This window comes from Gluconacetobacter takamatsuzukensis, from assembly GCF_014174275.1.
GTDB lineage: Bacteria > Pseudomonadota > Alphaproteobacteria > Acetobacterales > Acetobacteraceae > Gluconacetobacter > Gluconacetobacter takamatsuzukensis.
The window spans coordinates 109,674-222,130 of sequence record NZ_JABEQK010000003.1 but is presented as its reverse complement, the minus strand read 5'-3'; the positions used below and the strand labels follow the sequence as shown (position 1 = coordinate 222,130).

The 112,457-nt window shown below is 68.4% G+C and carries 104 protein-coding genes and 1 tRNA gene (2 of these 105 cut by a window edge); 61 read left to right on the top strand and 44 right to left on the bottom strand.

The window, feature by feature from the left end; genetic code table 11:
• On the bottom strand, positions 1-277 hold the beginning of the coding sequence (locus HLH27_RS05490; RefSeq protein WP_182948494.1) for an HAD hydrolase-like protein. Its footprint begins 431 nt before the window's first position; the window shows 277 of its 708 coding nt (coding positions 1-277); the start codon lies at positions 275-277; the stop codon falls past the left edge of the window.
• Positions 278-384: 107 nt separating this feature from the next.
• Here HLH27_RS05490 and HLH27_RS05485 point away from each other — a divergent pair, with 107 nt between their 5' ends.
• Positions 385-1,014, top strand: coding sequence for a JAB domain-containing protein (locus tag HLH27_RS05485; protein WP_182948492.1), 630 nt, complete (start codon positions 385-387; stop codon positions 1,012-1,014).
• A 22-nt stretch (positions 1,015-1,036) separates the two neighbouring features.
• On the opposite strand, the gene HLH27_RS05480 is transcribed toward HLH27_RS05485, so the two are convergent.
• The 3 genes from HLH27_RS05480 to HLH27_RS05470 all read right to left on the bottom strand — a co-directional run bounded on the left by HLH27_RS05480 (position 1,037) and on the right by HLH27_RS05470 (position 5,571).
• Positions 1,037-2,806 carry a sensor domain-containing diguanylate cyclase gene (locus HLH27_RS05480; RefSeq protein WP_338029847.1) on the bottom strand — a complete coding sequence of 590 codons (1,770 nt, stop codon included), beginning with the start codon at positions 2,804-2,806 and terminating at the stop codon, positions 1,037-1,039.
• A 225-nt stretch (positions 2,807-3,031) separates the two neighbouring features.
• On the bottom strand, positions 3,032-3,613 hold the full coding sequence (locus HLH27_RS05475; RefSeq protein ID WP_182948488.1) for a helix-turn-helix domain-containing protein: 582 nt from the start codon (positions 3,611-3,613) through the stop codon (positions 3,032-3,034).
• Between the two features lie 74 nt (positions 3,614-3,687).
• A complete protein-coding gene (locus HLH27_RS05470; RefSeq protein WP_182948486.1) occupies positions 3,688-5,571 on the bottom strand; it encodes a Hint domain-containing protein in 1,884 nt (627 codons plus the stop codon).
• Between the two features lie 528 nt (positions 5,572-6,099).
• Here HLH27_RS05470 and HLH27_RS05465 point away from each other — a divergent pair.
• Positions 6,100-6,468, top strand: coding sequence for a hypothetical protein (locus tag HLH27_RS05465; protein WP_246375549.1), 369 nt, complete (start codon positions 6,100-6,102; stop codon positions 6,466-6,468).
• A gap of 81 nt (positions 6,469-6,549) precedes the next feature.
• Here HLH27_RS05465 and HLH27_RS05460 read toward each other — a convergent pair.
• The 4 genes from HLH27_RS05460 to HLH27_RS05445 form a co-directional block, all read right to left on the bottom strand.
• Positions 6,550-6,624: transfer RNA gene (locus tag HLH27_RS05460), tRNA-Thr, on the bottom strand.
• A 149-nt stretch (positions 6,625-6,773) separates the two neighbouring features.
• A complete protein-coding gene (gene serA / locus HLH27_RS05455) occupies positions 6,774-8,039 on the bottom strand; it encodes a phosphoglycerate dehydrogenase (protein WP_182948484.1) in 1,266 nt (421 codons plus the stop codon).
• A 112-nt stretch (positions 8,040-8,151) separates the two neighbouring features.
• Complete coding sequence (locus HLH27_RS05450) at positions 8,152-8,979, bottom strand: inositol monophosphatase family protein (RefSeq protein ID WP_182948482.1); 828 nt, start codon at positions 8,977-8,979, stop codon at positions 8,152-8,154.
• Positions 8,976-9,524 carry a c-type cytochrome gene (locus HLH27_RS05445; RefSeq protein ID WP_275943890.1) on the bottom strand — a complete coding sequence of 183 codons (549 nt, stop codon included), beginning with the start codon at positions 9,522-9,524 and terminating at the stop codon, positions 8,976-8,978. The genes HLH27_RS05450 and HLH27_RS05445 overlap by 4 nt, the downstream gene beginning before the upstream one ends.
• 147 nt (positions 9,525-9,671) lie before the next feature.
• On the opposite strand from HLH27_RS05445, the gene HLH27_RS05440 reads away from it, so the two are divergent.
• The 4 genes from HLH27_RS05440 (at position 9,672) to smpB (ending at position 12,803) form a co-directional block, all read left to right on the top strand.
• Positions 9,672-10,427 (top strand): 3-deoxy-manno-octulosonate cytidylyltransferase, encoded by a 756-nt coding sequence (locus tag HLH27_RS05440; protein WP_182948480.1) that lies wholly within the window; start codon positions 9,672-9,674, stop codon positions 10,425-10,427.
• A 23-nt stretch (positions 10,428-10,450) separates the two neighbouring features.
• Complete coding sequence (locus HLH27_RS05435) at positions 10,451-11,299, top strand: prephenate dehydratase (protein ID WP_182948478.1); 849 nt, start codon at positions 10,451-10,453, stop codon at positions 11,297-11,299.
• A gap of 128 nt (positions 11,300-11,427) precedes the next feature.
• Positions 11,428-12,309 carry a 4-hydroxy-tetrahydrodipicolinate synthase gene (dapA, locus tag HLH27_RS05430; protein ID WP_220790295.1) on the top strand — a complete coding sequence of 294 codons (882 nt, stop codon included), beginning with the start codon at positions 11,428-11,430 and terminating at the stop codon, positions 12,307-12,309.
• A gap of 5 nt (positions 12,310-12,314) precedes the next feature.
• On the top strand, positions 12,315-12,803 hold the full coding sequence (gene smpB, locus HLH27_RS05425) for an SsrA-binding protein SmpB (protein ID WP_182948475.1): 489 nt from the start codon (positions 12,315-12,317) through the stop codon (positions 12,801-12,803).
• A gap of 211 nt (positions 12,804-13,014) precedes the next feature.
• Here the strand turns inward: smpB and HLH27_RS17200 are convergent, their stop codons facing one another.
• Positions 13,015-13,710 (bottom strand): cold-shock protein, encoded by a 696-nt coding sequence (locus HLH27_RS17200; RefSeq protein WP_182948473.1) that lies wholly within the window; start codon positions 13,708-13,710, stop codon positions 13,015-13,017.
• 439 nt (positions 13,711-14,149) lie between these two features.
• Between HLH27_RS17200 and HLH27_RS05415 the strand changes: the two genes are divergently transcribed.
• Positions 14,150-15,151, top strand: coding sequence for a lipid A deacylase LpxR family protein (locus HLH27_RS05415; RefSeq protein ID WP_408870804.1), 1,002 nt, complete (start codon positions 14,150-14,152; stop codon positions 15,149-15,151).
• A 35-nt stretch (positions 15,152-15,186) separates the two neighbouring features.
• Here the strand turns inward: HLH27_RS05415 and recG are convergent, their stop codons facing one another.
• Positions 15,187-17,304, bottom strand: coding sequence for an ATP-dependent DNA helicase RecG (recG, locus tag HLH27_RS05410; RefSeq protein WP_182948783.1), 2,118 nt, complete (start codon positions 17,302-17,304; stop codon positions 15,187-15,189).
• Between the two features lie 140 nt (positions 17,305-17,444).
• Here recG and HLH27_RS05405 point away from each other — a divergent pair, with 140 nt between their 5' ends.
• The 4 genes from HLH27_RS05405 (at position 17,445) to HLH27_RS05390 (ending at position 22,529) form a co-directional block, all read left to right on the top strand.
• Entirely contained in the window at positions 17,445-17,756 is a 312-nt protein-coding gene (locus tag HLH27_RS05405; RefSeq protein ID WP_182948471.1) for an FAD assembly factor SdhE, read from the top strand.
• Positions 17,753-21,247, top strand: a complete 3,495-nt coding sequence (mfd, locus tag HLH27_RS05400) for a transcription-repair coupling factor (protein ID WP_220790294.1) — start codon at positions 17,753-17,755, stop codon at positions 21,245-21,247. Before HLH27_RS05405 ends, mfd begins: the two co-directional genes overlap by 4 nt.
• A 47-nt stretch (positions 21,248-21,294) precedes the next feature.
• On the top strand, positions 21,295-22,089 hold the full coding sequence (locus tag HLH27_RS05395) for an SDR family NAD(P)-dependent oxidoreductase (protein ID WP_182948470.1): 795 nt from the start codon (positions 21,295-21,297) through the stop codon (positions 22,087-22,089).
• A 302-nt stretch (positions 22,090-22,391) separates the two neighbouring features.
• Complete coding sequence (locus HLH27_RS05390; RefSeq protein WP_182948469.1) at positions 22,392-22,529, top strand: hypothetical protein; 138 nt, start codon at positions 22,392-22,394, stop codon at positions 22,527-22,529.
• Positions 22,530-22,580: 51 nt separating this feature from the next.
• On the opposite strand, the gene HLH27_RS05385 is transcribed toward HLH27_RS05390, so the two are convergent.
• From HLH27_RS05385 to alaS, 4 genes are all read right to left on the bottom strand, one after another.
• Positions 22,581-23,540, bottom strand: coding sequence for an aldo/keto reductase (locus tag HLH27_RS05385; RefSeq protein ID WP_182948468.1), 960 nt, complete (start codon positions 23,538-23,540; stop codon positions 22,581-22,583).
• A gap of 12 nt (positions 23,541-23,552) precedes the next feature.
• A complete protein-coding gene (locus HLH27_RS05380) occupies positions 23,553-24,395 on the bottom strand; it encodes an endonuclease/exonuclease/phosphatase family protein (protein ID WP_408870797.1) in 843 nt (280 codons plus the stop codon).
• Positions 24,396-24,441: 46 nt separating this feature from the next.
• Complete coding sequence (locus HLH27_RS05375; RefSeq protein ID WP_182948467.1) at positions 24,442-25,140, bottom strand: carbonic anhydrase; 699 nt, start codon at positions 25,138-25,140, stop codon at positions 24,442-24,444.
• Positions 25,141-25,401: 261 nt separating this feature from the next.
• Entirely contained in the window at positions 25,402-28,038 is a 2,637-nt protein-coding gene (gene alaS, locus HLH27_RS05370; RefSeq protein WP_182948465.1) for an alanine--tRNA ligase, read from the bottom strand.
• 145 nt (positions 28,039-28,183) lie between these two features.
• Between alaS and HLH27_RS05365 the strand changes: the two genes are divergently transcribed.
• Positions 28,184-28,888 carry a TenA family protein gene (locus HLH27_RS05365; RefSeq protein ID WP_182948463.1) on the top strand — a complete coding sequence of 235 codons (705 nt, stop codon included), beginning with the start codon at positions 28,184-28,186 and terminating at the stop codon, positions 28,886-28,888.
• Positions 28,889-28,897: 9 nt separating this feature from the next.
• Here the strand turns inward: HLH27_RS05365 and HLH27_RS05360 are convergent, their stop codons facing one another.
• From HLH27_RS05360 to aroB, 3 genes are all read right to left on the bottom strand, one after another.
• Positions 28,898-29,362 (bottom strand): GtrA family protein, encoded by a 465-nt coding sequence (locus HLH27_RS05360; RefSeq protein ID WP_338029844.1) that lies wholly within the window; start codon positions 29,360-29,362, stop codon positions 28,898-28,900.
• Positions 29,363-29,496: 134 nt separating this feature from the next.
• Positions 29,497-30,615, bottom strand: coding sequence for an OmpA family protein (locus HLH27_RS05355; RefSeq protein ID WP_182948461.1), 1,119 nt, complete (start codon positions 30,613-30,615; stop codon positions 29,497-29,499).
• 302 nt (positions 30,616-30,917) lie between these two features.
• Complete coding sequence (aroB, locus tag HLH27_RS05350; protein ID WP_182948459.1) at positions 30,918-32,669, bottom strand: 3-dehydroquinate synthase; 1,752 nt, start codon at positions 32,667-32,669, stop codon at positions 30,918-30,920.
• A gap of 98 nt (positions 32,670-32,767) precedes the next feature.
• On the opposite strand from aroB, the gene HLH27_RS05345 reads away from it, so the two are divergent.
• The 3 genes from HLH27_RS05345 (at position 32,768) to HLH27_RS05335 (ending at position 34,877) form a co-directional block, all read left to right on the top strand.
• Positions 32,768-32,911, top strand: coding sequence for a hypothetical protein (locus HLH27_RS05345; protein WP_182948457.1), 144 nt, complete (start codon positions 32,768-32,770; stop codon positions 32,909-32,911).
• Positions 32,908-33,840 carry a tyrosine recombinase gene (locus HLH27_RS05340; RefSeq protein WP_182948455.1) on the top strand — a complete coding sequence of 311 codons (933 nt, stop codon included), beginning with the start codon at positions 32,908-32,910 and terminating at the stop codon, positions 33,838-33,840. Before HLH27_RS05345 ends, HLH27_RS05340 begins: the two co-directional genes overlap by 4 nt.
• A gap of 80 nt (positions 33,841-33,920) precedes the next feature.
• On the top strand, positions 33,921-34,877 hold the full coding sequence (locus HLH27_RS05335) for an acetyl-CoA carboxylase carboxyltransferase subunit alpha (RefSeq protein ID WP_182948777.1): 957 nt from the start codon (positions 33,921-33,923) through the stop codon (positions 34,875-34,877).
• A 141-nt stretch (positions 34,878-35,018) separates the two neighbouring features.
• On the opposite strand, the gene HLH27_RS05330 is transcribed toward HLH27_RS05335, so the two are convergent.
• From HLH27_RS05330 to HLH27_RS05305, 6 genes are all read right to left on the bottom strand, one after another.
• Complete coding sequence (locus HLH27_RS05330) at positions 35,019-36,260, bottom strand: lytic transglycosylase domain-containing protein (RefSeq protein WP_246375500.1); 1,242 nt, start codon at positions 36,258-36,260, stop codon at positions 35,019-35,021.
• Complete coding sequence (locus HLH27_RS05325; RefSeq protein ID WP_182948453.1) at positions 36,248-36,694, bottom strand: DUF1489 family protein; 447 nt, start codon at positions 36,692-36,694, stop codon at positions 36,248-36,250. Before HLH27_RS05325 ends, HLH27_RS05330 begins: the two co-directional genes overlap by 13 nt.
• A gap of 3 nt (positions 36,695-36,697) precedes the next feature.
• On the bottom strand, positions 36,698-37,849 hold the full coding sequence (locus tag HLH27_RS05320) for a nucleoside hydrolase (RefSeq protein ID WP_182948452.1): 1,152 nt from the start codon (positions 37,847-37,849) through the stop codon (positions 36,698-36,700).
• 127 nt (positions 37,850-37,976) lie between these two features.
• Positions 37,977-39,179, bottom strand: a complete 1,203-nt coding sequence (gene hemW, locus HLH27_RS05315; protein ID WP_220790293.1) for a radical SAM family heme chaperone HemW — start codon at positions 39,177-39,179, stop codon at positions 37,977-37,979.
• Positions 39,169-41,169, bottom strand: a complete 2,001-nt coding sequence (locus HLH27_RS05310; protein ID WP_220790292.1) for a potassium transporter Kup — start codon at positions 41,167-41,169, stop codon at positions 39,169-39,171. The genes hemW and HLH27_RS05310 overlap by 11 nt, the downstream gene beginning before the upstream one ends.
• Before the next feature lie 67 nt (positions 41,170-41,236).
• Positions 41,237-41,977 (bottom strand): YggS family pyridoxal phosphate-dependent enzyme, encoded by a 741-nt coding sequence (locus HLH27_RS05305; RefSeq protein WP_182948769.1) that lies wholly within the window; start codon positions 41,975-41,977, stop codon positions 41,237-41,239.
• A gap of 162 nt (positions 41,978-42,139) precedes the next feature.
• Here HLH27_RS05305 and HLH27_RS05300 point away from each other — a divergent pair, with 162 nt between their 5' ends.
• The 4 genes from HLH27_RS05300 (at position 42,140) to HLH27_RS05285 (ending at position 47,416) form a co-directional block, all read left to right on the top strand.
• The gene (locus HLH27_RS05300) at positions 42,140-43,441 is read left to right on the top strand and encodes an RsmB/NOP family class I SAM-dependent RNA methyltransferase (RefSeq protein ID WP_182948450.1); all 1,302 of its coding nucleotides are present in this window, start codon (positions 42,140-42,142) and stop codon (positions 43,439-43,441) included.
• Between the two features lie 89 nt (positions 43,442-43,530).
• Positions 43,531-44,208: a ribulose-phosphate 3-epimerase gene (gene rpe / locus HLH27_RS05295; RefSeq protein ID WP_182948448.1), complete on the top strand. Its 678-nt coding sequence runs from the start codon at positions 43,531-43,533 to the stop codon at positions 44,206-44,208.
• A gap of 61 nt (positions 44,209-44,269) precedes the next feature.
• On the top strand, positions 44,270-46,060 hold the full coding sequence (locus tag HLH27_RS05290) for a heparinase II/III family protein (protein WP_182948447.1): 1,791 nt from the start codon (positions 44,270-44,272) through the stop codon (positions 46,058-46,060).
• A 192-nt stretch (positions 46,061-46,252) separates the two neighbouring features.
• On the top strand, positions 46,253-47,416 hold the full coding sequence (locus HLH27_RS05285) for a glycosyltransferase family 4 protein (RefSeq protein ID WP_182948445.1): 1,164 nt from the start codon (positions 46,253-46,255) through the stop codon (positions 47,414-47,416).
• A 55-nt stretch (positions 47,417-47,471) separates the two neighbouring features.
• On the opposite strand, the gene HLH27_RS05280 is transcribed toward HLH27_RS05285, so the two are convergent.
• The 3 genes from HLH27_RS05280 to HLH27_RS05270 are packed head-to-tail and all read right to left on the bottom strand — an operon-like array spanning position 47,472 to position 50,633.
• Entirely contained in the window at positions 47,472-48,593 is a 1,122-nt protein-coding gene (locus tag HLH27_RS05280) for an acetoin dehydrogenase dihydrolipoyllysine-residue acetyltransferase subunit (RefSeq protein WP_182948443.1), read from the bottom strand.
• Between the two features lie 3 nt (positions 48,594-48,596).
• On the bottom strand, positions 48,597-49,625 hold the full coding sequence (locus tag HLH27_RS05275) for an alpha-ketoacid dehydrogenase subunit beta (RefSeq protein ID WP_182948441.1): 1,029 nt from the start codon (positions 49,623-49,625) through the stop codon (positions 48,597-48,599).
• A 42-nt stretch (positions 49,626-49,667) separates the two neighbouring features.
• Entirely contained in the window at positions 49,668-50,633 is a 966-nt protein-coding gene (locus HLH27_RS05270) for a thiamine pyrophosphate-dependent dehydrogenase E1 component subunit alpha (protein ID WP_182948439.1), read from the bottom strand.
• Between the two features lie 197 nt (positions 50,634-50,830).
• On the opposite strand from HLH27_RS05270, the gene HLH27_RS05265 reads away from it, so the two are divergent.
• Positions 50,831-51,778, top strand: coding sequence for a helix-turn-helix domain-containing protein (locus HLH27_RS05265; RefSeq protein WP_182948437.1), 948 nt, complete (start codon positions 50,831-50,833; stop codon positions 51,776-51,778).
• A gap of 9 nt (positions 51,779-51,787) precedes the next feature.
• Here HLH27_RS05265 and HLH27_RS05260 read toward each other — a convergent pair whose 3' ends face one another.
• The 3 genes from HLH27_RS05260 to HLH27_RS05250 are packed head-to-tail and all read right to left on the bottom strand — an operon-like array spanning position 51,788 to position 53,738.
• A complete protein-coding gene (locus HLH27_RS05260) occupies positions 51,788-52,963 on the bottom strand; it encodes a 5-(carboxyamino)imidazole ribonucleotide synthase (RefSeq protein ID WP_182948435.1) in 1,176 nt (391 codons plus the stop codon).
• Positions 52,960-53,487: a 5-(carboxyamino)imidazole ribonucleotide mutase gene (gene purE, locus HLH27_RS05255; protein WP_338029843.1), complete on the bottom strand. Its 528-nt coding sequence runs from the start codon at positions 53,485-53,487 to the stop codon at positions 52,960-52,962. The genes HLH27_RS05260 and purE overlap by 4 nt, the downstream gene beginning before the upstream one ends.
• A 50-nt stretch (positions 53,488-53,537) precedes the next feature.
• The gene (locus HLH27_RS05250; protein ID WP_182948433.1) at positions 53,538-53,738 is read right to left on the bottom strand and encodes a DUF465 domain-containing protein; all 201 of its coding nucleotides are present in this window, start codon (positions 53,736-53,738) and stop codon (positions 53,538-53,540) included.
• A 175-nt stretch (positions 53,739-53,913) separates the two neighbouring features.
• Here HLH27_RS05250 and HLH27_RS05245 point away from each other — a divergent pair, with 175 nt between their 5' ends.
• Positions 53,914-54,084: a YdcH family protein gene (locus HLH27_RS05245; RefSeq protein ID WP_182948432.1), complete on the top strand. Its 171-nt coding sequence runs from the start codon at positions 53,914-53,916 to the stop codon at positions 54,082-54,084.
• Between the two features lie 53 nt (positions 54,085-54,137).
• Here HLH27_RS05245 and HLH27_RS05240 read toward each other — a convergent pair whose 3' ends face one another.
• The 3 genes from HLH27_RS05240 to rpmE form a co-directional block, all read right to left on the bottom strand.
• Positions 54,138-54,716 (bottom strand): DUF1013 domain-containing protein, encoded by a 579-nt coding sequence (locus HLH27_RS05240; RefSeq protein WP_182948431.1) that lies wholly within the window; start codon positions 54,714-54,716, stop codon positions 54,138-54,140.
• Positions 54,717-54,950: 234 nt separating this feature from the next.
• The gene (locus HLH27_RS05235) at positions 54,951-55,460 is read right to left on the bottom strand and encodes an Hsp20 family protein (protein WP_182948430.1); all 510 of its coding nucleotides are present in this window, start codon (positions 55,458-55,460) and stop codon (positions 54,951-54,953) included.
• A gap of 197 nt (positions 55,461-55,657) precedes the next feature.
• Complete coding sequence (gene rpmE / locus HLH27_RS05230; RefSeq protein WP_114726912.1) at positions 55,658-55,888, bottom strand: 50S ribosomal protein L31; 231 nt, start codon at positions 55,886-55,888, stop codon at positions 55,658-55,660.
• A gap of 221 nt (positions 55,889-56,109) precedes the next feature.
• Here rpmE and mscL point away from each other — a divergent pair, with 221 nt between their 5' ends.
• On the top strand, positions 56,110-56,574 hold the full coding sequence (gene mscL / locus HLH27_RS05225) for a large conductance mechanosensitive channel protein MscL (protein WP_182948429.1): 465 nt from the start codon (positions 56,110-56,112) through the stop codon (positions 56,572-56,574).
• Positions 56,575-56,617: 43 nt separating this feature from the next.
• On the opposite strand, the gene HLH27_RS05220 is transcribed toward mscL, so the two are convergent.
• On the bottom strand, positions 56,618-57,349 hold the full coding sequence (locus HLH27_RS05220) for an SDR family NAD(P)-dependent oxidoreductase (RefSeq protein ID WP_182948428.1): 732 nt from the start codon (positions 57,347-57,349) through the stop codon (positions 56,618-56,620).
• Positions 57,350-57,488: 139 nt separating this feature from the next.
• Here HLH27_RS05220 and HLH27_RS05215 point away from each other — a divergent pair, with 139 nt between their 5' ends.
• Together HLH27_RS05215 and HLH27_RS05210 are read left to right on the top strand one after the other, a co-directional pair.
• A complete protein-coding gene (locus HLH27_RS05215; RefSeq protein ID WP_182948427.1) occupies positions 57,489-58,025 on the top strand; it encodes a GNAT family N-acetyltransferase in 537 nt (178 codons plus the stop codon).
• Between the two features lie 62 nt (positions 58,026-58,087).
• The gene (locus HLH27_RS05210) at positions 58,088-58,549 is read left to right on the top strand and encodes a hypothetical protein (protein ID WP_182948425.1); all 462 of its coding nucleotides are present in this window, start codon (positions 58,088-58,090) and stop codon (positions 58,547-58,549) included.
• On the opposite strand, the gene secF is transcribed toward HLH27_RS05210, so the two are convergent.
• The 3 genes from secF to HLH27_RS05195 form a co-directional block, all read right to left on the bottom strand.
• Positions 58,479-59,420, bottom strand: a complete 942-nt coding sequence (secF, locus tag HLH27_RS05205; protein WP_182948424.1) for a protein translocase subunit SecF — start codon at positions 59,418-59,420, stop codon at positions 58,479-58,481. The genes HLH27_RS05210 and secF overlap by 71 nt on opposite strands.
• A gap of 11 nt (positions 59,421-59,431) precedes the next feature.
• Positions 59,432-60,991 (bottom strand): protein translocase subunit SecD, encoded by a 1,560-nt coding sequence (gene secD / locus HLH27_RS05200; protein ID WP_182948422.1) that lies wholly within the window; start codon positions 60,989-60,991, stop codon positions 59,432-59,434.
• 196 nt (positions 60,992-61,187) lie between these two features.
• Positions 61,188-62,336 carry a PA0069 family radical SAM protein gene (locus HLH27_RS05195; RefSeq protein WP_182948421.1) on the bottom strand — a complete coding sequence of 383 codons (1,149 nt, stop codon included), beginning with the start codon at positions 62,334-62,336 and terminating at the stop codon, positions 61,188-61,190.
• A gap of 178 nt (positions 62,337-62,514) precedes the next feature.
• On the opposite strand from HLH27_RS05195, the gene HLH27_RS05190 reads away from it, so the two are divergent.
• Positions 62,515-63,534 carry a Gfo/Idh/MocA family protein gene (locus HLH27_RS05190; RefSeq protein ID WP_182948419.1) on the top strand — a complete coding sequence of 340 codons (1,020 nt, stop codon included), beginning with the start codon at positions 62,515-62,517 and terminating at the stop codon, positions 63,532-63,534.
• A 7-nt stretch (positions 63,535-63,541) separates the two neighbouring features.
• Here HLH27_RS05190 and HLH27_RS05185 read toward each other — a convergent pair whose 3' ends face one another.
• The 3 genes from HLH27_RS05185 to HLH27_RS05175 all read right to left on the bottom strand — a co-directional run bounded on the left by HLH27_RS05185 (position 63,542) and on the right by HLH27_RS05175 (position 66,728).
• Positions 63,542-63,889, bottom strand: a complete 348-nt coding sequence (locus tag HLH27_RS05185; protein WP_182948417.1) for a 4a-hydroxytetrahydrobiopterin dehydratase — start codon at positions 63,887-63,889, stop codon at positions 63,542-63,544.
• Between the two features lie 57 nt (positions 63,890-63,946).
• Entirely contained in the window at positions 63,947-65,758 is a 1,812-nt protein-coding gene (locus tag HLH27_RS05180) for an ABC-F family ATP-binding cassette domain-containing protein (protein ID WP_182948415.1), read from the bottom strand.
• Positions 65,759-65,993: 235 nt separating this feature from the next.
• Positions 65,994-66,728, bottom strand: coding sequence for a response regulator (locus tag HLH27_RS05175; protein WP_182948414.1), 735 nt, complete (start codon positions 66,726-66,728; stop codon positions 65,994-65,996).
• A 342-nt stretch (positions 66,729-67,070) separates the two neighbouring features.
• On the opposite strand from HLH27_RS05175, the gene HLH27_RS05170 reads away from it, so the two are divergent.
• The 11 genes from HLH27_RS05170 to glpK all read left to right on the top strand — a co-directional run bounded on the left by HLH27_RS05170 (position 67,071) and on the right by glpK (position 81,141).
• Positions 67,071-67,646 carry a sigma-70 family RNA polymerase sigma factor gene (locus tag HLH27_RS05170; protein WP_182948412.1) on the top strand — a complete coding sequence of 192 codons (576 nt, stop codon included), beginning with the start codon at positions 67,071-67,073 and terminating at the stop codon, positions 67,644-67,646.
• Positions 67,647-67,805: 159 nt separating this feature from the next.
• Entirely contained in the window at positions 67,806-67,991 is a 186-nt protein-coding gene (locus HLH27_RS05165) for a hypothetical protein (protein WP_182948410.1), read from the top strand.
• 90 nt (positions 67,992-68,081) lie between these two features.
• Positions 68,082-69,794: a sensor histidine kinase gene (locus HLH27_RS05160; RefSeq protein WP_246375498.1), complete on the top strand. Its 1,713-nt coding sequence runs from the start codon at positions 68,082-68,084 to the stop codon at positions 69,792-69,794.
• An 89-nt stretch (positions 69,795-69,883) separates the two neighbouring features.
• Positions 69,884-71,638 carry a thiol reductant ABC exporter subunit CydD gene (gene cydD, locus HLH27_RS05155; RefSeq protein ID WP_182948407.1) on the top strand — a complete coding sequence of 585 codons (1,755 nt, stop codon included), beginning with the start codon at positions 69,884-69,886 and terminating at the stop codon, positions 71,636-71,638.
• Positions 71,625-73,322, top strand: coding sequence for a thiol reductant ABC exporter subunit CydC (cydC, locus tag HLH27_RS05150; protein WP_182948405.1), 1,698 nt, complete (start codon positions 71,625-71,627; stop codon positions 73,320-73,322). Before cydD ends, cydC begins: the two co-directional genes overlap by 14 nt.
• Positions 73,323-73,640: 318 nt before the next feature.
• Complete coding sequence (locus HLH27_RS05145; protein WP_182948403.1) at positions 73,641-74,015, top strand: OmpA family protein; 375 nt, start codon at positions 73,641-73,643, stop codon at positions 74,013-74,015.
• Between the two features lie 22 nt (positions 74,016-74,037).
• Positions 74,038-75,903 (top strand): DNA helicase RecQ, encoded by a 1,866-nt coding sequence (gene recQ, locus HLH27_RS05140; protein WP_246375496.1) that lies wholly within the window; start codon positions 74,038-74,040, stop codon positions 75,901-75,903.
• Between the two features lie 4 nt (positions 75,904-75,907).
• On the top strand, positions 75,908-76,687 hold the full coding sequence (locus HLH27_RS05135; RefSeq protein ID WP_182948401.1) for a DeoR/GlpR family DNA-binding transcription regulator: 780 nt from the start codon (positions 75,908-75,910) through the stop codon (positions 76,685-76,687).
• Positions 76,688-77,062: 375 nt separating this feature from the next.
• Positions 77,063-78,628: a glycerol-3-phosphate dehydrogenase gene (gene glpD, locus HLH27_RS05130; RefSeq protein ID WP_182948400.1), complete on the top strand. Its 1,566-nt coding sequence runs from the start codon at positions 77,063-77,065 to the stop codon at positions 78,626-78,628.
• Positions 78,629-78,736: 108 nt separating this feature from the next.
• Entirely contained in the window at positions 78,737-79,618 is an 882-nt protein-coding gene (locus tag HLH27_RS05125) for an MIP/aquaporin family protein (protein WP_182948398.1), read from the top strand.
• 29 nt (positions 79,619-79,647) lie between these two features.
• The gene (gene glpK / locus HLH27_RS05120; protein ID WP_182948396.1) at positions 79,648-81,141 is read left to right on the top strand and encodes a glycerol kinase GlpK; all 1,494 of its coding nucleotides are present in this window, start codon (positions 79,648-79,650) and stop codon (positions 81,139-81,141) included.
• A gap of 33 nt (positions 81,142-81,174) precedes the next feature.
• Here the strand turns inward: glpK and HLH27_RS05115 are convergent, their stop codons facing one another.
• Entirely contained in the window at positions 81,175-81,675 is a 501-nt protein-coding gene (locus HLH27_RS05115) for a copper chaperone PCu(A)C (RefSeq protein ID WP_182948394.1), read from the bottom strand.
• A 153-nt stretch (positions 81,676-81,828) separates the two neighbouring features.
• Between HLH27_RS05115 and nrdR the strand changes: the two genes are divergently transcribed.
• The 3 genes from nrdR to thiL are packed head-to-tail and all read left to right on the top strand — an operon-like array spanning position 81,829 to position 83,969.
• Entirely contained in the window at positions 81,829-82,368 is a 540-nt protein-coding gene (nrdR, locus tag HLH27_RS05110) for a transcriptional regulator NrdR (RefSeq protein ID WP_246375494.1), read from the top strand.
• 40 nt (positions 82,369-82,408) lie between these two features.
• Entirely contained in the window at positions 82,409-83,008 is a 600-nt protein-coding gene (nusB, locus tag HLH27_RS05105) for a transcription antitermination factor NusB (protein WP_182948393.1), read from the top strand.
• On the top strand, positions 82,989-83,969 hold the full coding sequence (thiL, locus tag HLH27_RS05100; protein ID WP_182948391.1) for a thiamine-phosphate kinase: 981 nt from the start codon (positions 82,989-82,991) through the stop codon (positions 83,967-83,969). Before nusB ends, thiL begins: the two co-directional genes overlap by 20 nt.
• A 6-nt stretch (positions 83,970-83,975) precedes the next feature.
• On the opposite strand, the gene HLH27_RS05095 is transcribed toward thiL, so the two are convergent.
• Positions 83,976-85,139 carry a GNAT family N-acetyltransferase gene (locus HLH27_RS05095; protein WP_182948389.1) on the bottom strand — a complete coding sequence of 388 codons (1,164 nt, stop codon included), beginning with the start codon at positions 85,137-85,139 and terminating at the stop codon, positions 83,976-83,978.
• A 156-nt stretch (positions 85,140-85,295) separates the two neighbouring features.
• On the opposite strand from HLH27_RS05095, the gene HLH27_RS05090 reads away from it, so the two are divergent.
• From HLH27_RS05090 to HLH27_RS05035, 12 genes are all read left to right on the top strand, one after another.
• On the top strand, positions 85,296-86,111 hold the full coding sequence (locus tag HLH27_RS05090; RefSeq protein WP_182948388.1) for an SDR family NAD(P)-dependent oxidoreductase: 816 nt from the start codon (positions 85,296-85,298) through the stop codon (positions 86,109-86,111).
• 52 nt (positions 86,112-86,163) lie between these two features.
• Complete coding sequence (gene glk, locus HLH27_RS05085; protein WP_182948386.1) at positions 86,164-87,132, top strand: glucokinase; 969 nt, start codon at positions 86,164-86,166, stop codon at positions 87,130-87,132.
• A 67-nt stretch (positions 87,133-87,199) separates the two neighbouring features.
• On the top strand, positions 87,200-88,564 hold the full coding sequence (locus tag HLH27_RS05080) for a solute carrier family 23 protein (RefSeq protein WP_182948384.1): 1,365 nt from the start codon (positions 87,200-87,202) through the stop codon (positions 88,562-88,564).
• Positions 88,561-89,235 (top strand): hypothetical protein, encoded by a 675-nt coding sequence (locus HLH27_RS05075; RefSeq protein ID WP_182948382.1) that lies wholly within the window; start codon positions 88,561-88,563, stop codon positions 89,233-89,235. Before HLH27_RS05080 ends, HLH27_RS05075 begins: the two co-directional genes overlap by 4 nt.
• Positions 89,236-89,243: 8 nt before the next feature.
• Positions 89,244-89,708 (top strand): cupin domain-containing protein, encoded by a 465-nt coding sequence (locus HLH27_RS05070; RefSeq protein WP_182948380.1) that lies wholly within the window; start codon positions 89,244-89,246, stop codon positions 89,706-89,708.
• A complete protein-coding gene (locus tag HLH27_RS05065; RefSeq protein WP_182948378.1) occupies positions 89,705-90,337 on the top strand; it encodes an NUDIX hydrolase in 633 nt (210 codons plus the stop codon). The genes HLH27_RS05070 and HLH27_RS05065 overlap by 4 nt, the downstream gene beginning before the upstream one ends.
• A gap of 94 nt (positions 90,338-90,431) precedes the next feature.
• Complete coding sequence (gene htpG / locus HLH27_RS05060) at positions 90,432-92,315, top strand: molecular chaperone HtpG (RefSeq protein ID WP_182948377.1); 1,884 nt, start codon at positions 90,432-90,434, stop codon at positions 92,313-92,315.
• Positions 92,316-92,464: 149 nt separating this feature from the next.
• Positions 92,465-93,568, top strand: coding sequence for an S-methyl-5-thioribose-1-phosphate isomerase (gene mtnA / locus HLH27_RS05055; RefSeq protein WP_182948375.1), 1,104 nt, complete (start codon positions 92,465-92,467; stop codon positions 93,566-93,568).
• A gap of 129 nt (positions 93,569-93,697) precedes the next feature.
• Positions 93,698-95,509: an aspartate--tRNA ligase gene (aspS, locus tag HLH27_RS05050; protein WP_182948373.1), complete on the top strand. Its 1,812-nt coding sequence runs from the start codon at positions 93,698-93,700 to the stop codon at positions 95,507-95,509.
• Positions 95,510-95,576: 67 nt separating this feature from the next.
• Positions 95,577-96,413, top strand: a complete 837-nt coding sequence (locus tag HLH27_RS05045; RefSeq protein WP_182948372.1) for a cell envelope integrity EipB family protein — start codon at positions 95,577-95,579, stop codon at positions 96,411-96,413.
• Positions 96,407-97,810, top strand: a complete 1,404-nt coding sequence (locus HLH27_RS05040; protein ID WP_246375492.1) for an amino acid permease — start codon at positions 96,407-96,409, stop codon at positions 97,808-97,810. Before HLH27_RS05045 ends, HLH27_RS05040 begins: the two co-directional genes overlap by 7 nt.
• 111 nt (positions 97,811-97,921) lie before the next feature.
• Positions 97,922-98,263, top strand: a complete 342-nt coding sequence (locus HLH27_RS05035; RefSeq protein ID WP_182948371.1) for a YXWGXW repeat-containing protein — start codon at positions 97,922-97,924, stop codon at positions 98,261-98,263.
• A 50-nt stretch (positions 98,264-98,313) separates the two neighbouring features.
• Here HLH27_RS05035 and xth read toward each other — a convergent pair whose 3' ends face one another.
• Together xth and HLH27_RS05025 are read right to left on the bottom strand one after the other, a co-directional pair.
• A complete protein-coding gene (gene xth / locus HLH27_RS05030; RefSeq protein ID WP_182948370.1) occupies positions 98,314-99,099 on the bottom strand; it encodes an exodeoxyribonuclease III in 786 nt (261 codons plus the stop codon).
• A gap of 18 nt (positions 99,100-99,117) precedes the next feature.
• Positions 99,118-99,483: a HesB/IscA family protein gene (locus HLH27_RS05025; protein WP_182948763.1), complete on the bottom strand. Its 366-nt coding sequence runs from the start codon at positions 99,481-99,483 to the stop codon at positions 99,118-99,120.
• A gap of 141 nt (positions 99,484-99,624) precedes the next feature.
• Here HLH27_RS05025 and HLH27_RS05020 point away from each other — a divergent pair, with 141 nt between their 5' ends.
• The 8 genes from HLH27_RS05020 to serS all read left to right on the top strand — a co-directional run bounded on the left by HLH27_RS05020 (position 99,625) and on the right by serS (position 107,965).
• Complete coding sequence (locus HLH27_RS05020; protein ID WP_182948369.1) at positions 99,625-100,806, top strand: deoxyguanosinetriphosphate triphosphohydrolase; 1,182 nt, start codon at positions 99,625-99,627, stop codon at positions 100,804-100,806.
• Positions 100,807-100,886: 80 nt separating this feature from the next.
• Positions 100,887-102,680, top strand: coding sequence for an arginine--tRNA ligase (gene argS / locus HLH27_RS05015; RefSeq protein WP_182948368.1), 1,794 nt, complete (start codon positions 100,887-100,889; stop codon positions 102,678-102,680).
• On the top strand, positions 102,677-103,582 hold the full coding sequence (locus HLH27_RS05010; protein ID WP_182948367.1) for an SPOR domain-containing protein: 906 nt from the start codon (positions 102,677-102,679) through the stop codon (positions 103,580-103,582). Before argS ends, HLH27_RS05010 begins: the two co-directional genes overlap by 4 nt.
• Before the next feature lie 85 nt (positions 103,583-103,667).
• Complete coding sequence (locus tag HLH27_RS05005) at positions 103,668-104,474, top strand: segregation and condensation protein A (RefSeq protein WP_182948762.1); 807 nt, start codon at positions 103,668-103,670, stop codon at positions 104,472-104,474.
• Complete coding sequence (scpB, locus tag HLH27_RS05000; RefSeq protein ID WP_182948365.1) at positions 104,471-105,169, top strand: SMC-Scp complex subunit ScpB; 699 nt, start codon at positions 104,471-104,473, stop codon at positions 105,167-105,169. Before HLH27_RS05005 ends, scpB begins: the two co-directional genes overlap by 4 nt.
• 93 nt (positions 105,170-105,262) lie before the next feature.
• Positions 105,263-105,859: a Sec-independent protein translocase protein TatB gene (gene tatB, locus HLH27_RS04995; RefSeq protein WP_182948364.1), complete on the top strand. Its 597-nt coding sequence runs from the start codon at positions 105,263-105,265 to the stop codon at positions 105,857-105,859.
• Complete coding sequence (gene tatC, locus HLH27_RS04990) at positions 105,859-106,698, top strand: twin-arginine translocase subunit TatC (protein ID WP_182948363.1); 840 nt, start codon at positions 105,859-105,861, stop codon at positions 106,696-106,698. Before tatB ends, tatC begins: the two co-directional genes overlap by 1 nt.
• A complete protein-coding gene (serS, locus tag HLH27_RS04985; protein WP_182948362.1) occupies positions 106,691-107,965 on the top strand; it encodes a serine--tRNA ligase in 1,275 nt (424 codons plus the stop codon). Before tatC ends, serS begins: the two co-directional genes overlap by 8 nt.
• A 60-nt stretch (positions 107,966-108,025) precedes the next feature.
• Here serS and HLH27_RS04980 read toward each other — a convergent pair whose 3' ends face one another.
• Positions 108,026-110,443: a helicase-related protein gene (locus HLH27_RS04980; RefSeq protein ID WP_182948361.1), complete on the bottom strand. Its 2,418-nt coding sequence runs from the start codon at positions 110,441-110,443 to the stop codon at positions 108,026-108,028.
• Between the two features lie 199 nt (positions 110,444-110,642).
• On the opposite strand from HLH27_RS04980, the gene HLH27_RS04975 reads away from it, so the two are divergent.
• A complete protein-coding gene (locus HLH27_RS04975; RefSeq protein WP_182948360.1) occupies positions 110,643-111,533 on the top strand; it encodes a ferredoxin--NADP reductase in 891 nt (296 codons plus the stop codon).
• Between the two features lie 12 nt (positions 111,534-111,545).
• On the top strand, positions 111,546-112,457 hold the 5' portion of the coding sequence (gene gorA / locus HLH27_RS04970; protein WP_182948359.1) for a glutathione-disulfide reductase. 486 nt of this gene lie beyond the right edge of the window; 912 of the gene's 1,398 nt are visible here — the first part of the coding sequence; it begins with the start codon at positions 111,546-111,548; its stop codon lies beyond the right edge, outside the window.

Below are 112,457 nucleotides of genomic sequence, written 5' to 3'. Positions count from 1 at the left end.
GGCTGCGATGCATGCCGTGCCGTTCGTAATGATAACGGTAGCGTCGCACGGCTTCTTCCGCCCGGTCGTCGCCGTAATGGGTGAGCACGCGCGCCACCAGATCGTGCAGCGGCGGGCCCACGACCCAGGTCAGGTCTTCCGCCGGATCGGGTTCATGGCCAAGATCGCGTATCGCGTCATGCAGGGAACTGATAATGCCGGCGCGGGAATCGACGATCGTACCGTCGAGATCGAGAAGAACCGCGTCGTGATGGTTGAGGGACGACAGAACATTCATACCGGCGATGGTCCTTTTGGCTCCATGAACAGTCCTTATATCCCTACCCACGCCGCTTCGCGACCATTGCCGGCCGGCTTTGCGGGCGAGCGGGGGCAGGGGGCGGCATGACCGCTCCCGCGACCGGTGCGGACGATGTGGCCCTGCTGTCCGCGATCCTGGTGCTGGTCCTGCCGCCGGGCGGCGATCCGGCGGCGCTGGCGCATGCGCTGCTGACGCGATTCGGGACCGCCGGCGCCGTGTTCGCGGCCGATGCAGACGAATTGTCGGCGGTTGCCGGCGGGCGCGTGCAGGTTGTCGTCATGCTGCCGCTGCTGCGCGAGGCGGCCATCCGGCTGATGCGCACGCGAATCCGCCAGGGCAGCCTGCTGGCGTCGCATGACGCGCTGATGGCGTATCTGCAGGCGGTGCTGGCGCGCGAGACGCTGGAGCAGTTCCGGGTGCTGTTCCTGGACCGGAATGCCCGCCTGATCGCGGACGAGGTCCTGGCCCAGGGGACGATCGACCAGACGCCCGTCTACCCGCGCGAGGTCATGCGCCGCGCCATTCGGCTGAAGGCGAGCGAATTGATCCTGGTCCACAACCATCCCGGCTGGAACCCGATGCCGTCGCGCGAGGACATCATGATGACCCGCCGGCTGGAGCAGATTGCCACCGTGCTGGGGCTGGCGGTGCGCGACCATGTCATCGTGGGCAATGGCGGCGCGACCAGTTTCCGGCAATCGGGCCTGCTTTGAGCCGCTGACGGGGACAGTCCCCTCAGGCGCCCTCGGCCGATTGCGCGGCGACGGCGGCGTCGGCGATCATCAGCCGGTTCCGGCCGCCATGCTTTGCGGCATAGAGCGCCTGGTCGGCACGCTCGATCAACGTTGCATGGTCTTCGCCGGGCTGGTGGCTGGCGATGCCCATGCTGATCGTGACGTGCAGGATCGGGCCCGAGGGGATCGCGATCGAATCCGCCGAGACCGCGCGGACCAGGCGGCGGGCCAGACCGATCGCGTGCTCGGGGTTCTGGTCGATGATCAGGACCGCGAATTCCTCGCCGCCGATCCGGGCCACCATGTCGCCGTCGCGCACCGCGGCCAGCACGGTGGAGGCGACCCTGCGCAGCACGACGTCCCCGATCGGATGGCCGTAGCGGTCGTTGACCAGCTTGAAATGATCCAGGTCGAAGATCGCGACCGCGATCTTCGCTGCATCCTCTGCCAGGCAGGCGTGGAGCGCCTGGAAGAAGGCGCGCCGGTTGGGTAGGCCCGTCAGTTCGTCCGTGTTGGCCGCGTGCTCGTTGGCTTCGGCGATCTGGCGGTTCTGCTCGTCCTGCGTCATCTGGTCGGTCACGTCGCGGATCAGGCCGCCATATCCCAGATCTTCATCCAGGCGATGGGCCAGGATCTCGACATGCCGGATCGTGCCGTCGCGGCGGCAGATGCTGACGACCTGGCGCAGGTCTTCCCGGCTGCCGGACACGAGTTCGGCCAACGCCCGGCTGAGGGCGACGCGATCCTCGGGGATGATGCTTTCCAGCATGTGCTGGCCCAGCCGGTATTCGACCGGCACGCCGAATAATTGCTCGGACGCCGGATTGAGGTAGCTCCAGCGCCCGAACGCATCGACCCGGAACAGCACGTCGCCCACCCGGTCGGCCAGATGGCGGAAATCCCGCAGGCGCCGTTCGGCCAGCGCTGCTTTCTGGTCGCGCTGGGTCAGCACCGCCCCCAGCGGCAGGGCGCAGAAGAAGATCGTCGCGAGGTCGAGCTGGAAAATATAGATCCTCAGCGAGTCCGGCCCGTGAAAGGGCATGACCGGGCCGATATCGGTGAAGATGAAATAGCTGCCGATCATGGCGATGATCGCGACGGCCAGTGCGGCGCCCTTGGCATAGAGGTGATAGGTGGCCAGAAGCAGCGGAGGCAGGAGCAGGAACTGGAACGGATAGTGGGACTGGCCGTAGACCATGATCGCCGCCCCGGCGACCAGCGCCATCAGGCCGCCGGCCACGACCGGCGAGGGGGCCTCATGGTCCGCGTCGCCCTTGGTGTCGTATGGGTTCAGGGCCAGTAGAACCGGAACCGTGATCAGCAGGCCGGGCAGGTGGGCCATCATCCAGGCCATCGCGCCGCCCAGCCAGTCGCGCCCCTCGCTGAAATACAGCGCTTCGCCGGCGATGGCCGCGGAGCAGAGCACGGCCACGGATGTCATGACGGCAAAACGGAATGCCCATCCGGGATGTTCGAAAAAGCCGGAGGTCGGGCTGAAGCGGCGGGTCAGAAAAACGGCGAGCAGGATTTCGGTCAGATTGGCGCTGGCAAAGCCGACGCTGGTGATCCACGGGCGATGGTCGCCCAGATTGACCATGGTCGACAGGACCAGGAGCAGCGGGGGAAACAGCCGCCAGTCGAAATTTCGGACGCAAAGGGCCGATGTCACCAGAATGGCGTTGGCGGGCCAGATCATCGCGGAGCTGCCCCCATGCCGGGTCCATGCGACGCTGGCAATGGCGACAAGGCACCAGACCATGCATGTCAGCACGGTCGACAGCCTGCTTCTACCCGCCAAGAACCCCCCCATGGCCGCGACCCGCCCACCGTTGTAATTTCAATTATCACCAACCGCCAGTTGATGGACAGATGCCAACATCGGCAAAAGCCGGGGGAGCTGCCGGTCAATGCGCCTGGCGGCGTATCGGGGATGCGTTTTTCGCGTTTCGGGGGCTTTCGCGACCGGAGCGAGGACGTGCGCCCTGCCGACGGGCGGTCAGTCGGCCTCTTCGGCCTGCCTGGTCTGGCGTTCGACATATTTCTGGACGCTGATCTTCAGCGCGACCGGCAGGCGGCGATAAAGGTCGATCAGGTCGTGTTCGTCCATCGAGAGATCCATGGGGAAGGTCTGCTCGGTCATGCCACTGAGGAAGAGTTCCACTGGCACATGGAACAGCTCGGCCAGTCTTGGGATATGGATGCGCGCGCTGCTGCGGCCGGTTTCGAGGGCGGCGACGGCGGAGCGGCTCAGGCCCAGCGCCGTGGCCAGTCCGGACTGGCTCATGCCGCAGGCCGAACGCAGGGTGACGATCTTCTTGGCGAGTTCGGCCGAGGGCGAGGCCTTCTCGCCGTCATTGCCGGCCAGCGTGGCGCCGTACGCGCGGATCCATTCGCGAAAGAGGCGCGGGGTCACCAGATGGCCGGCCTGCCCGGTCGGGGTGCTGCCGGCCGGGCAGGACGGCGATATCTCGGTGTAGGAGAGCCGGCCCCTGGGGAGATCGCGTACCCGTCGGGCCGGGAGAGACGGGTCCTGCGGGGTCCAGATCTGTCCGGGCTGGAGAAGAATGCGGCGCGCCATGGGGGATGCCTGGAGGCTGCCCTGCCCCCGGGATGGGAGCAGGGCGCGGCTGGAACCGGCTGCGGCCGGGAGTATCAGGCCATTCGGGCCTCTGCCGTATCGACCGACCCGGCAGCGGCGAGGTAAGGACCGGCGGCCCTGATCTGGATGGAGAGCAGGGCAACCCCATTGGGATAGCGGGGGCCGAGCGGCAGCAGCGCATTGCCGTCGGTCCAGCGTCGGTCTTCCTGCTCCCGCGCGTTCCAGCCTGGCAGGGTCTGGTCGGTCAGGTGGGCCGTGACGTTCAGGGCGTGATTGCCTTCGAACAGCGTGATTTCGCCGACCGAGACGCCGATATGGCGGCGGTCGTCGACGAAGGGGCCGATCGTGTCGCTGGGGCGGCTGGCGCGGGAGACCAGGCGTACCGACGTGACACCGGTCGGGATCATGAAGCTGACATGGCCGTTGGCCGCGCGGGCCTTGCGGATGACCTGCCCCCTGTCGGTGACGAGATGCAGGTCCGCATCGTCGGTCAGGGCCGGGGAAGGAGCGCGGCTTTCGTGACCGGAGAGGGTCGCGCGGGTTTCGATCCGGCGGAACAGGGGCTCGGCGAACGCGCGGTCGACCCCCAGTGGCGCGGCCGCGTCTTCGGCCCAGCTCTTCCGGCGACCGCCGATGCTGAGGACGCGCCCGGTCTGACGGAAGGTGCCGCGATTGCCCGTGTCGAGATAGCTTTCGGTGAGGACGCCGTCGGCCATGATCACGGCGTGTTCTTCGGTCTCGATATGGTAATAATCGTAGGTGGCGAAGGATCTGTCGTAGAAGATCGATCGCCCGTTGACGAGCATCCGGGCCGGAACGAACCTTCCTTCGAAGAACAGGCAATGTTCGGCCGTGATCAGCATGTCCTTGTAGGGCACGCCATCGGCGATCGCGTCCTTGAGGATGCGGACCGGATATCCTGCCTCGTCATCGGGAAGGTCGGGATTGACGGTCGTCGTTTTGCTGCCGGCCCAGATCACCTTGCGCGTGGTCGTGGTGTCGGTCCGCCAGTCGAAGGCCGAGACCTCGTCACCGATGCGTACCTCTTCCACCGCGCAGTCGCCGCCCGGCATCCGGATCATGGAGCCGGCGAGGTAGCAGATGCCGACATAGGTATTCGCGCCATTATAGGTGATGGAAAGAGGATTGCTGCCCGAGCCGACCGTATAGTCCCCGGTATTCAGGGTGACCCCGCTGGCCAGTTGGGCGGTGTAGATCCCGGCTTCGGTCGATCCGTTATACAATGTAACCGTTACGGTACCGTTTGTGTTTTCGATATGATAATTGGTGATCTGCGTAACCTGGCCCTGAAATTCGATGACGTCTTTCGAGGGGTCGTAGTTGTTGACCGTCGTCAGGCTCAGATCCAGCAGCGGCCCCGAGCCGTTGGCGATCAGGGTGCCGCCGCCCGTTGAAAAATTGATCGTCGACCCGTTGAGAATATTCAAAAGGCCTGTGCCGGTGTTGAACGTGCCGCCATAGCCGATATTGATCGCCGAGCCGCTCAGCGCACCTGCGATGAGGCTGCCGGAAAAGGTCGCGGTTCCCCCGTAGACATTGATCGTCTGTGCGCTGAGTGCATTGACGGCGACGCTGATGGTCGTCGTTCCGCCAATGTAGAAAGTATTGCCCGACGCAAGGGCGACGGTCAGGTTGATGGCGCCCGTCGATCCAGGAAGGGTGACAAACGTGCCTCCGCTCAGGCCCGAGAGGAGTTCGTTGTAAGAGGACGTCCCGACGACAACGCCACCGGTGCCCAAAAGTCCGGTGCCCAGAACACCCGTGTTCAGGTTCATTGGAGCGAGAACGGACTGCCCCTGGCTGTTCTTGATACTGACGGTCCAGCTCTCGCCTCCCGCTCCCAGGGCGACAGGGCCGTTATCGACGATCGTATAGGTCAATCCGCTGGTAGTGGTCTGGGTGTATGTGGTTGACATTTCGTTTCTCCTGTTTTTTAGAAGAATACAGTCTTGTTTTTCAAACAATTTTCTATTTTGTTTCGTATAAAATTCTATTTTTCTTTGAAAAGATGATTGCTTTCGTCGAGGCTGGAACGTGGCGTTGCCATTATCCTTTCTCTTCGAAGACCGGGATTTGAAATTGTCATATAAAAGTTAACAAACACCCCCAGATGCGGTGGAAAAGCGTGGTGGGTGTTCGGGACCTGCGGCCGTCTTCGACCTCATCCGGATACGGTAGGTGCCATTGACCTGGCATGGATTGACGGGACCGGCCGATCCGGATGGAATCCCGCGCTGCCGTCCGGCACTGGCGCCGACTGCGCGGTGACGGCCGGGAACGATCGGCGTGCCTGCCGGTCGCATGAAGGAAGATGGATGATGACCGTGAAGCCGTCCCATGTCTGGAGGCCGCTCAATTGGTTCTACCGGGATCGCCACCGGGCCGACCAGCCGTCCGGGGCCCCGCGGTGGATCGACACGTTCAACGACCGCCTGGCCGTCAAGATGACCGTGATGTTCGGCAGCATCTGGTGCGTCTATATGTTTACGGTCTTCTCGCTGCTGCCGCTGGTCAATGCGTCATGGCAGGGGCCGCTGCTTTATATCAGCAACTGCATCCAGCTTGTCGCGCTGCCCGCGCTGATGGTCGGCAACGCGGTCATTGCACGCGGTACCGACCAGCGCGCGGCCGAGGACCATACGGCCCTGCTCGAAATCCTCAATGACGTGCGCGAGGAACTGGCGCAGGTGCGCGCCTTCACCGCCGGCATCGCCCAGACCCAGCAGGAGACCAGGGACCGGCCGACGGATGTCATCTCCATCGCCAACGAAGCCGTCTTTACGGTGAACGAGCCGACGGCGTCGAAATCCTGAACAGGGCAGCCGCCGCGTTCGGGGATGACCCGGCCGGGGCCGCATCTGCCGGCGGAAATAAGCGCTTTTCCTGAAATCGTATGGTGCCGGGTGAGGGATTTGAACCCCCGACCTTCGGTTTACAAAACCGCTGCACTACCGCTGTGCTAACCCGGCGGCGATGGGGTGTTGCGCCATCGTCTAGGCTATTCCGCGACATTGCGGTCCTTGGGGACCGGGGTCGGGACGTCTGCTTTTGCCTCTGTCTCCCTGACGGGTCAAGGGGCAGGGTGGGGGTGACATCGTCGCCCCGCCACCCGGTTCGGTCAGGGCTGCTGGTAGAGCAGGCGGGCCCGGATCGTGCCCTTCAGGTCGCGCAGGCGACGCAGGATGCGGTTGTCCTTGTCGATATCGCGCCCGGTTTCCGCCTCGACCACCACATAGCCCAGCTCGCCGTCCGTCTGGAGGTACTGGGCCGTGATGTTGCTGTTCTCGGCCATGAAGATCTCGTTGATCTGCAGCATGATGCCGGGAACGTTGCTGTGCACGTGCATGAAGCGGGTGCCGCGCGGGCTTTCGGGCAGTTGCACGGTCGGGAAATTGACCGCGCCGAGGGTCGAGCCCACGTCGGAATATTCGATCAGCTTGCGTGCGACCTCGACGCCGATCCGTTCCTGCGCCTCGGCGGTGGAGCCGCCGATATGCGGGCTGAGGATGACGTTGTTCAGCCCCTGGAGCGGCGAGGAGAAGGAATCGCCCGCGCCCTTGGGTTCGGTCGGGAACACGTCGATCGCCGCCCCCAGCAGGTGGCCGTCGCGCAGGGCGTCGGCCAAGGCCGCCAGGTCCACGACATTGCCGCGGGCATTGTTGATCAGGAACGAGCCGGGCTTCATCGCGCGGATCTGCTCGGCGCCGATCAGGTTCGCGGTGCTGGGCAGTTGCGGCACATGGAGGCTGACCACGTCGCTCTGCGCCAGCAGGTCGCCCAGCGTGTCGACCGGGGTGGCGTTGCCGTGGACCAGCTTGTCGATCACGTCGTGATAGATCACCCGCATGCCGAACGCCTCGGCCAGGACCGAGAGCTGCGAGCCGATCGAGCCGTAGCCGACGATGCCCAGCGTCTTGCCCCGGACTTCCCAGCTATTGGCCGCCGATTTGTTCCAGCCGCCGGCATGGCACTGCACCGAGCGGGGGAAGATCTGCCGCATCAGCATCACGATCTCGCCCATCACCAGTTCGGCGACCGAGCGGGTGTTGCTGAACGGGGCGTTGAAGACCGGAATGCCGTGGCTGCGCGCCGCCGCCAGGTTGACCTGGTTGGTGCCGATGCAGAAGCAGCCCACCGCAATCAGCCGGTCGGCGGCGGCGAGGACCTCGTCGGTCAGCTGGGTGCGGGAGCGGATACCCACGATATGCACGCCTTCCAGCGCCTCGCGCAGGGCCGCCCCTTCCAGGGCGGTCTTCAGGCGCGTGACGTTCTCGTAGCCGTTGGCTTTCAGCAGCGACACGGCGCTGTCGTGAATGCCTTCGAGAAGCAGGATGCGGATCTTGTCCTTCGGGAGGGACAGGTGGGAGGTGGCTTCGCTGCTCATCTCGAATACTCGCGTTTATTCGGTGAAGATGGTGCTCCTATCCGATCGGCGGATAAATGGATAGGGGAAGGATGGCATCGGTGCCATGTGCGCCCCGGACGGGCCAGCAGGGTCAGAGCGCCGGCAGGCCCGTATTGAGCAGGGAAACGGCGTCGGCCAGCATCGCCGGGTCGCCCACGGCCAGCACCGTGCCGTCGCCTTCGGCATGCAGCCTGCGGCCGTGCCAGTCCGTCACCCGGCCGCCGGCACCCTCTATGATGGGCACCAGGGCGGCCCAATCCCAGACCTTCATCATGCATTCCGCGACCACGTCGACCTGTCCGAGCGCCAGCAGGCCGTAGGCGTAGCAATCGCCGCCCCAGGTGACGCGCCGGGCGGCGCGGCGCAGCGTGTCCCAATGCGGGGTCGGTGCGCCCTCGATCATCTCGGGCGAGGTGCAGGACAGTTCCGCCATTTCCAGCGCGGCGCAGCGCCGGGTGCCGATGGTGCCGGGCAGGCGGGATTCGTAGCGCGTCGGCCGGCCGCGCATGCCGATCCAGCGTTCGCCGGTGATCGGCTGGTCGATGATGCCCAGCACCGGTACCCCGTCCTCGAGCAGTGCGATCAGGGTGCCGAAGGTGGGGCGGCCCGTCACGAAGGCCCGCGTGCCGTCGATCGGGTCGATCACCCAGCACCAGCGGGAGCCCGCGCGTTCCAGCCCGAATTCCTCGCCCAGTACCGCATGGTCGGGCAGGCGCTCGGCCAGGATCGCCCGGATGGTGCGTTCGGCGGTGCGGTCGGCGACGGTTACGGGGCTCTGGTCGCTCTTGTCGTCGACCGCGACCCCGGACCGGAAGAACGGACGGATCACGCATCCGGCGGCATCGGCGGCGGCCGTCGCGGCTTCCAGCAGGCGCTCGGCGTCGGGGAGGGGGCTGTCGGCCAGGGGCGTGTCGGTCATGGTTGGTGTCCTCCATCGGACAGGGTGTGCAGGTAGGCGATGACGGCCGCGCGGTCGCGGATGTCGGGCAGGCCGGGGAAGGCCATGCGGGTGCCGGGCGCGAAGCGGGCCGGGCTTTCCAGCCATGTCGACAGGGCCTCGTCGGTCCAGAGTTCGGCGTGATGTCCCGACAATGCCGGGGAGAAGATATAGCCCGGCACGTCGGCGATCGGAGTGCCGGCGACGCCGAACAGGTCGGGGCCGACCGTGGGCGGGGCGCCTTTGGTGAAACTGTGGCATGTCGTGCAGGAGCGCGCCGCAAGGGCCTGCCCGGCCCTGGGGTCGGCATGGGCGAGGGCCTCGGCAATCGACAGGCCGGCGGCGGCGCCCGGGGGCTCGGGCAGGGCGAAGGCCGGACGGAGGGGGATGGCGGGCGGCACGGCCAGGTACCCGACCCAGACGCTGGCCGCCGCCGCCAGCGCGGTCAGCAGGATCGCGGCGCCGATGCGATTGGCGTCGTGGCTGTCCATCCGGGATACGATGCTCCATCCGTGTTTCGGTTGCATGCGGGCCGGTCCTTACCTAGACTGCCGCCCGCCTTGTGTGAAGCAGCGTGGGATCGTGCCGATGGGCCGGAGCGCATGTCCGCAGCGGCGTTTCCCCGGCCGGACGTTTCCGCCGCTTTCGTGTGTCAAGGCCCCCTGCGTGTCCGCATGAATCCAATTGTCATCATACCCGCCCGCATGGCCTCGACGCGCCTGCCGGGCAAGCCGCTGGCCATGATCGGCGACCGGCCCATGATCCTGCATGTGCTGGAGCGTGCGCGCGCCGCCAATATCGGGCCGGTGGTGGTCGCGGTGGCCGAAGCCGAGCTGGCGCAGGTGGTGGCCGAGGCGGGGGGCACCGCCGTTTTGACCGATCCCGCGCTGCCTTCGGGCTCCGACCGGGTGTGGCACGCGCTTGCGACCGTCGACCCCGATGGCCGGCATGACGTGGTGGTGAATCTGCAGGGCGACCTGCCGGGGCTGGCGCCGGAGACCCTGGCCGCCGCCCTGCTGCCGCTGGCCGACCGGGCGGTGGATATCGGGACGCTGGTCGCCCCGGTCACGGAACCCGGCGAGGCGCGGTCGGAATCGGTGGTGAAGGTTGCGTGCGCCTTTCCCGATGCCGCATCCGATGCCGCCCCGCGCGCGGTGGCGCGGGCGCTGTATTTTTCACGGGCGGCGGTCCCGTGGGGAGAAGGGGCGTTGTGGCATCATGTCGGGATCTATGCCTATCGCCGGGCGGCGCTGGCGCGGTTCGTGGCCCTGCCGGAAGCGGCGTTGGAGAGGCGTGAGAAACTGGAACAGCTCAGGGCCCTGGAGGCCGGAATGACGATCGGATGCGCCCGGATCGGGGTGGCGCCGTTCGGCGTGGACACGCCGGCGGACCTGGAGCGCGCGCGCCGCATGCTGGCGGACGTGGCATGAGCGGCGGGCCGTCGATTCCTGACATGGGAATCATCGCCTTTCAGGGGCGGCCGGGGGCGTATTCCGACCTGGCATGCCGGCAGGCCTTTCCGGGCTGGACGACGCTGCCGTGCGAAACCTTTGCCGATGCGATCGCGGCGGTCCATGATGGGCGCGCCGACCTGGGCATGCTGGCCTGCGAGAACAGCCTGGCCGGCCGGGTGCCCGATATCCATGCCCTGCTGCCGCAGGCGGGGCTGAACATTGTCGGCGAGCATTTCCAGCGGGTCGAGCATTGCCTGCTGGGCGTTCCCGGCAGCACGATCGCCCAGGCCCGACGGGTCCATACCCATCCGGTCGCCATGGGGCAGATCCGTGGCATCATCGAGGCGCTGGGCCTGACCCCGGTGGTGGAATTCGACACGGCGGGCGCGGCCGAGCTGGTGGCCCGGTGGAACAATCCCGAAGACGTGGCCGTGGCGTCGGCACTGGCGGCGGAGTTGAACGGGCTGGTGGTGCTGCGCCATAATGTCGAGGACGCGGCGCATAATACGACCCGGTTCTATATCACGTCGCGCGATGCGGTCCGGCCGCCGCCGGGGCAGGCGGGCACGGTGACGACCGTGCTGTTCCGTGTGCGCAATACGGCCGGCGCGCTGTACAAGGTGCTGGGCGGCTTTGCGACCAACGGCGTGAACATGACGCGGCTGGAGAGCTACATGCTGGACGGGTCGTTCGCCGCCACGCAGTTTCTGCTGGATGTCGAGGGGCACCCCGAGGACGAGCCGTTGGGGCAGGCGCTGGCGGAACTGGCCTTCTTCTCCGAAACATCCGCGATTCTGGGGGTTTATCCGGGCTCGCCGTTTCGTGGGCAGGCGGCGCCGGGCCGATGAAGGTTGCGTAGCCACCGTGCCCGGCATTAACACGATGGATTAACAGAACAGGCAGGATCACGATCCTGCCGGGTCGGCCCGAGGGGGCGGCCCATGTCACAGCCTGCGAGATTCGAGTGGAAACGACTATGTTCAAGGGTTCGATCACGGCCCTGATTACGCCGATGAACGATGACGGATCGCTGGATTTTCCGGCCCTGGGCCGGTTCCTCGACTGGCAGGTCACGGAAGGGTCGTCGGGCGTCGTGCCGATGGGCACCACGGGCGAAAGCCCGACCCTGACGCATGACGAACATGCGCGGGTGGTCGAATATACGGTCCAGCTCGTGGCCGGCCGGGTGCCCGTCATTGCCGGTGCCGGGTCGAACAGCACCGCCGAGGCCGTTGCCATGGCCCGCCACGCCAAGGCGGCGGGTGCCGATGCCGTGCTGGTCGTCGCGCCCTATTACAACAAGCCGACGCAGGAAGGGCTGTACCGCCATTTCATGGCGGTTGCCGATGCGACCGACCTGCCGCTGGTCGTCTACAACATTCCCGGCCGGTCGGTGGTCGAGGTCTCGGTCGAGACCATGGCGCGGCTGGCGCGCCATGCCCGGATCATCGGTGTGAAGGATGCCACCGCCAACCTGCTGCGGCCGATCCAGGTGCGGCGGGCGATCGGCCACAAGCCGTTCAACCAGCTTTCGGGCGAGGACGGGACCGTGGTGTCGTTCCTGGCCGCTGGTGGGGACGGGTGCATCAGCGTGACCTCGAATGTCGCGCCGCGCCTGTGCGCCGAGCTGCATCGGGCATGGCAGGACGGGCGTGTGGCCGACGCGATGGCCTTGCAGGACCGGCTGTCGCCGCTGCACGACGCATTGTTCTGCGAAAGCAATCCGGGGCCCGTGAAATATGCCGCCAGCCTGCTAGGGCTGGCGGGCGAGACCTGCCGCCTGCCGCTGGCGCCCCTGACGGACGAATCCCGCACCAAGGTGCGTGAGGCGCTGGCCGCCGTCGGCCTGCTGAACTGACGATCATGGCCGAGAAAAACAAGAGCGGCATGATTTCGCACGGGATCGCGGCGCAGAATCGCAAGGGACGGTTCGATTACACGATCCTGGAGACGGTCGAGGCCGGGCTGGTGCTGAAGGGGCCGGAGGTCAAGAGCCTGCGCATGGGGCGGGCCACGATCAACGAGGCCTATGCCGGCGACCGGAATGGCGAGATCTGGCTGTTCAACAGCTATATCCCCGAATATCAGGGCGGTGTGCTGTCGCGCTTCGAACCCCGCGCGCCGCGCAAGCTGCTGCTGCACGGCAAGCAGGTGAACAAGCTGCTGGGGGCCGTGGCGCGTGAAGGCGTGACGCTGGTGCCGCTGGATATCCATTTCAATGCCCGTGGCCTGGCCAAGGTCACGCTGGGGATCGGCGAAGGGCGCAAGAAAGCCGACAAGCGCCATGCGATCGCGGAACGCGACTGGCAGCGCGACAAGGCGCGGCTGATGCGCAACAAGGGCAAGGAATAGGCCGTTCGGCCGCATTGCCCGGCGCTATCTGGTTGTCTTGACGGTTTCTTCGGGGCGGCGGGGTGCGTGCGTCCGGCCGTGATCTGCTTTGGTGTGTGCCGCACGCCTGCGAAGGCGCGGGAGCAATGCCTTTCGGACAGAAACAGAGGCCAAACGAAAACAGGGCCGCCCGAGGGCGACCCTGCTTATCGATCGGGCTGAAGCAGCCGGATCAGTCGACGCTGATCGACGCGGCCTCGGGGCCCTTCTGGCCCTGGACGACCTGCACGTTCGCCGTCTGGCCTTCCGTCAGGCCGGTCAGGCCCGAACGCTCCAGAGCCGAAGCGTGGACGAAGATGTCCTTGCCGCCGGTTTCCGGGGTGATGAAGCCGAAGCCCTTCGTGGCGTTGTACCACTTCACGATGCCGCGCATGTCCTGCGCGTGCGACAGGTCGGGGGCCGGACGGGCCGGACGACCGCCGAAGCCGCCGGGGGCACGCGGGGCGCCGGGGCCGGCGCCGAAGCCGCGCGGACGTTCCGGCTGGGCCGTGCTCTCGTCAACCGAAACCACCGAAGCGACCTGACGACCCTTCGGGCCCTGGCCGATGCGGACCACCAGCGTCGTGCCGGGGGAGACGGAGCTGTGCCCGCTCTGCGCCAGCGCGTTGGCGTGAAGGAAGACGTCGCCCGAACCGTCGGCCAGTTCGACGAAGCCGAAGCCCTTCTCGCTGTTGAACCACTTCACGGAGGCACTGATCTCCGGTCCCGAGGCGATCACCTGGGAGGGGGCGCCACCGCCACCGCCCATCGGGCGACGGGGTGCACCGCTGCTGCCACGATCACCAAACGTCGGCGGCGACATGAAATCGTCGTCAAATCCGCCGCGGCGCGGGGAACGGGGGCTGCGGTCGGTCCTGTTACTTCTCAACGGTCGTAATCCCGAGGTCTAGTTGGCGGGTCCTGTCCCAGGAGCCACCGGATGAAGAAATTTTGCTGGATCAAGGCATTACACAACCGTTCTCCGAACCGCCTGAGCGGCCGTGGCGGACAGCATCCTTTCCCCGCGCGGACCCTAGCACGAATGCGTCGGCGTCCAATACAGATAAGCATATCTTCCGCCCGTGGTTCCATACATGTTGTCATCTTTAATATGACCAACGATTAATGTTCGCAGCCCCGTGAGGGCGGCCCGCACATTCGTTATGACGGTGGGCCGGGGTGGTGCCAGCCGATCATGAAAATCGCCCATGGGCTTTCTCGAAACGCCGGGACGTTTTAGACAAGCGATGGGCGCGGTCGGATACGGCGCCGCGCAGGGGAAAGGGAAGCTGATGGGCCAGACAAAGACGGAAAAAACAGCCCTTTGGATGGCGCGGGCCGGTACGCTGGCCGGAATGGGATGCCTGGCGGCAGCCGTTTGCGCCCCGGCCCATGCCACGCCGTTGCAGGACCCGTACGGAACCTGGACGATCCAGGGGGAAAACGACGCGGTCTCCACCCTGAAGGGCACGTCCGACCAGTATTATACCAGCGGCCTGCGCGTGAACTGGACATCGGGCACCGACAACCAGCCCGCCCCGATCGAGACGATCAACCATGCCATCATGGGCGCCGGCGTCACCCGCATCAGCCTGGGCCTGCAGCAGCTTATCTATACGCCGACCGATACGCAGATCAGCGTGCCGTCGTCGCGCGACCGGCCCTATTCGAGCCTGCTGCTGGGAACGGTCAACCTGATCAACGATACCGATCTCTCGCGCTCGGTATTCGGGATCCAGGTCGGCGTGATGGGCCCGGCGGGGCTGGGCCAGCAATTGCAGAACGGCTTCCACGGCGCGATCGGGGATACGAAGAACCTGGGCTGGAAGCACCAGTTGCAGAACCAGCCGATCTTCCAGGTGCAGGCCGGCCGGACCTGGCGGTTTCCGCTGGCCGATGTCTACGGTGTTTCGATGGACATGCTGCCGGCGACCTCGGCTGCGATCGGCGATTACCGGATCTATGGCTCGGTGGCCGATACGTTCCGCATCGGCCAGGGGCTGAACAGCGATTTCGGCACGCCCACCATCGGGGCGGGCACGGACGGGACCGACGCCTATCGGCTCAGCCGGCCGGTGGCGTGGTATGTCTTCGGCAACGTGACCGGCTATGCGGTCGGGTACGATGCCACCTTGCAGGGCAACACCATCCGCAGCAATTCGCCGCATGTGCCGGTGAAGTGGGATGTGGGCGAGATCCATGCCGGCGTCGCGATCATGTGGCACGGCATGCGCCTGTCCTACAGCCAGGTGTGGCAGACCCAGCAGTTCCGCGGCGCGCGCAGCGGGCTGTTCAATTACGGGTCGCTGGCCCTGTCCGCGAAATTCTGAGCGGCCGGCCTCTTTATGGCAATGAGAGGAACGACCTAGCCCGATCGTAAGGTTCGGGCGGCGTCGTGCCGGTCGAACAGTGCCACGGCCAGGGCGATTGCGCCGCGCCTGGCCTCCGCACCGCCTTCGACGATCCGTTGCGCGTCCTGGGCGGCGATGGTCACCAGCAGGTCCAGCCGTGCGCCGGTTGCCAGCCGCAGGTCCGGCAGGCCGGACTGGCGGCGCCCCGTCAGGTCGCCGCCGCCGCGCAGGCGGAAATCCTCGTCGGCGATCAGGAAGCCGTCTTCGGTATCGCGCAGCAGGGCCAGCCGGCGCCGCGCCGTCTTGCCCAGCGCGTCGTCGTGCAGCAGCAGGCAGAACGATTCGGCGCCGCCGCGGCCGACGCGGCCGCGCAACTGATGCAATTGCGCCAGGCCGAACCGCTCGGCATGTTCGATCACCATCACCGTGGCGGCAGGGATGTCGACCCCGACCTCGATCACCGTCGTCGCGACCAGGATGCGTGTCTTGCCGGCGGCGAAATCGGCGATCGCGGCCTCGCGCACCGCGATGTCCTGCTGGCCGTGCGCCAGCCCCACCACGGGCCCGAATCGCTCGGCCAGCACCGCGAAGCGCGCTTCGGCCGCCGCGATGTCCAGCGCCTCGCTCTCGCTGACCAGGGGGCAGACCCAGAATACGCGCGCGCCGCCCGCGATGGCGCGGCCGATTCCATCCAGCAGGTCGGCCAGGGACGCCATGGCGTGCATCGAGGTGCGGATCGGCAGTCGCCCCGCCGGCTTTTCGTCCAGGCGGCTGACCTGCATCTCGCCCCACTGGGTCAGGAGCAGGGTGCGGGGAATCGGGGTGGCGGTCATGACCAGGATATCGGTCAAATGGCCTTTCTCGCCCAGCAGGAGGCGCTGTTCGACGCCGAACCGGTGCTGTTCGTCGATGACCGCCAAGGCCAGGTCGGCGAAGGCCACCTTGTCCTGGAACAGCGCGTGCGTGCCCACCACCAGCGGCGCGCGGCCGGAGGCGATGTCCTCCAGCACGTCGCGGCGCGCCCGACCCTTGACGCTGCCGCTGAGGAAGGCGACCGGGACGGGGGCCAGCCTGGTGAAGGTGGCCAGGTGCTGGCGGGCCAGGATCTCGGTCGGTGCCATCAGCACAGCCTGGTGCCCGGCCTCTACCGCGCCCAGCATCGCCTGCAGGGCCACCAGGGTCTTGCCCGCGCCGACATCGCCCTGCACCAGCCGCAGCATCGGGCTGGGGGAGGCAAGATCGGCATCGATCTCGCGCAGGGCGCGGGTCTGGGCGCCGGTGGGGGTATGGCCGAAACGCTCCAGCGCGGTGGCGCGCAGGGTCCCGGTGGCCACGACCGCGCGGCCGGGGCGGTTGCGGTTGCGCCGCCTGGCCTCGGCCATCGCCACCTGTTCGGCCAGCAATTCGTCGCACGCCAGGCGCAGGCGTGCCCGTTCGGACGCGGCGGCGTAGGCATCGCCCTTCAGCAGGTCGGGGAATTCATCGGGGCAATGCAGCTGGCGCAGCGCGGTTTCGAAATCCGGCCAGTGCCGTCGTGCGACCAGGGTCGGGTCCAGCCATTCGGGCAGGGTGGGGAAGCGCAGGAAAGCCTGCCGCAGCGCGTTGCGGACATGGCGGGGAAAAAGGCCCGCCGTCAGCGGCCAGACCGGGTCCAGCATCGGGATGCGCCCGATATCGCCGCCCTGCACGATATGATCGGGGTTGGCGATCGAGAGCCGGTCGCCGAATTCGTCCAGCATGCCCGAGACCGCGACCGCGCTGCCGACGACCATCTGCCGCGCCTGGTAGGGCGAGAAGAAGGCCAGGTCGATCGCCCCGCTGCCGTCCGACAGGCGCACCCGCCATGGCTGGCGCGAGCCCCGCGCGGGGGCGTCCACCCGCTGCACGGTGCCCGACAGGGTGCAGATCCGGCCCGGTATGGCGTCGCGCATCGGGGGACGATAGCGGCGGTCGACGACGGATTCGGGAAGATGGAACAGCAGGTCGGCCACGCGTATGCCACCGGCCGCGCGCGCCAGCAGCTTGGCGGTGGCGGCGCCGACCCCGGGCAGCGAGGCAAGCGGGGCCAGAAGGGGGCCGAGGAGGCCCGATGAATCGTCCTGGATGGTGGTATCGGACACGCTGGGCTCGATCGATCCTCAATGCCCCGGTTCGTTTTCGTCGGGGGCCGTTTCTCGGGGCCGGTGCGACTGCCGGGCTGACAGGACCCTGACGGAGGGCTATAGGACAGCAACGCGAAGGAACAAAACGAAACCATATCTGGGCAGGTACCATGTCCCTCGACATACCGGACTTTTCGACCCTCGATCCGCGCCGTCGCCGGATCTATTTCCGCGCGACGCATCGCGGCACGCATGAAACGGACATTCTGATCGGCGGCTTTGTGGCGCCCCGTCTGGCGGCGATGTCGGATGCGGAGATGGACGCGCTGGAAGCGGTGATGGACCTGCCCGATGCCGATCTGGCTGACTGGCTGAGCGGCCGCAAGCCCGTGCCGGCCGAGGTCGACTGCCCGATGATGCGCGCCATCATCGCCGACGCCAACGATCCCGCCCGGCAGGCCGCGATCCGGGGAGAACGATGACAGCAGAGGGAAGGGACCACGCCGCCGCGCCGGCCGCCGGGCATGCCGGCTGGGTGAATGTCTGGGGCGTGCCGGACGGGTATGACGCCTTCCTGGTCGCCCGGCGTGCGCGCGAGCATGATGGGCCGGTGCTGCATGTCGCGCGCGACGATGCGGGCATGGCGCGGATCGGCGACCTGCTCGCCTTCATCGCGCCGAATGCCGAGATCCTGCGCTTTCCGGCGTGGGACTGCCTTCCCTATGATCGGGTGTCGCCCAACCCGGCGATCGTCGCCGAACGGGTCGCCACCCTGACGCGATTGCTGGAGCCCGCGAAGGGCCCGCGCATCGTGCTGACCACGGTCGGCGGGCTGGTCCAGCGGGTGACGCCCCGCGCCGCCTTTCGCGGCCAGTCGCTGACGGTGGCCACCGGCGACAATCTGGATCAGGAATTCCTGATCGAGCTGCTGGTGACCAACGGCTACAACCGCACCGATACGGTGATGGAACCGGGCGAATTCGCGACCCGGGGCGGTATCTTCGACATCTTCCCCTCCGGCGAGGCCGAGCCGGTGCGGCTGGACCTGTTCGGCGACGAGGTCGAGAATATCCGTCGCTTCGACCCCGCCACCCAGCGGTCATCCGAGCGGCTGGACCGGTTCGTGATGCGTCCGGTGGCCGATTTCAGCCTCGATCAGGCCAGTATCTCGCGGTTTCGCACGGGGTGGCGCGATCTGTTCGGGCCGGCCGCCGCTGCCGATCCGCTCTACCAGCATGTCTCCGACGGGCGGCGTCATGCGGGGCTGGAGCACTGGCTGCCGCTGTTCTACGAACATCTGGAAACGCTGGTCGATTACCTGCCTTCCGTCGCCATCGTCATGGCCCATCAGGCGGACGAGGTCCTGTCGGCGCGGCTGGAAATGATCGCCGACCATTTCGAGGCGCGGCGCCAGCCGGTGCGTGAGGGCGAGGTTCCGTACCGTCCGCTGCCGCCGCACCTGATGTATCTGGACCGCAAGGGATGGGACGGCATGCTGTCCGGCCATCCGGTGGTGGTGTTCAACCCGTTCTCGCGCCCCGATGGGGCCGAGGGCATCGATGCGCTCGGGCGGCCGGGCATCCTGTTCGCGCGCTCGGTGGTGGACGGATCGCGCGAGAACGTCTTTGCCATGCTCGACGCGCAGGTCCGGCAATGGGCCGAGACGGGGCGCCGGGTCTATCTGTCGGCCTGGACCCGTGGCTCGCGCGAGCGGATCGCCTCCTTGCTGCGCGAACATGGCATGCGGGTCGAAACCTTCGAGACCTGGGCGCAGGCGCATGAGCTGCCGGCCGGTACCGTGGGGCTGCTGACGCTGGGGCTGGAGCGCGGTTTCATCGCCGACAATCTGGCATTCGTGTCCGAGCAGGATCTGCTGGGCGAGCGGATTTCACGCCCGCCGCGCCGCCGCAAGCGGGCCGACCAGTTCATTGCCGAGGCATCGGAGATCGCCGAGGGCGACCTGGTGGTGCATCAGGATTACGGCATCGGCCGGTATGACGGGCTGGAGACGGTTGCCGTCGGCAGCGCGCCGCATGACTGCCTGCGCCTGGTCTATGACGGCAGCGAGAAGCTGTTCCTGCCGGTCGAGAATATCGAGCTGCTCAGCCGCTTCGGGTCCGACCAGGCCGGGGTGGCGCTGGACAAGCTGGGCGGAGCGTCGTGGCAGAACCGCAAGTCGCGGATGAAGCAGCGCATCCGCGACATGGCGGGCGAGCTGATCCGCACCGCCGCGATGCGCGCCCTGCGCGAGGCGCCCAGCCTGACCCCGGCGGAAGGGCTGTGGGACGAATTCTGCAGCCGCTTCCCCTTCGCCGAGACCGAGGACCAATCCCGCGCCATCGTCGACGTGCTGGAGGATATGGGCTCCGGCCGGCCGATGGATCGCCTGGTCTGCGGCGATGTCGGGTTCGGCAAGACCGAGGTCGCGCTGCGCGCGGCGTTCGTGGCCGCGATGTCGGGCGCGCAGGTCGCGGTGGTGGTGCCGACCACGCTGCTGGCGCGGCAGCATTTCCGCACCTTCTCGGCCCGGTTTGCGGGGCTGCCGGTCACGGTGGCGCAATTGTCGCGCATGGTGACGGCCAAGGACGCGGCTGCGGTACGCAAGGGACTAGCCGACGGCACGATCAACATCATCATCGGCACCCACGCCCTGCTGGCCAAGGGGGTGCAGTTCGCCGATCTGGGGCTGCTGATCATCGACGAGGAGCAGCATTTCGGCGTCGCCCACAAGGAGAAGCTGAAGGCGTTGCGCGAGGACGTGCATGTCCTGACCCTGTCGGCCACCCCGCTGCCGCGCACCCTGCAACTGGCGCTGACCGGCGTGCGGGAGATGAGCCTGATCGCCACCCCGCCGACCGACCGGCTGGCGGTGCGCACCTTCATCATGCCCTTCGACAGCGTGGTGATCCGCGAGGCGATCCAGCGCGAGCGGTTCCGGGGCGGGCAGATCTTCTGCGTGGTGCCGCGGATCGAGGATCTGGACCGCATGGGGGCGCGTTTGCAGGAAATCGTGCCCGATGCGCGACTGGTGCAGGCCCATGGACGCCTGACCCCGACCGAGCTGGAACGGGTGATGACCGAATTCAGCGATGGCAAATACGACATCCTGCTCTCCACCAATATCGTGGAAAGCGGGCTGGACATGCCGGCGGTGAACACGCTGATCATCCATCGGGCCGACATGTTCGGCCTTGGGCAGCTCTACCAGCTGCGCGGACGCGTCGGGCGCGGCAAGCAGCGCGGCTATGCCTATCTGACCTGGCCGCAGACCCATGTGCTCTCGGCCGCCGCCGAGAAGCGGCTGGAAGTCATGCAGACGCTGGACACGCTGGGCGCGGGCTTTACCCTGGCCTCGCACGATCTGGACCTGCGCGGCGCGGGCAATCTGCTGGGCGACGAGCAGTCGGGCCATATCCGCGAGGTCGGGATCGAGCTCTACCAGCAGATGCTGGAGGACGCGGTGGCGGAACTGCGTGCCGAGAAGGGGCGGCGCAAGGCCGAGGACCGGGACTGGACGCCGAACATCATCCTGGGCCTGCCGGTGCTGATTCCTGAAGCCTATGTGCCGGACCTGCCGGTGCGGCTGGGGCTGTATCGCCGCATCGCCGGGCTGGCGAACGATGCCGAGATCGAGGCGATGGAGGCCGAACTGGTCGACCGGTTCGGCACGCTGCCCGATCCGGTGCGTAACCTGCTGGATGTCGTCGCGATCAAGCGCCTGTGCCGCGAGGCGGGGGTCGAGCGGCTGGAGGCCGGGCCCAAGGGGATGGTGATCCAGTTCCGGGGCAATCATTTCGCCAACCCGGCCGGGCTGGTAGCATGGATGGCGAAGCAGAAAGAGGGCAATGTGCGGCTGCGCCCCGACCACAAGCTGGCGCTGGTGCGGGAGATGACCAACGCACAGCGCATTCGCCTGGCAAAGGACACGGTCCAGGCGCTGGGTCGCCTGGCGGAGCAGGAGAAGGCGGCCTGACGACACACCCCGCGGGTGGTGACGGACACGCGGAAGGAGGAAGCGGAATGAAAATCGATCTTGCAGGAAAAACGGCGATCGTCAGCGGCTCGACCGCCGGGATCGGGCTGGCCGTGGCGCTGGCCCTGGCCGAAACCGGGGCGGATGTGATCGTCAACGGTCGCAGCCAGGCCCGGGTGGACGAGGCCATGGCCTATATCCGCACCCGCATGCCCACGGCGCGGCTGCGCGGCGTGCCGGGCGACCTGGGTACGAAGGAGGGGATCGACGGGTTTATCCGCCTCGTTCCGCAGGCGGATATCCTGGTCAACAATCTGGGCATTTTCGAGCAGAAGCCGTTCCTGGAGACGCCCGACGAGGACTGGCAGCGTTTCTTCGACGTCAATGTGCTCAGCGGCGTGCGGCTGACCCGCCATTATCTGCCGGGCATGGTCGATCGGGGATGGGGGCGTGTGGTGTTCGTATCCAGCGAATCGGCGCTGAACATTCCGGCGGACATGGTTGCCTATGGGTTTTCCAAGGCCGCGCAGGTGGCGATCGCCCGGGGGATTGCCGAAGGCGTCCCCGGAACCGGCGTGACGGTCAATTCGGTATTGCCGGGGCCGACCCGGACCGAGGGCGTGATGGAGATGTTCGCCAAGGCGGCGCAGGAGACCGGCCGGCCGATCGAGGAGATCATGGCCGAATTCGTGCCGCAGCACCGCCCGGCCTCGCTGATCCGCCGTCTGGCGGAGCCCGAGGAGATCGCCAGCATGGTCGCCTATGTCTGCTCGCCCCAGGCCTCGGCCACCACCGGGGCGACGTTGCGGGTGGAAGGCGGCCTCCTGCGCCACCCCGGCTGAGAGGCGGCCCCGGCAGGCGGTCTGCCGGCGATCCGACGCGTGTTTCCTGCGCTCCACTTCGATGCTCGGCAACACGCGATGGGCGTGCCGCTTCGCGGCACTCTCGCTCGGCAGACCGCCTGCCAGGGCCGCCTCTGCCTTGCCCGGTTCATTCGCGCTTTTCAGATGGTCGTTGAACGGGGGCGGTTTTCGCGTTGGGCGAACACGTTCCTGTCACAAAGTAAGACCCGTGCCGTGCAGGCCCTTTTCCTGCGGTCGCGGCAAAGGTTAAGAATAGTAACAACGCAGGAACGGAGCCATTCATGCCCGAAACCGAGGATCATGCCCCCCAGGCGCCGTTGCGTGACGTGTTTCAGCTCATGGGCGCGATTCTGTTCGTCCTGAGCATGATTCTGATCGGGTGGCGGGCGGCTTTCTTCTCGGGTGTCTGGCCCGCCTGATCGGCCTCCGGACTTATGCCGTTTTCCCCGGGGCGGTGTGCAGGTGGATGATCACGCCTGACCGGAGAGTGCGGCCGTGATCGCGTCGCGTTCCTCTACGGTGAGCGGGCGCGCGGCGGCGGCGACATTGGCTTCGATCTGGGCCGGGCGGGTGGCGCCGGCAATGACCGACCCCACGCAGTCGTGCGACAGCAGCCAGCCGAAGGCCAGTTCGGTCAGGCTGCGTCCATGGGTGCGCGCCACGCCGTCCAGCCGGTCGAGAAGGGTCCAGTTGGCGTCGGTCAGGTAGCGGTCGGCCAGATGGATCCATGCACTCAGCCGGCTGCCGGGGGGCGGGGGTGTGTCGCGATGGTATTTCCCGGTCAGGATGCCGCTGGCCAGCGGGAAATAGGGCAGCAGCCCCAGCCCGTAATGACGGATCGCGGGCACCAGGTCGCGCAATGCGTCCCGCGCCAGCAGCGACAGCTCGTCCTGGCACGAGATGAAGCCGGCATAGCCCGAGCCGCGGGCGACATGGCAGGCCTCGGCGACCTGCCAGGCCGGGAAATTGGAACAGCCGGCGTAGAGGATCTTCCCCTCTCGCGTCAGGTCGTCCAGCGTGCGCAGCGTCTCCTCGATCGGGGTGGCCGGGTCGGGCACATGGACCTGGTACAGGTCGATCCGGTCCGTGCGCAGGCGGGACAGGCTGGCTTCGACGGCCTGGCGGATATAGCGGCGCGAGGCGCCCTGGAGGCGGCCTTCGGCGTCCATGGGCATGCCGAACTTGGTGGCCAGCACGATCTCGTTGCGGCGTGGCCCGAGGATTGCGCCGAGCGTTTCCTCCGACGCGCCGTAATGGGCCTCGCGCCGTCCATACACGTCCGCGATGTCGAACAGGGTGATGCCGCTGTCCAGCGCCTGATGGACGACGGCCCGGGATTCCTCCAGGCCGATGCGGCCGCCCAGATTGTTGCATCCCAGTCCGACGGCCGAGACGCGGAGACCGGAGCGGCCGAGGTGACGATAGTCCATGCGCAAACCCTTTCAGGGTATCTCCAGCCCGACCGAGACCGGGCAATGGTCGGACAGGTCCGGCGCCAGGGCCGGGTCCTGCGTGTCATAGGTCAGGACCCGCAGGCTGTCGGGGCGGAGCCATGTGCGGGCCTGGTTGCCCAGCAGGATATGGTCGATGAAATAGGTGCCGCCCCAGCACGGGCTGGCTCGCCCCGCCGTTGTCAGCGTCAGCGGGCCGTCGGTTTCCAGTTGCCGGAAGAACGGGTCGGCCGGGGTCAGGTTGCGGTTGAAATCCCCCATGACCAGGAAGGCTACGCCTTCGTCCTGCCGCTGGGCAATCCAGTCGTCCAGTACCGTCAGTTGCCGGGCCAGCGTCCGGCAGGCCGGCCGCCGGTCGGCCAGGGCCGCGTTGCGGCAGCCGGCCTTGAGGTGCACGATCAGGATGCGCAGGCTGGCGGTGCCGTCATCGATCGTGACATCCAGCCCCACGCGCAGCTGATGGGGGGCATCGGGCGCGTAGACGTCGAGCTCCGACAGGTCCGGATGGCGGGTGACGGTCAGCCCCGTCGCCACCGCGAGCCCGACGCGCTGCACCACATGGTCGTCGCTCATGACGATCTGGTAGCGGGCGGGCGGGAACAGGCGGGCGGCCAGGGCCGGGGAATCGACTTCCTGAAACCCCACGATGTCGGCGCCCAGCCGCGTGGCATAGGTTGCCAGCTGGTGCAGACCGTCCTCGCTGCGAAGGTGAAGGCCGGGCGGCAGGGCGGGGTCGCCGGCGGCCCGCGCCGTCAGCCAGTCCAGGTTCCAGGTCGAGACCTTGATGGTGCGTGCCGTGGCCCCGTGGGGGGCCGGGGTGGCCAGCACGGCCACCAGCCACCCGGCGCAGGCCAGGAGGCGGATGGCCGCCGACCGTGGATCAGACCTGCTCAGTCTTCTCGTCCACCTCGCGGGTCAGGCGGGCGATGGCCTGGTCGACATGGATGCTGGACCGCGTGGTCTCGTCGAGGATCACGACCTCGCCGCTGGCGATGTCGTAGAACCAGCCTTGCAGGATCAGCGTGTTGCGCGCCAGGGCGGCGGCCACTGCCGGATGGGTGCGCAGATGCGCGATCTGGAGCAGAACGTTCTGTTCCGCCAGGCTGCGCACGGATTGCGGGCCGGCGTCGGTGGCCTGCAAGGCGCCCGCGACCGCGCGGGCTGCCTCGGCATTGCGCAGCCAGGATGCGACGGTGGGCATGTGGGCCAGTTTCGACGGATCGGGGTCGAGCAGGGCCTTCATCGCCCCGCAATCCGAATGGCCGCAGACGATGATGTGCGACACGCCCAGCGCCAGGACCGCATATTCGATCGCAGACGACACGCCGCCCAGCATTTCGCCATAGGCAGGGACGATATTGCCGATATTGCGCAGCACGAACAGGTCGCCCGGCTGGGTCTGCGTGATCATGCTGGGATTCACGCGGCTGTCGGCGCAGGCGATGAACAGCGTATCCGGCGATTGCTGACCGGCCAGTTCCGCGAACAGTTCGCGGTTCTGCGGAAAGACTTCGTCGTTGAACTTCTCCACCCCATGCAGGAGCGAGATCAGTGTTTTCTTGGCGTCGGTATCGGCCATCGAAGGTCCCTATGTCCTGAAGTCCTCCTGGGACTCCACAGTGGCGTTCGAACGGTCACCCTAACAACGGCCGCCCTGATGGAGACGTGCCGTTTTGGCATGCGGGCGCCAGGGCGCCGACATCGCCGGGCCTGTCGAAGATAGCACGGAAACGAGGACGGCACAGGTCCGGTTTCCCCCTTGGGGGCCCGGGACACACTATGTCAGGGGCCGGACACATCGCCGTGTATTCAGGTTGCGGCGATGTGTCCGGCCGGGTGGTCAGGCCAGGGACTTGCGCACCGCGTCCAGCGCCGCATCGGCCTGTGCCACGTCGGGGCCGCCGGCCTGCGCCATGTCGCGCCGGCCGCCGCCGCCCTTGCCGCCCATGGCCGCGCTGGCCGCGCGCACCAGTTCGACCGCGTCGAACCGCTCCGTCAGGTCGGCGGTGACGCTGACGACCACGCTGCCCTTGCCGTCGGCGGTGGAGACCAGGGCCACCACGCCGGAGCCGACCTGCTGGCGCAGGGAGTCGGCCAGCGATTTCAGTTCGCGGGCCGGCAGGTCGCCCACATTGCGGGCGATGAAGCCGATGCCGTTGATCGTCTCGGTGGTCGCGCCGCCTTCGCCGCCGCTGGCCAGCTTGCGTTGCAGGTCGGAGATCTGGCGCTCCATGACCTTGCGTTCTTCCAGGATCACCGCCAGCCGCTCGGGCGCTTCGGCGGCCGAGACGCGCAGCATGGCCGCGACCTGGGCCAGCCGCTGCTCGGTGGCGACCGAGGCCATTTCGGCGGCCTTGCCGGTCACGGCCTCGATGCGGCGGATGCCGGCCGAGACGCCGCTTTCCGACGTGATGCGGAACAGGCCGATATCGCCGGTGCGGTTGACGTGGGTGCCGCCGCACAGTTCGATCGACCAGGCCGGGCGGTTCTCCTCGGCCGGGCCCATGAACACGACCCGGACCTCGTCGCCGTATTTCTCGCCGAACAGCGCCATCGCGCCCTGCGCCACGGCTTCCTCCTGCGACATCGGGCGGGTGGTGACGGCGCTGTTCTCGCGGATGCGGGCATTCACCTCGGCCTCGACCTCGGCGATTTCCTCGGGCGTCAGCGGGCGGGGCTGGCTGATGTCGAAGCGCAGGCGGTCGGGCGCGTTCAGGCTGCCTTTCTGCGTGACGTGCGCGCCCAGGCGCCGGCGCAGGGCCTCGTGCAGCAGGTGGGTGGCGGAATGGTGGGCGCGGATCGCACTGCGGCGCTCATGATCGACGGTGGCGGTCACCGCCTGGCCGACGCGGACCGTGCCCTCGATGACCGTGCCGGAATGCACCAGCAGGTCGCCCAGTCGCTTCTGCGTATCGGTGACGGCGATGCGCAGGCCGGGGGCCGTGATCAGGCCGGTATCGCCGACCTGGCCGCCGCTTTCGCCATAGAACGGCGTCTGGTTCAGCAGCAGGGCGACTTCCGCCCCGGCCGGGGCGTCGGTCACCGACTGGCCGTTGCTGACGATGGCCTGGATTTCGGCATCGGCCTGTTCGGTCGCGTAGCCCAGGAATTCGCTGGCACCGAAGCGGTCGCGAGCCTCGAACCACACGGTCTCGGTCGCGCTGTCGCCCGAGCCGCTCCATGCGGCGCGGGCGCGCTCGCGCTGGACCTGCATCGCGGCGTCGAAGCCCGTGACATCGACCTCGTGACTGCCGCCGCGCAGCGCGTCCTGCGTCAGGTCCAGCGGGAAACCGAACGTGTCGTACAGCTTGAAGGCCACGTCGCCGGGCAGTTTCTGGCCGTCGCCCAGCTTCGCCGTTTCGTCGGCCAGCAGCGCCAGGCCGCGTTCCAGCATCGCCTTGAAGCGTTCCTCTTCCCCGCGCATCGTCTCGCGGATCAGGGCTTCGGCCTGGACCAGTTCGGGGTAGGCCGCGCCCATCTGGCGCACCAGGGCGGGCACCAGGCGGTGGAACACCGTTTCCTTGGTGCCCATCATGTGCAGGTGGCGCATTGCCCGGCGCATGATGCGGCGCAGGACGTAGCCGCGCCCGTCCTTGGACGGCAGCACGCCGTCCGCGATCAGGAACGAGGTCGAGCGCAGATGGTCGGCCACCACGCGGTGGCTGGCGCGGAACGGGCCGTCCGGGTCCTGGCCCGTCGCCTCGGCCGATGCCAGGATCAGCGCGCGCATCGTGTCCGTGTCGTAATTGTCGCGCTTGCCCTGCATGATGGCGGCGAAGCGTTCCAGCCCCATCCCGGTATCGATCGACGGGCGCGGCAGCGGCGAGCGGATGCCCGGCGGGTCCTCGAAGAACTGCATGAACACGAGGTTCCAGATCTCGACGAACCGGTCGCCATCCTCGTCCGGCGATCCGGGCGGGCCGCCGGGCACGTCCGGCCCGTGGTCGTAGAAGATTTCCGAGCACGGGCCGCAGGGGCCTGTATCGCCCATCCGCCAGAAATTGTCGGCAGTGGCGATGCGGATGATCCGCTGGTCCGGCAGGCCCGCGATCTTGCGCCACAGCGCGGCCGCTTCCTCGTCATCGGCATAGACGGTGACCAGCAGCTTGTCGGCGGGCAGGCCGAAATTGCGCGTGATCAGGTTCCAGGCGAATTCGATCGCCTCGGGCTTGAAATAGTTGCCGAAGGAGAAATTGCCCATCATCTCGAAGAAGGTGTGATGGCGGGCGGTGTAGCCGACATTGTCCAGGTCGTTATGCTTGCCGCCGGCCCGGACCACCTTCTGCGCCGTGGTGGCGCGGGAGTAGGGGCGGGTTTCCTGCCCGGTGAAGACGTTCTTGAACTGGACCATGCCGGCGTTCGTGAACAGCAGGGTCGGGTCGTTGCGCGGCACGAGCGACGAGGACGGCACGATCTGGTGACCGTTGGCCGCGAAATAGTCGAGGAAGGTCGCGCGGATATCGTTTGTGGAGGTCATGGCGGAGGGCTGACGATCCTGAAATGGCGAAGGCTGGAAAGCTCGGATACCATCACCTAGCGCACGGCGTGCCCGGCAGGAAGAGCAAGGGCGCGCGACGAGGTGAATCGGCGTGCCCTGAAAACACCGAGGAAAGGATGAACCCATGAGCTGGATCGTGGAACGGGACTGGCCCCGTCTGGAACAGGGGCTGGCCGGCAGGCTGCGGCGCGATTGCGGCGCGGACTGGGAACGGTTCATCCACCACCCGTTCGTGCGCGGCATGGCGGACGGGACGCTGCCCGAGGCGGATTTCCAGCGGTTCCTGATCCAGGATTATCTGTACCTGATCCAGTATGCGCGGGCCTATGCGCTGGCGATCTACAAGGCCGACACGATGGAGGGCATGCGATCGGCCTCCGCCATCGTGTCCGGCCTGCTGGATACCGAGCTAGCGCTGCATATCGCCTATTGCGCCGGATGGGGATTGTGCGTCGAGGATCTGCACGGCCAGCCCGAATCGCTGGAATTGCTGGCCTATACGCGCTTCATCCTCGATCGGGGCCAGACGGGCGACCTGCTGGACCTGATCGTGACGCTGGCGCCGTGCCTGATCGGTTATGGCGAGATCGGGGCCAGATTGATGGCGGACCCGGCGACCCGGCGGGAGGGCAATCCCTACTGGGACTGGATTGCCCTGTATGGGGGCGAGAAATTCATCGGGCTGGTGGAGGCCGGACTCGACACGCTGGAATCGCTGGCCGGGCGCTATGGCGCCGAGGGGCGCTATCCGGCGCTGCTGTCCGAATTCCGGACCGCCGTGAAGCTGGAAGCCGCCTTCTGGTATGCCGGCCGTTCCGGAATGCTCTGAGGATCCGGCCTACGGGCCCGGTTTCCGGTGGCGGAAGACCATCCGGTGGCTGAGGGTGAAATTGGCGGCGAGCCCGGCGAGGGCGCCGGCCGCCAGCGCCAGAAAAGGCATGGTCCGGCAGAGCGGGACCAGCAGGAACAGCGTGAAGACCATGCCGCGATTCATGACGAAGCCCAGCGAACAGGCCGCCAGGAAACGTGCCCACTGAACCAGCGGCCGGTCGGCATGGACGATGTGACGGAATGTCCAGAGCCGGTTGGCCAGCCAGTTCATGCTGGCCGCGATGAAATAGGCCAGCACGGTGGCGCCCGTCAGGCCCAGCAGGGGCCGTAAGCCGTAGACCGCCAGCGTGTCCCACATCAGCCCCGTGCCCCCGACGATCCCGAATTTCATGAACGGAACGATTCGGGCACGCAGGCTGCCGGTGGCGCCGGGGGACGTGGCAGGGGCGGGAGAGGGGCGGGGATTGGGCACGTCGCGCGGCGCTCGTCGGTTGGGAAGAGGCGGGGCCGCCTTCACATCATGGCGGGAAACAGCGCGCAATAAAAAAAAGGGATGCCCGAAGGCATCCCTTTTTACCCTGTCGAACCGGGCGGAAACCGCCAGGATCAGTGCAGGATGATTTCCACGCGACGGTTCTGCGGCTCGCGGGTGTTGGGACCCGTCGGAACCAGCGGATGCGCCTCGCCGTAACCATGGATGTCGATCGCGTTCGCGGGCACGCCGTCACGGATCAGTTCGGCCTTCACGCTGTCGGCGCGACGGACGGACAGTCCGAGATTGTACTTCTCGCCGCGCGGACCCGGATGGGCCGCCGAGTTGTCGGTGTAGCCGTTGACTTCGATCCGCGTCGTCTGGATGTGGGTCGAGGCCTGGGCGGCTTCGGCCACGATCTCACGCGCGCGGGCCGTCAGGTCCGAACGATCCCAGTCGAAGAACACCAGGTAGGTGCGCGCCGGGGTCGGGGCGGGCGGCACAACGACCGGAGCCGGCGGCGGCGGCGGCGGCGCGGTGTCGAACGCATAGCGCAGACCCAGGATGAACTGGTGGTTGAAGCGGTCGTCGAAGTTCGCGTGGCCACGGCTCAGACCGGCAGGGCTGTACGAGGTCATCGTGAACGAGCCGTTGTTGAAGGTCTGGCCGACCATGCGGTACTGCGCGGTGATCTGCAGGCCCGGAACGTTCGGGACGTCGAAAGCCGCACCGACGATGCCCTGGTAGGCGAAGCCGCCGGTCGTGCCGCCCAGACGGTTCACGTTGCCGTTCATGTAGCTGGTCGTGGTCGGGTTGTAGTGCTGCCACAGATAGCCGGCACCCACACCGACGAACGGCGTCACCGGAACGTCGATCCCGAACTGCTTCAGGTCGATGTCATACAGCACGTTCACCAGGCCGCCATAGGACTGGTCGCTGCCGCTGGTGCGGTTGGGCGCGCCGGAGCGGTGGTTGATCTCGGAATAGTTGTACAGGCCCTCGACCTCGACGCGCAGGCCGTTGCCCAGGCCCCAGCCGAAGGAGCCGAAGCCCGTGAAGCCGTCCTTGTGACGGTACTGCGACGAGCTCATCACGCCGCCCGTCGGGTTGTTGGCGAAATGGCCGTGCTGGTTCTGAACCAGGTTGTAACCACCACCCAGATCGACATACGGACCGGTAATGATTGTCGCGTTGGCTGCAACAGGTGCAGCCGCCATCAGCGTGGTGGCGAGTAATGCCGTGCGGAGACGCATTTTTTCGTCCTCTTGATCATCCGTTCGAGTAACCGTCAAACCACAGACGGCTAACCTCAGCGTGATGCTTAACCCCCTATAGATCTTCCGGTTCCGGGTTAGGAACCCGCATCATAGGCAAAGCAGCCATTACCATTGAGCACCGTGTTGAAAAAGCAACAGTTTGTTTCGCTAAGATTACGTGCTGATTGCAACCATTTCCGGGCGGGGCGTATTCGGTGGCCGGCCCGGAGCCGCTCTATGGCAGTTTTATGTGATATCCGCGCATCTGTGTTGCGATATCGCAACGCATGACGGGCGTGTCATGCAGCGCATCCCTCCGCCAGCAGAATTTCCCGCACCAGGCTGTCCGGAACGTCGCGGCAGGTGAAAGCCTGCCCGATGCCCCGCACCAGGACGAAGGACAGGCGCCCGTCGCGCATTTTCTTGTCGCGCTGCATGTGGGCGAGCAGCCTTTCGGCCGAAAAAGTCTGGTCCAGGTCGCGCAGGTGCACCGGCATGCCCAGCCGCTCCAGATGGGCGGTCACGCGTGCGACGTCCGCGCCGTCGCACAGGCCCATCCGCTCGGAGGTGACGAAGGCCAGGCGGAGGCCGAGCGACACGGCCTCGCCATGCAGCAGGCGGCCGTCATAGCCCAGTTCGGCCTCCAGCGCGTGGCCGAACGTGTGCCCCAGGTTGAGCAGGGCCCGTCCGTCCGATTTGCGTTCCTCGCGTTCGTCGTCGCCCACGACCGCGGCCTTGAACGCGCAGGCGCGGCGCACGGCCTCGGCCTGGCTGTCGGCATCGCCGTCCAGCACCGCCTGGCCGTTGGCCTCGCACCATTCGAAGAGGGTAGGGTCGCCGATCAGGCCGGCCTTGACGATTTCGGCGTAGCCAGCGCGGATCTCGCGCCGGGGCAGGGTGGCCAGGGTTGCCGTATCGGCCAGCACCGCCAGCGGCTGGTGGAACGCGCCCAGCAGGTTCTTGCCGAACGGGGTGTTGATGCCCGTCTTGCCGCCGACCGAGGAATCGACCTGCGCCAGCAGGGTGGTCGGGATCTGCACGAAGGGCAGGCCGCGCATCGTGGTCGCCGCCGCGAAACCGGCCAGGTCGCCCACCACGCCGCCGCCCAGCGCGATGACCGTGGTGCCGCGCTCGACCCCCATTTCCAGCAATATTCCGGTCACGCGCTCGTATTCGGCCAGGGTCTTGGAGCCTTCGCCCGGCGGCACGACGATGGTGCGGGCCTCGATTCCCCCCTCGGCCAGTCCCTGGAGCAGATGGGGCAGGTGCAGCGACTCGACCGTCGAGTCGGTGACGACCACGACGCGCTTCTGCGGCAGGACCGGCGAGAGCAGGACGGCGGCATGGCGCAGCAGGTCCTCGCCGATCGTCACGTCATATTGCCAGCGATCCAGCGTGACGGGGACGAGCCGCGGCTGCCTGCCCAGCGCCAGGGCATTGATGACGGTCGCGGCACTCTGTTCCACGCTTTCTTCTCCACAATCCACGATGATATCGGCTTCGGCATAGGTCGGGTGACGGATGTCCATCAGGCGCGCCAGGACGTCGCGCGGGTTGCCTGCGTTCAGGAGCGGCCGGTGGCCGCGTCCCTGCACCCGGCGCACCAGTACCGGCAGCGGGCAGCGCAGCCAGACGGAAGTCGCGCGGTCGCGCACGATCGCCCGCGTCACCGGGTCCATGAACGCGCCGCCTCCGGTGGCCAGCACCACGGGGGGACCATCGAGAATGCGGCGGATGACCCGGTGCTCGCCCTTGCGGAACTCGGCCTCGCCATACTGGGCGAACAGGTCGGCGATCGAGCAGCCTGCCGCGCGTTCGATTTCCACGTCGGCATCGATGAACGGCATGCCGAGGCGGGTTGCGATTCGCCGGCCGATCGTCGTCTTTCCCGCCCCCATCAGTCCGACCAGCACGATGCTGTCCTCGCGCGGTTCGCGGCCCGGTGCGGGGGGAAGGGCGGTCACTGTCGCATCGGTGGAAGGCATCGCTTGCTCCCCCGCGGAGGGGCGGGGGGCGGACTCGGACGGATCGGAGGCGTTCTGGCGTGACATGAGCGCCAACCTACCATAGAGCAAAGACAACTCGCCATGTCGCATCACGGCCGGCTGTTCCGGCAAGGCGGCGGGCATCATCGCGTTGGGGTTCGGTCATGGGGCGCATCCTGTTGGCTCTTGTGGGCATTGTGGTCGTGGTCGGACTCGGCGGCTTCGTGTCGCTGGGCATGTTTCCGCCGCCGGCGCCGGCCATGGCGGTGCACAAGGACCTGTCGCCGGATCGATTCGTCCATTCATGAGCCTGGCGGCCCAGGCCGAATCGTTCCTGGAAATGCTGGCCGCCGAGCGTGGGGCGGCCGTGAACACGCTGCGGGCCTATGCTCGTGACCTGCGTGACCTCGAATCGTTCGCGGTGCAGGCGGGGTGCGGGATGGTCCGCGCCGATGCGGGCCTGCTGCGCGAATACATGGCGGGGCTGGCGCAGGCCGGCTTGTCGCCACGCACGCAGGCGCGGCGCCTGTCCTGCCTGAAGCAGTTCTATCTGTTCCTGACGCGCGAAGGGATGCGGACCGACAATCCGGCCGCGTTGCTGGACGCGCCCCGCCTGCCGGCCACCCTGCCGCGCTTCCTGACCGAAGAGGAGGTCGATGCGCTGCTGGGGGCGTGCGACGGGCCGCCCGACGATGGGCGGCGCTGGCTGGTCGCGCGCGCGGCGCTGGAAATCCTGTATGCGTCCGGGTTGCGGATTTCGGAACTGCTCGCCCTGCCGCGCCGCGCGTTGTCGGGGGATGCCCGCATGCTGCTGGTGCGCGGCAAGGGGGGGCGGGAGCGACTCGTGCCGTTATCCGTCCAGGCGCGGGCGGCGGCCGAGGCGCTGGCGGCGCGGGACCAGGCGCTGCGCAGCCCGTACCTGTTCCCCGGCCGGGATGGTCAGCGGCCGCTGACCCGGCAGGGTTTCGACCGGATCCTGCATGATGTGGCCCTGCGGGCCGGGCTGGATCCCGCGCGCCTGTCGCCGCATGTGCTGCGCCATTCCTTTGCCACCCACATGCTGGCGCGCGGCGCCGACCTGCGCGCCCTCCAGATGCTTCTGGGCCATGCCGACATCGCCACGACCCAGATCTATACCCATGTGCTGGCCGAGCGGCTGCGCGCGGTGGTCGAGGCGCATCATCCGCTGGCGGGTGGCCGGAAGGGCGTGGACGGGCGGCCGGAGACGCAACCGTAGGGGCCATGCCGCCCGACGGATTTGGCGGCGGACCGGGTGGGGGGACTTGGCAGGATTCGTGGCTGTGCTATCCGCACGGGATGCGCCAGTTTCTAGATTTTGAAAAGTCGGTCGCCGAGCTTGAGAACAAGATCGACGAACTCCGTCACATGTCGGGCCCCGACGGCATCAACATCGCCGAGGAAATCGCCCGTCTGACCGAAAAGTCGGAAAAGCAGCTTCGCGTCGCGTACGCCAAGCTGACGCCCGGGCAGAAGGTCCAGGTCGCCCGCCATGCGCAGCGGCCGCATACGGCCGAGTATATCGGCACCCTGATCCAGGATTTCACGCCGCTGGCCGGCGATCGCCTGTTCGGCGAGGACAAGGCCGTCATCGGTGGCATCGGCCGTTTCCAGGACCTGCCGGTGGTGGTGATCGGAACCGAGCGCGGGTCCGAGCTGGAGAGCCGGCTGGAGCATAATTTCGGCATGGCGCGCCCCGAGGGCTACCGCAAGGCCCAGCGGCTGATGGAACTGGCGGGCCGTTTCGGCATGCCGATCCTGACCTTTATCGATACTGCCGGCGCGTGGCCGGGCATCGATGCCGAGGCGCGCGGCCAGGCCGAGGCCATCGCGCGGTCCATCGATACCTGCCTGTCGGCACCGGTGCCGGTGATTGCCACCGTGATCGGCGAGGGCGGATCGGGCGGTGCCATCGCGCTGGGCGCGGGCGACCGGGTGATGATGCTGGAACACGCGATCTATTCGGTCATTTCGCCCGAAGCCTGCGCGTCGATCCTGTGGCGCGACCCGAAGCTGGCGACCAGCGCTGCCGAGGCGCTGAAGCTTACCGCCCAGGACCTGCTGCAACTGCATCTGGTCGACCGTATCATTCCCGAGCCGCTGGGGGGCGCGCAGCGCGACCCGGAGGCCGCGATTCGCGCGGTGGGCGATGCCATCGGCGCCGAGCTGCCCGACCTGCTGTCGCTCAGCGGCGCCATGCTGGTGGCGCAGCGCCGGGAGAAATTCCTGGTCATGGGGCGCGACGGCCTGACCTGACCGGTCGGCCCCGCCGCCGGCGGGGTTCCTGACGCGGCCTCTCGCTGTGCCTGCCGGAAGCGGCAGCCCGATGGGCGAGAGTGCCGCCACATCATCAAATGGAGCTTCGGCCCGTAATTGCGCTCCCGGCGTGGAGCGGCCCTATTGGCCGGGGCGGACGATCATGCAGTCCAGCCCCTGCTGGCGCAGGGACGAACACGCCCCGGCGGCGCTGTCGCGCGCCAGCCCGGCCAGCCGGGCGCGGTAGAGCGGGTGCCCGTTGGGCGAGGGGACGGGCTGCACGATGCTGCGCGCGCCGTTCAGGGCGTTAAATGCCGCCTGGCGGGCCATGGTGTTGGCGAAACGGGCCTGACCCTCCGAGGTGAACGCGCCGACCTGGACGGCCCATTGGCCGTAATTGACGCCGGGCGCGGCGCCGCCGGCCAGGGGGATGCGGGCGGCGGCCGGTACCGCGATGGCCGGAGCGGCGGCCACCGGCTCGGCGACGGGCGGTGCGGGGACCGCGACGGTCGGCATGGGCGGGGGAAGCTGCGACGGCGACGACAAAGGGGGTGCCAATGGCTGGCACGGGGCATCGGGGTCGTAGGCCGCATCCGGGTCGCGCGCGCATTGCCCGGCGGGCGCGCGGCGCGGCACATAGGCCGCATACTGGACCGGCTGGCCGCCCGTCGGGTCGGCGATGGTGGGGGTGACGACGACCGGCTGGGCGGCGCGGGGCGCCGACGCCATGACGACCGGCAGCGGGGCCGGCGTGGCCGAGACCATCTGGCTGTCGCTGCCGTAAGCGGCCAGCGGGCCGCTGAGCGCGACCTCCGTGCCCAAATTGGGCGTGATCGAGGCCAGGTAGTTGACCGTCTCGTTCGGCAGCGGGCGGCCGGTCTGGAGATAGTCGTCCAGGCGCTGCGGCCCGGCATTGTAGGCGGCCAGGAAGCCGGGCGCGCCGTAGCGGTCGTACATCAGCCGGATATAGGCGGTGCCGGCGAGGATATTGTCGTGCGGTTCGTACGGGTCCGGCCCCAGCCCATTTTGGTCCTGCATGTCCGCATAGGTCTGCGGCATCAATTGCATCAGGCCCATGGCGCCGGCCGACGAGGTGATCGGCTGTCCGTTCAGATATTCGTGGCCGCCCGATTCCTGCTGGATCACCGCGCGCACCCATGCCTGCGGAACCGAGAAGCGGGTCGAGGCATCGGCGATATAGGGCCGCCACGGGTCTTCGGGCGGGCCGGGGGCGCGATAGGCGCCGTTATGGGCGTAATAGCGGGAATAGCGCGAGCCGGGCGTGGTGCTGCATGCGGACAGCGAGACGGCCCCGACCAGGGCCAGCCCGATCATGGCGGCATGGCGGCCGCGTCCGCGGCGGGGCGGGGCTAGATCAGGCATAGTCCCGCCAGGTCCCGTCGCAGCGATTCGGGGAGCGTTCCGCCATCGCCGCCGCCCACGGCCAGGTCGGGCGGTGCGTCGGCGGGGGAGAGGTAGCGCCAGCCCTGGAACGGTCTCATCGGGCGGGGTGCCACGGGGACGATCTCCGGCGCCAGCACGATCAGCGCGCAGGCCACCCCGTCCTCGCGCGTGTCGGGCCGGATCTCGACGACGCGCTGGCGGCACAGGATCAGGCCGCCGATGACCCGGTAGAGCGAGCCGCCATCGAGGATCTCGGGCGCCCGGCGGGGAAACATGCGGGTCTGCAGCCAGGGGCGGCCGGATGGCTGGGTGCCATCCAGCCCGTCCCCGGCCCCTTCGGCCATTGTGCGCTGCCGGTGCGCCAGATCCTCGAGGGAGGAAATTCCGACCGCGAGCTTGACCAGATGCAGCATGGATCAGGGATGACCGGCGGGATGCACGTCGCTCTGCGCCTCGTGCAGGAATGTGTCCAGGAAGCGCGGGGCATCGATCGTCTGCACGATCCGCACCTTGCGGATGCCCGTCTCCCGGGGCGCCGTGGAGTCGGGCCAGACCACGACATGGCCGTAATGCGGCCCGTTGGCGAGATCGATGTCCATATAGGCGTCGAGCGACGCGGTGACCAGGCTGGGATCGGCGGCGATCGCCGTCGCCATTTCATCCCACATCGGCAGGGGGTCGTAGTAGGTACCGATATAGTCGGTCATCGGCGTGCGCTTCTGCTGGATGCGCTTCAGATAGTCGCGCGTCATCATCAGGTCGTTGGACACGTTGCCCACGACGGTGATCGACGGCCACGGGGCGGTCAGCGTGATATGCGCGGCCTCCGGATCGAAGATCATGTTGAAATCGGAGGCGAAATCCACGTTCCCGGTCAGGGCGCGCATGCTGGTGTCCAGCAGGCCGCCCATGAAGATCAGTTCCTTCGCCGTCGCGGCGAAGGTCGGGTCGATGCGGATCGCCAATGCCAGGTTGGTCATCGGCCCGGCTTCGACGATGGTGACCTGGTGCGGGTGGGCATGGACCTGCCGGATCAGGAACAGGGCCGCGCTTTCCGCCGCCGGCTTCAGGGTCGGGGCGCCGTCCTTCATTGCCGGCAGCGGCGGCTGCACCGACGGCACCTTGTCCATCGACCCCAGCGCGCCCCAGGCGCCTTTCCACGGAATGGTGCCGAACTGCTTTTCGCGCAGGCGCATCAGCGGCACGCTGTTGATCAGCGGGTAGACGGCGCCGTCGGCAACCGGCACCTCGGTGCGGCCGATGATCTCCAGGAAGCGGCGCAGATGGGCGGATTCCTGGTTTTCCCAGCCATCGCCAGTCGCGACGGTAAAGCCCAGCACCTTGACGGCGGGGTTGAACAGCAGGGGGATGATCGATTGCTGGTCGGAGCCGCCGGGGCCGAGGAAATCATTGTCCTCGATCACCAGGCGCGGCTCGGCGGCGTGGGCGGCCGGGTGGGTGGCGGCCAGCAGGCCCGCCCCGAGCACGAGCGCCCGCAGCGCGGCGGGCAGGAGGCGGCGGGGGCCGGAGCCGGCGCGCACCGGGCGCCGGGGAGAGGAAAGGTTCATGCTGCGTCCTGTGTGAAAGAGCCCGGTGTCCGGCTGCATCGAAGACTGTTTTGAAACTGTCGCGGCCCGTCAAGAGCGGTGCGGCCGGGGGTGCGTTTTTGCGTCGCGCAGCACGGAAAACACGGGGTTACAGCACCAGGGCGCCGAGCAGGGCCTCCAGCCGGAGGCGGCCTGCATTCGTGGCGCGCAGGATTGTGCCGCCCGGGGCCTGGTCGCGGACGAGATATCCTTCCTCCAGCGCCGCCGCCAGGATCACCGGGTCCAGCGCCTCGGTCATCGGCATGCCGGTGCGCCGGGCGAATCGTGCCTCGGGCACGCCTTCGGTCAGGCGTAGGCCCATCAGCAGCATTTCGCGCGCGCGGTCGCGCGATGTCAGGATGTCGTCCTGCATCAGGCCGCTGCCCGTCCGTTCCACCCGTTCGGCCCACGGTTCCGGGGCCCGATGGCGGCGGGTGGCGTGCAGCCCGTCCGCCAGCGTCATCCGCCCGTGGGCGCCGGGGCCGATCCCCAGATAATCGTCATAGCGCCAGTAGGTCAGGTTGTGCCGGCTTTCCGCGCCCGGCCGGGCGTAGTTCGAGACCTCATACGCCGCCAGCCCGTGGGTGGCGGCGACCGTGGCGGTTTCCTCGTACATGAGTGCCCCCGCTTCCTCGTCAGGCAGGACCAGCAGCCCCTGGCGATGCAGCCCTTCGAAACGGGTGCCGGGTTCGATGGTCAGCTGGTAGAGCGACAGATGGTCCGACACCAGGACGAGGGCCTGGTTCAGCTCGGCCCGCCAGGCCGCCGGCGACTGGTCCGGCCGTGCATAGATCAGGTCGAACGAGATGCGGTCGAACAGGGCCCGGGCCGTTTCCAGCGCCGCGATGGCCTGGCCGGCGGAATGCTGCCGCCCCAGCAGGTGCAGGGCCTTATCATCAAGGCTCTGGATGCCCAGCGAGACCCGGTTGATCCCGGCGTCGCGGAAGGCGCGCAGCCGCCCGATCTCGACGCTGGTGGGGTTTGCCTCCAGCGTGATCTCCAGATCCGGTGCCGTCGCGAACAGGGACCGTGCATCGGTGATCAGGGACGCCACGGTCTCCGGTGCCATCAGCGAGGGCGTGCCGCCGCCGAAGAAGATCGACCCCAGCCGGCGCGGGCCGTCGGCCGTCAGGCGTGCGGCCTCGTGCGCCAGTTCGCGCCGCAGGGCGGCGGCGAAGCGGGCCTGGGGAATGGCGTCGCGGACATGGCTGTTGAAATCGCAATACGGACATTTGGCCAGGCAGAACGGCCAATGGACATAGAGCGCCAGCGGCGCCCCGCCATTGGCCGGTATTTGTACGTCAGATTGCAAGCCGCACGCCCAGTTCCACCACGCGATCCGGCGGAATGCGGAAGAATTCGGTGGCGGGGATGGCGTTGCGCGCCATCAGCAGGAACAGCGACATCCGCCAGCGCGACATCTTGGGCACCGAGGAACGGACCAGCAGTTCGCGGCTGGTGAAATAGGAGGCCTGCATGGCATCGAACTCGACGCCGTTGGCTTTCAGTTCCTCCAGCGCGCGGGGCAGGTTGGGGGTTTCCATGAAGCCGTAGCGCAGGATCACCCGGTAGATATTCGGGGCGAGCTGTTGCAGGGCGACACGGTGGCCGCGCGTGGCTTCCGGCTGGTCGAGGGTCTGGACGGTGACGAACAGCACGTGCTCGTGCAGCACCTTGTTGTGCTTGAGATTGTGCAGCAGGCAGGTCGGCACGAATTCCGGCGTCGCGGTCATGAACACGGCCATGCCGGGCACGCGGATGGTGCGCGACTGCGGCAGGCGCGCCAGGAACGAATTGACGGGCAGGCTGTCCAGCTTCTGCCGGGCCATGATCAGGCTGCGGCCGCGCTTCCACGTCGTCATCATCAGCGTCAGGGCCGTGCCCAGCAGGACCGGCACCCAGCCGCCCTGCGGGATCTTGAGCGCGTTGGACGCGAAGAAGACGCTGTCCATGATGAAGAAGCCGCCGAACGTCGCCGCCGCCGCCGCCCGCGACCAGTGATACTGGCGGCGGAACACGACCATCGCCAGCACGCAGGTGCACATGAAGGTGCCGGTGACGGCGATGCCGTAGGCGGAGGCCAGGGCATCGGAACTGCGGAACGACACGACCAGCAGCAGCGCGCCGACCATCAGGAAGCGGTTGAATTCGGGCAGGAAGATCTGCCCTTCCTCATCCTTGTTGGTGTGGGTGATGCGCATGCGCGGCAGGTAGCCGAGCTGGATGAGCTGCCGGCAGAGCGAGAAGCCGCCCGAGATGCCGGCCTGGCTGGCGATGACGGTGGCCATCGTCGACAGGATGATCATCGGGATCTGGAGCCAGTGCGGCCCCAGCAGGAAGAACGGATTGCTGATCGCCGACGGGTCGGAAATGATCAGCGCGCCCTGGCCCATATAGTTCAGCGCCAGGCAGGGCAGCACGCAGAACAGCCACGCATAGCGGATGGGCTGGCGGCCGAAATGGCCCATGTCGGCATACAGTGCCTCGGCCCCCGTGACGGACAGCACGACCGAGCCCAGAGCGATGAAGGACAGCCAGCCGTGAAAGATGATGAACTTCACCGCGTAGATGGGCGAGATCGCCATCAGGATCTGCGGATGGCGCACGATGGCGAGCAGGCCCAGGATGCCGAGCATGCTGAACCAGATCACCATGACCGGCCCGAAGACCGTGCCGACCTTGCCCGTGCCGTAGGATTGCACGCTGAACAGGCCGATCAGCACCACGATGGCAATCGGAATGATGAGTTCGCGGGCTGCGGGAAAGCTGACCTCCAGCCCCTCGACGGCCGAGAGGACCGAAATGGCGGGCGTGATCAGCCCGTCGCCGAAGAACAGGCAGGCCCCGGCGATGCCCGCGATGCCCAGGACCAGTTTCAGCCGGGCGTCCTGCGACACTTTCTGCGCCAGTGCCATCAGCGAGATGATCCCGCCCTCGCCATTATGGTCGGCGCGCATGATCAGCAGCACGTATTTCACGGTGACGATCAGGATCAGCGACCAGAGGATCAGGCTTTCGACGCCCATGACCTCCCACGCATCGATCTGGTGATGTTGCGAGACGACGAGGATGGTCGAACGCAGGGCGTAGAGCGGGCTGGTCCCGATATCGCCGAAGACCACGCCCAGGACGGCCAGAAGGGCTGCGAACCCGACCGGGCTGGCCGCGTGTTCGTGCTGATCGGCGCCGAATTCGGTAATCTTGGACGATGTATAGGAATGGCCGCCGGTTTCGGCGGCTGTCGCGGCCGCCTGGGCGGGCGGCGTCGATCCGGCAGTATGGTCGACCGGGTCTGGCGTCATGTCGGGACGTCTCCGAAGACTGTTGGCAGGCAACGGCGCGCCGGCCGCGTTGTCTCCCGGCATAGCGTCATGATTTGGGGGCAGCAAGGCGAGCGGGCGGGATTGCGCTATTCGGTGGGCCCGCAGGTCGATGGCCGAAGATCGCGCTGCCAACGCGGACATGGGTGGCCCCCGCCGCGATCGCGGCCTCGAAATCCGCCGACATGCCCATCGACAGCAGCGGCAGGCCATGGGCGCCCGCCAGATCGGCCAGATAGCGGAAATGGGGCGCCGGGTCGGCCTCGGCCGGGGGAATGCACATCAGGCCCCGCACGGCATCGCCGAAACGGCGGCGGCAGGAAGTAATGAAATCATCGGCCCGGGCGCGCGGGATGCCGGATTTCTGGGATTCGTTGCCGGTGTTGACCTGTACCAGCAGGTCGGGAAGCCGCCCCGCGCGGTCGGCGGCCCGGGCCAGCGCGTCGGCCAGGGACGGGCGGTCCAGGCTTTCGATCATGTCGGCGATCCGCACCGCCTCCAGAGCCTTGTTGGTCTGGAGGCCGCCGATGATATGCAGGCGCATGGCGGGCCAGTCCGCGCGGAGCGGCGGGAATTTCTCCGCGGCTTCCTGCACCCGGTTCTCGCCGAAGGTGGCCTGGCCGGCGTGCAGGGCCTCCAGCACGCTCGACTGCGGATGGAATTTGGAGACCGCGACCAGCGTGACCGCGTCCGGCGCGCGGCCCGCATGGCGCGCCGCCGACGCGATCCGCTGCCGGATGTCGGCCAGGGCGGCGGCGATCGTGGGCGGGCAGGGCGGGGTGCCGGCCATGGCGGCGGGGAGCGTGGTCGTCATGGCGTTACGGTTGGACGCGGCCGGTCGCCGGTCAAGGGGAATATGACGCAGATTCCCGGGCCGGAGGGGTGGCGGTTGAAAGGTGGGCATGCCATCAGCACGCGGCATATGGAACAGGACGGGAGGAGCGGACGCATTATGAACCAGGGCGCACCAGATGGACGGGAGAAGCGCGGACCGCGCGGGGCCGGGGCGGACCCGACGCGGGATATTGCCTTCGATATCGTGCAGGGCGTCCTGGAACATCGCCGCATGCTGGAAAACAGCCTGGACCACTCGCCGGCGGCGCGCGATGCGGACGCACGCGACCGTGCCGCCGCGCACCGGCTGGCGGCGACCGTGCTGCGCCACATGGGGACGGCCGGCATGGTGCTGGAGCCCTTCCTGAAGAAGGAGCCGCCGCTGCCGGTGCGCACGGTGCTGCTGATCGGCGTGGCGCAGATCCTGTTTCTGGATACGCCGGCCCATGCGGCGGTGGGCACGGCAGTCTCGCTGGCGCGCCGGCGTGGGCTGACGCCGTTCGCCGGGTTGGTGAATGCCGTGCTGCGCCGCGTCGCGCAGGCCGGCGCGGGGGCGCTGGAGGGGCTGGACCAGGACCGGCTGGACGTGCCGCCCTGGCTGTGGGGCGCGTGGGGCGACCTGGCGCGGCCCATCGCCGAAGCCCTGGGGCGCGAGGCCCCGCTGGACCTGACGATGCGCCCCGGTGCCGAATGCCCGCCCGGCGCGGAGCTGTTGCCGACCGGCACGGTGCGCCTGCCGGCCGGGACACGGGTGGCGGAGCTGCCGGGATATGCCGAGGGCGCGTTCTGGGTGCAGGACGCGGCGGCGTCGCTGCCCGCGCGCCTGCTGGCGGCGCAGCCGGGCGAGCGGATTGCGGATTTGTGCGCGGCGCCGGGGGGCAAGACGGCGCAGCTGGCCTTCTCGGGCGCCGAGGTCACGGCCATCGAGCGCGAGCCCGGCCGGATGGCGCGGTTGCAGGAGAACCTGGCGCGCCTGGGCCTGACGGAACGGGTGACGACCGTGCTGGGCGACGCCACCACCTGGCGGCCCGACGCGCTGCTGGACGGCGTGCTGCTGGATGCGCCCTGTTCGGCGACCGGCACCGCGCGGCGCCATCCCGATGTGCTGTGGATCAAGCGCCCGCGCGATCTGCAGGCCCTGACCGAGGGGCAGGACCGGCTGCTGGCGGCTGCGCGCGACATGCTGCGGCCCGGCGGCCGCCTGGTCTATGCCGTATGCTCGCTCCAGCCCGAGGAAGGGCCGGAACGCGCCCGGGCCGCGATCGCGATGGGGCTGGTGCCCGACCCGTTCACGGTCGAGGAGCTGGCGATGCTGCCCGAGGCCCGGACCCCGGAAGGCTGGCTGCGGACCCACCCGGCGCTGTGGGCCGGAATCGGCGGGATGGACGGGTTCTTCGCCGCGCGTTTCCGCCGGGCCTGACGTCTCGTGCGATCGTGACGGGAAACGGTCGCGGCGGGCGGCATGCAAGCGCTTGCATGCCGCCCGTGATTTCCTGTTACACTGTCTGCATGCCCATTCATTTCCCCCCCCTTGTCGCGCCCAGCGTCCTTTCGGCCGATTTTTCCCGCATGGCGGAGGAGGTCGCGGCCGTCGAGCGGGCTGGGGCCGACTGGCTGCATCTTGACGTGATGGACGGCCATTTCGTGCCAAATCTGTCTTTCGGACCGCAACTGATCAAGGCGCTGCGCCCGCAATCGGGCCTGGTGTTCGACGTGCATCTGATGATCGCGCCGGTCGATCCGTATCTGGAGATGTTCGCCCAGGCGGGGGCCGACCATATTCATGTGCATATCGAGGCGGGGCCGCATACCCACCGGACCTTGCAGCATATCCGCGCGCTGGGCGTGAAGCCGGGCATCGCCCTGTGCCCGGCGACGCCGGCGGAGGCGATAGGCGAGGTGCTGGACTTGGTGGACGTGATCCTGGTCATGACCGTCAACCCGGGGTTCGGCGGCCAGAAATTCCTGACAAGCCAGCTGGACAAGATCCGCACCCTGCGCCGGATGGCGGAGGCGACCGGCCGGGACATCCGGATCGGTGTCGATGGCGGCGTGGATGTCCAGACCGCCGCGCTGGCGACCGAGGCCGGAGCCGACATGCTGGTGGCCGGAACCTCGGTCTATGGCCAGCCGGATTACGAGCGCGCGATCGCCGGCCTGCGCGGGGCGGCCAGACGGCCCGTATGATCCACACGGGGCCGTCATCCATGGGGGGGGCGGATCAGTCTCATGAAATGAGAGAGGCCTGATGGTCCTGCGACGTTGGAGCGAGGGCGCGCGCCTTTCACTGGCTCGTCTTCCGTCGCTGGCGGGTCTGGGGCGCGTTCCCGCGGCCCCGGTCCATGCCGTGCGCGACCTGTGGCCCGGCGACCCGACATCCGGGGCGCAATTGGCGCTGGGGAGCCTGACCCATGCCGGGATCACGCGGCGGATCGGTCCGGGCCGGTGGGAGGATCCGTCCTATCCCGATTCGTTCCGCGCCTATCTGCATGGTTTCACCTGGCTGCGGGACCTGCGCGCCGTGGGCACCGATTCGGCACGGCTCCAGGCCCGGGCGCTGGTCAATGACTGGCTGGCGCATCCGCCCACCGACCCGATGGTGCGCGACTGCGCCGTGACCGGCGCCCGGCTGGCTTCGTGGCTGGGGCATTACGATTTCTTTGCCGCGTCGGCCGATGACGGGTTCCGCCACCGGCTGATGCAGCGGCTGCTGGCCGAGGGGCGGACGATCGCGGCCCTGCTGCCGCCCGAGACGCATGACTGGCGGGCGCTGATCGCCTTCAAGGGCCTGCTGGCGGCGGCGATCGCGATGCCGGAACATACCGGCTTCCTCTCCCGCTTCATGCGCTATCTCGATGCCGAACTGGCGCGGCAGGTGTTGCAGGACGGGTGCCACATCCAGCGCAGCCCCGAAATCCAGTTCCTGGCGCTACGCGAGCTGGCCGAGATGCGGGCGATGTTGCAGGCGGCCCAGTTGCCGCTGCCGGACCCGCTGGCGCTGGCGCTCGACCGGATGAGCCCGGTGCTGCGGGCGATGCGGCATGGCGACGGGGGGCTGGCGCTGTTCAACGGCAGCCATGCCGGCAATGTCGCGATGATCGAGATGGTGCTGGCGCAATCGACCCGCTCGCGGGTGGTGGCGACCGCCATGCCCGACGGGGGCTTCATCCGCTTGCAGGTCGGCCGGTCCCTGCTGCTGGTCGACGCGGCGGCGCCTCCGCCGGCCGGTTTCGACGCCCTGGCCCATGCCGGGACGCTGTCGTTCGAATTCTCGGTCGCGCGCCAGCGCGTGATCGTCAATTGCGGTGCCGGGCCCACGGCGGAATGGCGGCGTGCCTTGCGCGAAAGCGCCGCGCACTCGCTGCTGGTGCTGGAAGGACGGTCGTCCTCGGATATCGGGCCCGAGGGCGGTATCCAGCGTCGCCCCGTGCATGTGACGGCCGAACAGATGGGCCAGGACGGTGCGCATTGGCTGGATCTGTCGCATGACGGCTATCACGCTCCCTTCGGTGCCTCATGGCGGCGCCGGCTCTATCTGGGCGAGGGGGGCGAAGACCTTCGTGGCGAGGAAATCATCGAGGGCGAGCGGGCGCAGTCCTTCGACCTGCGTTTTCATCTTCATCCCTCGGTGGGGGCGGAATGGGACGCGGAGGGGCAGATCGTCATTCTGGACGTCGGGGGACGGATCTGGAAATTCCGCGCCGATGGCGGCACCCTTTCGGTCGAGGAAAGCATCTATTGCGGCGGGGTGAAGCCCGAACGGACACGCCAGATCGTCATCCACATGCATCCGGGCGACGACGCGACGGCTGAGGCGGAAACCCAGCCGGACACGGCGGCGGAGCCGCAACCCGGCGAAGGGGAAGGGCCGGAAAAGGAGGACGACAAGGAAGTCGGCGACAAGAAAGCGGGGGACAAGGACGCGTCGGGGCCGAAGGCAGCGGATATTCCGGCCCCCAAACCCCGCGCCATGCGTGCGGGCGGCGAGGAGCGGACGCGCCAGATCGTTCGCTGGGGATTGATGCGGGTGGAAGGCTAGATCGGATTCCGCTCGGCGGTTGCGAAGGACGGCGCGGTCTGCCGTTCCTCGCCCCGGCACTACGTGCCCCGGATATGCCCATGCCGATTTCCGGGATGGCGTGGCTCGGTGCTATGAGACGGGCATCGTGTGGAGACCAATGGAAAAATGCCCGGTATTCGGATGGTCGGCACGGAGTCCGTGTGAGCGACGATGAAGATTCTTGAAGTTACCAACGTCGATTTTTCTCTCAGGCATTTTCTTTTGCCCCTGATGCGGGAATTGCGGGCCCAGGGGCATGAGGTCGTCGGTGTCTGCGCGGACGGGCCCTTGCTGGCCGAGGTGCGGGCCGAGGGGTTGCGTGTCGAGACGGTTCCGATGGCGCGCTCTTTTTCGCCGCTGGCGCAGTTTCAGGCCCTGACGGCGCTGATGCGGCTGATCCGGCAGGAGCAGCCGGACATCGTGCATGCGCACATGCCGATCAGTGGCCTGCTGGCGCGCCTGGCGGCGAAACTGTGCGGCGTTCCGGTCGTGGCCTATACCGGCCATGGTTTCCTGTTCAACCAGCCCGGCCCGGCAGCGCGGCGCAGCCTGGCGCTGGGGCTGGAATGGCTGGCCGGCCGGATCACGAACCGGTACTTCACCGTCTCGGCGGAGGAAGCGCAGGACGCGCAGCGCCTGAAGATCCATCCGAAGCCGCTTGCGCTGGGCAATGGCCGCGATCCGGCCGTCTTTCATCCGGACCCGGTTGCGCGTCGGCAGGTTCGCATGGAATTGGGCGTGTCTCCGAACACGGTGGTGATCATCGCCGTGTCGCGCCTGGTGCGCCACAAAGGATATCCGGAACTGCTGGAAGCCATGGAGCAGATCTCCGCGGCGGAACTCTGGGTGGTGGGCGAACGCCTGGCTTCGGATCACGGGCCGTCGCTGGACCAGAATTTCGAACGCGCGGAGGCCGAGCTTGGCGGGCGGCTGCGCCGGCTGGGATATCGCAGCGATATTCCGGCCCTGCTGGCGGCGGCGGATATCTTCGTCCTGCCCAGCCATTTCGAGGGCCTGCCGATGTCGGTGATCGAAGCGATGCTGTGCGGCCTGCCGGTCGTGGCCACCGAAATTCCCGGCCCGCGCGAGCAGGTGGTAGCCGGACGCACCGGCCTGCTGGTGCCCCCCGGCGAAGTCGCGCCGCTGGCCCGGGCGCTGCTGCGCCTGGTGCGGGATACGGACCTGCGATACCGGATGGGCGAGGCCGGGCGCTACCGTGCCCTGGCACGCTATGACGAAGCGACGGTGACCGCCAACGCCGTCGCCGCGCTGCTGGGCAAGGGGGAGGAAAGCAAGGTCGCCGACCCGGAGGCGGAGGTGACTCCCCCCGGCTGAGGGTGAGCCCCCTCTCGCCCGGGCGGAGGAGAGGGGGCGCCTGCCTGCCTGAGGCTCAGTGGGCCAGGAAGGCCCGGACCTTGCCGTTGACGGCGTCCGACCGTTCCATCTGCGGCATATGGCCGGTGTCGGGCAGGATTTCGACCGTGATCGCGTCCGGCAGGTCCGCCGCGTGGCTGGACGGCAGGATTTCGTCGTCCTTGCCCCAGATGACCAGCGTCGGCGGAACATGTTCCAGCACCGGGCGCAGATTGTCGGTCTGGCGGCCATCGGCGAAGTTTGCCGCCGCGATCTGGCGCAGGGCGTCGACCGCGCCGTCCAGCCGCTTGTAGCGCAGCACGTCGTCGGCCATCTTGCGGCCGATCAGCCCCTTGTCATGGACCAGGTAGGACAGGACCGGGATCAGGGTCTTCTGGCGGTCGGCGGTGATGAAGCCGTCGATGAAGGCCATGTTGATGTCCGGACCGAGGCCGGCGGGCGCGAGCAGGGCCAGCGAGGCCACGCGCGACGGGGCAGTCTTGGCCGTGGTCAGCGCGACGGCACCCCCCAGCGAATGGGCCACCAGATGGGCGCGCCCGATGCCCAGCGTATCCAGCAGGTCTACGACCACCGAGGAGAAGAATTCCAGCGAGCCGGGGCCGACATCCTTGCCCGATCCGCCATGGCCGGGCAGGTCGAAGGCGATGACGCGCCGGTCGGAGGCCAGGGCGGCATGATTGAACAGCCAGTTGCCGATATCGCCGCCGAAACCATGGATCAGCACGACCGGGTCGCCATCGCCATGCCCGATGTCCAGGACCCGCAGCGAGCGCCCCTTGACGTCGATCACGCTGGGCTCGGGCGGGGTGTCGGAGGCGTCCTCGGCCGCGCCGGCCGAGAATTCGGCGTTGAACTGCGTGATGAAGGCATCGATGTCGGCGTCAGATGTATCGGCGTCGGCCAGCACGCCGATCAGCGCGCCGACGGCCAGCATCTCGCCTTCCTGCGCCACCTGGCGGCGCAGCACGCCGGCGGCCGGGCTTTCGTAGGCGTTGGTGATCTTGCTGGTTTCGATATCCGCCAGGTCGTCACCGGCGCGGACGGTCGCGCCCGGGCGGACCATCCAGCCGGCCAGCTTGCCCTCGGTCATCGCCAGACCGAATTTGGGCATGGTGATGGGGATGATGGAAGCGTTCATGGTTCAGGCTGCCTCGGTGACTTTATGGTTCATGACGGCCTTGACGGCGGCTTCGATCTTCGCGGCATCGGGCAGGTAGAGCGATTCCAGCACCGATGCGAAGGGCACCGGGGTGTGGGGCGGAATCACCCGCCGGATCGGCGCCTTGAGGGCGTCGAACGCCTCTTCCGCCACCAGGGCCGAGATATCGGCGGCCATGTTGCAGCGCGGGCTGGATTCGTCGACGATCACCAGGCGGCCGGTATCGGCCACGCAATCCAGGATGGTGTCGCGATCCAGCGGCGAGGTCGTGCGCGGGTCGATCACGGTGCAGCTGATGCCCTGGCGTTCCAGCTTGTCGGCGGCCTCGTTGGCCAGCTTCACCATCCGGCCGAAGGCCACGATGGTCACGTCGTCGCCCTCGCGCGTCAGGTTCGCCTCGCCGAAGGGGATCGTGTAGGCCTCGTCGGGCACTTCTTCCTCGTCGTCGTACATGACCTTGTGTTCGAGGAAGATCACCGGATCGTCGTCGCGGATCGCCTCGATCAGCAGCCCCTTGGCCTCGTAGGGGGATGAGGGGATGACGACCTTCAGGCCCGGAATGTGGGTGAACAGCGGATAGAGCGCCTGGCTGTGCTGGGCGGCGGCGTTGAAGCCGGCGCCGAACATGGCGCGGATCACCAGCGGCGTGCGCGCCTTGCCGCCGAACATGTAGCGGAACTTGGCGGCCTGGTTCATGATCTGGTCCAGGCAGCACCCGACGAAATCGACGAACATCAGCTCGGCCACCGGGCGCAGGCCCGTGGCGGCGGCGCCGGCAGCGGCACCGATATAGGAGGCCTCGGTGATCGGGGTGTCGAGCACGCGCTCGGGGCCGAATTCCGTATACAGGCCCTTGGTGACGCCTAGCACGCCGCCCCAGGCATCGACGACGCCCGAGCTGCCGCCCTGGCCGCCGGCCACGTCCTCGCCCATGATGATCACGCGCGGATCGCGGCGCATTTCCAGTCGCATGGCCTCGTTGATGGCCTGCCGGAAGCTTTTCTTGCTCATGATTGTCTCTTTTCTGGCTCGCGGGAGGAGGAGGCGGGGCGCTCAGTAGCGGACATAGACGTCCGCCAGCAGGTCGGCGGGCCCGGGCAGCGGGGCGGCCTTGGCGGCGATGACCGAGCTTTCGATCTCGTCGCGGACGGCCTCGTCGATCGCGTCCAGGTCCGAATGTTCCAGCAGGCCGGCTTCGGTCACCTTCTTGCGGAACAGCTCCAGACAGTCATGGTCGCGCTTGGCCTCGGCGACTTCGCCGGCGGCGCGATAGGTCATGGCGTCGCCTTCGAAATGGCCGTACCAGCGGGCCAGATGCACATGCAGCATGACCGGGCCGTTGCCGGCGCGGGCATGGGCGATGGCCTCGCCGGCGGTCTGGTAGACCGCGAAGAAATCGGAGCCGTCGCATTCCATGTAGGGCATGCCAAAACCCTCGGCGCGCGCCTTCTGCGTGCCCGCCACGGCGAAGGACGAGCCCGTGGCCTCGCCATAGCCGTTATCTTCCACCACGAAGACCACCGGCAGCTTCCACACCGTGGCGAGATTGAGGCTTTCCAGCGTACTGCCCTCGTTGGACGCGCCGTCGCCGTAGAAGGCGACCGCGACGCCGCCATCCTTCAGCGTCTTGTGCGACAGGGCCGCGCCGCACATCAGCGGCGGGCCGCCGCCGACGATGCCGTTGGCGCCCAGCATGCCGCGCGAGAGGTCGGCGATATGCATCGATCCGCCCTTGCCCCGGCAGACGCCGGTGCTCTTGCCATAGATCTCGGCCATCATGCCCGAGACCTCGACACCCTTGGCGATGCAGTGGCCGTGACCGCGATGCGTGCTGGAGATGGTGTCGTTATCCGTCAGGTTGGCGCAGACGCCGACCCCGGACGCTTCCTCGCCGCAATAGAGATGGACGAAGCCGGGGATCTCACCCGTGGCGAATTCGACATGCAGCCGCTCCTCGAAATCGCGGATCGTGCGCATGGCCCGATAGGAGCGAAGCAATGTTTCCCGTGCGATCTGCATTGGAAATCTTCCCTGTTATTCCGGGGATATCGAATCCCGATATCCGTGAGGACAGGGGAACGCCGATTGACCCTGACGACAAGAAAGACTGTTATTCGCATAACGAATATGTGACGCCGTCCGTCCGGTCTGTCGCGTTCCTGCGACACGCCGGACACGTTAAACAGGCACAGGCCATAACCGTTCGAAAGAGACGGATGATGTTGCAGATACCGTCACCATGGGTTGCCGGCCCTGTTCCGGCCTCCAACGCCGCCCGCATGATGCTTGCGGCATCCTGGCAACGCTGCGAGGGCGATTATGCCCTGGACCCGGCACAGACGGGCCTGTCGGACCTGATGTCGTGCTTCGAGCTGCGTCAGTCCTGCGACGAGGCCGGACCGCTGCTGCGGTTTGCCGATGCCGAGCTGGACCGGCTGCATGTGATCGTGCGCGACATGGACTATGCGGTCCTGCTGGCCGACCGGACCGGCACCGTGCTGACCCGCCGGACCGTGCGGGACACCGAGCGCGGCTGCCGGCGCTGGCATCTGTGGCCCGGCGCGCGGTGGAACGAGCGCGAGGAAGGGACCAACGGCATCGGCACCTGCCTGGCGGAGCAGCGGCCCGTCACGGTGCATATGAACCAGCACTGGCGGGTGAATCTGCGCTACCTGACCTGTACCGCGGTGCCGGTCTATGACGCGCTGGGGCGGCTGGCGGGGGCGCTGGATGCCAGTTCCTACCATCCCGATCCGGACGCCCGCGACGTGGCGCTGATCCGCAATACGATCACCGAGGCCGCGCGGCGGATCGAGGCGCGCTGTTTCAGCGATCTCTATCGCGGGCACATGATCGTGACGATGGGGACGGATGACGGTATTTCGGCGCCGCTGCTGGCGCTGGATGCCGACCGCCGCGTGGTGGGTGCCACCCATGCGGCGCGCCGGGAAATGGGGCTGAAGGACGGCGACGAGCTGCAATTCTGCCTGATGGACGAGCGGGGCCCCGGCCGGGATGGCTTTCGCACCGCCGAGAAGGCCGTGGTCGAAGCCGCCCTGGCCTCCGCGCGGGGCAATGTCAGCGCGGCGGCGCGGCAACTGGGGATCAGCCGGTCGACCCTGCACCGCAAGATCAGGGCCCTGTCGATCGAAGCCGAATCCTAGGCGCAGTTCTCAGCCGGCGGATTCGTCCAGCACGTCGTACCCTTCGGCCAGCGGGCCCAGGGCGGCATCGACGCCGAATTCGCCCGGCAGGCCGCCCGCGGGGAACAGCACGTTGACGTGCCCCATCTTGCGGCCGGGCCGGGCTTCGGTCTTGCCGTAATGATGCGGCAGCAGGCCGGGCGTTGCCACGATGGCCGGCCAGAGCGCCATGTCGTCGGGGCCGACCAGGTTCTTCATCGCCGCGTCGGAATGCCGGACGGCCGGGGGCAGGGGCAGGCCGGCGACCGCGCGCACATGCATGGCGAACTGGTCGACCGGGCAGGCATCCATGGTCCAGTGGCCGGAATTGTGCGGGCGCGGCGCGATCTCGTTGACCAGCACCTGGCCGTCGCGGTCGACGAACATCTCCACGCCCAGCAGTCCGACCAGATCCAGCGCATCGGCGATCCGCAGGGCAATCGCGCGCGCGTCGTCCCTGACCGTCTCGGGCACGCGGGCGGGGGCTAGGCTGAGATCGAGGATGCCGTTCCGGTGGCGGTTTTCCGTCACATCGAAGGTGACTGCCGCGCCGTCCAGGCCTCTTGCGACCATCACGCTGACTTCACACGCGAAATCGACCATGCCCTCCGCGACCAGCGGGTGGGGGGCCAGCGCGTCGAAGGCGGGCTGCATGTCCTCGTCGCGATGGACGCGGCTCTGCCCCTTGCCGTCATAGCCCAGGCGGGTGGTCTTGAGGATGAAGGGCAGCCCCAGCCCGGCGCGGGCGGCCGGCAGGTCGTCGGGCGTGCGGACCTCATGCCAGGGCGCGACGGGGATGCCGGCTTCGGTCAGGAAGCGCTTTTCGGCCACGCGATCCTGGCTGATGCGCAGGATATGGCCGGACGGGCGCACCGGGCGCAGGGCGGCCAGCAGTTCCAGCCCGTCGGCGCTGATATTCTCGAATTCGAAGGTGACGACGTCGACGGCCAGGGCGAAGCGGCGCAGGGCGTCGGGGTCGTCATAGGCGCCGAGGGTGACGGCGTGGGCGACCTGGGCCGCCGGCCCGTCCGGCTCGTTCGTCAGGATATGGGCCCGATAGCCCAGCCGGGCGGCGGCGATGGCGGACATGCGGCCGAGCTGGCCGCCGCCGACGATGCCCAGGACGGCGCCGGGCGGCAGGGCGGCGGGGGAAGGCGGCGTGCTCATCGTGACGGGCTGTCCGCGACCGCATCCGTCTGCGCCTGACGCCAGGCCGACAGCCGCTCGGACAGGGCCGGGTCGTTCAGGGCCAGGATCGAGGCGGCCATCAGGCCGGCATTGGTCGCGCCGGCCTTGCCGATGGCCAGGGTGCCGACGGGCACGCCGCCGGGCATCTGGACGATCGACAGCAGGCTGTCCATGCCCTTCAGGGCATGGGATTCCACGGGCACGCCCAGGACCGGCAGGATGGTCCAGGCCGCGCACATGCCCGGCAGGTGGGCGGCCCCGCCCGCGCCGGCGATGATGACCGACAGCCCGCGTGCGGCGGCGGTGCGGGCATATTCGGCCAGGCGGTCGGGGGTGCGGTGTGCGGAGACGATCCGGACCTCGTGCGCGATGTCCAGCGCCTCCAGCACCGATACGGCGTGCCGCATCGTTTCCCAGTCGGACTGGCTGCCCATGATCAGCCCGACCCGGGGCGGCACCTGGGAGGCGGAATGGGGAGAAGAGGGGGAAGGCGTATCGGTCACGCTGGTCGGCTTTCGGGACTTCGGAGGGGTGGATGGGTGGCCGGGTGGCGTCAGGCGATGCTGTCGGGGATCAGGTGGCTTTCCAGCCACGCGATTTCGTCCTTCAGCAGCAGCTTGCGCTTCTTCAGCCGCTGGAGCTGGAGCTGATCCATCGGATGCAGCGCCAGCCGGCTGATGACGGTGTCAAGGTCGCGGTGTTCGCTGCGCAGTTCGTGCAGCTTGCGGAGCACGGTATCCCGGTCAGTCAGCATGGTACCCCGTCTGGCATGTGATCGGCTGCCCATTCTATCGATTCTCGCCGGGATGGCGAGATCCCTGGCGGCATGCATGGCCAGCCGGACGAGTCCTGCAATTTTAGCATGCTCCGCGCCGGCACGGCTGGCCTAGGCTACCCGGTGTCGAAAACGCAAACTCGCTGGAGGCATCATGTCCCACGAACCCAGAATTCGTAGCCTGCGCCTGCGCCATGCACGTCTCGACGACAGGATCTTCGATGAGGACCACCGCCCGTTGCCGGACCACAGCGTCCTGCGCCGGCTGAAGGTGGAAAAGCTGCGGATCAAGGAAGAGATCGAGCGGCTTTCCCATCCGGCCTGAGGGCGAACGGCCTGGGCGGGTGCGGGCGGGCACGATGGGCCCGCCCGTGTGGATCAGCCGACATCCTCGCCGATTTCCAGCGGCACGGGCACGGCGTGGCCTTCGCGGGTCAGGCGGTCGTTCGCGGCCTGGACCATGGCGTTGAGGTCGGTCTGGCTGCACAGGCCCAGGATCACCGGGTCGCGCGGCTTGATGTTGGCACTGTTCCAATGCTGGCGGTCGCGGACCTTGGCGATCGTGTCCTTGGTGGTGCCCAGCAGCTTGACGATCTGCGGCTCGGAAAGCTGGGGGAAATTGCGCAGGACGAAGGCGATCGCATCCGGGCGGTCGTTGCGCTTGGCGACCGGCGTGTAGCGGGCACCCTTCGCGCGGCGGTGGATCGGGTTGGGCGTCGACAGAACCTTCAGCCGCAGGTCGGGATTGCCCTCGCAGCGCGCGATGTCTTCCGGGCGGACTTGGTGGTTGGCCACCGGGTCGTAGCCGACGATGCCCTGCGCGACTTCGCCATCGGCGATGGCCTGGACCTCCAGCGGGTGCATCCCGCAGAATTCCGCGATCTGGGTGAAGGTCAGTGCCGTCTTTTCGATCAGCCACACGGCGGTGGCCTTCGGCATCAGGGGCAGTGCATTCATGATAACGGGTCCTAACTGCGCAATGGGTGGCGCCGCGCAGGCACCCGATCCATGTCAGCGGCCCGGTATCCGGTCCACCCTTGCGTGCCTGCAGACGCGCAATGACTTGAGTATCGATATGGGGCCGTTCGGGGGGAGGGGTCAAGGGCGGGCGGGCCGTCCGGAACATGAAAAAGGGGCCAGACTTCGGTCCGGCCCCCTGTCTGTGGACGGTGGTCCCGCGTGTGACGGCGATCAGGCCGCGTGTTCGGCCGCGGGCGCGGTTGCACCGTCATTGGCCACGGTCGGGGCCATTGTCGGCGCGGCCTCCGCCGGGATGCCGAGACCGCCCGTGCCCACGGGAATGCGGCGGGGCTTCAGGGCCTCAGGCACGAAATGCCTGACGGCGACCCGCAGCAGGCCGTTCGTCATGTCCGCCTTGTCGACCACGATATGGTCGGCCAGGACGAAGCGGCGTTCGAACGCCCGCGTGGCGATGCCGCGATGCAGGACCTCGCCCGCCGGCGCGGCGCTGGCCAGACGGCCGGCGACCACCAGCGTATTGTCCTGGACCGTCAGCTCGATATCCTCGGGGCCGAAACCCGCGACCGCCATGGTCAGGACGTAGCTGTCCTCGCTGAGCTTTTCGATATTGTAGGGGGGATAGGACGGCCCCGCCGGGTTCTGGGCGGCATTGTCCACCAGGCGCGCCAGACGGTCGAAGCCGATGGCGGTGCGGAACAGGGGTGCGAAATCATAGGTCATGTCAACCTCCTCGACAGCAAGGTTCGATTCAGCCGGCAATGGAATAACCCCTCGACGAGCGGGCCGGTGCCTGACTGGCGGAAACCCGAATGGCGCTTCCGTATCCCTGATGTGAGAAACCCCGCCCCCCGGTTCAAGGGGCAGGGTTCTGCAAACATGACAATCTGTCGGACGGGGGCGCGTTGCCCCCGCGGCCCTTACGCCTTGGCGCGGCGGCCCAGACCACCGAACTTCTTGTTGAACTTCGCCACCTGGCCCCCGGTGTCGAGCATGCGCTGCACGCCCGTCCACGCCGGATGCGACTTGGGGTCGATGTCCAGGCGCAGCGTCGCGCCGGGCTGCCCGTAGCAGGAACGGGTCTTGTATTCGGTGCCATCGGTCATGATGACGTTGATTTCGTGATAGTCGGGGTGAATGCCGGATTTCATCGTCAAACCTTCATGCTGGGCCCGCCGATGCCGACCGGGGGCGTTTGCATGGCCGTATAGATGAGGCCCGGCGCGGGATCAACGCCTATCTGCCCGGCGGGCGAGGCTGCGGATCTGCCGTGGCACGGCCGCAACGGGCGGGCTGGCGCTGCGTTTTCCTGTTCACGCGGTATCAACCGGGTTGCTATCAACTGTCTATCGGCAATGCACTAGGAGGCTTCATGTCCGTCAAGGCCCCGTCCATCCATACTCCGGGATGGGTTTTGGAATTCCGCGCCTTTCTCATGCGCGGAAACGTCGTCGACCTGGCGGTCGGCGTCATCATCGGCGCGGCCTTCACCGCGATCGTCAACAGTCTGGTCAAGGATATCTTTACCCCGTTCATCGGGCTGCTGATCGGCGGTATCGACTTCACCAACGTCTTCTTCACCCTGCGCGGGCCGCATCTGGCGACCCTGGCGGATGCGCAGAAGGCGGGGGCGGTGACGATCAATGTCGGACTGTTCCTGAACGCGCTGATCCAGTTCGTGATCATCGGCTTCGTGATCTTCTGGGTGGTCAAGGCCGTGAACAAGCTGACCGTGAAGCACGAGGCCGCACCGGCTGCCCCGCCGCCGCCGCCGCGCAGCGAAGTGCTGCTGGAAGATATTCGCGACCTGCTGGCCGCGAAGAAGACCGCTCCCTGAGACGGGATGCCGCCATCCGCCCACGCGGATGGCGGCATGGCGGTCAGGCCGTCAGGCCGCCATCGACGGCCAGGCAGGTGCCGGTGATGTAGCCGGCGCGGGGGCTGGCCAGGAACGAGACCATGTCCGCGATGTCGGACACCTTGCCGTAGCTGTTGGTGGCGGTGAAGGGACGGATGATGTCCGCCCCATGCCCGTCCGCCGGGTTCAGGTCGGTGTCGATCGGGCCGGGTTCCACCACGTTGGCGGTGATGCCGCGTTCGCCCAGGTCGCGCGCCACGCCGCGCGCGAAGCCGCCCAGCGCCGCCTTGGTGGCGGAATAGAGCGAGATGCCCGGGAAGGGCGCGCGCTGGCCGAAGGCGGAGCCGACATAGATCAGCCGGCCGCCGGGGCCCATATGCTTCACGGCCTCCATGGTTTCGACCATGGCCGCGCGCAGGTTCAGGTGCAGCGTGCGGTCGATCTGCTCCACGCTCATTTCGTCGATCGGGCCGTAGGGATACATCCCGGCATTGCAGACCAGCACGTCCAGCCGGCCCAGGGCCGCCACGGTCTGGGCGATCGCGGCGCTGTTGCCTTCGGTGGTGGCGCCGTCGGCCTGGATCGCCACCGCCCGGCGGCCCAGGGCCTCGATCCGGGTGACGACCTGAGTGGCGGCGGTGGCATTGCTGGCATAGGTCACGGCGATGTCGAAACCGTCTTCAGCCAGTTTCGCGGCGATGGCAGCGCCGATTCCGCGGCTTCCGCCAGTCACGAGGGCGACACGCTGGGTCATGGATTTCATCCTTGGTATCTGGGGTTAACAAGGCCGGCTCGTCGGTATGGACCATACGGCGTGGGCACGACAGGTAAAGTTTCGTGTGCCGGTCGAGCCTTGTAGAATGACCGGAGGCTACGTCCATCGGGCAAGGACCATGACCGATCTTCCGACCTTTCATACGAAGCGACTTGTCCTGCGGCCCCGTGCGATGGCGGACCTGAACGCCTGCCTGGCGATGGATCGCGACACCGAGGTGACGCGCTTCGTGGCCGGGCCGTGGGACGATCCCGCACGCCATGCGGCGTTCGTTCGGGAGAGGATCGCGGCCGATTTCGGCCGGGGGCTGGGATATTGGTCGGTGTTCGACCGGCATGAGCCACATCGCTTTCTCGGGTGGGTGCTGCTGATTCCCCGCGACGGAAGCGGCCCTGACATCGAGATCGGTTGGCGGTTCATCCGCCAGGCCTGGGGGCGGGGGTTTGCGACCGAGGCGACTCTGCCGGTTGTTGCGTACGCTTTCGTGGCGTTGGGGCTGGAGCGGATCGTGGCGGACATCGCCGTGGGAAATGCGGGTTCGATGAAAGTCGCGCGCAAGATCGGGATGCGCGCTGCCGTTCATGAGGCGGGGCCGGACGTGTTGTTCGTCATGACTCGTGCCGATTACGCGCGGCCGGGAAGAGGCCGGGGGTGAAGAGGATCCGTCTGCTCTTCACTCTTTTTGAACTGGGGCGCGATCTGCTCTAGGCTCCTGCCATGACGAAAAGCCGGAACAGGATCGGGAAGGGATGGGGCGTGGCGCTGGTGGCCGGGCTTTTCGGGTTGGCGGGCTGCGCGCGGCCCGACCCGACCATTCGCCCGGTCAGCCAGTTGCCGCTGCCGTTGCAGGCCTATCTGAGCGTCGATGCCTATTTCATCGCGCAGGGGATGGTGCGGGGGCGGCTGGCGGATGGAAGGCTGATGCATGACCAGGCGCGCGACCTGGTGGCCAGCACCCTCTATGCCCGCGACCTGACCGTGCAGAACATGCTGCACCCGACGGTGGAGGGCCAGCGCCGGGTGCAACTGGCGATCGAGATGATGCTGGATTGCGTCCAACTGGCAAACAGCGGGTCGACCGCTGCCTGCCTGGGACCGCCGCCGCCGGTCAGCGGGGGGGACGCGCGTCCCGTCGCAGACGCTTCTCGCCCAGCAACAGCAGAATCGGCGCCGCGATAAAGATCGAGGACGAGGTCCCGACCACGATCCCGAACAGCATCACCCACGCGAAGCTGGACAGGCTGGCGCCGAAGAGGGCCAGCGGCAGCGCGGCCAGGAAGACGGTCGTGGACGTGCCCAGCGTGCGGCTGAGGGTTTCGTTGATCGACAGGTCGATCAGCTCGGCCAGCGGCATGGTGCGGTATTTCCGCAGGTTTTCGCGCACGCGGTCGTAGACCACCACCTTGTCGTTGGTGGAATAGCCCAGGATCGTCAGGATGGCGGCGACCATCACCAGGTCGAATTCGAAATGGGTCAGGACCAGGAAGCCGACGGCCTTGGTCAGGTCAAGGATCAGGGTGATCACGGCGCTGACCGCGAACTCCCATTCGAAGCGGAACCAGATATAGCCCAGGATCATCAGCAGGCTGATGCCCAGCGCCAGCATGCCGTCGCGGAACAGTTCGGCCGAGACCGAGGCGCCGACCGCATCCGCGCGCAGCACCTGTGCGCCCGGCAGGGTGGCGACCGCGTGGCGGACCGAATCGACCAGCGCCTGGGTGCGGGCCTCGTGATCGGCGCTGGCGGCAGGCGGCGCGTCCAGGCGGATCAGCACGTCGTCGGGGGCGCCGAAGGACTGCACGCCCGCGGCCTCGACATGCTGCGTGGCCAGTGCCGCGCGGACCTGGCCGAAATCGGCCGAGCCCTGGGTGCGGACCTCGACGACGATGCCGCCGCGGAAATCCAATCCCAGCGTCAGGCCCGGATGGAGGAACAGGATCACGGACGCGATCGACAGCACGGCGGAGGTGGCGAGGCCGATGAAGCGGCCGCGCATGAAATTGATCCGGGTACCGTTGGGCACGAAGCGCAGGAGGGGGCGAGAGAACATGGCTTGGCGCCTCAGACCGGCAGGACAGTGGGACGGGTGCGGGCGTACCAGCGCACCATCAGCATCCGCGACAGCAGCAGCGTGGTGAACAGCGTCGTGACGATGCCGATCATGATCGTCAGGGCGAAGTTCTGCACCGGACCGGTGCCGAAGGCGAACAGCATGATATGCGCCAGCAGGGCGGTCGCATTGCTGTCCAGGATGGTGGAGGTCGCGCGCTCGAAGCCCGCCTGCATGGCCGCCAGCGGGGTGCGGTTACGGGCGACTTCCTCGCGGATGCGTTCGTTGATCAGGATGTTGGCGTCCACCGCCATGCCCAGGGTCAGCAGCATGCCGGCCATGCCGGGCAGCGTCAGCGTGGCCTGGAACAGCGACAGGATGGCGACCATCAGCACCAGGTTGGCCAGCAGGGCCACGTTGGCGTACCAGCCGAACCGGCCGTAGAACAGCGCCATGAAGGCGATGACCAGCGCGAAGCCGACGCCCAGGCTGATCATGCCGGCGCGGATGGAATCGGCGCCCAGCGAGGGGCCGATCGAGCGCTGCTCGATGACCGAGAGCGGTGCGGGCAGGGCGCCCGCGCGCAGCAGAAGCGCGAGGTCGGTGGCCGATTGCGCATCGAACCCGCCGCTGATCTGGCCGTTGCCGCCGGTGATGGCGCTGCGGATGACCGGGGCCTGCACCACCTTGTTGTCGAGCACGATGGCGAAGCGGCGGCCGACATTGGCCTGCGTGGTGGTGGCGAAGGCCCGCGCGCCGACCGAATCGAAGGTGAAATCGACGGCCCATTCCCCGGTCTGCTGGTCGATGGCGGCCGAGGCGTTGGTCAGGTCTGAGCCGTCGACATCGACATGGTCGGCGATCGGCAGTTTCTGGTCCGGCGCGTTCATCATCGGCAGCAGGCTGATGCCGGGGCCCGGGATGGCGGAGCCGAGCGCGCTGTCCTGCACCATGTGGAACGTCATCTTCGCCGTGGTGCCCAGCAGATGCTTCACGCGCTCCGGATCGCTGATGCCGGGCAGTTCGACCACGATGCGGTCGTCGCCCTGGCGGGTGATCTCGGGGTCGACCGCTCCGGTCGCGTCGATGCGGCGGCGCACGATCTCGATCGACTGGGTGACGGCATCGCTTGCGCGCAGGCGCATGGCCTCGGGCGACAGGGTGATGGCGATGCTGCCGTCGGGCCGCTGGGCGACCGCGAATTCATTGGCCACCGCCATGGGCATGGCGCGCAGGGCCTTGAGGTCGGCCTCGGCCTCGGACGGTGCGCGGGGGGTGAAGGTCACGGTGCCGGCATGCGCGTCGGTCGCGACGTCGCGATAGCCCTGGCCCGCGCCCAGCAGCGCCTGGCGGGTGCCGTCGGCCAGCGTGCGCAGGCGGTCGGCGGTGACGCTGTTCATGTCCACCTGCATCAGCAGGTACGAGCCGCCCCGCAGGTCGAGACCAAGGTGAATCTGGCGCCACGGCACCGAGGGCGCGGGCTGGCGCATGGCATTGGGAAGGCAGAGCAGCACTCCCAGAAGGCAAACCGCGACGACCGAGGCCAATTTGAGCCGGCTGTAATACATCATGACTGAAAAGGGTGCTCCTTACGCCCGGCCCAGCCGGCTCCCTGTTCGCGTGTCGGTGCCGCCGGACGGACGGCGACGCGGGAACATGCCGGGCCGGCGCGCCGGATGCAACCGCCCGACGGCCCCGGCCGCACGAATCCTTCCGTTTCGTCCGCGTATTCGTCCGCATGGCGGCGGGCGGACGGGCGTGCGGTCCTCAGAACAGGGACAGTTGCGGGTCCGGCGGCGCCGGGGGCGGGGCGAAGCGCGTGCAGTCCAGCGACCGGCCGCGCGTGAGGCCCAGGGCCCGGCGGGCCCGCGCGAAACGCTGGGCCAGCAGGTCGGCATGCACCCCCTGGCCCCGGCCGCGCCGGCCGAAGGTCGAATCGTTCAGCGCGCCGCCGCGCACCGCGCGGATGCGTTGCAGGACATGGTGCGCGCGATCGGGATAGTGGCGGGCCAGCCAGTCCTGAAACAGCGGTGCGACCTCCAGCGGCAGGCGCAGCAGGGCGTAGCCGGCATCGCAGGCGCCGGCTGCCGCGGCAGCGCCGAGAATCGCTTCCAGCTCGTGATCGTTCAGGGCCGGGATCATCGGGGCGACCAGGACGGAGGCGGGAATGCCGGCCTCGGTGAGGGCGGCAATGGCCTCCAGCCGTCGGGCCGGGGTCGAGGCGCGCGGCTCCATCCTGCGGGCCAGGTCGGTATCCAGCGTCGTCACCGACAGGCTGACGCGCACCAGATTGCGTGCCGCCATTGCCGCCAGCACGTCGCGGTCGCGCAGCACGCCGGCCGATTTGGTGACGATGCTGACCGGGTGGGAAAACCGGTCCAGCACCATCAGGATGGCGCGCGTCAGGCCCGTCTGGCGCTCCACGGGCTGGTAGGGGTCGGTGTTGGTGCCCAGTGCGATCGGGCGCACCCGGTAGGCGGGGTGGCTGAGTTCCCGCTCCAGCAGGCGGGCCGCGTCGGGTTTGCAGGTCAGGCGGGTTTCGAAATCCAGACCCGGCGACAGGCCGATCCAGGCATGGGTGGGGCGGGCGAAGCAGTAGATGCAGCCATGTTCGCACCCGCGATAGGCGTTGATCGAGCGGTCGAAGCCCAGGTCCGGGCTGTCGTTGCGGGTGATGATGGTGCGGGCGGGCTCGAAGGTCAGTTCGGTGCGCGGAGCAGGCTCGTCCTCCGCCAGACTGTCCCAGCCATCGTCGACCGGGGCGGATTGGTGGCGGGCGAAGCGGTCGGGCGGCGACAGGGTGGCGCCGCGCCCGTGGCGGATTCCGGCCAGGCTGGACGATTTGCCGGCCAGCGTGCGCTGTGCGGTGCGGGTCGATTGTCCGGGACCGATGCGGATGGGGGACGGGTCGGGCATGGGGGGGGCTCCGGGAGGTGCCGGTTGTGGGCGGGCGGCATGGTGGCGGGCCGATTTTGCAGCATAAAGAACAAAAAGGGAACATGTATCCGCGCGCCTGTCCCTTGCGGGCGGTGCCTCTGGTCGATCGGGCGTGGGTGCTCTAACGCTTCGTCATCCTGGATGCGGAGAGGATGCGATGGCGGGGCTGTTCGGTGGCGGAGCGGGACGGGGTGAAGCGGCGCGGCAATTGCGCGTGGGTGTTGTCGGTGCCGGTCATTTCGGGCGGTTCCATGCGCTGAAGGTCGCAGCCTCGCCGCGCGAGTCCCTGGTCGGCATCCATGATCCGGATCAGGCGCGGGCCACGCTTGTCGGGGCCGAGGCGGGCGGCGCGCCAGCGCTGGGGCTGGAGGAACTGCTGGCGCGTTGCGAGGCGGTGGTGATCGCGGCCCCGGCCGAACATCATTTCGCCCTGGCCGACCGGGCCCTGCGGGCCGGGCGGCATGTGCTGGTGGAAAAGCCCATCGCCTCGACACTGGAGCAGGCGGACCGGCTGGCGGCGCTGGCGGTGGAGACCGGGCTGGTGCTTCAGGTGGGGCATCTGCTGCGGTATTCGGCCGAGCATCGGGCGATTACCGGGCGGATCACCCGGCCGCTCTATATCGAGGCGACGCGGATTGCCCCGTTCAAGCCGCGCGGTACCGATGTCTCGGTGATCCTGGACCTGATGATCCATGACCTGGACCTGGTGCTGGCGATCGTGGACAGCGAGATCGCGGATGTCGATGCGCTGGGCGCGGCGGTCAGTTCGCAGCACGAGGATATTGCCAATGCCCGTGTCCGTTTTGCCAACGGGTGTGTGGCCACCATCACCGCCAGCCGGATCTCGCTGAAGACCGAGCGGCGGATGCGCCTGTTTTCGGAAGAAGGGTATCTTTCGGCCGATTTCGTGAAGCGCGAGCTGACGATGATCGGGCGGGAAAAAGGGCTGCCCTTGCCCGGCACCGGCGGCTTTCGGCGCGAGGCGGTGAGCTGGGACGACCATGACACGCTGGCTGCCGAGCATGTGGCCTTTGCCGCCGCCTGCCTGGATGGCGCGCCGGTGCTGGTCGATGCGCAGGCCGGGCGGCGCGCGCTGGCGGCCGCGCTGGCGGTGACGGACAGCATTACGTCGGTGCGGGCCCTGTGGGAGAAATCGGGGCTGGTCAGCCCGGCTTGACGGGTGGTCAGTGCGGCAGGGTTTCGATTCGGGCCGCCATGATGAAATCGTTGCGGTGAAGGCCGCCGATACTGTGGGTTTGCAGCGTGAGCCGCACATAGCCCCAGCCGAAGGCGATGTCCGGATGATGGTCGGCGGCTTCCGCCAGTGCGGCGATGCGTTCGACCAGGGCATAGGCATTCGCGAAATCGGGCAGGACGCAGGAGCGCAGCAGCAGCGTGCCGTCCGGGGACAGGGTCCAGTTCGGGATCGCGGCCAGCAGGGTCTCGGCCTCGGCGCGCGTCAGGGCCGGCGTGTTGCGGGGGCAGGGGGCGATGACTTCACGCGCAAGGGCGGCAGCGGCGGACAGGGGCATGGCGGTGTTCCTTCAAGGCCTGTTTGAAAAGGGCCGCTGCCGGAACGTCGGCGGGCTTCAGGACGAACCCAGCGACTCGCGCAGCATTTCCAGTTCCAGCCACCGTTCCTCGGCCGCCGTCAGGTCGGCCTCGGCGCGGTCCAGTTTCTCGGTCGTCGCGGTGAAGGCCGCCGGGTCGCGGGCGTAGAGGCCGCCATCCGACAGGATCGTCCGCAGGCGGCCGATCTGTTCCTCCAGGGTCGCGATCTGGCCGGGCAGGCGGTCCAGCGCGTGCTGGTCCTTGTAGGACAGTTTGCGCGCCGGGCCCTTTTCCGAGCGTTTCTGTGCCGGTGCGGAGGCGCCGGCCTCGGCGCGCCGGTCGCCCCGGCCCGCCGGAGCCATGCCCCCGCGCTGGGCCAGCATGTCGCTATAGCCGCCGGCATATTCAACCCACCGCCCGGAGCCTTCCGCCAGCAGCACCGAGGTCGCCACCCGGTCGAGGAAGTCGCGATCGTGGCTGACCAGCAGCACGGTGCCGGCATAGGCGTCCAGCATCTCCTGCAACAGGTCCAGCGTTTCCAGGTCCAGGTCGTTGGTCGGTTCGTCCAGCACCAGCAGGTTGGAGGGGCGGGCGAGGGCGCAGGCCAGCATCAGCCGGCCCCGCTCGCCGCCCGACAGGGCGCTGACCGGGGTCCGGGCCTGTTCCGGACGGAACAGGAAATCCTTCATGTAGCCGATGACGTGGCGTTTCTCATTGCCGACCTGGACCATGTCGCCGCCGCCGCCGGTCAGCGTATCGGCCAGGGTGCGGGCCGGGTCGAGCGTCCGGCGCTGCTGGTCGAGGGTGACGACGGACAGGGCGGTGCCGATTCGGATTTCGCCCGAATCGGGCTGGTCCTGGCCCGTCAGCAGCCGCAGCAGGGTGCTCTTGCCCGCGCCGTTCGCGCCGACGATGCCCAGCCGGTCGCCGCGCAGCACGCGCAGGTCCAGCCCGTCGATGACCGTGCGGGCGCCGTAGGCCTTGTGCACGCCCTCCGCCACCGCGACCAGCTTGCCGGACAGGCCGTCCTCGCTGGCCTGCATCTTCACCCCGCCGGGGGCGCGCACGGCCTCGCGTCGGGCCTGGCGGAGGGCCGCGAGCTCGCCGACGCGGCGCACGTTGCGCTTGCGCCGGGCGGTGACGCCGTAGCGCATCCAGTCTTCTTCGCGCGCGATCTGGCGGTCCAGCTTGTGGGCGTCGCGCTCTTCCTGTTCCAGCACCTCTTCGCGCCAGGATTCGAAGCGGGCGAAGCCCTGGTCGAGGCGCCGCGTTATGCCGCGATCCAGCCAGACGACGCTGCGGGACAGGGTTTCCAGCAGGCGGCGGTCATGGCTGATGATGACCATGGCCGACGACAGGGACAGCAATTCGCGTTCCAGCCACTCGATGGTCGGCATGTCGAGATGGTTGGTGGGCTCGTCCAGCAGCAGCAGGTCGGGTTCGGGTGCCAGCGCCCAGGCGAGGGCGCAGCGGCGGGCCTCGCCGCCCGACAGGGTGGCCGGGTTTTCCTCGCCCGTCAGGCCCAGCTCGCCCAGCAGAAGGGCGGCGCGGTGATCGGGCCCGTCGGGCGGCATGCCGGAGCGGACATAGTCCAGCGTGGTGGCGAAGCCGGACAGGTCGGGTTCCTGCAACAGATAGCGCACGGTGGTGCCGGGCTGGAGGAAGCGCTTGCCGTCGTCGGACGCCAGTTCGCCGGCCGCGATGCGCAGCAGGGTGGATTTCCCGCTGCCGTTCCGCCCGACGAGGCAGATCCGTTCGCCGGCCGAGACGCCGAAGCCGGCACCGTTGAGCAGCGGGGCGCCGCCGAGCGTCAGGGTGATATCCTGAAGAAGAAGGAGAGGAGGCGACATGACCCGGGTTCTGGACCATGGCTAGCCCCGCGCGCAAGGGGGAAAGCCAGTCGGGAGAAGACGGCGCGCCGGGAACGCGTGCCGGACCGTGACGCGAAACCTGCCTCAGAGAGGCGGGCTGGCGAGTGGGAGCGGCCCGCAGGGCCGCGGCCGGCGTGTGGCCTACATGGCCGTGAGCACCGGCGCACAGGGAACGCGCGCCGGACCGCCGCCAGCGCGCCTCTCAAGGCAGGTCTCAGTTGATCCGGGGGCCGCCGGTTACGGCTTGGTAGGTGGCGATGGCCAGGGTCATCGGCTCGAACGGCTTGGTGATGACGAAGGCGGGTTCGATCGCCTCGCCCGTCAGCAGGCGTTCCGGGTAGGCGGTGACGAAGATGACGGGGGCCATGTGGTGGCGCAGGATGCTGGTGACGGCGTTGGCGCCGTCGCCGCCCGCGCCGAGATTGATGTCCGCTAGGATCAGGCCGGGTTTGGTCTGGCGGGCCAGTTCCACGGCGTCGGCCTCGGTCGCGGCCACGCCGGCGACCTGGTGGCCGCACCAGCGGACCAGGTCCTCGATATCCATCGCGATGATCGGCTCGTCCTCGATGATCAGGATGGAGGTCTGGGCGACCTTGCGCAGCCCGGCATGGGCGCGGGCGAGGATCTCGGCGGCCTCGGCCTCGCCCAGGTCCACGATCCGCGCGGCGTCGGCGATCGTCAGTTCCTCCAGCGACGTCAGCAGCAGGAGCTTGCGCTCCAGAACGTTCAGCGTTTCGGCCTCGGAGGCCGGCGCCTGCCGGAATTGCCGCGAGATCCACTGGTACAGGGATTGTCGCGCCGGCATCGGCCCGGCTTCCGTCGCGGCCAGTCCCCGCAGGCTTTCGGCCACCAGAAGATCGCCGCGGGGCTGGCTGCCCGTCAGGGCGCGGGCGTATCGCCTGGCATAGGGAAGGGCCCGGATCAGATCCTGCCGCCGCGAGAGGGGCATTGAACGGTCAACTCCACAGGGAACATGTTACGTTGTGGATCATGACAGCGTTAGATTTGTCCGCAAGAGGAACTAGAGACCGGGCTTGCCCTTCGTCCGGCGACCGTGTCACGGTCGCGACATCGGGACCATGCAGGGGATGCCGCGCGAGACCGCGTGACGCGGTGCATGCAATCAATGAGGCGCGTGCCCAGATGCTGCCACAATGAGCCCTAAAGATGATCATAATGGGTTTTTCACGGTGGATTAGGGTTTTCTAAACGCTTCTCACGCCTTCGTCATGATTAAAACGCAGCCCAGACATTACACTGATGCGAGTTTTGGCAAGCGAGGAACAGAATAATGGCACATAATTTCCATGATCAGGTCATCGCGATCCTCCCGCGTCTGCGCGTTCAGGCGCTTGCCCTGACCCGGAACCGAACGATGGCTGAAGACCTGGTGCAGGATGCCGTGTGCAATGCGCTGGCCGCCCAGGACAGTTTCATCCCCGGGACCAATTTTTCCGCCTGGATGCACCGCATCCTGCGCAATCGCTTCATTTCCGACCTGCGCAAGCGGCGGGAGACCACGGATATCGAGGATATCCCCGCGTCGGTGCTGGCGACCACGGCCCCGCATGAGGACCGGCTGGCGCTGAAGGACCTGGCGATGGCTCTGGATCGGTTGCCGGAGGACCAGCGGGAGGCGCTGATCATGGTGGTGCTGCACGGCATGAGCTACGAGCACCTGGCCGAGGCGACCGGATGCGCGGTGGGTACGGCCAAGAGTCGGGTCTTCCGTGCCCGCCGGCAGCTGGAAAGCTGGATGATCGGCGAGGACCACGATGCGCCGCAGGTCAAGGCGCGGGTGGCCCGGCTGCGCGGCCTTCTGGCGGCGCGGACGGCCCCGCGCAAGCCCGAAGCGGCACGCACCTGATCCATCCCTCGGCAACCCTTCGCTTCCCTGGCGGTTAATTCCTGAGTCGGACGGCTGGACGGTAGGACACGGGCTGTTTTACTGTCCGCCGACATCGGCATGATGGGGACGCAGGTTTCAGAGGGTTGGCGGGGTATTAGTGGATCTCAGGGATCATCAATGACGTCCCGCAAGGATTCCCGTCCGACGCGGCCGTCGAAAACCAGCAAGACCACCCAACGGGACGATCCGTTCGAGCTTTGGCTGAAGCGTGGGCTGCATGACCTTTTCGATGGAGTTGCTTCCGAGCCTCTTCCCGAGGAGTTGCTGCGGCTGATCGAAGAAGACCGCAAGACCAGGGGTTAGATGGACAAGGGGGGCGGTCGGAACAGGTCGAGGCGCGGGATACCGTATGGCGGCTGGCTCTTCCGGCTGTTCGGGACGGTCAGCGCGCGGATGATTGCCATCATCCTGTGCGCGGCCGGGCCGATGGCCGTTATCGCCAGCCTCCAGGCGTGGAACAGCTATCGCCATACGCTTGAGGCGCCGGCGTTCCGGGCCGATATGGCGGTCAGCCGGATCGATCTGGAAGTGCGCCACGATGTCGATCATATCGGGGCCCTGCTGTCTTCGGTCAGTCGCATGTCGCTGGACGAGGAAGGGTTTGTGCGGACCCTGCAGATGGCGCGCTCGCTGACCGGGGAATTCTATCGGCTGGCCTTGCTGGACGACCAGGGGCGGGTGCTGCTGGCGGTCAATGGCGACACGCTGCTGCCCTTGCCCGACCAGGTGCCGTACGAGGACCTGCCGCGTTTCAGCGGCGACGTGCGGGTGGTGCCGCTCGATATCCCGGGGGCGAACACGGGCCGGCGTTCCTATATCCGGGTCACGGTTTCCACATCGATCGCCGATTCTCTGGGGGCCATGCGATCGGGCTTCCTGACCGCCGTCATGCCCGTGATCTGGAGCCGTCACCATCTTCAGATCGGCGATCCCCGGCTGGATTTCATGCAGAAGGAAGGGGCGATCGACGCCTGGATCATCGGGCGCGATTACACGGTCCTGCCCTTGTGCGACGATTGCGCGCCGGCCGGGCCGCCGCCGCCGGATGTGCTGCGCTGGATCGGGGCCATGACCTCCGTCCAGCGCGGGACCCGGCAGACCCTGAGCGTCGGGGATGCCGCCTTTGCCTTCGGCCCGATCGAGGGCGGCGTGGCGGCGCTGACGATGACCCGCCGCAATCCGGCCGAAACCCATGCGCTGGTCATGTTCGTGATCTGGCTGTTTGTCATCGTCAGCCTGCTGGGCTGCTGCCTGATCGTCGTGACCCAGAGCGCCAATGCGCTGCTGGTCGCGCCCCTGCGCCGGCTGACCGGTTCGGTCGAGCGGTGGCAGGCCGATGGCGGCGTGTTCGATGCACAGGCGAGCGGGGTGATGCCCGTTGAAATCCGCCAGCTGGCACGCGCCTTTACCCAGGCGACCCGCAGCCTGGCCCGCGACGAGCGGCGCCTGGCGCGCGCGGCGGTCAGGCAGGAGCTGCTGCTGAAGGAGATGCATCATCGGGTGAAGAACAACCTGCAGATCGTTGCATCGCTTCTGAATCTGCAGGCAAACCGCATTCGGCAGGCCGAGGCGCGCGAGGAGTTCGCGCAGGCGCGCGACCGGGTTCGGGCGCTGGCGACCCTGCATCGGTACCTGTATGCCGAAGGCGAGCTGTTCAGCATGAACATGGAGCATTTCGTCACCGAATTATGCAGCCAGATCATGCAGGCGGCGGGACATGCGGGCGGCGGGCGGCTGGGCCTGTCGGTGCAGGCGGCGACGCTGGAGCTGAAGCCCGACCAGGCGGTGCCGCTGGCCCTGATCATTACCGAGATCGTCAGCAACGCCATCAAGCATGCCTTTGCCGACGGGCGGCGCGGCACCATTTCCGTGGTGCTGGAGCGGGTCGAGCCCAGACAGGCGCGGCTGGACATCGCCGATGACGGGATCGGGCTTGCCGGCGGATACCGGGTGCCGGAGGAAGAGCGGAGCGGGATCGGCATGCAGCTGATCCGCGGCTTCGCGCGGCAATTGTCCGGCAGCCTGAAGATCGTCGAGGAGGACGGGACGCGCTATATCCTGCTGTTCCCGCTGAACGAGGACGAACCGGGCGATCTCGTCCGCTGAATCCGCATGGCGGGTGGCCGGATGGCGGGGGCGATTCCCGATCGGGAATGGGTGTCCCTGGCTGGGCGCTTCGATTATAGGTCGCGGTCATGAGCGGTGACAAAATGGTGATGCGTGCCTGGACACGGGCGCAATCGCGCCTGGGGCGCAGGCAGGCAATGCCCGTCATGGCCTGCGGCATGCTGGCGGGGCTGGTTGCTGTCGGCCAGGCATGGTGCGTGGCGGCAATCCTGGCGAAGGGGCTGGTCGGCTCCGGCATGGCCGCATGGCCGGGCGCCGGCAGCCTTCTGGCGGCCCTGGCGGGGCTGGCGGTGCTGCGCGCCCTGTTCATGGCCGGCGGAGACGTCTTCGCGGCACGGGCCGGGCGTAGTGCCCGCAGGCGGCTGCGCAACGCGGTGCTGGAGGCCATCCTGCGGGGCGGGCCGGCCCTGTTGCGGCGGCGGCACAGCGCGGAACTGACGGCCCTGGCGGTGGACCGGATCGAGGCCCTGGACGGGTTTTTCGCGCGCTGGATTCCGGCCTCGGTGCTGTGGGTCGCGGTGCCGGGGCTGATCGCGGCGCTGGCGGCGCTGGTGCAGCCGGGGGCGGCGGGGATCATGATCCTGTGCGGCCTGGCCGTGCCGGTGGGGCAGGCCGTCTTCGGCATCGGGGCGGCCGTGGCGTCGCGCAACCAGTTTCTGGCCATGACGCGCTTGCAGGCCCGTTTTCTCGACCGGGTGCGCGGCATTGCCACCATCGTGCTGCTGAACCGTGCCGATGACGAGGCGGGGCGCCTGGCGCAGGCTGCCGACGAACTGCGTCGGCGGACCATGAAGGTGCTGCGGGTGGCGTTTCTGTCGTCGGCGTCGATCGACTGCGCGATGGTGGTGGCGCTGGTGCTGATCGTGGTGCGGGATGGCGGGATCGTGGCGGTGCTTCGCCAGGGTGGCGCGTCGGGCCCGCTGGCCGAGGCGGCGGCGCGCAGCCTGTTCGTGTTGCTGCTGGTGCCGGAATTCTTTGCCCCGCTGCGCGCGCTGGCCCTGGCCTATCAGGACCGCGCCCATGCGTCCGGTGCGGCCTCGGCCATGGGCGAGCTGCCGGAGGGGACGGCGGCGGATACGCCGGCCGGCGATGCGGTGCCCCATCTGTCGGACGATGGGGTGTCGGTGGATTTCGAGCACGTCACCTTCGCCTGGGATGCCGCGCGCGGGCCGGTGCTGACCGACCTGAGCTTCAGCGTCCGGGCCGGAGAGATCCTGACCCTGGTCGGGCCCTCGGGCGCCGGCAAGTCGACGATCATCGAGATGCTGCTGGGCTTTATCGTGCCGGATAGCGGCCGTGTGATGGTGGGGGGCGTGGATCTGGCCGCCATGGCGCCCGCGACCCAGTCCGGACTGATCTCGTGGATCGGACAGAAGCCGGTGCTGTTTGCCGGCACGCTGCGCGAGAATATTCTCTTTGCCCGCCCTGATGCGGATGAGGCGGCCTTGCGCGCCGCCCTGCGCGCGGCATCGGTCGACCGCTTCGCCGCCGACCTGCCCCAGGGGCTGGACACGCCGATCGGTGAAGGCGGGTTCGGCCTGTCGGGCGGCCAGGCGCAGCGAGTGGCGATCGCGCGGGCCTATCTGAAGGACGCGCCGCTGCTGCTGCTGGACGAGCCGACGGCGCATCTGGACCCCGAGACCGAGCGCGAGATCTTTGCCAGCCTGCGCATTCTGGCACAGGGCCGGACGGTAATCCTGTCCAGCCATGCGGCCGGGGTGCGGGCGTTTGCCGGTCCGTGCCTCGACTTGGGGGCGTTGCGGTGCGCGGAACAGGTGACGGGCCAGATGGCACCCGCCGAGGAGGGGCATGTCCATGTCTGAGAGATCCCTCTCCGGCCGCGCGGCCGAGGATCGTGATGGCCTGACCCCGGTCCTGCGCATTCTTGGATTATGGAAGGTGCGCGCGCCCCGGCTGCTGGCGGGGGGCGTGCTGTCGCTTCTGGCGCTGATGGCCGGGCTGGTGCTGATGCGCGGCGCCGGTGCGCGCATCGGGGGGCTGGTCTTCGGCGGTGCGGTCGCCGGGCTGGTGCTGCTGCGCGCCTCGGGCGTGGCGCGGGTGGTGCTGCGCTATGTCGAGCGGCTGGTCACGCACGATGCGATGTTCCGGGCGCTGGCCGATATTCGCGTCTGGTTCTTTCGCCGGCTTGCGGGCGGGGCTGCCGCCGGGCTGGGGTTCCGCCGGGCGGGGGACCTGCTGTCGCGCCTGGTGTCGGATGTCGAGGCGCTGGACGGGCTGTATCTGCGGATCATGGTGCCGCTGGCCGGGGCGTGTGTGGTCCTGCCGTTTCTGGTGATGGCGGTTCTGCCGGTCGATCCGGGGCTGGCGGTGATCGTCGACGGGCTGTTCATGGTCGGGGCCTTCGTGCTGCCGCTGGCGGCGGCGCTGATGGGGCGGCGCGAGGCCGCGATCCTGACGCATCGGCTGGCGGACCTGCGGGTCGGCGTGCTGGACCTGGTGACGGGGCTGCGCGAGATCCGTGCCTTCGGGGCTGAAGGGCGCATGGTGTCACACGCGCGGGCACGCGACGACGCGCTGTTGCGGGGGCAGGCGCGGCAGGCGCGGCTGCTCGCGATGATGGGCGGGGCATCCTATCTGTGCGGGCAGGCGGCGGTGCTGGCGGTGCTGGCGGCGATCCTGGGCGTGGGGCTGGGGCCGATCCCGGCGGCGCGCGGGGTGGGGCTGCTGTTTCTGGTGATCGCGGGGTTCGAGAGTGCGGGCGGCCTGACGCGGGCGGGGGCGCTGGCCGGCGGCATCAGCCGCGCGGCGGCCCGGGTGGTCGCGGTGGGCGAGACGGACGGACCGCCGGTCAGCGTGGGCACGCGGCCGGCACCGTCGGGCACCGATATCCGCTTCGAGCAGGTTTCGTTCCGCTGGCAGGCGGATCGTCCGGCGGTGTTCGACGGTTTGACGCTGGAGATCCGGCAGGGGGCGCGGGTGGCGATCCTGGGGCCGTCCGGGATCGGCAAATCGACCCTGGCGGCGCTGCTGCTGAAGGTTGCGGCGCCGGATGCGGGGCGGATCCTGCTGGGTGGCGAGGATCTGGCGACGCTGGAGAGTGGGTCGGTACGGCAGCGGATGGCGTGGCTGTCGCAGGCCACGCATCTGTTTGCCGATACGATCCGCGCCAATCTGCTGCTGGGCCGGCCCGATGCGACCGAGGCCGATCTGTGGACGGCGCTGGATCGCGCGCAGGTGGGCGATGTGGTCCGCGCGCTGCCCGAGGGGCTGGATGCGTGGCTGGGCGAGGGCGGGGCGTCGCTCTCGGGCGGTCAGGGGCGACGGATCGCGCTGGCGCGGACCCTGCTCTCCGACGCGCCGATCCTGATCCTGGACGAGCCGGCGACCGGCCTGGATGCCGAAACCGAGCGCGAATTCCTGACCACGCTCTACGACGTGACGGCAGGCCGCACGGTGATCCTGATCGCGCATCGCCTGGTCGGCGTGGAAAAACTGGACCGCGTCTGGCGCCTGTCGGACGGAAAGGCGGTCGCGGCTTCTGTGTGAACGCATTGAGGGCGTCCATTTCATCAAGGGACGTACGGCGTTTATGCCCCCAGACGGGTTCTGGTGAGCGAGAGCGGCCCGGTACGGGCCGCGCCCGGCGTGCGTTTCCGAGCACCGAAGCGGAGCGGCCTTACGGGCCGTGAGCATCGGAGCACAGGAAACGTGCGTCGGATCGCCACCAGAACCCGTCTGGGGGCATAAACAGTTGACGTGGGGGTGGGTAGGGGGCACCAAGGTTCCCTGTCCATATGTCGCTGACTTTCCCGCATTGTTGGCGGCGGATTCATCCGTAAGCCGGTTAAGCAAGGGGATCTGCCGATGCGTCGCCTCTCTCTATTCCTGGGATTGTGCCTGCTGGCGGGATGCGCCGATGGTCCGTCGCGGAAATATGTCGTCTTCTTCACCCGTGATTCCACGGCGCTGGAAGATCCGGCCGTGTGGGTGGTGCAGCATGCGGCGGAGCAGGCGGCGCATTATCCGCAATCGGTGGTGACGGTCGAAGGCTATGCCTCGGCACATGGTGACCTGTCGGCCGATGCGCTGCTGGCGATCGATCGGGTGAAGAAGGTTTCGGGGCAATTGGTGGCGGACGGGGTCAGGGCCGAGCGCATCCGGCAGCGGCCGCGCGCGCCCTCGAACGAGGACGGCGCCGTCGGGTCGCGCCGGGTCGAGATCGAGATTGCAGCACCCTGACGCCCCCCTCGTGGACCCTGTGATGGTATCGCCCGCCGCCGGCATGGCGGCGCCCGAGCGGGAGGATACGCCCCGGGCGATCCTGTCCCGTGTGTTCGGATTCCCCGATTTCCGCGGCCTTCAGGAAGAGGCGGTGGAGGCGGTGATGGCCGGGCGCGACTGCCTGGTGCTGATGCCGACCGGCGGGGGCAAGAGCATCTGCTACCAGGTGCCGGCGCTGGCGCGCCCGGGCACCGGGTTGGTGATTTCGCCGCTGATCGCGCTGATGGACGACCAGGTGGCGGCGTTGCGGCAGGTCGGCGTGAATGCCGGGGCGCTGCATTCGGAACTGGAGCCCGATGATGCGGCGCGGGTGCGGGCGGACCTGGCGGCCGGGCGGCTGGATATCCTGTATGTCTCGCCCGAGCGGCTGCTGTCGCCGGGCACGCTGGACCGGCTGTCGCGGCTGACGATCTCGGTGATCGCGATCGACGAGGCGCATTGCATCTCGGCCTGGGGGCATGAATTCCGGCCGGAATACCGGGCGCTGGCCAGCCTGCCCGAGCATTTTCCCGGTGTGCCGCGCATCGCGCTGACGGCGACCGCCGACCCGCGCACGCAAAGCGATATTCTGGACGCGCTGGCGATGCCCGATGCGCTGGTGCTGCGCGCCAGTTTCCATCGGCCCAACCTGGATATCGCGGTGCGGCCGAAGACGTCGGAACTGCGCCAGGTGCTGGAGGTGCTGGGGCGGCATGCGGGCGAGGCCGCGATCGTCTATTGCGGCAGCCGCAACAAGACCGAGCGCGTGGCGCGGTCGCTGGCCGAGCGCGACTGGCCGGCGCTGCCGTTCCATGCCGGGCTGTCGCCGATCGAAAAGCGTGCGGCGCTGGCCCGCTTCCGCTCGGGCGAGCCGGTGGTGATCGTCGCGACCGTGGCCTTCGGCATGGGGATCGACCGGCCGGACGTGCGGACGGTGGTGCATCTGGACATGCCCTCGTCGCCCGAAGCCTATTACCAGCAGATCGGCCGTGCCGGCCGCGATGGTGAGAAGTCGGAGACCGTGCTGCTGTATGGCGGCGACGATATCGCGCGGGCGCGGCACTGGCTGGAGCAATCCGCCGCGCCGGAGGCCCAGAAGCGGATCATGAGCGGCCGGCTGGAAGCGATGATCACCCTGACCGAGACCACCGGGTGCCGGACCCAGGCGCTGCTGGGTTGTTTCGGCGAGACGCTGGCCACGGCGTGCGGGCATTGCGACAATTGCCGCAATCCGGTCGCCTCGTTCGACGGGACGGTCGAGGCGCAGAAGGTCCTGTCCACGATCTATCGCATCGGCCAGAAATTCGGCGCCGTGCATGTCGCGTCCATCCTGCGCGGCAAGGTGAACGAGATGGGGGCGCGCTACAGCCACGACCGGCTGAGCGTGTTCGGTATCGGCCAGGACCGGCCGGAGCAGTTCTGGCGCGGAGTGATCCGCCAGCTGATCGCGCGCGGGGCGATTCGCGTGACCGGGGACTATAACGCGCTGGCGCTGAACGAGCCGGTGGCCCGCCCGATCCTGCGCGGCGAGGAAAAGGTGCTGCTGCGCGACGATCCGGTCGAGGAACTGAAGACCACGCGCGGCGCGCGGTCGGGCAGTGCCGGCCGGGCGGCCACCGCGCGACCGGCGGTCAGCCTGCCGCCCGAGGCCGAGGGGCCGTTCGCCGCCCTGCGCGCCTGGCGGCTGGGCGAGGCGCGCGAGCAGGAAATTCCGCCCTATGTGATCTTCCACGATGCCGTGTTGCACGACATCGCGATCGAGCGCCCGGCGACGCTGGACGAACTGGGGCGGATCAAGGGCGTGGGGGCCTCCAAGCTGGACCGCTACGGTGACGCCGTGTTGCAGGTTCTGGCCGAGGCCGGCTGAGCCCATGGCCGGGGTGCCGACCGACGAACGCTATCGCGAGATCCTGTCGCTGGTGCGCGCGCGCGGCTATGTGGCCAATGAGGAACTGGCGCAGCGGCTGCGTGTGGCGGTGCAGACGATCCGCCGCGATGTGAACCATCTGGCCGGGATCGGGCAGTTGACCCGGCATCACGGCGGGGCGGGCCTGGTCTCGTCGATCGAGAACATCGCCTATGCCGAGCGGCAGATCCTCAACCGGCGGGAAAAGGAAGTGATCGGCCAGATCGCGGCCCGCGAAATTCCGGACCATTCGTCGCTGTTCATCAATATCGGCACGACGACCGAGGCCTTTGCGCGCGCGCTGCGGCACCATCAGGGGTTGCGGGTGATCACCAACAACCTGCACGTGGCCTCGACCCTGGCGCCCGAATCCAGCTTTCGCGTCGTGGTCGCGGGCGGCACGGTGCGGTCGTATGACGGGGGCATTACCGGCCCGACCGCAACCGCGATGATCGACCAGTATCGCGCCGATTTCGGCGTGATCGGCATCAGCGGCATCGAGGAAGACGGCACGCTGCTGGATTTCGACCTCGATGAGATCGACCTTGCGCGAGCGATCATGCGCAATGCCCGCACCGTGTTCCTGCTGGCCGATCACACCAAGTTCGGGCGGCGGCCGATGGGGCGGGTGGGGCATCTGTCCGACGTCCACGCGCTGTTCACCGACCGGCCACCACCGCCATCGGTGCGCGCAGTGCTGGAGCAGCACCAGGTCGCCCTCCACATCGCTGGTGTTGGCCCGTAAACGCGGGCTGGTGGCGATCCATCGCGCGATTCCTGTGCTTCGATACTCACGGTCCGTAAGGCTGCTCCGCTTCGGTGCTCGGAAACGCGCGTTGGGTGTGGCGCTTTGCGGCCGACTCGCTGGTTCGCGCGTATTTTTGGGGAAATGTCCTTGGAATCCGCGCGGTCCGCGCGGAATTCTGGCTCTTCGGTGTTCGGGATCGGTATTTTTGGCGCCTTTCCCGAACGCGTGAAGGTGTTCTAAAGCGAACATCGCGGCCTGGTTTCATGACAATGTGGTCAGGTTTTATGGGTTCCGAACCGCGCCGGATCGCTTCGTTTTGCGTTGATTTCTCCTTTTATGTTCGTTTACGAACATCTCCAGGAGGAACGAGCCATGTTGTCCGATCCATCGCGCGGGGCGAATGCCGCGCAGCAACCCTATGACCTGCTGATTGTCGGGGGCGGTATCAACGGCGTCGGCATCGCGCGGGATGCCGCCGGGCGGGGGGCGTCGGTGCTGCTGGTGGAACAGCATGACCTGGCGTCCCATACCTCGTCCGCCAGCACCAAGCTGATTCATGGCGGGTTGCGGTATCTGGAATATTACGAATTCCGCCTGGTGCGCGAGGCGCTGATTGAGCGCGAGCGGCTGCTGGCGATCGCGCCGCATATCATCTGGCCGCTTTCGTTCGTGCTGCCGCATTCGAAATTGGTGCGGCCGGCGTGGATGCTGCGGATGGGCCTGTTCCTGTACGACCATCTGGGCGGGCGGATGACGCTGCCGCGCTCGCGCGGGGTGCGGCTGGACCGGGACCCGGTGGGCAAGCCGCTGCGGTCGGATTATCGGCGGGCCTTCATCTATTCCGACGGGCGGGTGCTGGACAGCCGGCTGGTCGTGCTGAATGCGATGGATGCGCGGGCGAAGGGCGCCGATATCCGCACCCGCACCGCGCTGGTTGCGGCCCGTCGCGTCGATGGGGTGTGGGAAGCGACGATCGAGGATGCCGCCGGCCGGCGAACCGTGCGCGCGCGCGGCGTGGTGAATGCCGCCGGCCCGTGGGTGGAGCGGGTGCTGCGCGACACGCTGGCGATCCGGACCTCCAAGCAGGTCCGGCTGGTCAAGGGCAGCCACATCGTGGTGCCGCGCTGCTTCGAAGGCGAGCAGGCCTATATCTTCCAGAATCCGGATCGCCGGATCGTGTTCGCCATCCCGTACGAGCGGGATTTCACCCTGATCGGCACCACCGACATTCCGTGGGCGGCCGATCCGGGCGAGGTCCGGATCGCCGACGACGAGGTGCGCTATCTGTGCGAGAGTGTGAACCGGTATTTCCGCAAGCCGGTCACGCCCGAGGATGTCGTGTGGTCCTATGCCGGGGTCCGGCCGCTTTATGACGATGCGGCGCAGAATGCCTCGGCCGTGACGCGCGATTATGTGCTGGATGTCGACGCGCCGCCGGGCGAGGGCGCGCTGCTGTCGATCTTCGGCGGCAAGATCACGACCTATCGCCGCCTTGCCGAGCACGCGCTGGAAAAGCTGGCCCCCAGCCTGCCGGTTCTGGGTGGGCCGGGATGGACGGCCAGCCAGCCCCTGCCGGGCGGCGACCTGGGTCCGGGCGGGTTCGATTCCGCCGTGGCGCGCCTACGGGCGCATGCGCCCTTCCTGTCGGCGGACGATGCGTGGCGGCTGGTGCGCAATTACGGCACGCTGGCGTGGGAGATACTGGGGGACGCGCAACGCCCGGCCGACCTGGGCGAGGATTTCGGCGGCGGGCTGACGGCGCGGGAGGTCGAGTATCTGATCGCGCAGGAATGGGCCGTGACGGCGGAGGATATTCTGTGGCGGCGGTCGCGCCAGGGCCTGCATGTCGACGCGGCGGGCAGGGCGCGGCTGGAACGCTATCTCGAAACCCGGGGCGACGTCGCGTCGCGGGACAGCCGGCCTGCCATGGCCGGCTAGGACCAGGCGCGTCCGGACGGGTTGCCAGCCAGGCCGGACGCGACCATGGGACCAGAGACCCCAAGAGCAATAACCCGAAAACCAATAATAAAGAGAAGAAGCGGGACAATGGCCAGGAACAAGCAGTTTGTCGGAGAGCTGATCTCCGAATTCATCGCGGTCTTTATCATCATCCTGTTCGGTGATTCCGTGGCCGCGATGTATTCGCTGTACGACCCCAGCCCATATCGCAACGCCTATTGGGGCGTGTGCATCGTCTGGGGGCTGGGGGTGACCATCGCCATCTATGTCACCGGCGCGGTCTCGGGCACCCATGCCAATCCGGCCGTCACGCTGGCGCTGGCACTGTTTCGCGGTTTCTCGTGGCGCAAGGTGGTGCCCTATGCCGCCGTGCAGGTGCTTGGCGGCATGGCGGGGGCGGCGATCGTCTATGCGCTCTATGCGCCGGTGATCGATCATTTCAACCTGGCGCATCATCTGGACCGGATGAATGACGGCGGGGCGGCCGGGGTGTTCTTTACCCATCCCGGCGATTTCGTGACGCCGCTGCATGCGCTGATGGACGAGACCATCCTGACGGCGATGCTGCTGTTCGGAATCTTTGCCGTGACCTGCGAATACAATACCCAGGCCCCGCAGGCGAACTCTAGCGCGCTGATCATCGGCCTGCTGGTGGCGGCGATCGGCGGGTGCGCGGGATATCTGGAAGCGTGGGCGATCAACCCGGCACGCGATTTCGGGCCGCGCCTGTTCTGTTATTTCGCGGGCTGGGGGCCGTCGGCGCTGCCGGCGCCCGGCCATTACTGGTGGGTGCCCATCGCGGGCCCGCTGGCGGGCGGCGTGATCGGTGCCGGTGCCTATGAATACCTGGTGCGCCCCTATATGCCGCGCCTGCGCGACCGGCAGGCGGCGGAGCCCGGCCCGTTGCTGGCCGATGCCCCCCTGGCCGACGGCCCGGTGGCCGAAGCCCGCATTGCCGGCCAGTCATGACATCGAGCGCAGACTCGGGAGGAACGAGCATGAAGAAGAACACCATCCTGGCGATCGACCAGGGCACGACCTCGACCCGCAGCATCGTCTTCGACCGGGACGCGCAGCCCCTGGCGACGGCGCGCGCCGAATTCGCGCAGCATTATCCCGACCATGGCTGGGTCGAGCACGATGCCGAGGAGATCTGGCGCGACGTGCTGTCGACCGCGCGCGATGCGCTGGAGCAGAGCGGCGGCGGGGATGGCGTGGCGGCGATCGGCATCACCAACCAGCGCGAGACGATCGTGGTGTGGGATCGCGCGACCGGCAAGCCGGTGCATCGCGCCATCGTCTGGCAGGATCGGCGCACCGCCCCGCTATGCGCCCGCATGCGGCAGGACGGGTATGAAGAGCTGGTGCGCGAGCGGACGGGGCTGCTGCTGGACCCGTATTTCTCGGCCAGCAAGCTGGCGTGGATCCTGGACAATGTGGCCGGCGCGCGACGGGATGCCGAGGCCGGGCGGCTGGCCTTCGGCACCATCGACAGTTTTCTGCTGTGGCGCCTGACGGGCGGGCGGGTGCATGCCACCGACGTGACCAATGCCTCGCGCACCCTGCTGTTCGACATCCATCGCCAGTGCTGGGACGAGGATCTGCTGCGTCTGTTCAATATCCCCGCGAGCCTGCTGCCCGAGGTGCGGGGCAACAGCGAGATCTATGGCGAGACCGATCCGGCGCTTCTGGGGCGCGCGATTCCGGTGGCGGGCATGGCGGGCGACCAGCAGGCGGCCCTGGTCGGGCAGGCCTGCTTCACGCCCGGCATGGCCAAGGCGACCTACGGCACCGGCTGCTTCGTGCTGCTGAATACCGGCGAGGCGCCGGTGACGTCGGCGAACCGGATGCTGACCACGATCGGCTACCGGATCGGCGGCAGGACGACCTATGCGCTGGAGGGCGCGATCTTCGTCGCCGGGGCCGCGATCAAATGGCTGCGCGACGGGCTGCACCTGATCACCCATGCCTCGCAGACCGACGACATGGCGACGCGCATTCCGCACAGCCACGGCGTATATATGGTGCCGGGCTTCGTGGGGCTGGGCGCGCCGCACTGGGACCCGGAGGCGCGCGGCCTGATCTGCGGCCTGACGCTGGACGCCACGGCGGCGCATATCGCCCGCGCCGCGCTGGAATCGGTGGCCTACCAGACCTACGACCTGATGGATGCGATGGCGCAGGATGGCGGCGGGCGGGTGACGACCCTGCGCGTGGATGGCGGCATGGCGGCCAATGACTGGTTCTGCCAGTTCCTGGCCGACATCTTGCAGGCCGGCGTGGAGCGACCGACGCATCTGGAGACCACGGCCACGGGGGCGGCGTTCCTGGCCGGGCTGGCCTGTGGCGTCTGGACCGACCTGGACGACGTGGCGGCCCGCTGGTCGCGGGGCCGCGTGTTCGAGGCCGGCATGGAGGACGCCCAGCGCCGGACGATGCTGGAAGGCTGGCGCCAGGCCGTGCGCCGGACGCTGACCCCGAAGGCCGCCTGAGCCGGGCGGCCCGATCGCGGTCGGGCGGGGGGGCTACGGTGTGGTAGCGTCCCCGGTATCGGCCGTGGGGTGGACGACGAAGGGGACGCTGCGCGTCGCGCCGCCCATGAAGCGGAAGGTGACGACGATCTGCTGGCCGGGCCGCAGGTTGTCGTCATAGCCCGAGCAGATCAGGTGATAGCCGCCCGGCGGGAACACCAGCGTGGTCTGGGCCGGGAGGGCCAGGTGCATGAACAGGTTCGCGGTCTCGCCCGTGCTTTCCTGTTCGGTATGATGCGCGAACAGCCTGGGGCAGGCGGGCGACGAGACGCCGGCCAGCAGATGGACGGATTTGCCCCGGTTCTCGATCGTGAAATAGCCCGCCGCGATCCGGCGATCGGGGCGGAGGATCTGTATCGAGGTATCGCGGATATCGATATCCTGGCTGGCGGCGGCCTGGTCGTCGTCGGGCGCAAGGGCCGCGGCCCGGGCGGCCGGGAGGGCCGCCTGGCTCGTGAGGACCAGTAATCCGATCAGCAGCGCGTGTCGCGTCATGGGCTCCTCGGCTTCCTTTCGGGAAGAATAGCAGGATGCCGGATGAGGACAAACAGCCTCAAAGCGCGCCCGGCATGTCCACATGGGCTTGCGTCCGGTTGATTTCATGCGCATTTCCCCGCTCAGGAATACGCCGTTCAGGACAGAAGCCGCATGAGATGCCCTTTTTGTGGTCATGACGATACCCAGGTCAAGGATAGCCGCCCGCATGAAGACGGGGCGGCAATCCGGCGCCGGCGGATCTGTGCGTCATGCGGCCAGCGCTTTACGACCATCGAGCGGGTGCAGCTTCGGGACCTGTATGTCGTCAAGGCGGACGCGCGGCGCGTGCCGTTCGAGCGCGACAAGCTGGCGCGGTCGGTGCGCATCGCGCTGCGCAAGCGCCCGGTGGACGACGAGCGGATCGAGCGAATCGTCAACGGCTTGGTGCGCAAGCTGGAAGCGTCGGGGGAAACCGACATTCCGTCGGCCGATATCGGCAAGCTGGTGATGGACACGCTGCGCGAGGTCGATATCGTGGCCTATATTCGTTTCGCGAGCGTGCATTGGGATTTTCGTGAAACCAAGGATTTCGCGGCGATCCTGGAGTCGATCCCCGGAACGGTCGAGGCCCGCGCCGCGGCGGCCGGGGCGCGGAAGGACGATGCGTCCGGGGATGGGGGCTATGGACCTGGCGGCGTAAAGAGGCGATGAAGCCGCCTCTCGCGGAATCGTGGCAGCAGGAGACAGGCGCATGAACGGATCGCAGGACGAAGACAGGACCCATGCGCGGACCCGCTCGCGGACCGCATCGCGCGTGGCGGTGGTGCAGGCCCTTTTCCAGATCGAACAGGCCGATGACGCGCCCGAGGCGGTGATCCAGCAGTTTCTGCGCCATCGGCTGGTGGTGACGCCGGGCAGCGACCACGGCGCCGAATATGAGGACGGGCGCGTGCCCGAGGCCGATATCCGCCTGTTCGAGCAGGTTGCGCGCTCGGCGGTGGCCCGGCGCGAGCAGATCGATGCGCTGATCGTGGACGTGCTGCCGCCTTCCTGGCCGGTCGGGCGGCTGGACCCTGTGCTGCGGGCCCTGCTGCGGGCGGCCGGCGGCGAGCTGGCGGTGGTCGGCGGGGTGCCGACGCGGGTGGTCATCAACGAATATCTCGACATCGCCCACGGATTCTTCTCGGGTGACGAGCCGAAGATGGTCAATGGCGTGCTCGACACCATGGCGCGCCGGCTGCGCACGCCGGAAGGGGCTTCGGGCCCTGTGGCCGAGAGCGTGGACGCGGCCGTGTCCGACGAAGCGCCCCAGGAAGCGACCGAGGAAGCGCATGGGGCCGACGGCGCCTGAGCCGGCGGGGACGCCCCTGCCGTCGGAATTCCGGTTCATCCGGCGGCATTTCCGCGCCCTGGCGGGCGAGGGCGCGCTGGGCCTGACCGACGACGCGGCGCTGGTGCATCCGCCGGAGGGCCGCGAACTGGTGATCGCGGTCGATACGATGGTCGAATCGGTGCATTTCCTGCCGGACGATCCGCCCGACACGGTCGGCCGCAAGCTGCTGCGCTGCAATCTGTCGGACCTGGCGGCGATGGATGCCACCCCGCTGGGCTATCTGCTGTCGCTTACTCGGCCGCAGGCGCGGGACGAAGACTGGTTCGCTGCCTTTGCGGCGGGCCTGCGCGACGACCAGGCGCGGTATGGGCTGACCCTGTTGGGGGGCGACACCACCGCCACGGCGGGGCCGCTGGTGCTGTCGCTGACCATTCTCGGCCATGTCCGCCCCGGCGGGGCCCTGCGGCGCAGCGGGGCGCGCGACGGGGACGATATCTGGGTGACGGGGACGATCGGCGACGGGGCGCTGGGGCTCCGGGTCCTGCGCGGCGAACTGGCGGATTCCTCGGGCTTTCTGGCGCGCCGCTACCGTCTGCCCGAGCCGCGGCTGGGGCTGGAGCTGGGGGGGATCGCCTCGGCGGCCATGGATGTGTCGGACGGGCTGGTACAGGATCTGGGCCATCTGGCGCGGGAAAGCGGGCTGGGCGCATGGCTCGACGCGTCGTGCGTGCCCCTGTCCGATGCCGCGCGTCGGGCGGGGCCGGGCTGGCTGGCCACCTGCCTGACCGGCGGCGACGATTATGAATTGCTGCTGGCCGTTCCGCCGGAGCAGGAAGCCGCCCTGCGGCAGGCCGCCGCCCGGGGCGGCGTGGCGGTCACGCGGATCGGCCGCTTCGACCGCGCGCTGCAGGGCGTGGAGGTGCGCGACGGGGAAGGTGGCACGCTGGCGCTGGATCGCGCCGGCTGGAGCCACCTCTAAGCTGGTTTAGTTGGTCGTCAGCGACCGGTCGTAAACGCGGTACCGCTTGCAGGGCTCGGGTGCCAGGCGCTCGATCAGGCGGCGCATCGGCATGTTGTTCTCGACGATCCAGCCCATTTCGACCATGCGGTAGGGCAGGGAATGGCCGCGCCGCATCAGTTCGGTAATGGCCAGTGCGGGCAGGATGGCGCCCAGCGCCGTGCCTTCCATTTTCGAGCTGACGCCCAGCAGGATGACACGCGCGGAATGGAACTGGTGGCGCAGCAGGCGCGCGGCCAGCTTGATCCATCCCAGCGGCGTGGGGGCGCCGCCGAGGTCGCCGGCGACGTCGTACAGGTTCGGCACCACCAGGGCGACGGCGACCGGTTCGCCGTCCTGCTCGATCAGCACGAAATGCTCGGGTTTCAGGATCGGCTTCATCTGCGCGACCATCGCCGTCATCTCGGCCGGGGTCAGGGGCAGGGAGCCCCAGTTGTTGCGCCAGGCATCGTTGTAGAGGCCGCGCAGGATCTCGCCATCCTCGGCCATCCTGTCCTTGCGCATGCCGCGCGTGGTCACGCTGCCCAGCCGCCCTTCGCCCAGCCGCAGGCTGGAGGGGACCAGGTGCTTCTGCTCGGCCTGGGGGCCCGTTTCCATCTGGTAGGCCATGAAATCCATTGCCTTGGCGAAACCGGCGGCCTCGATCAGCGGGGGCAGCCAGCGCGGGTGCCAGGGCATTGCGATCATCGGCGGGGCGTCATGGCCCTCGATCATCACGCCCAGTTCGCCGTTGGAATTCAGCGTGAAGGGGCCGCGGGCGGTGACCATGCCCCGCTCGCGCAGCCAGGCGCAGGCGGCGTCCAGCAGGGCCGCGACGACGGCGGCATCGTCGATGGCGTCCAGCGCCCCGAAAAAGCCAATATTTTCCCCGAGTCTCTCGATGGCGAGGTCGTCGATCTGCGCGGAAATCCGGCCGACCGGCCGGCCGCCGCGCGTGGCCAGGAAATATTGCGCACGGCCATGGCCGAAGAACGCGCTCTTGCGCGGGTGGAGCAGATCCTTCTGTTCCATGTCCAGCGGCGGCACATAGCCGGGCAGCCCGGCATAGAGCCGGCGCGGAAGGCGGATGAACTGCGACAACTGACGAAGGCCGGATATGGGAGTGATGACAAGTTGATCCGCTTCGTTCATGACCGTTCCGTTTTCTGGCTGCGGTGGGGCCGGAACCGGGCGCCCGCCGTGGCGGGTGCCGGCCGTGCCGGGCGGCAGGCATGTGGCTGAGTGGAGTGGCCGCGAAGGCCAGCCTGTGCTGATGACATGGAATTGGTAGTCAAAGAAAGGGGCCCGATGGCCAAGACACATCAGGATGGCGAAATCCGTTTTGATCCGGCGACCGTCCTGATTACCGGGGCTTCCAGCGGCATCGGGGCGGAGCTGGCCCGTTTCTATGCCCGGTCCGGCCGCCGGCTGGTCCTGTGGGGGCGCGATCCGGCCCGGCTGGAGCAGGTGGCGCGCGACTGCCGGACCATGGGCGCCACCGTCGCGACGCGGGAGCTGAACCTGGCCGACGGCGCCGCCGCGATCGCGGCCTTTCGCGCCGATGACGACGCGTACCCGGTCGACCTGCTGATCCTGGCCGCCGGCCTGGGCGACATGCGCCAGCAGGCGGCGCTGACCGAGCGGGCGGAGACGGTGCTGGAACTGGGGCTGGTGAATTTCGCGACCCCCGCCGCGCTGGCCACCGCCGGGGCCGAGCGGATGGTGGGGCGGCGGCGCGGGCATATCGTGCTGCTGGGCTCGGTCGCGGCCTTTCATGCCCTGCCATTCGCGGCCGGCTATTCGGGATCGAAAGCCGGTCTGGCGCGTTTTGCCGAGGCGCTGCGCAACGGCCTGCTGGAGCATGGCGTGGGCGTGACGCTGGTCTCGCCCGGATTCGTCGATACGCCCATGAGCCGCCGGGTCAGCAGCACCAAGCCGTTCCTGCAAAGCGCGCCCCAGGCCGCGCGCCTGATCGCGCGGGCGGTGGAGGAGGAGCGGCCGCACCTGATCTTCCCCCGGATCTTCGCGGGGCTGCGGCTTCTGGACATCGTGCTGCCGCGTCCGATACGGGATTTCGTGCTGCGGCGCCTGAAGGCGGAACAGGCGCCGCGCCCGACGATATGAAGCCCGGCGCCGCCGCGCGCCGGCATGCCACCGCAGGGAGCCTGGACTGGACATGAAAGAGATCGTCGCCGTGGATATCGGCGGAACCCATGCCCGCTTCGCGATTGCTACGGTGGAGGCGGGGCGGGTGGCCGCGCTGGGGGATGCCCTGACCCTGAAATGCGCCGAACATGCCAGCCTGCTGCTGGCGTGGGAGGCCTTTGGCCGGCAGATCGGGCGCACGCTGCCGCGTGCCGCCGGCATTGCCGTCGCCTGTCCGATCCAGGGCGATATCCTGAAGCTGACGAACAACCCCTGGATCATCCGGCCGGCCCAGATCGGGGCGCAGCTGGGGGTGGACGAGCATGTGCTGGTCAACGATTTCGGCGCCGTCGGGTATGCGGTGGCCCAGGTCGATGCCACCCATCTGCGCCATCTGTGCGGCCCCGACCGCGACCTGCCGGCCAATGGCGTGACCACCATCGTCGGCCCCGGTACCGGGCTGGGGTCGGCCTATGTCGTGCGGCGCGACGGGCGCTGCCTGGTGTGCGAGACCGAGGGCGGGCATGTCGATTTCGCGCCGCTGGACAGTGTCGACGACCGGATTCTCCAGCGGCTGCGACAGCGTTACCGCCGGGTTTCGGCCGAACGGATCGTCTCGGGCCCTGGGCTGGTCAATCTGTACGAGACCATCGCCGAGCTGGAGGGCCAGCCGGCCCGCATCCACGACGACAAGGAATTATGGACCCTGGGGCTGGAGGGGCGCGACCCGATGGCCTCGGCGGCGGTGGAGCGGTTCTGCCTGGCGCTGGGCGGCGTTGCGGGCGACCTGGCCCTGGCGCAGGGGGCCAATGGCGTGGTGATCGCCGGCGGGGTGGGGCAGCGGCTGGCGGACCATCTGCCGCGATCGGGGTTCGCCGAGCGATTCGTGGCCAAGGGGCGATTCGAATCGATGATGGCGCGGATGCCGGTGAAGCTGATCACGCATCCGCAGCCGGGACTGCTGGGGGCGGCTGCGGCCTTCGCCGAAAGGTTCGGCTGAAGGTCTCTTGCATCATATCGGAAGCGGTAGGACATTCCCCCGACCTTGTTGAGGGAAGAGACTGGCAGTGAGGCATGACGGCGCCGGGGCAACCGGCTGGATCGACCGTTTTTTCCATGTGACGCGCCGAGGCTCGACCCTTTCGCGGGAATTGATCGCCGGGCTGACCACCTTCGGGGCCATGGCCTATATCATGATCGTCAACCCGGCGATCCTGGCCCTGGCGGGGCTGGACCGGCACGACATGATCATGACGACCATCGCAGCCTCGGTCTTCGGATCGCTGCTGATGGCGCTGCTGGCCAACCTGCCCATCGCCCTGGCCCCGGCCATGAGCAGCAACCTGATCTTCGCGCAGGTCGTGGTGGTGCAGATGGGGATTGCGCCGCCCGTCGCCTTCACCATGGTCCTGATCGGGGGGCTGTGCTTCGTCGCGCTGTCGCTGACGCATTGGCGGCAGAAGATCGTGATGGGCTTTCCGGCATCGGTGCGCACCGGCATCCATTGCGCGATCGGGGCTTTTATCGCGCATATCGGCATGGTCAGCGGCGGACTGGCGGTGAAGGGGGCCGAGGGCTTCGCCTTCGGGTCGCTGCGTGATCCGGCGGTGCTGCTGGCGATTGGCGGCCTGTTCCTGGCCGGGGCGCTGCGGATGCTGCGTGTGCCGGCCGGCATGCTGGTGAGCATCGTCGCGGTCACGCTGGCCGGGTGCTTCGTCCATGGCGCCGATGGCCATCCGGTCACGTCGCGGCCGTCCGCGTGGCTGGAATGGCCGCATTATCCGGTCCACATGCTGTTTCCCTTCGACTTCCACGGGTTCCTCACCCATTTCGGCCTCGTGCTGCCGGTGGCGCTGTATTTCTTCCTCGGCGATTTCTTCGATGCGACGGGCACGATGATGGCGGTGACGCGCAAGGCCGGGCTCTCGGTCGAGGACGGGCAGCCGGTGCTGGGCCGGGCGGCCTTCGTCGCCGATGGCAGCGCCAGCGTGGTGGGGTCGATCCTCGGCACCTCCACCGTGTCGGCCTATCTCGAATCGCTGGTGGGTGCCGAGGCCGGGGGGCGGACGGGGCTGGTCGGGGTTACGGTGGCCGTGCTGTTCGCGCTGTCGTCCGTCCTGTGGCCGGTCATTACCGCCGTCCCGGCCGTGGCCACCGCGCCGGTGCTGATCCTGGTCGGGCTGGGCATGCTGGCCGACATGACGCGGGTGGAGCAGGACGATGTGGCGGGCGTGCTGGCGCCGCTGCTGATGGTGCTGGTCACGGTCATGACCGGCAATTTCATGGTCAGCCTCGCCCTGGGGCTGCTGCTCTATACCGGCCTGGCGCTGGCGGCGCGCCGCTGGAGCGAGATCACGCCGATCCTGCTGGTGCTGGACGGGGTGTTCGTTTTCTATCTGGTCCTGGCCAGTGGCATCGGGGGCGGCAAGTGAAGACGGCGTGGGCGGCCCTGCTGGTCGCGGGCCTGTCCTTCGCCACGCCTGCCGCCGCGACGGAAGGGGAGAACATGTGGCCCGACACGCCGCAGGCACGGCTGGAACTGGAAGCCCTGATCGCGACGCTGGATGCCCGCCTGCTGTCCCACCCCAGCGCGACCCTGACGCTGGAGGGCTGGTGCCGCGACCACGGCCTGGCGCCGGTGGCCCATGTGGTGGCGCGCCGCCTGCCGGGCATTGCGCGGGTGCCGAGTGAAGGGCAGCGGCGGGATTTGGCGGTGAGCGCCGATGAGCCGGTCGCCTATCGCCGGGTGGAACTGGCCTGCGGGGGGCGCGTGCTGTCGGTGGCGGATAACTGGTATGTGCCCGCGCGCCTGACCCCGGCGATGAACGACCAGTTGTCGCGGACCGACACCGCGTTCGGCCATGTGGTGGCGGACCTGCATTTTACCCGGCGAACCCTGGACAGTACGCGCCTGTTCGCGCCGCTGCCCGAGGGGTGGGAGCATCGGGGCCTGCCGCCGGCCGGCGCAGGCACGATCGCCATCCCCGCCGAGATCCTGCGTCATCGCGCGTTGCTGTATCGGCCGGACGGATTGCCGTTCAGCGAGGTGGTGGAGACCTATACCGGCGCCATGCTGGATTTTCCGCCGCCTGTCGCAAGATGAGAGATGCCATGACCCGACCTGAAATCGATCTGCGGAATCCCGACCTGCCGGCGGAGACGGTGCGTGAGGCACTGGCCCTGTCGCCGCACCCCGAGGGCGGGTGGTATCGCGAATTGTGGCGCGACACGCCGCCGGATGGCGGGCGCGGCGTGGCGACGACCATCCAGTTCCTGCTCGCGCGGGGCGAGCGGTCGCACTGGCACCGGGTCGATGCCGCCGAAATCTGGTGCTGGCAGGGCGGCGCGCCGCTGCGGCTGCGCATCGCGCGAGACGGGGTGGAGGAGGCCGTGATTCTGGGGCCGTGCCCCGGCGAAGGGCAGATTCAGCAGGCGGTGGTGCCGGTGATGGGCTGGCAGGCGGCCGAATCGCTGGGGGCATGGAGCGTGGTGGGCTGCATCGTGGCCCCGGCGTTTCAGTTCGCGGGTTTCGAGCTGGCCCCGCCGGGCTGGACGCCGGACGGAGCAGGGGCATGAGCGGCGAGCCCGACTGGCTGGTCTGGGCGCGCGAGATCCAGGCCATTGCCCAGACCGGCCTGACCTTTACCCGCGACCCGTTCGATCGCGAGCGGTACGAGATGCTGCGTACGATCGCGGCCCGCATGATGGCGGCGGGCACAGGCGAGGCCGTGGCGCGGATCGAGACCCTGTTCGCCGGCCAGGAAGGCTATGCCACGCCCAAGATCGATGTGCGCGCCGCCGTGTTCGACGCGGCGGGGCGGATCCTGATGGTGCGCGAGGTGCTGGACGGGGGGCGCTGGACCCTGCCGGGCGGCTGGGCGGATGTGAACCTGACCCCGGCCGAGAACGCGGTGAAGGAAGTGCTGGAGGAGAGCGGCTATATCGCCACGGTGCGCCGGCTGGCGGCGGTGTGGGACCGTACCCGGCAGGGCCACGACCACAAGGCGTTCTCCTGCGCCAAGCTGTTCTTCCTGTGCGACCTGGCGGGCGGGGAGGCCGCCACCAGCATCGAGACTTCGGAGATCGGCTGGTTCGGCCCCGACGAGATCCCGGCCGATCTGTCGCTGGGCCGGGTGCTGCCGGCGCAGATCGGGCGCATGTTCGACCATTACCGCCAGCCGGACCTGCCGGCCGATTTCGAGTAACGGACGATCGGGGCGGCGCAGGCCGTTGAAATCATGATGTTCGTGACCCATATGCTGGGTCTGGATGAGTTTATCTGAGAGAGAGATTTCCGACATGGTCGATCAGCCTGCCGGCCCCGATGCGGGCCGCCCCGCTGCCACGGGTGGCGAGGAACATGCTTTCAGCGCGGAGGTCGGGCGCCTGCTCGATTTGGTGGTGCATGCGCTGTATTCCGAGCGCGAGATTTTCCTGCGCGAACTGGTGGCCAACGCCGCCGACGCCACCGACCGCCGGCGCTTCGAGGCGCTGACCGATGCCGCCCAGGCGCTGCCCGAGGGCGCGAAGGTGCGCATCGAGCCCGACAAGGACGCGCGGCGCCTGACCATCAGCGATGATGGCGCGGGCATGAGCAAGGAAGAGCTGGCGCGCAACCTGGGCACCATCGCGCGCTCCGGCACCCGCGCGTTCGGCGAGGAACTGGCCAAGCACAAGCCCGAGGAGCGCTCCGGCCTGATCGGGCAGTTCGGCGTCGGCTTCTATGCCGCCTTCATGGTGGCGGACCATGTCGACGTGGTGTCGCGCCGCGCCGGGACCGACGAGGCCTGGCGCTGGTCGTCGGACGGCAAGGGCAGCTTCACCCTCAGTCCCGCCACGCGCGAGCAGCCGGGCACCGACATCATCCTGTACATGAAGGAGGATGCCGACGAGTTCCTGGACGCCTGGCGGCTGGAAGCGATCGTGCGGAAATGGGCCGACCATATTGCCTGGCCGATCACGATCCACAGCGACGGCGAGGACAAGGCGGCCAATGCGGGCACCGCCCTGTGGCGCAAGCCGCGCAGCGAGGTGACGGAAGAGCAGCTGACCGAATTCTACCGCCATGTCAGCCATAATTTCGATACGCCCTGGGCGACGCTGCATTGGCATGCCGAAGGCACGATCGACTTTACGGCCCTGCTGTTCATCCCCGGCAGCCGGCCGTTCGAGTTCGGCGAGCAGGTGCGCGAAAGCCGGGTGCGGCTGCATGTCCGCCGCATGTTCATCACCGACGACGCAGCCCTGCTGCCGCCCTGGCTGCGCTTCGTGCAGGGCGTGGTCGATACCGAGGATTTGCCGCTGAACGTCTCGCGCGAGATGTTGCAGGCGACGCCGGTGCTGGCGCGCATCCGCAAGGCCGTGACCAACCGCGTGCTGAACGAGCTGCGTACCCGCGCCAAGGATGCCGAATCCTATGCCGGATTCTGGGAGAATTTCGGCCCGGTGGTGAAGGAAGGGATCTGGGACGACGCGGAATACCGCACCGACCTGGCGGGTCTGGCCCGGTTCCGCTCCAGCACCGAAGAGGGCTGGACGACGCTGGCCGACTATGTGGCGCGGATGAAGGACGGGCAGGAGGCGATCTATTACCTGACGGGCGACAATCCCGACACGCTGCCGGCCTCGCCGCAGCTGGAGGGCTTCAAGGCACGCGGGATCGAGGTGCTGCTGCTGACGGATCCGGTCGATTCCTTCTGGCCCGAGCGGCTGGGCACGTTCGAGGGCAAGCCCCTGCGCAGCGTCAGCCAGAGCCATGCCGACCTGGAGAAGTTCGAGGCCCCGCTGTCGGAAGGCGAGAAGGCGGAGCTGGACACGCTGCTGCCGGCGCTGAAGGACGCGCTGGGCGATGCGGTGTCCGAGGTGCGGGGCAGCACGCGGCTGGTGAGCAGCGCGGTGGTGCTGGCGGCGGCCGGCCATGGGCCCGACCTGCAGTTGCAGCGCCTGCTGCGCCGCAGCGGCCAGGCCGTGCCGGACCAGGCGCCGGTGCTGGAGGTCAATCCGGCGCACCCGCTGATCCGCGACCTGGCGGCACGGGTGGCGCGGGGTGAATCGGTGACCGACACCGCGCTGATCCTGCTGGACATCGCCCGGATCCAGGAAGGCGAGAGCCTGAAGGACCCGACCGCGTTCGCCAGCCGGCTGACCGCGACCCTGACCCATGTCCAGGGTGGGGCGGCCTGAAGCCTGCCATGACAGGTTCACGCCCATCGGGCGCGTGAACCTGATACACTGCCGCCCGAAGCCCGCAGCCTGACGGTTGCGGGCTTGATGCCGCGCCGTTTGGGTGCTTCCCTGCGCGGCCTTTTTCCCAGCCATTGGAACCGTGCGGCATGAAAATCGGTAACGTCCCTTATCGCAGCGTATGGGTGGACCAGGATGATGGCTGGTCGGTCCATATCTTCGACCAGACCCGCCTGCCGTGGGCGCTGGATATCCTGCGCCTGACCGAGCGCGACCAGGTGGCGCAGGCGATCCGCAGCATGCAGGTGCGCGGCGCGCCGCTGATCGGCGCGGTGGCGGCCTATGGGCTGGCGCTGGCCCTGCGCGTCGATGCCTCGGACGCGGCGATGGAGCGTGATGCCGCCCTGCTGGCGGAGACGCGCCCGACCGCGATCAACCTGCGCTGGGCGATCGACCGCATGCTGGCGCGCCTGCGCCCGCTGCCGGCCGAAGCGCGCGTAGCCGCCGCCTATGACGAGGCCGGACGGATCTGCGACGAGGACGCGGCGCAGAACGAGGCGATCGGCCGCCATGGGTTGACGCTGATCCAGGATATCGCGGCGCGGCGGGGCGAGGGGGCGACGGTCAATATCCTGACCCACTGCAATGCCGGATGGATCGCGACCGTCGACTGGGGCACCGCGCTGGCCCCGATCTACATGGCCCATGACAGCGGGCTGAAGGTGCACGTGTGGGTGGACGAGACCCGGCCGCGCAACCAGGGCGCGGCGCTGACGGCATGGGAGCTGGGCAGCCATGGCGTGCCGCATACCGTGGTGGTCGACAATGCCGGCGGGCACCTGATGCAGCACGGTTCGGTGGACCTGGTGATCGTGGGCACCGACCGCGTGACGCGCGGCGGCGACGTGGCCAACAAGATCGGCACCTATCTGAAGGCCCTGGCGGCCCATGACAATGGCGTGCCCTTCTGGGTCGCTCTGCCCTCGACCACCATCGACTGGCGCGTGACGGACGGGCTGGCCGAGATCCCGATCGAGGAGCGCGCGGGCGCCGAGGTGACGACCGTGACCGGCCAGACCGCCGATGGCCGGATCGAGACCGTGCAGGTGACGCCGCCGGGCAGCCGGGCGGCCAACCCGGCCTTCGACGTGACGCCCGCGCGGCTGGTGACGGGGCTGATTACCGAGCGTGGGCTGTGCGCGGCCTCGCAGGCCGGGCTGGGCGAGCTGTTTCCGGACCACGCCGGGGCATGACGGCGGGGCGGAGGCTGGTGGGCGAAGGCAGGCCTTGACAGGGGCGGCCCGGCCCGGCTTCCTCCGCCTTCGATCGACCGGGGCGCGTCGCGCCCCGTCCCTTGTTTCTTGGTGACACAGGACCGGACCATGCATCCCTACCGTACCCATAGCTGCGCCGCCCTTCGGGCCAGCGACGCCGGGCAGACCGCCCGCCTCTCCGGCTGGGTGCACAGCAAGCGCGATCATGGCGGTCTGCTGTTCATCGACCTGCGCGACCATTTCGGCATGACCCAGATCGTGATTCCCGCCGGTTCGCCGGTGCTGGAGGCGGTCGAGCGCGTGCGCGTGGAAAGCGTGCTGACGGTGACGGGCGAGGTCGTGCTGCGCGACGATGCGACGCGCAACCCCAACCTGCCGACCGGCGATATCGAGTTGCGCGCGCAGACGGTAGACGTGCAGTCGGCGGCCGACGTGCTGCCCTTCCAGGTCGCGGGGCATGAGAACTATCCCGAAGACCTGCGCCTGACCTATCGCTATATCGACCTGCGGCGCGACAAGGTGCATCGCAACATCCTGCTGCGCTCGCAGGTGATTGCCAGCCTGCGCCGCCGCATGACGGACCAGGGGTTCATCGAGTTCCAGACGCCGATCCTGACGGCGTCCTCCCCCGAGGGAGCGCGCGACTTCCTGGTGCCGGCGCGCATGCATCCGGGCAAGTTCTATGCCCTGCCGCAGGCCCCGCAGCAGTTCAAGCAGCTGGCGATGGTCGCCGGGTTCGACCGGTATTTCCAGATCGCGCCCTGTTTCCGCGACGAGGCGGCGCGGGCCGACCGCTCGCCGGGCGAGTTCTACCAGCTCGACTTCGAGATGGCCTTCGCGACGCAGGAAGACGTGTTCGCGACCCTGGAGCCGGTGATGGAAGACGTGTTCCGCGAGTTCGGCGGCGGGCGCACGGTCAGCGCGGCGCCCTTCGAGCGGATTCCCTATGCCACGGCGATGAAGCTGTACGGCAGCGACAAGCCAGACCTGCGCAACCCGCTGCTGATCAGCGACGTGACCGAGTCGTTCGCCAATTCCGGATTCGGGCTGTTTGCCCGCATCGTGGCCGATGGCGGCGAAGTGCGCGCGATTCCCGCGCCGGGGGCGGGCGACCGTCCGCGCGCCTTCTATGACAAGCTGAATGCCTGGGCGCGCGAGGCCGGGGCCGGCGGCCTGGGCTACATCATCTTCGACGAGGAAGGCGGCAAGGGCCCGATCGCGAAGAACCTGGAGCCCGAGCGCGTGGCGGCGATCCGCGAAGCGACCGGCCTGAAGGCGGGCGATGCCGTGTTCTTCGCGGCGGGCAAGGGCGACGAGGTCGTGAAATTCTCGGGCCAGGTGCGCACGCGCGTGGCCACCGAGCTGGAGCTGATCGAGCAGAATGCCTTCCGCTTCTGCTGGATCACCGACTTCCCGATGTACGAGCGCAACGAGGAAACGGGGCAGATCGATTTCTCGCACAACCCGTTCTCGATGCCGCAGGGCGGGCTGGAGGCGCTGAACAGCCAGGACCCGCTGACGATCACGGCCTATCAGTACGATATCGTGTGCAACGGCATCGAACTGTCCTCGGGCGCGATCCGCAACCATCGTCCGGATGTGATGATCCGCGCGTTCGAACTGGCGGGCTATCCGGCCAGCGAGGTCGAGGCCCGTTTCGGCGGCATGCTGAACGCCTTCCGCTACGGCGCACCGCCGCATGGCGGTTCGGCGCCCGGCGTGGATCGCATGGTCATGCTGCTGGCCGACGAGCCGAACATCCGCGAGGTCATCCTGTTCCCGCTGAACCAGCAGGGCGAGGACCTGATGATGGGCGCCCCGGCGCCGGTGCCGCCCGAGCGGCTGAAGGAACTGTCGCTGGCGCTCGACCTGCCGCGGCCCAAGCCGTCGGCCGCCAGGGAGACCAAGCCGGCGGAATAGGCCGGAGATGCCGCGTCGACCGCGGAGCATCATTGCGCGAAAAGGCGCGATGGGCTCTGCTGCGGGCATGAAACGAAGCATCCGATCCGCCGCCATGGCGCGGCCGGGCTGGGGGCTGCCGGCGGCGGCCCTGGTGGCCGTGCTGTGGGGGGCGGCCGACCCGGCCCTGGCAGAGGCGCCGGTGGCGCTGGCGCCTCATCGCGCGGTGTATGACCTGACGCTGGTCGCCGTGACCGGCGGCGATACGATTTCCGCCAGCGGGACCATGACCTATGCGGTCAGCGACGCCTGCTCGGCATGGTCGACCCAGCAGCAACTGAAGCTGCAGACGGTCTCGCGCTCGGGCAGCGTGACCGAGATGGTGTCGGATTACGCGACGCTGGAGGCCAAGGACGGGCACGACCTGGTATTCCAGACCGTCCAGACCACGAACGGACATCCGGCCAGCCGGGTGACGGGCGAGGCGACGATGACCCCGACGGGCGGCGAGATCCGCTATACCCAGCCGCGCGCGCACACGATCACCCTGCCGGCCGGAACCCTGTTCCCGATGGCCCATACCAGGGCGATCATCAGCGCGGGCGAGCGGGGGCAGGCCTCGCTGGCGCCGAGCCTGTTCGACGGAACCGGCGAGGATGGGCCGCAGGATACGTACATCATGATTCTCGGGTGGCACCAGCCGCCCACGGCCAGCCCGTTTCCGGCGCTGGCCCGCCTGCCGTCCGGCCGGGTGCATGTGGCGTTCTATACCGCCGCGTCGCACGACATGCGCCCCGATTACGAGATCGGGATGCGCTATTTCGCCAACGGCGTATCCGACGATCTGGACATGGATTTCGGAGATTTCCGCATGCACGGCACGCTGCACAGTTTCACCCCAGCCCCGGAAGGCCACCGATGCTGAACCCCACACCGATCGACGACAGCCTGCCGGATGCGGCGCCCGCCAACGGGGGCGGCCTGGCCCATTCGTTGCGCACCCGCCACGTTTCCATGATCGCGATCGGCGGCATGGTGGGGGCCGGGCTGTTCGTCAACACGTCGGTCATGATCCAGGGGGCGGGGCCGCTGGTGCTATTGTCGTACCTGATGGCCGGGATGATCGTCTTTCTGGTCATGCGGATGCTGGGGGAGATGGCCATCGACTGCCCGGAGGCCGGGTCGTTCGTCGGGCATGTGCGGCGCGGGCTGGGGCATCGGGCCGCCTTCGTCACCGGCTGGTCGTACTGGCTGTTCTGGGTGGTGGTGGCGTCGGTTGAGGCCAAGGCGGCGGCCCTGATTGTGGCGCCGATGCTGGGCGTGGCCCAGTTGCCGGTGGCGCTGGCGCTGATCGGGCTGATGACGGCCGTCAACATGGGGTCGGTCCGGGGGTATGGCGAGTTCGAATTCTGGTTCTCGCTGATGAAGATCTCGGCGATCGGCATCTTCACGGTCATCGCGGGGCTGGCGCTGTTCGGGGTAATCGGCTCGTCGCTGCATGGCGGCATCGCGCATCTGTGGGACCAGGGCGGGTTCATGCCCCACGGATTCGGGGCCTCGCTGTCGCTGATGCCGGCGATCCTGTTCACCTTCGCGGGGGCCGAGATCGCAACCGTCGCGGCGGCGGAGACCGATAATCCGGGCTATAATATCGTCCAGGCCATCCGCACCGTCGTGGTCCGCGTCATGCTGTTCTACATGGGCTCGCTGGGCGTGATCCTGTGCCTGATTCCGTGGAACGAGATCCGCGCCGGCCATTCGCCGTTCCTCGACGTGCTGCACCGGATCGGCATTCCGGGGGCCGAGACCGCGATGACGGTGGTGGTGCTGGTGGCGATTGCGTCGTGCCTGAATTCCACGCTGTATGTCACCTCGCGCATCCTGTTCGAGATGGCAGCGCATGGCGATGCGCCGGCGGCGCTGGTGCGCACCGGGCCCAGCGGGGCGCCGCGCCGCGCGATTGCGATCGGCAGCCTGGTGGCCGCCGTGCTGACGGTGATCGCGGCGACCTTCCCCGGCGAGGTGTTCGGCTTCCTGCTCAACGCATCGGGCGCGATCATCCTGTTCGACTATCTGATGGTGGTCTTTGCCCAGATCGCGCTGCGCCGGCGGATGCATGGCGAGGGGCGGCAGCCGGCCTTTCCGATGCTGCTGTTTCCCTATCTGTCCTGGCTGACGGTCGGCGCGATCATGCTGGTGATGGTGACGATGCTGCTGACGCCGGACACGCGGGTGCAGATCGAGCTGGGCAGCCTGACGCTGATCCTGATCGTGGTGCTGGGCGTGGTCACGCCGCGCCGGGGCGGTCGTGCGCCTTCGTGATGGCTCGCCGCTTCATGCCGCCGGGTTTCGCCATTCCAGTGCCATGATGATAGGGCCATATTGCTCCTGACGGGACGCAAAGATCCCGTGTGCAAACAGGAGTTGGTTCGCATGAACAGGCAGATTGTCAGGGGTGCCCTGCTGGCGCTGGGCGTTGTCGCCGGCGGCGCCATGGCGGTGGGCGATGCTGCCCCGGCCCAGGCGCAGGCCTATCGCTACGGTCCGGTGACGCCCGGCTGGGCGCCGCCGCCCATGCCGCCCCCGCGTGCCGAAATCGTGCCGCCGCCGCGCCCCGGCTGGGTCTGGGTCGGCGGTGGCTGGGACTGGACCAATGGCGGCTATGCGTGGGTTCCGGGCCGCTATGTGCGCGGCGGCCGGCGAGGCGGATGGGGTCCCGGACGCTGGATGCAGCGTGGGCCGCGCTGGGTCTGGGTACGGCCAGGCTGGCGCTGAGGCGCGTGTGACAGGCGACCCGCCGGCATTACGGCCGGCGGGCAGCCGCTTCAGGCTTTGGGCGCGTCGTCCAGCGTGACGACCAGCGGCACGTGGTCCGAGGGCTGGTTGCGGCCCCGCTCGTCGCGATCGGGGTGGGCGTCGCGCAGGCGTTCCGCCAGGCGGGGGGACAGCAGGGCGTGGTCTATGCGCAGGCCGCAATCGCGCGGCCAGGCGCCGGCCTGATAGTCCCAGAACGTGTAGTAGCGGCCGTGCGGATGCAGGGCGCGCAGGGCGTCGGTCAGGCCCAGCCAGATCAGGCGGCGGAAGGCGGCGCGGGTTTCCGGGCGCACCAGCGCGTCGGTGGGGGGCAGGGCGCCGGGGGCGCAATCCTCATTGGTCGGGCAGACATTGTAATCGCCGGCCAGCACGAAATCGCGGCCGGCATCCAGCAGCGCGCGTGCGTGCAGGGCCAGGGCCTCCATGAAGGCCAGCTTGGCCTCGTAGCCGGCGCTGCCGCCCGAATTGCCGTTGGGCAGGTACAGATTGCCGAAGATCAGCCCATTGGCCTCGATTTCGACATAGCGCGCCTGCGGGGCCTCGTCGCACAGCGGCGGCAGCACGCGGGCGGTGACGGAGAAGGGCACGCGCGAGAGGGTGGCGACGCCGTTATAGCTCTTCTGCCCGACCACCACGGATTCGTAGCCGACCTCTCGGAAAGCTTCGGCGGGGAAGGAATGTTCCTCGCACTTGATTTCCTGAAGGCCGAGCAGGTCGGGTTTCTCGCGCTCCAGCCAGTCCAGCACATGGACCTGGCGCTGGCGGATGGAATTGACGTTCCAGCTTGCGATTTTCATCTGCGAAGGGCGGCCTGCTCAGTCGATCGAGAAGCTGGTGCCGCACCCGCAGGACGAGGTGGCGTTGGGGTTGCGCACCGTGAAATGCGCGCCCATCAGCGAATCGTTGAAATGCAGTTCCGCGCCCGACAGCAAATCCATGCTGGCCGGGTCGACCCGTACGCGGGCGCTGCCCGCGGGCACAACGATGTCGTCGGGCCGTTCCTCGCCGTCCAGGGCGAAGCTGTACTGGAAGCCGTTGCAGCCGCCGGCCAGCACGCTGACCCGCAGCCCGGTGGAGGCGTCGATGCCCGGTTGGGCGGCGATGATATCCTGGAGCCGGGTCGCGGCCTCGGGCGAGACGCGGAAGGCGGTGTCGGAGGAAGAAGGGGGCGGCATGTCCATCGGGATCACCATCGTCGCGCGGCCCGGGTCAGCATGCCGTGCCAGCATGCTGGCCTTGCGGCGCCGGGCGGGTTATCGACAGGGGGCGGTCCGGCAGTCCGACGCCGGGCGTACGCCACCCATCCGGGATTGGGGTTATATATGAGCATCGCACCCTACGCTGTCCAGACCGCCACCGGACGGGGGCGCCTGTATGCCGAGCCCGAATCCCCCAGCCGGTCGCCGTGGCAGCGCGACCGCGACCGGGTGCTGCATTCCGCCGGCTTCCGCACGCTGCAATACAAGACCCAGGTCTTCGTCAACCATCAGGGCGATTTCTTTCGCACCCGGCTGACCCATTCGCTGGAAGTGGCGCAGATCGCGCGATCGATCGCGCGCAGCCTGTCGGTGGACGAGGACCTGACCGAGACCCTGTCGCTGGCCCACGATCTGGGCCACACCCCGTTCGGCCATGCGGGCGAGGACGCGCTGGCCGCCGCGATGAAGGATTGGGGCGGTTTCGACCACAATACCCAGACCCTGCGCCAGGTGACCAAGCTGGAGCGCCGCTATTTCGACTTCGACGGGCTGAACCTGACCTGGGAGACGCTGGAAGGGCTGATCAAGCATAACGGCCCGGTGGATCATCCGACCGGCTATGTCGCCCGCTATGCGGACGGGCTGGGGCTGGACCTGTCCACCTATGCCTCGGTCGAGGCCCAGATTGCCGCCATGGCCGACGACATCGCCTATCACGCCCACGACCTGGATGACGGGATGCGCGCCGGCCTGCTGGACCTGGCCGATCTTGCGGACCTGCCGGTGGTGGGTGCGGCGCTGGCGCTGGTGCGTGAACGAGCGGGCGGGGTCGCCCTGTCGGGGGACGCCGCCGAGGAGACGCATCTACAGGACCGGATGCGCCACGAGACCATCCGCCGGGTCATCAATACCCTGGCGGTGGACCTGACGGAGCAGACGCGGCGCAACCTGGCGGAACTGGCCCCGCAATCGGCCGACGATGTGCGCCGCGCCGCCATGCCGGTCGTGGCCTACAGCCCGGGCATGGCGCGCGATAACGGGGCGATCCGCACCTTTCTGTATGCGCGGATGTACAGGCACTGGCGGGTCAACCGCATGACGCGCAAGGCGCGGATCGCGGTCGAGTCGATCTTCTCGATCCTGGCCGGCGATATCTCGCTGCTGCCCGATGGCTGGCGGCAGGAGGCACGGGCTACCGACGCGATGGGTGCGCGGCGGATCGTGGCCGATTATATAGCCGGGATGACGGATCGATTCGCGATGGAAGAACATCGACGGTTGACGGATCTGTCCGTCGCGGGCTGAAACGCCCGACCAGTAACCAGTTCATACGCGCCGCTCGGGTGGTCCGCCCGCGCCGGCGTTTCAGTGGGAAGCCGCATCGCATGTCCGACAGCCTGTACGTCCGCTATCTCTCGCATGTGCGCGATGCCCTGCGACGGATCGTCCCGGACCTGCCGGAGGAGGTTGCGGCGCGCGTGGAACTGACGCCGACGCGCGATCCGGCGCATGGCGACATGGCGACCAACGCCGCCCTGCTGGCGGCCAAGCCGGCGCGCCGCCGCCCGGCCGAGATCGCGGCCGAACTGGCGGCGGTGCTGGTCGAGGTGCCGGGGATAGCGAAGGCCGAGCCCGCCGGGCCCGGATTCGTGAACCTGACGCTGGACGAATCGGTGCTGCGCGCGGTGGTGGGCGACGTGCTGCGCGCCGGCGAATCCTATGGCGATGCCACGCTGGGGCAGGGCCTGCGGGTGAATGTGGAATATGTCTCGGCCAACCCGACGGGGCCGATGCATGTCGGGCATTGCCGGGGCGCGGTCGTGGGCGATGCGCTGGCCAATCTGCTGGCCAAGGCCGGATACGCCGTCACCAAGGAATATTACATCAACGATGCCGGGGCGCAGGTCATCGCCCTGGCCTGGGCGGCCTACTGGCGGTACCTGGAGGCCATCGGCACCACGATGGACCGCGATGCCTTCGCGGAGATCGTGCCCGGCGGCATCCAGTATGGCGGCGACTATCTGGTGCCGGTGGGGCAGGCCCTGGCCGAGCAGCACGGCACCGGGCTGGCCGGCCCCGACGGGCAGCCAGCGGCGCCCGAACTGTGGATGGACACGGTCAAGCCCTTCGTGGTGGCCGCGATGATGGCCATGATCCGCGAGGACCTGGACGCGCTGGGCGTGCGCCACGATGTCTTCACCAGCGAGGCCAAGATCCTGGCCGACGGCGTGACCGACCAGGCCATCGCCCGGCTGGACGCGCAGGGGCTGCTCTATGAAGGCGTGCTGGAGCCCCCGAAGGGCAAGCTGCCCGACGATTGGGAGGCCCGGCCGCAGACCCTGTTCCGCTCCACCGTGTTCGGCGACGACGTGGACCGGCCGCTGCGCAAGTCGGACGGGTCGAACACCTATTTCGCCAACGATATCGGCTATCACGACGACAAGGTGCGTCGCGGCGCCGACCTGCTGATCGATGTCTGGGGCGCCGACCATGGTGGCTATGTCACCCGCATGAAGGCGGCAGTGCTGGCGCTGGGCGTTGGCGGCAAGAATGTGGGCTTCGACGTGCTGCTGTGCCAGATCGTGCGGATCGTGCGCGACGGAGAGCCGGTGCGCATGTCCAAGCGGGCCGGTACCTTCGTCACGCTGCGCGACCTGATCGACGAGGTGGGCCGCGACGCCGTGCGCTTCACGATGCTGACGCGCAAGGCCGATGCCCAGATGGAATTCGACCTGGACCAGGTGGTGGCCCAAACCCGCGACAATCCGGTCTTCTACGTGCAGTACGCCCATGCGCGCTGCCGCTCCGTCCTGCGTGCGGCGCAGGAGATGCTGGGCGAGGCCGCGATCGCGCCCGTGGCGCTGGGCGAGGCGACACTCGATGGAATCGGGTCGGATGCCGAACTGGCGCTGCTGCGGCGGATCGCCCAGTGGCCGCGCACGGTGGAGGGGGCCGCCCAGGCGCACGAGCCGCACCGGGTCGCCTTCTACCTGGGTGAGCTGGCGGGCGATTTCCATACGCTGTGGAATCGGGGCCGCGATGATGCGACATTGCGATTCCTGCAGGAGGACGATCTGGTCGCCACCCGGGCGAAGCTGGCGCTGGTCGAGGCCACGGCCACCGTTATCCGCTCGGGCCTGGCGGTGCTGGGTGTCGAGCCGGTTGAGGAAATGCGATGAGCGATACCGACCCCTCCGGCCGCGATCCCTACGAGGACCGCCTGAACCGCGTGCGCGAGCGCATGAGCGCGGATTACGGCGACGACGATGCACCGCCCCCGCGTACGCGCCCGGCGCGGCGGGCAGGCGGCATGCTGGACGGATTGCTGGGCACCGACCCCACGACGCGGCTTCTGGCCTATGGCGCGGCCGGGCTGGGCGGGCTGCTGGTGATCGCCATCGGCGGCTGGGCGCTGCTGGGCCACCATCAGACGGGCATTCCCGTTCTGGGGCCGCCGCCCGGCCCGGTACGGGTGCGGCCGGTCGATCCGGGCGGCATGCAGGTTCTGGGGGCCGAGGCGCCCAGCGGCGATGACGGCGCGGTGGCCCGTCTGGCGCCGGGGCCGGAACAGCCGCGCCCCGACCGCCTGGCCCAGCAATATGGCCAGACCCCGGACGCACCGGCCGCCGGCGCCGCCCCGGCGGCGGCTCCGGTTCCGACCCCGGCACCCGCCAGCCCGCCGGTCGCCGAGGCGCCTGCTCCGACGCCTGCCGCCGCTCCGGCCGCTGCCGCCCCCGTGGCCCCCACGTCCACGCCCACGCCGATGCCGGCCGCCGAGCCTGCCGCGCCCGTTGCAGCGCCGGCCGCACCCGCCGCGCCGGCTCCGGCGGCGGGCGGGCGCTATGGCGTGCAGCTTGCGGCGCTGGATTCGCAGCAGGCCGCCGAGAAGGAGTGGGCGCGCCTGGTGCAGCATTATCCGGACCTGTTCGGCAGCCGCACGCCGGTCATCGAGCGGACCGAACGCAATGGTGCCGTCTTCTTCCGGCTGCGCACGCACGGGTTTGCCAGCATCGCCCAGGCCACGTCGTTCTGCGAGCATGTGCGGCTGAACGGCCTGGCCTGCACCCTGGCCGGGTTCTAGGACCGGGCCGTTGGCGACGGAACCTGTCGAGAACAGCAATGCGGAAGGGCAGGGGGACGGCCTGCCCGAGGGGCTGACCGCGCCCATGCTGCATCTGGACGGGTTCGAGGGGCCGCTGGACCTGCTGCTGGAACTGGCGCGGGCGCAGAAGGTCGATCTGGCCCGGATCTCGATCCTGCAACTGGTCGAGCAATATCTGGCCATCGTCGAATCCGCCCGCCGCATCCGGCTGGAACTCGCCGCCGACTGGCTGGTCATGGCCGCCTGGCTGGCCTGGCTGAAATCGCGCCTGCTGCTGCCGGCCGAGGATGGCGAGGACATGGACGCCGAGGAGGCGGCCGAACTGCTGCAGGCGCGGCTGCTTGAACTGGCGCGGATCGGGCAGGCGGCGGCGTGGCTGGGCGCACGCCCCCAGCTGGGCCGCGACGTGTTTGCCCGGGGCGAGCGCGAGGACCTGACGGAAATCGACCGGTCGGGGCTGGCGCTGGACCTGTCGCAATTGATGGGCGCCTACATGGCCGCCATGCGGCGCGGGGCACGCAGGCGGGTCTACCAGCCCCGGCGGATGCATTTCTGGACGGTGCAGGACGCGCTGGCCCGGTTGCAGCGCCTGCTGGGCGCGGACACCATCCCCGGCGGAGGAGAGTGGTGCGAGCTCGGGGCCTTCCTGCCCGAAGGCGGCCCGGCGATGGATGGCGAGGACGTGGAAGAGCGCATGCAGCAGCGGCGGGCGGCCATGGCCGGCACCCTGATCGCGGGGCTGGAACTGGCCCGCAACGGCACGATCGAACTGCGCCAGGACGAACAATTCGGCCGGATCATGCTGCGCCCCCATGCGGGGGGCGAGGCCGCCAACGATCCGGACATGGACAGGATGGACGCGGCGGAATGACCGATGACAGCCAGCAGATTCCGGCCGCGCCGGTCCCGGGTGACGAGCCTGCTCCTTCCGCGGAGGCTGCGACGCCTGCCGCGGACCTGGCGGTCCGGCTGGTGGAAGCCATGATCTTCGCCAGTCCCGACCCGGTGTCGGAGCGTGCGATCGCCGAACTGCTGGAGGCACAGGGGCTGGTGCCGCCCGAGACCGAGGACCTGGCGGCCTGCGTGCGCGGCGTGATCGACGGCGTGGTGGCGCGATATGCCGGAAGGGGCGTGGCGCCGGTGCTGGTGGCGGGCGGCTGGCAGTTCCGGACGGCGGCCGATCTGGCCCCGCGCCTGACCCGCGTGTTGCAGCGCCCGCGCCGACTGCCCCGCGCCACGCTGGAGAGCCTGGCGATCATCGCCTATCACCAGCCCTGCACCCGCGCGGAAATCGAGGAGATACGCGGCGTGTCGCTCAGCCAGCAGGTGCTGGACAATCTGCTGGAGGCATCGCTGATCGTGCCGCGCGGCCGCAAGGAGGTTCCGGGGCGGCCGATCCTGTGGGGGACCTCGGCCGATTTCCTGCGCCATTTCGGCCTGCGCGACCTGCGCGACCTGCCCCGGCGCGAGGAATTGCTGGTGGATGTGCCCGACAATCCCGCCCTGCGGGCCGCCGCGCCGGACGAGGCGAAGACGGAAGCGGTTTCCGGCCCGACGGCGGCGTGATAGGTGTCCATCCTTTCCGCGCATGCTTCGGCGCGGGTCGCGTCATGCCACGTCTGAGTTCCGTAATGTCCAAGTCTGAGCCAGGGATCGGTCATGTTTGATTTCGCATGGTCCGAGATGGCGCTGATCGGTGTCGTCGCCCTGTTGCTGATCGGGCCCAAGGACATGCCGGTGGCGATCCGCACCGTTACCGGCCTGATCAAGAAGGCCCGCAAGATGGCCTCGGAATTCCAGACCCATGTCGACGAGATGGTGCGCGAGGCCGACCTGACCGAGGCGCGGGATGCGCTGGGCGGCATGCGGCGCTTCAATGTCCGCAACCAGATCATGCGGGCGATCGACGAGGACGGCTCGCTTCAGCGCACCTTCAACGATTCGCCCCTGGATTCGCGGCCGGCAGCCCCGCTGGTGCCGCCGCCGGCCCTGACGCCCGGCTATGATCCGCAAGGGCAGCATCGCTACGGCTACATGCCGCCGGCACAGCCCCATGACGAGGCCGCGTTCCCCCCTGTGGCCGATGCCGGGCCGCCGCCCGCGCTGCTGCCGCCCGCCGTCGCGCGGCGGCTGGCGGCCGACCGGGGGCGGCTGCACCCGCCCGCCTTCCTGCCGCCGGTGCGGGTGATCCACGGGGCGCGGCGCGTGGCGGTGGACGGGCCCGGTGCGGTGCCGCCGGCTGGGGAGCCGGGCTGATGGATGAGTTCAAGCCGGGAGAGACCAACCTGAACGACAATCGGGGCCACGCCGATCCGATCCACGACCAGCCCATGCCGCTGCTGGAGCATCTGGTCGAACTGCGCCGCCGGCTGATCTGGTCGGCGGTGGCGTTCGGCCTGTGCTTTCTGCTGTGCTATCATTTCTCGGCGCGGATCTATCTGTTTCTCGCCCAGCCGCTGGGCGACGTGATGCGCGCGCAGGGCGAACAGCCGCATCTGATCTACACGGCGCTGTACGAGGCCTTCTTCACCTACATCAAGGTGGCGATCTTCGGCGCGGCGTTCCTGTCCTTCCCGATGGTGGCCATGCAGGCCTGGATGTTCGTGGCACCGGGCCTGTATCGCAGCGAGAAGCGGGCCTTCCTGCCGTTTCTGGTCGCAACCCCGGTCATGTTCGTGATGGGCGCGGCGCTGGCCTATTATTTCGTCTTTCCCTTCGCCTGGAAGTTCTTCCTCTCGTTCCAGACTTCCGACGGGCAGGACGGGTTGCAGATCCAGCTTCAGGCCAAGGTGTCGGAATATCTGGCGCTGGTCATGAAGCTGATCATGGCCTTCGGCGTGGCGTTCGAGCTGCCGGTGGCGCTGACGCTGCTGGCGCGGGTGGGGATCGTCACTGCCGCCACGCTGAAGCGCTTCCGGCGCTATGCCTATGTGGGTGCCTTCGTGATCGCGGCGATCCTGACGCCGCCGGACATCATCACCCAGACCGGTCTGGCGGTGCCGCTGATCGGGTTGTACGAAATTTCCATCGTCTGTGCGCGCCTGGTCCAGCCCAAGCGCCCCGAGGATCTGGACCAGGAGAATTCCGATGCATGACCTTCGCGCGCTCCGCGCCGATCCGGCCGCCTTCGACGCTGCCCTGACGCGCCGGGGCGATGCCCCCGTTGCCGTGCACATTGTACGGCTGGACGAGGACCGGCGCGCCGCCGTGACGGCGTTGCAGGACCGTCAGGCCCGGCGCAAGACGCTGTCGAAGGAAATCGGGACCCTGCGCCGCACGGGCGCCGACAGCGCGGCGCTGGAACAGGAGGCGGTCGGGCTGCGCGAGGAGATCGAGCGGCTGGAGGCCGTGGTGCGCGATCGCGACGCGGAAATCCGCGACCTGCTGGTGACGCTGCCCAACCGGCTGGACGATGCCGTGCCCGACGGCGCGGACGAGGCCGCGAACGTGGTGGTGCATCAGGCCGGCGAGCGGCGGAACTTCGCCTTCGCCCCGCGCGAGCATTTCGCGCTGGGCGAGGCGCTGGGCATGATGGATTTCGAAACCGCGTCCAAACTCTCCGGCGCGCGCTTCGTGGTGCTGCGCGGGCCGCTTGCGCGGATGGAGCGCGCGCTGGGCCAGTTCATGCTCGACCTGCATGCGCAGGAGCATGGCTATACCGAGACGGCGGTGCCGGTGCTGGTCAACGAGGCCGCGATGTTCGGCACCGACAAGCTGCCGAAATTCGCCGACCAGTCCTTCCGCACCGAGGACGGGCGCTGGCTGGTGCCCACGGCCGAGGTGCCGCTGACCGCCAGCGTGGCGGGCGACATCCTGCCGGCCTCCGCCCTGCCGCGCCGCATGGTCGCGCTGTCCTCCTGCTTTCGCAGCGAGGCCGGGGCCTCGGGCCGCGACACGCGCGGCATGCTGCGCCAGCACCAGTTCCAGAAGGTCGAGATGGTATCCGTCACGCGGCCGGAAGACAGCGACGCGGAACTGGAGCGCATGACCCGCTGTGCCGAGACGGTGCTGGAGCGGCTGGGCATTCCCTATCGCCGCATGCTGCTGTGCGCCGGCGATACCGGCTTCGGTGCCGCGAAGACGTTCGACCTGGAAGCGTGGCTGCCCGGGCAGGATGCGTGGCGCGAGATTTCCTCCTGCTCCACCACGCGCGATTTCCAGGCGCGACGCATGAATGCCCGTTTCCGCCCGGCGGAAGGGGCTGCGCCGGAGTTCGTCCATACGCTCAACGGCTCGGGCCTGGCGGTCGGGCGCACGCTGATCGCGGTGATGGAGAATTACCAGAACGAGGACGGCAGCATCACGGTGCCGGAGGTCCTGCGCCCCTACATGGGCGGGCTGGCGGTCATCAACGCCGACTGAAGGCGGCCGGACACATGCGCTGGTGATCCCGCGCCTGTGTCCGGTCGCACAAGCCGCTGCTCAGGTGCGGGCAGCCGGGCGCGGCTTGCGCCCGTAGCCGCCGCCCTTGCCTGGTTTGTGGGACCCGGGGCGTTTGTGGCCCGGTTGCTCGACATTGTCCGCGCGGGCGCGGCTGCTCTGCTGGCGCAGCACGTCTTCGATCCAGTCGTTCAGGCGGGCGGTGGCGTCCTCGGCGTCTTCGCTCGCGCGGTAGGCGTCGGGGAAGCGCAGGGCCAGCCAGCGCCAGGCGACCAGGCGCTTGTGGCGTTTTTCCGCGCGTTCCAGTTCCACGCGGTCGGCGCGCTCGGCGGGGGGCAGGCGGCCGGTGCCGGGCGGGATGACCGGACGGCCGGCGGCGTGGTCGGCCGCCCACTGGACCAGGCGCTGGATGCCGTTGTCGCGGTCGTCGACCGGGCACATCGCGTAGACCCAGCGCTGGGCCAGAGTAAGGCCCGTGATGCCCTCCAGCGCGGTGGCGATGGCGAAGGCCTGTTCCATGTTCGCCAGGCGGTAATTCGGGTCGTCATGGCGCAGCACGGCGCGGCGGATGCGCGACAGCACGCCGAACAGGCTTTCCGACCCGATTTCGGCCGCGACGGCCTGGATGATGTCGGAATCGGGCTGGACCTGCGGGCGCAGGTCGGTCGGCTCGGCCGGCGGCGCGGCCAGCATGGTGCGCACGAAGGCCGCACTGCCCGCGCCGGCCAGCACCGCCACCACGCCCTGTTCGTGCTTGCCGTAGCGGCCGGCGCGGCCGCCGATCTGCTTGACCTCCTGCGCGTTCAGGTCGCGGGTCTGGGTGCCGTCGAACTTGCGGAGCGCGGTGAAGATCACGCGGCGGATCGTCAGGTTCAGGCCCATGCCGATGGCGTCGGTGGCGATCAGGATATCGGCCGCCCCGTCATTGAAGCGCTGGGCCTCGGCCCGCCGGACTTCGGGGCTGAGGGCGCCATAGACCACGGCGACCTTGCGGCCGCGCGCCACCAGCAGCGCGCGCAGGTCCAGCACCTCGCGCCGCGAGAAGGCGATAAGCGCGTCATGGGGTTTCAGGTCCTTGATCTGGACGGCCTCGCTGGCCGTGACCAGCGGGCCCTTGCGCTCCAGCCGGACCTCGTCCAGCGGATCGCCGCACAGTTCGGCGATGCGGCGCACCATCGGCACGCAGTCCGGTGCGCCCAGCACGTACAGATGCCGCGCCGGGGCGCCCATGATCGCCGCCGTCCACGCCGCGCCGCGATCGGGGTCGGACAGCATCTGGGCCTCGTCGATGATCGCGACGTCGACGGGGTTGTGCAGCGGGCACATCTCGACCGTGGCGGCCAGGTGGCGGCTGCCGGGGACGTCGATCCGTTCCTCGCCCGTGGCCAGCGATGTCGGCACGCCGCGCGCGGTCAGGGCCTCGCGGAATTCGTGGGCCAGCAGGCGCAGGGGGGCCAGGGCCATGCCGCTTTCGGCCCGGGCCAGGGCTTCCAGCGCCGTGTGGGACTTGCCGCTGTTGGTAGGGCCGGTGACGAGCGTGATGCGGCGCTTCAGGGCGCGGGCGGTCTTGAAATGCGCGGCGTAGCGGTCCAGCGCCGCAACGCGGGCGATGACGGCGTTACCGACCTTGCGCGTGCCGGCGTCGGGGACCAAGGCCGGGGTGGACGGTGCGCCGCCGCGCCATTCCGGCAGGCGGGCGCGCAGGGCCACCAGTTCCCTGGGGTCGAACTCCCAATGTTCGGTGCCGTCGGCCTGCGGCACGCGGCGGGCGACGGGCAGCCGGTTCTCGGCGATCCAGCGCAGGGCTTCCTTGCGCGAGCAATGCAGCAGGCGCGGGATTTCGGAAAACCCGACCAGGCTGGTTTCCCATTCCTGCAGTCGGCGCTCTTCCTCGGTGCGACGGGTGCGGGCGGCCTGTTCGATGGCCTCCTGTTCCTGCCGCCTGATGTCGGCGTCGCGCCGCATGCTTTCGACGAAGCCCGAGCGCGGGTCCACGGCGAAGGCCTCGGCCACCGCGCGGGACAGGGTTTCGGTCTCGGCGGGTGTCAGGACGCGGCCGGTGCCGTCGAACAGGTCGGCGCGGACGGTTTCCACCGCCGCTTCGGGCGTCGGGGCGCTGGCGCGCAGGCGCGCGCGGATGACGATGGAGAGCGCATCCAGCAACTGGGCGTCGGTGGGTTCGGGGTCGTCGATGGCGGCGGCGGCGGCCTCGGAATCCGCGCGCGTGACCCAGACCTGGCCGGCGCGGCGGGTCAGGTCCATCAGGCGCGAGCCCCAGGGCTTGCGGCGCACGGTACACAGCGCCGCGCGGAACGTTGCATCGTCGACGCGGTCCTGGCCCGGGACCAGGGCGCGGGCGACCGTGCGTTCCAGCTTGGGCAGCTCGCGGGTTTCGACCGTCAGGCCGGTTTCGGCGATTGCGGCGGCGACGGCACTGGCGGCGGGGGAATTGGATGTCATATCCGGTTTGTGCGCCATCGCGCGCCGACTCACAACGGTTGCGCGTGGGGCAGATCTGCCCGTGCCTCAACCCTCCGATCGCGGTTTTGTGCTGGCATCGGGCGCGTGGGGTGCTTAAACATCTCGCTCTTGCACGAACGGGGCGCATGCCGCGGGTCGTGGCCTATGAGTTCCTGTCATGACGGAGAGTTCTGATCTCATGTCCGATACGCTGACCCTGCCTGTTGGGACCACACCTGCCGCGACCGTGCCGAGCGGTCTGGAACCCGTTCCGGGTGAGGCCGGCGTGTATCATCTGGCCGAGCCGACCAAGACCTATGGCCACCTGAACGCCGAGACAGTGCTGACCGTTCATCACTGGACCGACCGGCTGTTCAGCTTCACCACCACCCGCGACGCGGCGCTGCGCTTCGAGAACGGGCAGTTCGCGATGATCGGCATCGAGGTCGAGGGCAAGCCGCTGCTGCGCGCCTATTCGATCGCCAGCGCGAATTACGAGGAACAGCTGGAGTTCCTGTCCATCGCCGTGCCTGACGGCCCGCTGACCTCGCGCCTGCGGCACGTCAAGCCGGGCGACAAGGTGCTGATCGGCCGCAAGCCCACCGGCACGCTGCTGCTGGACAATCTGCGCCCCGGCCGCAACCTGTATTTCCTGTCCACCGGCACCGGCCTGGCGCCGTTCATGAGCCTGATCAAGGACCCGGCGGTCTATGAGCGGTTCGACAAGGTGATCCTGAGCCATACGGTGCGGATCTCGGGCGAGCTGGCCTATGCCAACCATATCCGCCACGAACTGCCGCAGCACGAGTTCCTGGGCGAGGACGTGTCGGGCAAGCTGCTGTACTATCCGGCGGTAACGCGCGAGGATTTCGCCGTGACCGATCGCATCACCAAGCTGATCGAGTCCGGCAAGATCTTCACCGACCTGAACATCCCCGAACTGGACCCCGATCATGACCGCGTGATGATCTGCGGGTCGCCCGAGATGCTGGCCGATACCGAGGCGCTGCTGGAAGCCCGTGGCTTCGACGAGGGCAACAATTCGAACCCCGGTGCCTATGTGGTCGAAAAGGCGTTCGCCGAACGCTGATCGGAAGCCGACATGACGTATGATTTCGACCTGTTCGTCATCGGTGCGGGGTCGGGCGGGGTGCGCTGCGCGCGCATCGCCGCCTCGCACGGTGCCCGCGTCGCCGTTGCCGAAAACCGGCACTGGGGCGGCACCTGCGTCAATCTGGGATGCGTCCCCAAGAAGCTGATGGTCCAGGCCGCCGAATATGGCGACCTGGCCCATGACAGCCAGGGGTTCGGCTGGGATTTCGCCCCCGGCCATCATGACTGGGCGGCGCTGATCGCCGCCAAGGACCATGAGATCGCGCGCCTGAACGGCATCTATGTCTCGATGCTGGAAAAATCCGGGGTCACGCTGTTTACCGGCACCGCCCGGTTCGAGGACGCCCATACCATCGTAATCGGTCCGGGCGACCTGGCGCCCGACGCGCCGGTGCGGCGCGTGACGGCGGCGCGCATCGTGATCGCCACCGGATCGCGGCCCGACCTGCCCGATATTCCGGGGATCGAGCATGCGATCTCGTCGGACCAGGCGTTTCATCTCGACGCGCGGCCGAAGCGGGTGTGCATGATCGGCGGCGGCTATATCGGGGTGGAATTCGCCGGCATCTTCCGGGGGCTGGGGTCGGAGGTCGACCTGGTCTATCGCCAGCACCTGCCGCTGCGCGGGTTCGACCACGACCTGCGTACGGCGCTGCACGAGGCGATCGGGGGCAGGGGCATCCGCCAGCATGCGGGGCGGTCGCCGACCGCCATCCGCGCCCATGGCGGCCACTATACGGTGGTGCTGGACGATGGCGCGAAGATCGAGACCGATTGCGTGTTCTTCGCCACCGGGCGCAACCCGAACGTGGGCGCGCTGGGCCTGAACCATGCGGGCGTGTCGGTGACGGCCGGCGGGCGGATCGTCGTCGATGCCGTGGGCGAGACGAACGTGCCCGGC

Bases quoted from the DNA above. Each gene is read 5' to 3' on its own strand.
- HLH27_RS05285 (WP_182948445.1), top strand. From the start codon at position 46,253: ATGAAGATTCTTGAAGTTACCAACGTCGATTTTTCTCTCAGGCATTTT.
- HLH27_RS05045 (WP_182948372.1), top strand. From the start codon at position 95,577: ATGAAACGAAGCATCCGATCCGCCGCCATGGCGCGGCCGGGCTGGGGG.
- HLH27_RS05170 (WP_182948412.1), top strand. From the start codon at position 67,071: ATGGCACATAATTTCCATGATCAGGTCATCGCGATCCTCCCGCGTCTG.
- smpB (WP_182948475.1), top strand. From the start codon at position 12,315: ATGGCCGAGAAAAACAAGAGCGGCATGATTTCGCACGGGATCGCGGCG.
- HLH27_RS05415 (WP_408870804.1), top strand. From the start codon at position 14,150: ATGGCGCGGGCCGGTACGCTGGCCGGAATGGGATGCCTGGCGGCAGCC.
- HLH27_RS05135 (WP_182948401.1), top strand. From the start codon at position 75,908: ATGGCCGGGGTGCCGACCGACGAACGCTATCGCGAGATCCTGTCGCTG.
- glpD (WP_182948400.1), top strand. From the start codon at position 77,063: ATGTTGTCCGATCCATCGCGCGGGGCGAATGCCGCGCAGCAACCCTAT.
- HLH27_RS05160 (WP_246375498.1), top strand. From the start codon at position 68,082: ATGATTGCCATCATCCTGTGCGCGGCCGGGCCGATGGCCGTTATCGCC.
- xth (WP_182948370.1), bottom strand. From the start codon at position 99,099: ATGAAAATCGCAAGCTGGAACGTCAATTCCATCCGCCAGCGCCAGGTC.
- HLH27_RS05090 (WP_182948388.1), top strand. From the start codon at position 85,296: ATGGCCAAGACACATCAGGATGGCGAAATCCGTTTTGATCCGGCGACC.
- mscL (WP_182948429.1), top strand. From the start codon at position 56,110: ATGTCCGTCAAGGCCCCGTCCATCCATACTCCGGGATGGGTTTTGGAA.
- aroB (WP_182948459.1), bottom strand. From the start codon at position 32,669: ATGTCACGCCAGAACGCCTCCGATCCGTCCGAGTCCGCCCCCCGCCCC.
- HLH27_RS05265 (WP_182948437.1), top strand. From the start codon at position 50,831: ATGATGTTGCAGATACCGTCACCATGGGTTGCCGGCCCTGTTCCGGCC.
- HLH27_RS05385 (WP_182948468.1), bottom strand. From the start codon at position 23,540: ATGGACTATCGTCACCTCGGCCGCTCCGGTCTCCGCGTCTCGGCCGTC.
- mfd (WP_220790294.1), top strand. From the start codon at position 17,753: ATGACAGCAGAGGGAAGGGACCACGCCGCCGCGCCGGCCGCCGGGCAT.
- HLH27_RS05145 (WP_182948403.1), top strand. From the start codon at position 73,641: ATGCGTCGCCTCTCTCTATTCCTGGGATTGTGCCTGCTGGCGGGATGC.
- HLH27_RS05070 (WP_182948380.1), top strand. From the start codon at position 89,244: ATGACCCGACCTGAAATCGATCTGCGGAATCCCGACCTGCCGGCGGAG.
- HLH27_RS05320 (WP_182948452.1), bottom strand. From the start codon at position 37,849: ATGAACCTTTCCTCTCCCCGGCGCCCGGTGCGCGCCGGCTCCGGCCCC.
- HLH27_RS05310 (WP_220790292.1), bottom strand. From the start codon at position 41,169: ATGACGCCAGACCCGGTCGACCATACTGCCGGATCGACGCCGCCCGCC.
- HLH27_RS05440 (WP_182948480.1), top strand. From the start codon at position 9,672: ATGAATCCAATTGTCATCATACCCGCCCGCATGGCCTCGACGCGCCTG.
- HLH27_RS05035 (WP_182948371.1), top strand. From the start codon at position 97,922: ATGAACAGGCAGATTGTCAGGGGTGCCCTGCTGGCGCTGGGCGTTGTC.
- HLH27_RS05175 (WP_182948414.1), bottom strand. From the start codon at position 66,728: ATGCCCCTCTCGCGGCGGCAGGATCTGATCCGGGCCCTTCCCTATGCC.
- HLH27_RS05235 (WP_182948430.1), bottom strand. From the start codon at position 55,460: ATGACCTATGATTTCGCACCCCTGTTCCGCACCGCCATCGGCTTCGAC.
- serS (WP_182948362.1), top strand. From the start codon at position 106,691: ATGCATGACCTTCGCGCGCTCCGCGCCGATCCGGCCGCCTTCGACGCT.
- HLH27_RS05245 (WP_182948432.1), top strand. From the start codon at position 53,914: ATGTCCCACGAACCCAGAATTCGTAGCCTGCGCCTGCGCCATGCACGT.
- HLH27_RS05195 (WP_182948421.1), bottom strand. From the start codon at position 62,336: ATGCCCGACCCGTCCCCCATCCGCATCGGTCCCGGACAATCGACCCGC.
- thiL (WP_182948391.1), top strand. From the start codon at position 82,989: ATGGGGCCGACGGCGCCTGAGCCGGCGGGGACGCCCCTGCCGTCGGAA.
- HLH27_RS05470 (WP_182948486.1), bottom strand. From the start codon at position 5,571: ATGTCAACCACATACACCCAGACCACTACCAGCGGATTGACCTATACG.
- HLH27_RS05345 (WP_182948457.1), top strand. From the start codon at position 32,768: ATGGGGCGCATCCTGTTGGCTCTTGTGGGCATTGTGGTCGTGGTCGGA.
- HLH27_RS04980 (WP_182948361.1), bottom strand. From the start codon at position 110,443: ATGACATCCAATTCCCCCGCCGCCAGTGCCGTCGCCGCCGCAATCGCC.
- HLH27_RS05190 (WP_182948419.1), top strand. From the start codon at position 62,515: ATGGCGGGGCTGTTCGGTGGCGGAGCGGGACGGGGTGAAGCGGCGCGG.
- HLH27_RS05325 (WP_182948453.1), bottom strand. From the start codon at position 36,694: ATGCTGCATCTGGTCAAGCTCGCGGTCGGAATTTCCTCCCTCGAGGAT.
- serA (WP_182948484.1), bottom strand. From the start codon at position 8,039: ATGAGCAGCGAAGCCACCTCCCACCTGTCCCTCCCGAAGGACAAGATC.
- HLH27_RS05300 (WP_182948450.1), top strand. From the start codon at position 42,140: ATGAACCAGGGCGCACCAGATGGACGGGAGAAGCGCGGACCGCGCGGG.
- HLH27_RS05465 (WP_246375549.1), top strand. From the start codon at position 6,100: ATGACCGTGATGTTCGGCAGCATCTGGTGCGTCTATATGTTTACGGTC.
- HLH27_RS05010 (WP_182948367.1), top strand. From the start codon at position 102,677: ATGAGCGATACCGACCCCTCCGGCCGCGATCCCTACGAGGACCGCCTG.
- recQ (WP_246375496.1), top strand. From the start codon at position 74,038: ATGGTATCGCCCGCCGCCGGCATGGCGGCGCCCGAGCGGGAGGATACG.
- HLH27_RS04975 (WP_182948360.1), top strand. From the start codon at position 110,643: ATGTCCGATACGCTGACCCTGCCTGTTGGGACCACACCTGCCGCGACC.
- tatC (WP_182948363.1), top strand. From the start codon at position 105,859: ATGGATGAGTTCAAGCCGGGAGAGACCAACCTGAACGACAATCGGGGC.
- HLH27_RS05115 (WP_182948394.1), bottom strand. From the start codon at position 81,675: ATGACGCGACACGCGCTGCTGATCGGATTACTGGTCCTCACGAGCCAG.
- glk (WP_182948386.1), top strand. From the start codon at position 86,164: ATGAAAGAGATCGTCGCCGTGGATATCGGCGGAACCCATGCCCGCTTC.
- HLH27_RS05020 (WP_182948369.1), top strand. From the start codon at position 99,625: ATGAGCATCGCACCCTACGCTGTCCAGACCGCCACCGGACGGGGGCGC.
- HLH27_RS05260 (WP_182948435.1), bottom strand. From the start codon at position 52,963: ATGAGCACGCCGCCTTCCCCCGCCGCCCTGCCGCCCGGCGCCGTCCTG.
- HLH27_RS05390 (WP_182948469.1), top strand. From the start codon at position 22,392: ATGCCCGAAACCGAGGATCATGCCCCCCAGGCGCCGTTGCGTGACGTG.
- HLH27_RS05330 (WP_246375500.1), bottom strand. From the start codon at position 36,260: ATGCCTGATCTAGCCCCGCCCCGCCGCGGACGCGGCCGCCATGCCGCC.
- HLH27_RS05270 (WP_182948439.1), bottom strand. From the start codon at position 50,633: ATGCAGATCGCACGGGAAACATTGCTTCGCTCCTATCGGGCCATGCGC.
- htpG (WP_182948377.1), top strand. From the start codon at position 90,432: ATGGTCGATCAGCCTGCCGGCCCCGATGCGGGCCGCCCCGCTGCCACG.
- nrdR (WP_246375494.1), top strand. From the start codon at position 81,829: ATGAGATGCCCTTTTTGTGGTCATGACGATACCCAGGTCAAGGATAGC.
- HLH27_RS05185 (WP_182948417.1), bottom strand. From the start codon at position 63,889: ATGCCCCTGTCCGCCGCTGCCGCCCTTGCGCGTGAAGTCATCGCCCCC.
- HLH27_RS05375 (WP_182948467.1), bottom strand. From the start codon at position 25,140: ATGGCCGATACCGACGCCAAGAAAACACTGATCTCGCTCCTGCATGGG.
- HLH27_RS05220 (WP_182948428.1), bottom strand. From the start codon at position 57,349: ATGACCCAGCGTGTCGCCCTCGTGACTGGCGGAAGCCGCGGAATCGGC.
- rpe (WP_182948448.1), top strand. From the start codon at position 43,531: ATGCCCATTCATTTCCCCCCCCTTGTCGCGCCCAGCGTCCTTTCGGCC.
- HLH27_RS05065 (WP_182948378.1), top strand. From the start codon at position 89,705: ATGAGCGGCGAGCCCGACTGGCTGGTCTGGGCGCGCGAGATCCAGGCC.
- secD (WP_182948422.1), bottom strand. From the start codon at position 60,991: ATGATGTATTACAGCCGGCTCAAATTGGCCTCGGTCGTCGCGGTTTGC.
- HLH27_RS05485 (WP_182948492.1), top strand. From the start codon at position 385: ATGACCGCTCCCGCGACCGGTGCGGACGATGTGGCCCTGCTGTCCGCG.
- nusB (WP_182948393.1), top strand. From the start codon at position 82,409: ATGAACGGATCGCAGGACGAAGACAGGACCCATGCGCGGACCCGCTCG.
- mtnA (WP_182948375.1), top strand. From the start codon at position 92,465: ATGAAAATCGGTAACGTCCCTTATCGCAGCGTATGGGTGGACCAGGAT.
- HLH27_RS05475 (WP_182948488.1), bottom strand. From the start codon at position 3,613: ATGGCGCGCCGCATTCTTCTCCAGCCCGGACAGATCTGGACCCCGCAG.
- HLH27_RS05040 (WP_246375492.1), top strand. From the start codon at position 96,407: ATGCTGAACCCCACACCGATCGACGACAGCCTGCCGGATGCGGCGCCC.
- secF (WP_182948424.1), bottom strand. From the start codon at position 59,420: ATGTTCTCTCGCCCCCTCCTGCGCTTCGTGCCCAACGGTACCCGGATC.
- HLH27_RS05275 (WP_182948441.1), bottom strand. From the start codon at position 49,625: ATGAGCAAGAAAAGCTTCCGGCAGGCCATCAACGAGGCCATGCGACTG.
- HLH27_RS05445 (WP_275943890.1), bottom strand. From the start codon at position 9,524: ATGCAACCGAAACACGGATGGAGCATCGTATCCCGGATGGACAGCCAC.
- HLH27_RS05435 (WP_182948478.1), top strand. From the start codon at position 10,451: ATGGGAATCATCGCCTTTCAGGGGCGGCCGGGGGCGTATTCCGACCTG.
- HLH27_RS05210 (WP_182948425.1), top strand. From the start codon at position 58,088: ATGACGAAAAGCCGGAACAGGATCGGGAAGGGATGGGGCGTGGCGCTG.
- tatB (WP_182948364.1), top strand. From the start codon at position 105,263: ATGTTTGATTTCGCATGGTCCGAGATGGCGCTGATCGGTGTCGTCGCC.
- HLH27_RS05395 (WP_182948470.1), top strand. From the start codon at position 21,295: ATGAAAATCGATCTTGCAGGAAAAACGGCGATCGTCAGCGGCTCGACC.
- HLH27_RS05215 (WP_182948427.1), top strand. From the start codon at position 57,489: ATGACCGATCTTCCGACCTTTCATACGAAGCGACTTGTCCTGCGGCCC.
- cydC (WP_182948405.1), top strand. From the start codon at position 71,625: ATGTCCATGTCTGAGAGATCCCTCTCCGGCCGCGCGGCCGAGGATCGT.
- HLH27_RS05180 (WP_182948415.1), bottom strand. From the start codon at position 65,758: ATGTCGCCTCCTCTCCTTCTTCTTCAGGATATCACCCTGACGCTCGGC.
- HLH27_RS05355 (WP_182948461.1), bottom strand. From the start codon at position 30,615: ATGCGTCTCCGCACGGCATTACTCGCCACCACGCTGATGGCGGCTGCA.
- HLH27_RS05250 (WP_182948433.1), bottom strand. From the start codon at position 53,738: ATGCTGACTGACCGGGATACCGTGCTCCGCAAGCTGCACGAACTGCGC.
- glpK (WP_182948396.1), top strand. From the start codon at position 79,648: ATGAAGAAGAACACCATCCTGGCGATCGACCAGGGCACGACCTCGACC.
- HLH27_RS05450 (WP_182948482.1), bottom strand. From the start codon at position 8,979: ATGACCGACACGCCCCTGGCCGACAGCCCCCTCCCCGACGCCGAGCGC.
- alaS (WP_182948465.1), bottom strand. From the start codon at position 28,038: ATGACCTCCACAAACGATATCCGCGCGACCTTCCTCGACTATTTCGCG.
- HLH27_RS05340 (WP_182948455.1), top strand. From the start codon at position 32,908: ATGAGCCTGGCGGCCCAGGCCGAATCGTTCCTGGAAATGCTGGCCGCC.
- HLH27_RS05165 (WP_182948410.1), top strand. From the start codon at position 67,806: ATGACGTCCCGCAAGGATTCCCGTCCGACGCGGCCGTCGAAAACCAGC.
- HLH27_RS05280 (WP_182948443.1), bottom strand. From the start codon at position 48,593: ATGAACGCTTCCATCATCCCCATCACCATGCCCAAATTCGGTCTGGCG.
- HLH27_RS05305 (WP_182948769.1), bottom strand. From the start codon at position 41,977: ATGGCCGGCACCCCGCCCTGCCCGCCCACGATCGCCGCCGCCCTGGCC.
- HLH27_RS05095 (WP_182948389.1), bottom strand. From the start codon at position 85,139: ATGAACGAAGCGGATCAACTTGTCATCACTCCCATATCCGGCCTTCGT.
- HLH27_RS05290 (WP_182948447.1), top strand. From the start codon at position 44,270: ATGGTCCTGCGACGTTGGAGCGAGGGCGCGCGCCTTTCACTGGCTCGT.
- HLH27_RS05365 (WP_182948463.1), top strand. From the start codon at position 28,184: ATGAGCTGGATCGTGGAACGGGACTGGCCCCGTCTGGAACAGGGGCTG.
- aspS (WP_182948373.1), top strand. From the start codon at position 93,698: ATGCATCCCTACCGTACCCATAGCTGCGCCGCCCTTCGGGCCAGCGAC.
- HLH27_RS05405 (WP_182948471.1), top strand. From the start codon at position 17,445: ATGTCCCTCGACATACCGGACTTTTCGACCCTCGATCCGCGCCGTCGC.
- cydD (WP_182948407.1), top strand. From the start codon at position 69,884: ATGAGCGGTGACAAAATGGTGATGCGTGCCTGGACACGGGCGCAATCG.
- argS (WP_182948368.1), top strand. From the start codon at position 100,887: ATGTCCGACAGCCTGTACGTCCGCTATCTCTCGCATGTGCGCGATGCC.
- HLH27_RS05005 (WP_182948762.1), top strand. From the start codon at position 103,668: ATGCTGCATCTGGACGGGTTCGAGGGGCCGCTGGACCTGCTGCTGGAA.
- dapA (WP_220790295.1), top strand. From the start codon at position 11,428: ATGTTCAAGGGTTCGATCACGGCCCTGATTACGCCGATGAACGATGAC.
- HLH27_RS05125 (WP_182948398.1), top strand. From the start codon at position 78,737: ATGGCCAGGAACAAGCAGTTTGTCGGAGAGCTGATCTCCGAATTCATC.
- scpB (WP_182948365.1), top strand. From the start codon at position 104,471: ATGACCGATGACAGCCAGCAGATTCCGGCCGCGCCGGTCCCGGGTGAC.
- rpmE (WP_114726912.1), bottom strand. From the start codon at position 55,888: ATGAAATCCGGCATTCACCCCGACTATCACGAAATCAACGTCATCATG.
- HLH27_RS05025 (WP_182948763.1), bottom strand. From the start codon at position 99,483: ATGGACATGCCGCCCCCTTCTTCCTCCGACACCGCCTTCCGCGTCTCG.
- HLH27_RS05335 (WP_182948777.1), top strand. From the start codon at position 33,921: ATGCGCCAGTTTCTAGATTTTGAAAAGTCGGTCGCCGAGCTTGAGAAC.
- HLH27_RS05240 (WP_182948431.1), bottom strand. From the start codon at position 54,716: ATGAATGCACTGCCCCTGATGCCGAAGGCCACCGCCGTGTGGCTGATC.